Source organism: Sphingomonas sp. CL5.1, from assembly GCF_013344685.1.
GTDB lineage: Bacteria > Pseudomonadota > Alphaproteobacteria > Sphingomonadales > Sphingomonadaceae > Sphingomonas.
The window spans coordinates 810,001-921,499 of the sequence record NZ_CP050137.1; the positions used below are offsets into that span (position 1 = coordinate 810,001).

General features: G+C 69.8%; 112 protein-coding genes and 1 tRNA gene (2 of these 113 running past the window's edge). 54 read left to right on the forward strand and 59 right to left on the reverse strand.

What is annotated here, in order from left to right; translation table 11 throughout:
- Positions 1–365: the final stretch of a lipopolysaccharide biosynthesis protein gene (locus tag F9288_RS04060; protein WP_174835424.1), read on the forward strand. It extends 1,102 nt beyond the left edge of the window; 365 of the gene's 1,467 nt are visible here — the last part of the coding sequence; its start codon lies beyond the left edge, outside the window; it ends in the stop codon at positions 363–365.
- A 125-nt stretch (positions 366–490) separates the two neighbouring features.
- On the opposite strand, the gene F9288_RS04065 is transcribed toward F9288_RS04060, so the two are convergent.
- From F9288_RS04065 to F9288_RS04095, 7 genes are all read right to left on the reverse strand, one after another.
- Positions 491–566, reverse strand: a tRNA-Val gene (locus F9288_RS04065).
- Between the two features lie 42 nt (positions 567–608).
- Positions 609–1,559: a hypothetical protein gene (locus F9288_RS04070; protein ID WP_174835426.1), complete on the reverse strand. Its 951-nt coding sequence runs from the start codon at positions 1,557–1,559 to the stop codon at positions 609–611.
- Between the two features lie 139 nt (positions 1,560–1,698).
- Positions 1,699–3,162: an NAD(P)(+) transhydrogenase (Re/Si-specific) subunit beta gene (locus F9288_RS04075; RefSeq protein ID WP_174835428.1), complete on the reverse strand. Its 1,464-nt coding sequence runs from the start codon at positions 3,160–3,162 to the stop codon at positions 1,699–1,701.
- 66 nt (positions 3,163–3,228) lie between these two features.
- Positions 3,229–3,528 carry an NAD(P) transhydrogenase subunit alpha gene (locus tag F9288_RS04080; protein ID WP_174835430.1) on the reverse strand — a complete coding sequence of 100 codons (300 nt, stop codon included), beginning with the start codon at positions 3,526–3,528 and terminating at the stop codon, positions 3,229–3,231.
- A gap of 4 nt (positions 3,529–3,532) precedes the next feature.
- The gene (locus tag F9288_RS04085) at positions 3,533–3,904 is read right to left on the reverse strand and encodes a hypothetical protein (RefSeq protein WP_174835432.1); all 372 of its coding nucleotides are present in this window, start codon (positions 3,902–3,904) and stop codon (positions 3,533–3,535) included.
- A complete protein-coding gene (locus tag F9288_RS04090) occupies positions 3,901–5,022 on the reverse strand; it encodes an NAD(P) transhydrogenase subunit alpha (RefSeq protein ID WP_174835434.1) in 1,122 nt (373 codons plus the stop codon). Before F9288_RS04090 ends, F9288_RS04085 begins: the two co-directional genes overlap by 4 nt.
- Before the next feature lie 4 nt (positions 5,023–5,026).
- A complete protein-coding gene (locus F9288_RS04095) occupies positions 5,027–5,149 on the reverse strand; it encodes an aa3-type cytochrome c oxidase subunit IV (RefSeq protein ID WP_174835435.1) in 123 nt (40 codons plus the stop codon).
- A 158-nt stretch (positions 5,150–5,307) separates the two neighbouring features.
- Here F9288_RS04095 and F9288_RS04100 point away from each other — a divergent pair, with 158 nt between their 5' ends.
- Positions 5,308–6,729 (forward strand): sigma-54 dependent transcriptional regulator, encoded by a 1,422-nt coding sequence (locus F9288_RS04100; RefSeq protein ID WP_174835437.1) that lies wholly within the window; start codon positions 5,308–5,310, stop codon positions 6,727–6,729.
- Positions 6,730–6,740: 11 nt separating this feature from the next.
- On the opposite strand, the gene F9288_RS04105 is transcribed toward F9288_RS04100, so the two are convergent.
- From F9288_RS04105 to F9288_RS04130, 6 genes are all read right to left on the reverse strand, one after another.
- On the reverse strand, positions 6,741–7,436 hold the full coding sequence (locus tag F9288_RS04105; protein ID WP_174835439.1) for an HAD family hydrolase: 696 nt from the start codon (positions 7,434–7,436) through the stop codon (positions 6,741–6,743).
- 25 nt (positions 7,437–7,461) lie between these two features.
- Entirely contained in the window at positions 7,462–8,508 is a 1,047-nt protein-coding gene (gene folP / locus F9288_RS04110) for a dihydropteroate synthase (protein ID WP_254621071.1), read from the reverse strand.
- 8 nt (positions 8,509–8,516) lie between these two features.
- Positions 8,517–9,641 carry a site-specific DNA-methyltransferase gene (locus tag F9288_RS04115; protein ID WP_174835441.1) on the reverse strand — a complete coding sequence of 375 codons (1,125 nt, stop codon included), beginning with the start codon at positions 9,639–9,641 and terminating at the stop codon, positions 8,517–8,519.
- 276 nt (positions 9,642–9,917) lie between these two features.
- The gene (locus tag F9288_RS04120; protein WP_174835442.1) at positions 9,918–10,526 is read right to left on the reverse strand and encodes a ribonuclease HII; all 609 of its coding nucleotides are present in this window, start codon (positions 10,524–10,526) and stop codon (positions 9,918–9,920) included.
- Positions 10,514–11,653, reverse strand: a complete 1,140-nt coding sequence (gene thiD / locus F9288_RS04125; RefSeq protein WP_174835444.1) for a bifunctional hydroxymethylpyrimidine kinase/phosphomethylpyrimidine kinase — start codon at positions 11,651–11,653, stop codon at positions 10,514–10,516. Before thiD ends, F9288_RS04120 begins: the two co-directional genes overlap by 13 nt.
- A 5-nt stretch (positions 11,654–11,658) precedes the next feature.
- Entirely contained in the window at positions 11,659–11,883 is a 225-nt protein-coding gene (locus tag F9288_RS04130) for a DUF1272 domain-containing protein (RefSeq protein WP_174838853.1), read from the reverse strand.
- 38 nt (positions 11,884–11,921) lie between these two features.
- Between F9288_RS04130 and F9288_RS04135 the strand changes: the two genes are divergently transcribed.
- Positions 11,922–13,193 (forward strand): amidohydrolase family protein, encoded by a 1,272-nt coding sequence (locus F9288_RS04135; protein WP_174835445.1) that lies wholly within the window; start codon positions 11,922–11,924, stop codon positions 13,191–13,193.
- 9 nt (positions 13,194–13,202) lie between these two features.
- On the opposite strand, the gene F9288_RS04140 is transcribed toward F9288_RS04135, so the two are convergent.
- Both F9288_RS04140 and glmM read right to left on the reverse strand, forming a co-directional pair.
- Complete coding sequence (locus F9288_RS04140; RefSeq protein WP_174835447.1) at positions 13,203–14,003, reverse strand: CPBP family intramembrane glutamic endopeptidase; 801 nt, start codon at positions 14,001–14,003, stop codon at positions 13,203–13,205.
- 10 nt (positions 14,004–14,013) lie between these two features.
- The gene (gene glmM / locus F9288_RS04145; protein ID WP_174835449.1) at positions 14,014–15,366 is read right to left on the reverse strand and encodes a phosphoglucosamine mutase; all 1,353 of its coding nucleotides are present in this window, start codon (positions 15,364–15,366) and stop codon (positions 14,014–14,016) included.
- A gap of 92 nt (positions 15,367–15,458) precedes the next feature.
- Between glmM and F9288_RS04150 the strand changes: the two genes are divergently transcribed.
- From F9288_RS04150 to recF, 4 genes are all read left to right on the forward strand, one after another.
- Complete coding sequence (locus F9288_RS04150; protein ID WP_174835451.1) at positions 15,459–16,727, forward strand: dicarboxylate/amino acid:cation symporter; 1,269 nt, start codon at positions 15,459–15,461, stop codon at positions 16,725–16,727.
- Positions 16,724–17,719, forward strand: coding sequence for an aldo/keto reductase (locus F9288_RS04155; RefSeq protein ID WP_174835452.1), 996 nt, complete (start codon positions 16,724–16,726; stop codon positions 17,717–17,719). The genes F9288_RS04150 and F9288_RS04155 overlap by 4 nt, the downstream gene beginning before the upstream one ends.
- Before the next feature lie 76 nt (positions 17,720–17,795).
- A complete protein-coding gene (locus F9288_RS04160; RefSeq protein ID WP_174835454.1) occupies positions 17,796–18,602 on the forward strand; it encodes a Coq4 family protein in 807 nt (268 codons plus the stop codon).
- A 129-nt stretch (positions 18,603–18,731) separates the two neighbouring features.
- A complete protein-coding gene (gene recF / locus F9288_RS04165; protein WP_174835455.1) occupies positions 18,732–19,772 on the forward strand; it encodes a DNA replication/repair protein RecF in 1,041 nt (346 codons plus the stop codon).
- A 65-nt stretch (positions 19,773–19,837) separates the two neighbouring features.
- Here the strand turns inward: recF and F9288_RS04170 are convergent, their stop codons facing one another.
- Positions 19,838–20,485 (reverse strand): choice-of-anchor C family protein, encoded by a 648-nt coding sequence (locus tag F9288_RS04170; RefSeq protein WP_174835456.1) that lies wholly within the window; start codon positions 20,483–20,485, stop codon positions 19,838–19,840.
- A 186-nt stretch (positions 20,486–20,671) separates the two neighbouring features.
- Positions 20,672–21,088, reverse strand: coding sequence for a nuclear transport factor 2 family protein (locus tag F9288_RS04175; protein WP_174835457.1), 417 nt, complete (start codon positions 21,086–21,088; stop codon positions 20,672–20,674).
- A 53-nt stretch (positions 21,089–21,141) separates the two neighbouring features.
- On the opposite strand from F9288_RS04175, the gene gyrB reads away from it, so the two are divergent.
- The gene (gyrB, locus tag F9288_RS04180) at positions 21,142–23,622 is read left to right on the forward strand and encodes a DNA topoisomerase (ATP-hydrolyzing) subunit B (RefSeq protein ID WP_174835459.1); all 2,481 of its coding nucleotides are present in this window, start codon (positions 21,142–21,144) and stop codon (positions 23,620–23,622) included.
- Positions 23,623–23,667: 45 nt separating this feature from the next.
- Here gyrB and F9288_RS04185 read toward each other — a convergent pair whose 3' ends face one another.
- From F9288_RS04185 to F9288_RS04195, 3 genes are read right to left on the reverse strand one after another with little or no spacing between them, the layout of a single operon-like run.
- Positions 23,668–24,711, reverse strand: coding sequence for a copper resistance protein B (locus F9288_RS04185; protein WP_254621072.1), 1,044 nt, complete (start codon positions 24,709–24,711; stop codon positions 23,668–23,670).
- Positions 24,708–26,456 (reverse strand): copper resistance system multicopper oxidase, encoded by a 1,749-nt coding sequence (locus tag F9288_RS04190; RefSeq protein WP_174835460.1) that lies wholly within the window; start codon positions 26,454–26,456, stop codon positions 24,708–24,710. The genes F9288_RS04185 and F9288_RS04190 overlap by 4 nt, the downstream gene beginning before the upstream one ends.
- 51 nt (positions 26,457–26,507) lie before the next feature.
- Complete coding sequence (locus tag F9288_RS04195; RefSeq protein ID WP_174835462.1) at positions 26,508–27,110, reverse strand: TetR family transcriptional regulator C-terminal domain-containing protein; 603 nt, start codon at positions 27,108–27,110, stop codon at positions 26,508–26,510.
- A gap of 50 nt (positions 27,111–27,160) precedes the next feature.
- On the opposite strand from F9288_RS04195, the gene F9288_RS04200 reads away from it, so the two are divergent.
- From F9288_RS04200 to F9288_RS04210, 3 genes are read left to right on the forward strand one after another with little or no spacing between them, the layout of a single operon-like run.
- Complete coding sequence (locus F9288_RS04200; protein ID WP_174835463.1) at positions 27,161–28,333, forward strand: aromatic ring-hydroxylating dioxygenase subunit alpha; 1,173 nt, start codon at positions 27,161–27,163, stop codon at positions 28,331–28,333.
- A 31-nt stretch (positions 28,334–28,364) separates the two neighbouring features.
- On the forward strand, positions 28,365–29,975 hold the full coding sequence (locus F9288_RS04205) for an NAD(P)/FAD-dependent oxidoreductase (RefSeq protein ID WP_174835465.1): 1,611 nt from the start codon (positions 28,365–28,367) through the stop codon (positions 29,973–29,975).
- A 1-nt stretch (position 29,976) separates the two neighbouring features.
- Entirely contained in the window at positions 29,977–30,639 is a 663-nt protein-coding gene (locus tag F9288_RS04210) for a YoaK family protein (RefSeq protein ID WP_174835466.1), read from the forward strand.
- Here F9288_RS04210 and F9288_RS04215 read toward each other — a convergent pair.
- On the reverse strand, positions 30,615–31,886 hold the full coding sequence (locus F9288_RS04215) for an amino acid permease (protein ID WP_174835468.1): 1,272 nt from the start codon (positions 31,884–31,886) through the stop codon (positions 30,615–30,617). The two genes, F9288_RS04210 and F9288_RS04215, sit on opposite strands and share 25 nt — an antisense overlap.
- A gap of 133 nt (positions 31,887–32,019) precedes the next feature.
- Here F9288_RS04215 and F9288_RS04220 point away from each other — a divergent pair, with 133 nt between their 5' ends.
- A complete protein-coding gene (locus tag F9288_RS04220; protein ID WP_174835470.1) occupies positions 32,020–32,985 on the forward strand; it encodes a cell wall hydrolase in 966 nt (321 codons plus the stop codon).
- A 15-nt stretch (positions 32,986–33,000) separates the two neighbouring features.
- Here the strand turns inward: F9288_RS04220 and fghA are convergent, their stop codons facing one another.
- Genes fghA through F9288_RS04235 form a run of 3 tightly spaced genes read right to left on the reverse strand, consistent with a single transcriptional unit; the run spans position 33,001 to position 36,194 of the window.
- Positions 33,001–33,837, reverse strand: a complete 837-nt coding sequence (gene fghA / locus F9288_RS04225) for an S-formylglutathione hydrolase (protein ID WP_174835472.1) — start codon at positions 33,835–33,837, stop codon at positions 33,001–33,003.
- Entirely contained in the window at positions 33,837–34,943 is a 1,107-nt protein-coding gene (locus F9288_RS04230) for an S-(hydroxymethyl)glutathione dehydrogenase/class III alcohol dehydrogenase (protein ID WP_174835473.1), read from the reverse strand. Before F9288_RS04230 ends, fghA begins: the two co-directional genes overlap by 1 nt.
- 18 nt (positions 34,944–34,961) lie before the next feature.
- The gene (locus tag F9288_RS04235; RefSeq protein ID WP_174835475.1) at positions 34,962–36,194 is read right to left on the reverse strand and encodes an NAD(P)/FAD-dependent oxidoreductase; all 1,233 of its coding nucleotides are present in this window, start codon (positions 36,192–36,194) and stop codon (positions 34,962–34,964) included.
- Between the two features lie 115 nt (positions 36,195–36,309).
- Here F9288_RS04235 and F9288_RS04240 point away from each other — a divergent pair, with 115 nt between their 5' ends.
- Positions 36,310–36,984 (forward strand): response regulator transcription factor, encoded by a 675-nt coding sequence (locus F9288_RS04240; RefSeq protein ID WP_174835476.1) that lies wholly within the window; start codon positions 36,310–36,312, stop codon positions 36,982–36,984.
- A 2-nt stretch (positions 36,985–36,986) separates the two neighbouring features.
- Positions 36,987–38,333, forward strand: coding sequence for an ATP-binding protein (locus F9288_RS04245; protein WP_174835478.1), 1,347 nt, complete (start codon positions 36,987–36,989; stop codon positions 38,331–38,333).
- 52 nt (positions 38,334–38,385) lie between these two features.
- On the opposite strand, the gene F9288_RS04250 is transcribed toward F9288_RS04245, so the two are convergent.
- The gene (locus F9288_RS04250) at positions 38,386–40,803 is read right to left on the reverse strand and encodes a TonB-dependent receptor (protein ID WP_174835479.1); all 2,418 of its coding nucleotides are present in this window, start codon (positions 40,801–40,803) and stop codon (positions 38,386–38,388) included.
- A 563-nt stretch (positions 40,804–41,366) separates the two neighbouring features.
- Entirely contained in the window at positions 41,367–41,795 is a 429-nt protein-coding gene (locus F9288_RS04255; protein WP_174835481.1) for a MarR family winged helix-turn-helix transcriptional regulator, read from the reverse strand.
- Between the two features lie 80 nt (positions 41,796–41,875).
- On the opposite strand from F9288_RS04255, the gene F9288_RS04260 reads away from it, so the two are divergent.
- From F9288_RS04260 to F9288_RS04270, 3 genes are read left to right on the forward strand one after another with little or no spacing between them, the layout of a single operon-like run.
- The gene (locus F9288_RS04260) at positions 41,876–43,033 is read left to right on the forward strand and encodes an HlyD family secretion protein (RefSeq protein ID WP_174835483.1); all 1,158 of its coding nucleotides are present in this window, start codon (positions 41,876–41,878) and stop codon (positions 43,031–43,033) included.
- On the forward strand, positions 43,030–44,619 hold the full coding sequence (locus tag F9288_RS04265) for an MDR family MFS transporter (RefSeq protein WP_174835484.1): 1,590 nt from the start codon (positions 43,030–43,032) through the stop codon (positions 44,617–44,619). Before F9288_RS04260 ends, F9288_RS04265 begins: the two co-directional genes overlap by 4 nt.
- A gap of 11 nt (positions 44,620–44,630) precedes the next feature.
- On the forward strand, positions 44,631–46,061 hold the full coding sequence (locus F9288_RS04270) for an efflux transporter outer membrane subunit (RefSeq protein WP_174835485.1): 1,431 nt from the start codon (positions 44,631–44,633) through the stop codon (positions 46,059–46,061).
- On the opposite strand, the gene F9288_RS04275 is transcribed toward F9288_RS04270, so the two are convergent.
- Complete coding sequence (locus tag F9288_RS04275; RefSeq protein WP_174835486.1) at positions 46,042–47,439, reverse strand: short-chain fatty acyl-CoA regulator family protein; 1,398 nt, start codon at positions 47,437–47,439, stop codon at positions 46,042–46,044. The genes F9288_RS04270 and F9288_RS04275 overlap by 20 nt on opposite strands.
- Before the next feature lie 160 nt (positions 47,440–47,599).
- Here F9288_RS04275 and F9288_RS04280 point away from each other — a divergent pair, with 160 nt between their 5' ends.
- The gene (locus F9288_RS04280; protein WP_174835487.1) at positions 47,600–47,755 is read left to right on the forward strand and encodes a hypothetical protein; all 156 of its coding nucleotides are present in this window, start codon (positions 47,600–47,602) and stop codon (positions 47,753–47,755) included.
- 93 nt (positions 47,756–47,848) lie between these two features.
- Positions 47,849–49,444: an isocitrate lyase gene (locus F9288_RS04285; RefSeq protein ID WP_174835488.1), complete on the forward strand. Its 1,596-nt coding sequence runs from the start codon at positions 47,849–47,851 to the stop codon at positions 49,442–49,444.
- 121 nt (positions 49,445–49,565) lie between these two features.
- Here F9288_RS04285 and F9288_RS04290 read toward each other — a convergent pair whose 3' ends face one another.
- The 5 genes from F9288_RS04290 to F9288_RS04310 are packed head-to-tail and all read right to left on the reverse strand — an operon-like array spanning position 49,566 to position 53,837.
- Positions 49,566–50,954: an L-serine ammonia-lyase gene (locus tag F9288_RS04290; RefSeq protein ID WP_174835489.1), complete on the reverse strand. Its 1,389-nt coding sequence runs from the start codon at positions 50,952–50,954 to the stop codon at positions 49,566–49,568.
- Positions 50,955–50,981: 27 nt separating this feature from the next.
- Positions 50,982–52,295, reverse strand: coding sequence for a HAMP domain-containing sensor histidine kinase (locus F9288_RS04295; protein ID WP_174835490.1), 1,314 nt, complete (start codon positions 52,293–52,295; stop codon positions 50,982–50,984).
- Complete coding sequence (locus F9288_RS04300) at positions 52,292–52,960, reverse strand: response regulator transcription factor (RefSeq protein WP_174835491.1); 669 nt, start codon at positions 52,958–52,960, stop codon at positions 52,292–52,294. Before F9288_RS04300 ends, F9288_RS04295 begins: the two co-directional genes overlap by 4 nt.
- A gap of 10 nt (positions 52,961–52,970) precedes the next feature.
- Positions 52,971–53,300 carry a hypothetical protein gene (locus F9288_RS04305; RefSeq protein ID WP_174835492.1) on the reverse strand — a complete coding sequence of 110 codons (330 nt, stop codon included), beginning with the start codon at positions 53,298–53,300 and terminating at the stop codon, positions 52,971–52,973.
- Positions 53,301–53,318: 18 nt separating this feature from the next.
- Positions 53,319–53,837 (reverse strand): hypothetical protein, encoded by a 519-nt coding sequence (locus F9288_RS04310; RefSeq protein WP_254621073.1) that lies wholly within the window; start codon positions 53,835–53,837, stop codon positions 53,319–53,321.
- Between the two features lie 176 nt (positions 53,838–54,013).
- On the opposite strand from F9288_RS04310, the gene rph reads away from it, so the two are divergent.
- Entirely contained in the window at positions 54,014–54,727 is a 714-nt protein-coding gene (gene rph, locus F9288_RS04315; RefSeq protein ID WP_174835493.1) for a ribonuclease PH, read from the forward strand.
- Positions 54,724–55,350: an RdgB/HAM1 family non-canonical purine NTP pyrophosphatase gene (gene rdgB, locus F9288_RS04320; RefSeq protein ID WP_174835494.1), complete on the forward strand. Its 627-nt coding sequence runs from the start codon at positions 54,724–54,726 to the stop codon at positions 55,348–55,350. The genes rph and rdgB overlap by 4 nt, the downstream gene beginning before the upstream one ends.
- A 50-nt stretch (positions 55,351–55,400) precedes the next feature.
- Here rdgB and F9288_RS04325 read toward each other — a convergent pair whose 3' ends face one another.
- Positions 55,401–56,270, reverse strand: coding sequence for a 3-hydroxybutyryl-CoA dehydrogenase (locus tag F9288_RS04325; RefSeq protein WP_174835495.1), 870 nt, complete (start codon positions 56,268–56,270; stop codon positions 55,401–55,403).
- A 75-nt stretch (positions 56,271–56,345) separates the two neighbouring features.
- Between F9288_RS04325 and F9288_RS04330 the strand changes: the two genes are divergently transcribed.
- Positions 56,346–56,498 (forward strand): hypothetical protein, encoded by a 153-nt coding sequence (locus tag F9288_RS04330; RefSeq protein WP_174835496.1) that lies wholly within the window; start codon positions 56,346–56,348, stop codon positions 56,496–56,498.
- On the opposite strand, the gene F9288_RS04335 is transcribed toward F9288_RS04330, so the two are convergent.
- The 13 genes from F9288_RS04335 to F9288_RS04395 all read right to left on the reverse strand — a co-directional run bounded on the left by F9288_RS04335 (position 56,471) and on the right by F9288_RS04395 (position 67,146).
- Positions 56,471–57,379 carry a flagellar motor protein MotB gene (locus F9288_RS04335; protein ID WP_174835497.1) on the reverse strand — a complete coding sequence of 303 codons (909 nt, stop codon included), beginning with the start codon at positions 57,377–57,379 and terminating at the stop codon, positions 56,471–56,473. The two genes, F9288_RS04330 and F9288_RS04335, sit on opposite strands and share 28 nt — an antisense overlap.
- Positions 57,380–57,429: 50 nt before the next feature.
- Entirely contained in the window at positions 57,430–58,293 is an 864-nt protein-coding gene (gene motA, locus F9288_RS04340; protein ID WP_174835498.1) for a flagellar motor stator protein MotA, read from the reverse strand.
- Positions 58,294–58,396: 103 nt separating this feature from the next.
- On the reverse strand, positions 58,397–59,287 hold the full coding sequence (locus F9288_RS04345; protein ID WP_174835499.1) for a flagellin: 891 nt from the start codon (positions 59,285–59,287) through the stop codon (positions 58,397–58,399).
- Entirely contained in the window at positions 59,287–60,633 is a 1,347-nt protein-coding gene (flgK, locus tag F9288_RS04350; RefSeq protein WP_174835500.1) for a flagellar hook-associated protein FlgK, read from the reverse strand. Before flgK ends, F9288_RS04345 begins: the two co-directional genes overlap by 1 nt.
- Positions 60,633–60,974, reverse strand: coding sequence for a rod-binding protein (locus F9288_RS04355; RefSeq protein WP_174835501.1), 342 nt, complete (start codon positions 60,972–60,974; stop codon positions 60,633–60,635). Before F9288_RS04355 ends, flgK begins: the two co-directional genes overlap by 1 nt.
- Positions 60,971–62,128: a flagellar basal body P-ring protein FlgI gene (locus F9288_RS04360; protein ID WP_174835502.1), complete on the reverse strand. Its 1,158-nt coding sequence runs from the start codon at positions 62,126–62,128 to the stop codon at positions 60,971–60,973. Before F9288_RS04360 ends, F9288_RS04355 begins: the two co-directional genes overlap by 4 nt.
- Positions 62,128–62,814, reverse strand: coding sequence for a flagellar basal body L-ring protein FlgH (locus F9288_RS04365; RefSeq protein WP_174835503.1), 687 nt, complete (start codon positions 62,812–62,814; stop codon positions 62,128–62,130). Before F9288_RS04365 ends, F9288_RS04360 begins: the two co-directional genes overlap by 1 nt.
- 17 nt (positions 62,815–62,831) lie before the next feature.
- A complete protein-coding gene (gene flgG / locus F9288_RS04370; protein WP_174835504.1) occupies positions 62,832–63,620 on the reverse strand; it encodes a flagellar basal-body rod protein FlgG in 789 nt (262 codons plus the stop codon).
- A 12-nt stretch (positions 63,621–63,632) separates the two neighbouring features.
- A complete protein-coding gene (locus F9288_RS04375; protein ID WP_174835505.1) occupies positions 63,633–64,385 on the reverse strand; it encodes a flagellar basal body rod protein FlgF in 753 nt (250 codons plus the stop codon).
- Between the two features lie 26 nt (positions 64,386–64,411).
- Complete coding sequence (locus F9288_RS04380; protein WP_174835506.1) at positions 64,412–65,674, reverse strand: flagellar hook protein FlgE; 1,263 nt, start codon at positions 65,672–65,674, stop codon at positions 64,412–64,414.
- Positions 65,675–65,695: 21 nt separating this feature from the next.
- Complete coding sequence (locus F9288_RS04385; RefSeq protein WP_174835507.1) at positions 65,696–66,388, reverse strand: flagellar hook assembly protein FlgD; 693 nt, start codon at positions 66,386–66,388, stop codon at positions 65,696–65,698.
- Positions 66,389–66,391: 3 nt separating this feature from the next.
- Positions 66,392–66,799, reverse strand: coding sequence for a flagellar basal body rod protein FlgC (gene flgC, locus F9288_RS04390; protein WP_174835508.1), 408 nt, complete (start codon positions 66,797–66,799; stop codon positions 66,392–66,394).
- Positions 66,800–66,801: 2 nt separating this feature from the next.
- Positions 66,802–67,146: a flagellar basal body rod protein FlgB gene (locus F9288_RS04395; protein WP_174835509.1), complete on the reverse strand. Its 345-nt coding sequence runs from the start codon at positions 67,144–67,146 to the stop codon at positions 66,802–66,804.
- A gap of 205 nt (positions 67,147–67,351) precedes the next feature.
- Here F9288_RS04395 and F9288_RS04400 point away from each other — a divergent pair, with 205 nt between their 5' ends.
- From F9288_RS04400 to F9288_RS04435, 8 genes are all read left to right on the forward strand, one after another.
- Positions 67,352–68,023, forward strand: coding sequence for a motility protein A (locus F9288_RS04400; protein WP_174835510.1), 672 nt, complete (start codon positions 67,352–67,354; stop codon positions 68,021–68,023).
- Positions 68,020–68,562, forward strand: a complete 543-nt coding sequence (locus F9288_RS04405) for a flagellar motor protein MotB (protein WP_254621074.1) — start codon at positions 68,020–68,022, stop codon at positions 68,560–68,562. Before F9288_RS04400 ends, F9288_RS04405 begins: the two co-directional genes overlap by 4 nt.
- The gene (locus F9288_RS04410; RefSeq protein WP_174835511.1) at positions 68,559–69,062 is read left to right on the forward strand and encodes a flagella basal body P-ring formation protein FlgA; all 504 of its coding nucleotides are present in this window, start codon (positions 68,559–68,561) and stop codon (positions 69,060–69,062) included. Before F9288_RS04405 ends, F9288_RS04410 begins: the two co-directional genes overlap by 4 nt.
- A 96-nt stretch (positions 69,063–69,158) precedes the next feature.
- Complete coding sequence (flgM, locus tag F9288_RS04415; protein ID WP_174835512.1) at positions 69,159–69,461, forward strand: flagellar biosynthesis anti-sigma factor FlgM; 303 nt, start codon at positions 69,159–69,161, stop codon at positions 69,459–69,461.
- The gene (locus tag F9288_RS04420; protein ID WP_174835513.1) at positions 69,448–69,762 is read left to right on the forward strand and encodes a flagellar protein FlgN; all 315 of its coding nucleotides are present in this window, start codon (positions 69,448–69,450) and stop codon (positions 69,760–69,762) included. The genes flgM and F9288_RS04420 overlap by 14 nt, the downstream gene beginning before the upstream one ends.
- A gap of 89 nt (positions 69,763–69,851) precedes the next feature.
- The gene (locus tag F9288_RS04425; RefSeq protein ID WP_174835514.1) at positions 69,852–70,706 is read left to right on the forward strand and encodes a lytic transglycosylase domain-containing protein; all 855 of its coding nucleotides are present in this window, start codon (positions 69,852–69,854) and stop codon (positions 70,704–70,706) included.
- Positions 70,707–70,712: 6 nt separating this feature from the next.
- Complete coding sequence (gene flhA / locus F9288_RS04430) at positions 70,713–72,773, forward strand: flagellar biosynthesis protein FlhA (RefSeq protein WP_174835515.1); 2,061 nt, start codon at positions 70,713–70,715, stop codon at positions 72,771–72,773.
- Complete coding sequence (locus F9288_RS04435) at positions 72,770–73,519, forward strand: sigma-70 family RNA polymerase sigma factor (protein WP_174835516.1); 750 nt, start codon at positions 72,770–72,772, stop codon at positions 73,517–73,519. Before flhA ends, F9288_RS04435 begins: the two co-directional genes overlap by 4 nt.
- A 135-nt stretch (positions 73,520–73,654) precedes the next feature.
- Here the strand turns inward: F9288_RS04435 and F9288_RS04440 are convergent, their stop codons facing one another.
- Complete coding sequence (locus F9288_RS04440) at positions 73,655–74,485, reverse strand: flagellin (RefSeq protein WP_174835517.1); 831 nt, start codon at positions 74,483–74,485, stop codon at positions 73,655–73,657.
- Between the two features lie 283 nt (positions 74,486–74,768).
- Here F9288_RS04440 and F9288_RS04445 point away from each other — a divergent pair, with 283 nt between their 5' ends.
- The 19 genes from F9288_RS04445 to F9288_RS04535 all read left to right on the forward strand — a co-directional run bounded on the left by F9288_RS04445 (position 74,769) and on the right by F9288_RS04535 (position 90,938).
- Positions 74,769–76,028 (forward strand): sigma-54-dependent Fis family transcriptional regulator, encoded by a 1,260-nt coding sequence (locus F9288_RS04445; protein WP_174835518.1) that lies wholly within the window; start codon positions 74,769–74,771, stop codon positions 76,026–76,028.
- The gene (gene fliE / locus F9288_RS04450) at positions 76,025–76,387 is read left to right on the forward strand and encodes a flagellar hook-basal body complex protein FliE (protein WP_174835519.1); all 363 of its coding nucleotides are present in this window, start codon (positions 76,025–76,027) and stop codon (positions 76,385–76,387) included. The genes F9288_RS04445 and fliE overlap by 4 nt, the downstream gene beginning before the upstream one ends.
- Positions 76,388–76,390: 3 nt before the next feature.
- Entirely contained in the window at positions 76,391–78,109 is a 1,719-nt protein-coding gene (fliF, locus tag F9288_RS04455; RefSeq protein ID WP_174835520.1) for a flagellar basal-body MS-ring/collar protein FliF, read from the forward strand.
- The gene (gene fliG, locus F9288_RS04460; protein WP_302675317.1) at positions 78,106–79,137 is read left to right on the forward strand and encodes a flagellar motor switch protein FliG; all 1,032 of its coding nucleotides are present in this window, start codon (positions 78,106–78,108) and stop codon (positions 79,135–79,137) included. Before fliF ends, fliG begins: the two co-directional genes overlap by 4 nt.
- Positions 79,130–79,882 carry a FliH/SctL family protein gene (locus F9288_RS04465; RefSeq protein ID WP_174835521.1) on the forward strand — a complete coding sequence of 251 codons (753 nt, stop codon included), beginning with the start codon at positions 79,130–79,132 and terminating at the stop codon, positions 79,880–79,882. The genes fliG and F9288_RS04465 overlap by 8 nt, the downstream gene beginning before the upstream one ends.
- Positions 79,882–81,210 (forward strand): FliI/YscN family ATPase, encoded by a 1,329-nt coding sequence (locus F9288_RS04470; protein WP_174838861.1) that lies wholly within the window; start codon positions 79,882–79,884, stop codon positions 81,208–81,210. The genes F9288_RS04465 and F9288_RS04470 overlap by 1 nt, the downstream gene beginning before the upstream one ends.
- 107 nt (positions 81,211–81,317) lie before the next feature.
- Entirely contained in the window at positions 81,318–81,737 is a 420-nt protein-coding gene (locus tag F9288_RS04475) for a hypothetical protein (protein ID WP_174835522.1), read from the forward strand.
- Positions 81,738–81,777: 40 nt separating this feature from the next.
- A complete protein-coding gene (locus tag F9288_RS04480; protein WP_174835523.1) occupies positions 81,778–82,971 on the forward strand; it encodes a flagellar hook-length control protein FliK in 1,194 nt (397 codons plus the stop codon).
- Between the two features lie 17 nt (positions 82,972–82,988).
- Positions 82,989–83,621 (forward strand): flagellar basal body-associated FliL family protein, encoded by a 633-nt coding sequence (locus F9288_RS04485; RefSeq protein WP_174835524.1) that lies wholly within the window; start codon positions 82,989–82,991, stop codon positions 83,619–83,621.
- 6 nt (positions 83,622–83,627) lie between these two features.
- Positions 83,628–84,566, forward strand: coding sequence for a flagellar motor switch protein FliM (locus F9288_RS04490; RefSeq protein ID WP_174835525.1), 939 nt, complete (start codon positions 83,628–83,630; stop codon positions 84,564–84,566).
- Positions 84,563–84,865: a flagellar motor switch protein FliN gene (gene fliN, locus F9288_RS04495; RefSeq protein WP_174835526.1), complete on the forward strand. Its 303-nt coding sequence runs from the start codon at positions 84,563–84,565 to the stop codon at positions 84,863–84,865. Before F9288_RS04490 ends, fliN begins: the two co-directional genes overlap by 4 nt.
- Before the next feature lie 7 nt (positions 84,866–84,872).
- Positions 84,873–85,142 (forward strand): flagellar biosynthetic protein FliO, encoded by a 270-nt coding sequence (locus F9288_RS04500; protein WP_174835527.1) that lies wholly within the window; start codon positions 84,873–84,875, stop codon positions 85,140–85,142.
- Entirely contained in the window at positions 85,139–86,029 is an 891-nt protein-coding gene (fliP, locus tag F9288_RS04505; RefSeq protein ID WP_254621075.1) for a flagellar type III secretion system pore protein FliP, read from the forward strand. The genes F9288_RS04500 and fliP overlap by 4 nt, the downstream gene beginning before the upstream one ends.
- A gap of 33 nt (positions 86,030–86,062) precedes the next feature.
- On the forward strand, positions 86,063–86,335 hold the full coding sequence (gene fliQ, locus F9288_RS04510) for a flagellar biosynthesis protein FliQ (RefSeq protein ID WP_174835528.1): 273 nt from the start codon (positions 86,063–86,065) through the stop codon (positions 86,333–86,335).
- Positions 86,336–86,338: 3 nt separating this feature from the next.
- Positions 86,339–87,112 (forward strand): flagellar biosynthetic protein FliR, encoded by a 774-nt coding sequence (fliR, locus tag F9288_RS04515; RefSeq protein WP_174835529.1) that lies wholly within the window; start codon positions 86,339–86,341, stop codon positions 87,110–87,112.
- A complete protein-coding gene (locus F9288_RS04520; RefSeq protein ID WP_174835530.1) occupies positions 87,112–88,242 on the forward strand; it encodes a flagellar biosynthesis protein FlhB in 1,131 nt (376 codons plus the stop codon). The genes fliR and F9288_RS04520 overlap by 1 nt, the downstream gene beginning before the upstream one ends.
- A gap of 34 nt (positions 88,243–88,276) precedes the next feature.
- On the forward strand, positions 88,277–89,803 hold the full coding sequence (gene fliD / locus F9288_RS04525; protein ID WP_174835531.1) for a flagellar filament capping protein FliD: 1,527 nt from the start codon (positions 88,277–88,279) through the stop codon (positions 89,801–89,803).
- Positions 89,779–90,204, forward strand: coding sequence for a flagellar protein FliS (locus F9288_RS04530; RefSeq protein ID WP_368076206.1), 426 nt, complete (start codon positions 89,779–89,781; stop codon positions 90,202–90,204). Before fliD ends, F9288_RS04530 begins: the two co-directional genes overlap by 25 nt.
- Before the next feature lie 164 nt (positions 90,205–90,368).
- Entirely contained in the window at positions 90,369–90,938 is a 570-nt protein-coding gene (locus tag F9288_RS04535; RefSeq protein ID WP_174835532.1) for an HNH endonuclease, read from the forward strand.
- Between the two features lie 4 nt (positions 90,939–90,942).
- Here the strand turns inward: F9288_RS04535 and F9288_RS04540 are convergent, their stop codons facing one another.
- Positions 90,943–94,509, reverse strand: a complete 3,567-nt coding sequence (locus tag F9288_RS04540; protein WP_174835533.1) for a hydantoinase B/oxoprolinase family protein — start codon at positions 94,507–94,509, stop codon at positions 90,943–90,945.
- A 108-nt stretch (positions 94,510–94,617) separates the two neighbouring features.
- Between F9288_RS04540 and F9288_RS04545 the strand changes: the two genes are divergently transcribed.
- The 5 genes from F9288_RS04545 (at position 94,618) to F9288_RS04565 (ending at position 99,202) form a co-directional block, all read left to right on the forward strand.
- Entirely contained in the window at positions 94,618–95,118 is a 501-nt protein-coding gene (locus F9288_RS04545; protein WP_174835534.1) for a winged helix DNA-binding protein, read from the forward strand.
- Positions 95,119–95,131: 13 nt separating this feature from the next.
- Positions 95,132–95,797 carry a DUF969 domain-containing protein gene (locus F9288_RS04550; RefSeq protein WP_174835535.1) on the forward strand — a complete coding sequence of 222 codons (666 nt, stop codon included), beginning with the start codon at positions 95,132–95,134 and terminating at the stop codon, positions 95,795–95,797.
- Positions 95,794–96,756, forward strand: coding sequence for a DUF979 domain-containing protein (locus tag F9288_RS04555; protein ID WP_174835536.1), 963 nt, complete (start codon positions 95,794–95,796; stop codon positions 96,754–96,756). Before F9288_RS04550 ends, F9288_RS04555 begins: the two co-directional genes overlap by 4 nt.
- The gene (locus F9288_RS04560; RefSeq protein WP_174835537.1) at positions 96,753–97,739 is read left to right on the forward strand and encodes a DUF2891 domain-containing protein; all 987 of its coding nucleotides are present in this window, start codon (positions 96,753–96,755) and stop codon (positions 97,737–97,739) included. The genes F9288_RS04555 and F9288_RS04560 overlap by 4 nt, the downstream gene beginning before the upstream one ends.
- Before the next feature lie 71 nt (positions 97,740–97,810).
- The gene (locus F9288_RS04565) at positions 97,811–99,202 is read left to right on the forward strand and encodes an amidohydrolase (protein ID WP_174835538.1); all 1,392 of its coding nucleotides are present in this window, start codon (positions 97,811–97,813) and stop codon (positions 99,200–99,202) included.
- A 7-nt stretch (positions 99,203–99,209) separates the two neighbouring features.
- Here F9288_RS04565 and F9288_RS04570 read toward each other — a convergent pair whose 3' ends face one another.
- The 11 genes from F9288_RS04570 to alr all read right to left on the reverse strand — a co-directional run.
- Positions 99,210–100,463, reverse strand: coding sequence for a TolC family protein (locus F9288_RS04570; RefSeq protein ID WP_174835539.1), 1,254 nt, complete (start codon positions 100,461–100,463; stop codon positions 99,210–99,212).
- Positions 100,460–100,759 carry a DUF3240 family protein gene (locus tag F9288_RS04575; RefSeq protein WP_174835540.1) on the reverse strand — a complete coding sequence of 100 codons (300 nt, stop codon included), beginning with the start codon at positions 100,757–100,759 and terminating at the stop codon, positions 100,460–100,462. Before F9288_RS04575 ends, F9288_RS04570 begins: the two co-directional genes overlap by 4 nt.
- Positions 100,752–103,829, reverse strand: coding sequence for an efflux RND transporter permease subunit (locus tag F9288_RS04580; protein WP_174835541.1), 3,078 nt, complete (start codon positions 103,827–103,829; stop codon positions 100,752–100,754). Before F9288_RS04580 ends, F9288_RS04575 begins: the two co-directional genes overlap by 8 nt.
- Positions 103,830–103,838: 9 nt before the next feature.
- The gene (locus F9288_RS04585; RefSeq protein WP_174835542.1) at positions 103,839–104,954 is read right to left on the reverse strand and encodes an efflux RND transporter periplasmic adaptor subunit; all 1,116 of its coding nucleotides are present in this window, start codon (positions 104,952–104,954) and stop codon (positions 103,839–103,841) included.
- Between the two features lie 28 nt (positions 104,955–104,982).
- Positions 104,983–106,023, reverse strand: coding sequence for a sensor histidine kinase KdpD (locus F9288_RS04590; RefSeq protein WP_174835543.1), 1,041 nt, complete (start codon positions 106,021–106,023; stop codon positions 104,983–104,985).
- Positions 106,020–106,697, reverse strand: a complete 678-nt coding sequence (locus tag F9288_RS04595) for a response regulator transcription factor (protein ID WP_174835544.1) — start codon at positions 106,695–106,697, stop codon at positions 106,020–106,022. The genes F9288_RS04590 and F9288_RS04595 overlap by 4 nt, the downstream gene beginning before the upstream one ends.
- Positions 106,698–106,711: 14 nt before the next feature.
- Positions 106,712–107,650 carry an ornithine cyclodeaminase family protein gene (locus F9288_RS04600; protein ID WP_174835545.1) on the reverse strand — a complete coding sequence of 313 codons (939 nt, stop codon included), beginning with the start codon at positions 107,648–107,650 and terminating at the stop codon, positions 106,712–106,714.
- Positions 107,651–107,654: 4 nt separating this feature from the next.
- A complete protein-coding gene (locus F9288_RS04605; RefSeq protein ID WP_174838866.1) occupies positions 107,655–108,806 on the reverse strand; it encodes a dipeptidase in 1,152 nt (383 codons plus the stop codon).
- Entirely contained in the window at positions 108,796–110,112 is a 1,317-nt protein-coding gene (locus tag F9288_RS04610; RefSeq protein WP_174835546.1) for an amidohydrolase family protein, read from the reverse strand. Before F9288_RS04610 ends, F9288_RS04605 begins: the two co-directional genes overlap by 11 nt.
- Positions 110,113–110,214: 102 nt before the next feature.
- Positions 110,215–111,468, reverse strand: coding sequence for a D-amino acid dehydrogenase (locus tag F9288_RS04615; protein ID WP_174835547.1), 1,254 nt, complete (start codon positions 111,466–111,468; stop codon positions 110,215–110,217).
- On the reverse strand, positions 111,465–111,499 hold the final stretch of the coding sequence (gene alr, locus F9288_RS04620) for an alanine racemase (RefSeq protein ID WP_174835548.1). The gene runs 1,081 nt beyond the window's last position; the window shows 35 of its 1,116 coding nt (coding positions 1,082–1,116); the start codon falls outside the window, past its right edge — the gene reads right to left on this strand; its stop codon occupies positions 111,465–111,467. Before alr ends, F9288_RS04615 begins: the two co-directional genes overlap by 4 nt.

The following is a 111,499-nucleotide window of genomic DNA, read 5'->3' on the forward strand; positions in this document are numbered from 1 at the left end:
GCAACGGTGCGACCGGCGCGGTGATCCTGTCCGCCGCCTTCCTGATCGCGGTGCGCTGGGGGCCTGTCGGGCTGGGCTGGGCGTGGATCTGCGCCTATCCGCTCTATCTTGGCTTCACCTGCCGACGGTCGCTGCCGGTGATCGGCACGAACCTGACGCGTGTCGCGGGAGCGATCGCGCCGCCGCTGGCGGCCGCCTCGGCGATGGCGGTGGTGGTGCTGCTGGTCGATGCGGAGTTACCCCGGCTCGCACCGGCACCGCATCTGGCTGCGCTGGTCGCGGTGGGGGCGGCGGTATATGGCGGCGCGCTGTTCGCCTTCGCGCGCGGGACGATCGAGGAGCTGGTGGCGTTGGTCCGGCGGTGAGGAGCGAACCCTCGCCGCGTGCCGCCGGACGCGGCAAAGCGGCGCCCTCTGGCGCGCTTTGTTGCGCCGGTCGCGCTTGGCTGCGTGCGAATTAGCTTCGCCAATTCGTCTCGCATGTTGCGCGATGGTGGGCGGTGACGGGCTCGAACCGCCGACCCTCTCGGTGTAAACGAGATGCTCTACCAACTGAGCTAACCGCCCTCGCCCGCCGCCGATGGCAGAGCAAGCGCCGCATCGCAAGCCTCAGACGAGCGGCAGCCCCATCGCGCGGGCCGTGCCGACATAAGCGCGCATCCCGTCCAGCGCGTCGCGCGTCAGCCCCATGAAGGCGCGGCGGCGGTCGAACGGGTCCGGGCGACGCTCGAACAGACCTGCGTCGCTCATCCGCGCGATCCAGCGCAGCGCGGTGGTCGGCGGCACGGCGGCGGCGATGCACAGGCTGGAAACCGAAACCTCCGCCCGCTCCAGATGCGCGGCGAACAGATCGAGCATCATATCCCACGCCGGGTCCTCGAACAGCCCCTTGCCGAACTGGCGATCGCGTAGCCGCCGCGCGCGGATGACCTGCCGGATCTCGCTGGCCTCGACCGCGATCGGCTCCTCGGGCCGCGCCGCGAAGACCGGCCGCACATCGGCGACCGACGATTCGGACGCGAAGGGCCGCGGCGCTTCCTGCGGCCGGCTGAGCCGCGCAAGCACGTCCGCGATCCGCGCCACCTCGGCATTGAGCCGCGCCAGCCGCGCCGCCTCGCTCTCGGCGATGCGATCGTGGAGCGGGGCGCCGTGGATCGCGCGCCATACCGAAACCGCCGCTGCCCATTCGGCCGGCTCCGGATCGCACATCAGCTCGACATGCCGCCCGACCAGCCCGGCGGCGGCGATGTCGATCTGCGCGGGCGAAACGCCGGCGATGATCGCCAGCTCGCGCCCGGCGGCAAGCCCATCGATGCGATAGAGCGTCGAGGCCAGCCGCTCGTCATCCACCTCGCGCGCGTCGAGCAGCAGCAGCGGCGCGGCGGCGGTCGCCTCAAGATGATCGAGCGCCTCGCCCCAGCCGACGCTCGCCATCACGCGGCCGCCGGTCGCGATCACCGCGTCGCGCAACGGATCGTCGCGGGTATAGCCCGGTGTCGCGACGATCAACGCGTCGAATCCCGCCGTCGCCCCCGCCGGCTCCATCATATCGTGAAACATCCCCGTTTCTCCCGATCATGCAATGATCGGCAGCAAATTACGCAAACCACCGAATTGGCGCAGCCTATCCGCCTCCACTTTGAATGCACCGCCCGGTGCAGGCGGCCATTATATCCGAAACGGAGGTATCGGCGGTACGTCAGTCAAGGGACTTGACGATTTCCTCGACCATCTTCTTGGCGTCGGCGAGAAGCATCATCGTGTTGTCCATGTAGAAGACGTCGTTGTCGACGCCAGCATAGCCGACGCCGCCCATCGATCGCTTCACGAACAGCACTGTCTTGGCCTTCTCCACGTCGAGCACCGGCATGCCGTAGATCGGCGAGGTCTTGTCGGTCTTGGCGGCCGGGTTGGTCACGTCGTTGGCGCCGATCACGAAGGCCACGTCGGTCTGCGCGAACTCGGAGTTGATGTCCTCCAACTCGAACACCTCGTCATAAGGCACGTTCGCCTCGGCGAGCAGCACGTTCATATGGCCGGGCATGCGCCCCGCGACCGGGTGGATGGCGTATTTCACGCGGACGCCATGTTCCTTGAGCTTGTCCGCCATCTCGCGCAGCGCATGCTGCGCCTGCGCCACCGCCATGCCGTAGCCGGGGACGATGATGACCTGCTCAGCTTGCGACATCAGGAACGCGGCATCCTCAGCCGATCCGCGCTTCCATGGACGATCGACCTTGGCCGCGCCGCCGCCCGACGCTGCCTCCGCGCCGAACCCGCCGGCGATCACGCTGATGAAGCTGCGGTTCATCGCCCGGCACATGATGTAGCTGAGGATCGCGCCCGACGAGCCGACCAAAGCGCCGGTGATGATCATCGCGGTATTGTGCAGCGTGAAGCCCATCGCCGCCGCCGCCCAGCCAGAGTAGCTGTTGAGCATCGACACCACGACCGGCATGTCCGCGCCGCCGATCGGGATGATGAGCAGGAAGCCGATCGCGAAGCTCAGCACCGTCACGGTCCAGAACACCCACGGCGCCTGATCCTGCGTGAAATAGGCGATCAGGATGAGGATGCCGACGAGCGTGCCGAGGTTGAGCACATGGCGAGCGGGCAGCAGGATCGGCGCGCCGCCCATGTTGCCGTTCAGCTTGGCGAAGGCGATGACCGAGCCGGAGAAGGTGATCGCGCCGATCGCGACGCCGAGACCCATCTCGATCCGGCTGACGGTGAGGATCTGCCCCGCCGCATCGACGATGCCGAACGCGGCCGGGTTAAGATAGGCGGCGCACGCGACCAGCACCGCCGCGAGGCCGACAAGACTGTGGAACGCCGCGACGAGTTGCGGCATCGCCGTCATCGCGATCCTGCGCGCGGTGGTGATGCCGATCGCCGCGCCGATGCCGATCGCGACGAGGATCAGGCCCGCCGTGCCCCAGTCGATATCGAGGCCGTGCCCGACCGCATCATAGGATGCCTCGGCGAGACGCGGCGCGTGCGTTACCAGCGTCGTCACCACCGCTACGCCCATGCCGATCATGCCGAAGCGGTTGCCGCGCTGGCTCGACGTCGGGCTGGACAGCCCGCGCAGCGCGAGGATGAAGCACACGCCGGCAATCAGATAGGCCAATGCCGCCCAGGGATTCACCGCGACGTGTTCCATCCTACCCCCTAAATTCAGTCACCATGCGCGCCGTGCGCCCAACGCCGGACGATGCCGATGCGACGATCACTTCTGCGCGGCCGCCGGCCGCTCCTTCTTCTTGTACATCGCCAGCATCCGCTGGGTGACGGCGAAGCCGCCGAAGATGTTCACGCTGGCCAGCATCACCGCGACCAGCCCGAGCCATTTCGAGCTGGCGCTGCCCGACGCCGCCGAGGCGATCAGCGCGCCGACGATGATGACGGAGGAGATCGCATTGGTCACCGCCATCAGCGGCGTGTGGAGGGCGGGCGTGACCGACCAGACGACATAATAGCCGACGAAGCACGCCAGCACGAAGATCGACAGGATCGCGATGAAATCCATTTGCTCAGCCCCCCACCTTGCGCTCGGCCTTCGCGACGATATCCGCCGCGCACCGCGCCAGTTGCGCCTCGCGGCAGGTGCCGCTCATCGAGGCAAGCCGGCGCGACGACAGGTTGCTCCCCGGCTCGACCAGATCGACCATGTAGCCGAAGCGGTCGCCCTTCGGCGTGACGTTGCCGAGGATCACCAGCGACAGGCCGGTCTTGTCGTCCCCGCCCGCCGCGCGCAGCTTCCTCGCGTTGCCGAGGCTCTCGATCAGCGCATCCGACAATCGCTGCGTCAGCGCGTCGTCGCCGGTGGCGCGCACGTCGACCGGCCGGCGCTCAGCCGGCTGCGACGCGGCGGCCGCGAGCAGCATCAGAAACGCGCCGATCACCCGAGCAGCCTTTCGTTGACCACCTTGCCGTCCTTGGTCAGCCGTATAGCGTCGCCGATCTCGGCATCCAGCACCGGGCGGCCCGCTTCCTTGTCCCAGAAGGCGGAGAGGAAATTATAGAGGTTGCGCGCGAACAGCGCCGAGGCGTCCGCCGCCAGCCGCGAGGGCACGTTACGATGCCCGACGATCTTCACGCCGTGCCGCTCGACCACCTCGCCGGCGACCGCGCCCTCGACATTGCCGCCCTGCTCCACCGCGAGATCGACGATCACGCTGCCGGGCCGCATCGTCGCGACCTGCGCGTCGGTGATGAGGCGCGGCGCGGCGCGGCCGGGGATCAGCGCGGTGGTGATGACGATGTCCTGTTTCGCGATATGCCCGGACACCAGTTCGGCCTGCGCCTTCTGATATTCGGGCGACATCTCGGTGGCATAGCCGCCCGAGCCTTCGCCCTCGATGCCCGCGACATTCTCGACGAAGATCGGCTTGGCGCCGAGCGACTGGATCTGCTCCTTCGTGGCGGAACGCACGTCGGTCGCCGACACCTGCGCGCCGAGCCGCCGCGCGGTGGCGATCGCCTGCAAGCCGGCGACGCCCACGCCCATCACGAACACCTTGGCGGCGGTGACGGTGCCCGCCGCCGTCATCATCATCGGGAAGGCGCGGCCATATTCGGCCGCCGCGTCCAGCACCGCCTTGTAGCCCGACAGGTTCGACTGCGACGACAATATGTCCATCGACTGCGCGCGGGTGATACGCGGCATGAACTCCATCGCCAGCGCCTCGATCCCCGCCGCCGCATAGGCATCAACCCGCGCGCGCTCCCCGAACGGGTTCAGCCCGGCGGCAAGCCACACGCCCGGCTTCACGCCGGCCAGCGTCGCCGGATCAGGCCCCTGCACGCCGAGCAATATGTCCGCATCCGCGATCACGCCCGCGCGGTCGCCGAGCGTCGCGCCTGCTTCGGCATAGCCCTGGTCGGCGATATCGGCGGTGGCCCCTGCCCCGCGCTCGACGGCGACATCCGCCCCCAGCGCGACGAACTTCTTCACCGTTTCGGGCGTTGCGGCGACACGCCGTTCGCCGCCCGCGGTTTCCTTCAGGACGGCGATCTTCATGGGATCAGTGGATCAGCCAGATGACCAGCGCGGCAAGAAGCCCCACGCCGATCGTTCCCCACTTGAGCAGGTTCATAACCCCTTGGTAGGTCGAAACATGCGCCTTTATGTCGGAGTTGTCGGCCACCGGGTCCTCCCGCTTTCCCTGATTCGCCTCGTTCCTTATCGACGCTTGCCGCCGGCCTCAAGCCCGTCCGCCACGCAACGGCGGTGCTTAAGCCGGCTTTTACCGATAGCGGCGTATCTGCCGAATCCGTCCCTGCCGTATCGGAATGGAACGAAAGAATGACGCGTAACGGGCAACGGCTACTGATGTTGATCGACGACGAACCGGGCCAGCGCCGGCTGGTGGCGGCGCTCGCGGCGCGTGGTGGCTGGCGCACCCTGTTCGCCGACGACGCGGAAATGGCAATCGCCACGCTCGGCACGCAGGACGGGATGCGGCTCGATGCGATCGTACTCGATCATCACGGCGAGGACGACGCCACGGCCATGCTGCTCGGCGAGTTGCGCGCGCGCCGCCCGGCGCTGCCGGTGCTGGTGACGGCGGCCAACGGCTCCGTCGCGCACGCAGTGAACGCGATGCGCGCGGGGGCGACCGATTTCCTGGTCCGGCCGATCGCGCCCGAACGGCTGCTCGCCGCGCTCGAGGCCGCCGTCGCCGGCACCGAGGCGGGCGAGTTGCGCCCGCTGACCGAGAAGATCCCGGCGATGCTGGGCTTCGACGAGATCGTCGGTTCCGCCCCCGATTTCCGCGCCGCGCTGGCGATCGCGGCCAAGGCGGCGCGCGCGCGCGTCGCGGTGTTGATCGAGGGCGAGGGCGGCGTCGGCAAGGAAGTGGTGGCGGAGGCTATCCACGCCGCTTCGCCGCGCGGCCGCAAGCCGATGATCACGCTGAATTGCGGCGGGATTCCCGCCAACCTCGTCGAAAGCGAACTGTTCGGGCACGAGCCGGGCGCGTTCACCGGCGCGTTCGATCGCAAGATCGGCAAGCTGGTCGATGCCGACGGCGGCACGATCTTCCTCGACGATATCGGCCAGATGCCGGCGGACGCGCAGGTGAAGCTGCTACACCTGCTGCAATCGGGCGAGGTGCAGCCGATCGGCGCGCGCCATGCCCGCGAGGTGGACGTGCGCGTGATCGCCGCGACCGACAGGAACCTGGGCGAGGAAGTGGAACAGGGCCGCTTCCGCGAGGACCTTTACTACCGGCTCAACGCCGTGCAGGTGACGATCCCGCCGTTGCGCGACCGCACCGGCGACATCCCCGCGCTGGCCCGCCACCTGCTCGCCCGCATCGCCCGCCAGCCGGGGCTGCGGCAGCTCGGCATCACCGACGACGCGCTCGCGCTGCTGGTCGAATATGACTGGCCGGGCAATGTCCGCCAGCTCCAGAACGCGCTGTTCCGCGCCGCCGTATTGTGCGAGGGCGACGCGCTGACGCGCGGCGACTTCCCGCAGATCGCCGCGCTCGCCGCCCGCCGCGACACCGCGCCGAGCACGCAGCGGATGGCGACCTCGGGCGGCGTCACCCTGTTCCGCGCCGACGGCCACCTGCGCGCGCTGGAGGAGATCGAGGCGGACGTGATCCGCCTCGCCATCGGCCATTATCGCGGGCGCATGACCGAAGTCGCCCGGCGGCTCGGCATCGGCCGCTCGACGCTCTATCGCAAGCTGGTCGAGCTGGGGATCGACAACGCCGCCTGAGCCGCGGCGCGTCAACCGATCCGGTCGATCCAGCGCGGCAGGTCCGCCAGGCGCTCCAGCACCGCGAACCGCGCGCGATCCTCGGGCGGGGCGGCTGCCTCGTGCGTCCAGCCGCCGGGCTGCGGGATGAACGCCGCCCAGGCGCCGGCGGCGAGCGCGGGCAGCACGTCGGAGCGCATCGAATCGCCCGCCATCACGCATCGGTCGGGCCGCGCGCCATGCCGGGCGAACAGGCGGCGAAAGGTTTCCGGTGTCTTGTCGCTGACGATCTCGATCGCGGAGAAGCGGCTGCCCAGCCCGGAGGCGGCAAGCTTCATCTCCTGATGCAGCAGGTCGCCCTTCGTCACCAGCACCAGCCGCCCGCGCGTCTCCAGCTCCGCCAGCGTGTCCTCGATCCCGTCGAACAGCTCGACCGGGTGGGCGAGCAGGGTCCGTCCCGCCGCCAGTATCCCGCGCACCGCCGACAGCGGCAGCGCGTCACCGCCCAGTTCCAGCGCCGCCTCGATCATCGACAGCGTGAAGCTCTTGGCGCCATAGCCATAGAGCGCGAGGTTGCGCAGCTCGACCGCCGCCATCGTCTCGCGCGCGATCCCCGCCTCGGCGAAGGGCGCGAGCATCGCCACCAGCGCCTCCTCGGCGGCGGCGAAGAAGCGCATATTGTGCCACAGGGTATCGTCGGCATCGAGGCAGATCAGGTCGACAGGCATGACGCGCGCGCTAAACGATCCGCGCTCAGCCGACGAGCGCGCGATCCCTGAGGCCGCGCCATACGCGCAAGGCCTGCACCGTCTCCGCGACGTCATGGACGCGCAGGAGCTGGACGCCGGCATCCGCGCCCTTCATCGCCAGCGCGATCGAGCCACCGAGCCGCTCGCCCACCGGCGCCTCGTTCGACAGCGCCCCGATCATCCGCTTGCGGCTCGCCCCCAGCATGATCGGGCAGCCGAGGCCGTGGAACAGCGCCAGATTGTTGACCAGCGCGAGGTTGTCGGCGAGCGACTTGCCGAAGCCGATGCCGGGATCGACGATGATCCGCGCCCGATCGACGCCCCCGGCGACCACCGCCGCGACGCGCGCCTCCAGCCAGTCGAACACCTCGCCGACCACGTCGGCATAGCCCGATCCGCCGTGCGGCCCAGCTTGCGGATCGGGCGAGTGCATCAGGATCACCGGGCAGCCCGCGCGCGCGACGATGCCGAGCGAGCGCTCGTCCCACAGCAGCGCCGACACGTCGTTGACGATTTGTGCGCCGGCCGCGAGCGCCGCTTCCATCACCAGCGCCTTGCGCGTGTCGATCGAGACCAGCGCGCCGGCCGCCGCCAGCCGCCCCGCCACCGGCGCCACGCGCTTCGCCTCATCGCCTTCCCATATCAAAGGCGCGCCGGGGCGGGTCGATTCGCCGCCGAGGTCGACCAGCGCCGCGCCAGCCGCGAGCATGTCCACGCCGGCTCCCGCCGCGCCCGCCGGGTCGTCGACATGCGCGCCGCCGTCGGAGAAGCTGTCCGGCGTCACGTTGAGGATGCCGGCCACCAGCGGCTGGTCGAAGCGCAGCACGCGCTCGCCGAGCGTCAGCGGCGGTCGCGGCGCGGTGATGCGCTGGTGGAGCAGCATGGCGCGCTCGCCGCAGCCGGCGATCTCCGCCACCGGCACGATGCGCCGGCCAGCGCCCTCGCGCAGCTCATAGGCCGCGAACCACAGCATCCCGCCCGCCAGCCGCGCGACGCTGCCGTCCGGCAGGCCGACCGGCGTATCGACGAAGTGAATCGGGCGGAGGTGCAACGCGCCGATCAGATCTGCGTCGCGAGCAGGTAGGTCTGCCGCAGCGCGTCTATCGGCTTCAGCGCGCCTTCCGCCTCGTAATGCCAGAAGGTCCAGCCGTTGCACGCCGGCGCGCCCTGCAAGGTCGCGCCGAGCTTGTGGATCGAGCCGATCGCGCCGCAATCGCTGGAAAGGCTGCCGTCGGCGCGCACCGCCGCGCGGAAGCGGCGCTTCGCGTCGGTGACGACGCTCCCCGCCGGCAGCAGGCCGTTCTCGACCAGCACGCCGAACGCCACCTTCGGCTGCTGCTTGGGCGACTGCATCGTGGAGAGCGCGGATTCGTCGAGCGGCAGCGCGTCGGTGATGCGCTCGATCGCAGCGGCGCAATAGCCCGGCTCGCGCTCGATCCCGATCCAGCGCCGCCCGAGCCGCTTCGCCACCGCGCCGGTGGTGCCGGTGCCGAAGAACGGATCGAGCACCACGTCGCCCGGCTGGGTGCAGGCGAGCAGGATGCGATAGAGCAAGGCCTCCGGCTTCTGCGTCGGGTGGACCTTCTGCCCGTCCTTCTTCAGCCGCTCCTGCCCGCCGCAGATCGGGAACTCCCAGTCGGAGCGCATCTGAAGCTCGTCGTTGAGCGTCTTCATGCTGCGGTAGTTGAAGGTGTATTTCGCCTTCTCGCCCTTCGACGCCCAGATCAGCGTCTCGTGCGCGTTGGTGAAGCGGGTGCCGCGGAAGTTCGGCATCGGGTTGGCCTTGCGCCACACGATGTCGTTGAGGATCCAGTAGCCGAGGTCCTGCACCGCCGTGCCGACGCGGAAGATATTGTGATAGCTGCCGATCACCCAGATCGTGCCGTTGTCCTTCAGGATGCGGTGCGCCTCCGCCAGCCACGCGCGGGTGAAGGCGTCATAGGCGGCGAAGGTGTCGAACTTGTCCCAATCGTCGGTCACGGCGTCGACATGACTGCCGTCCGGCCGGAACAGCTCGCCGCCGAGCTGGAGGTTGTAGGGCGGATCGGCGAAGATCATGTCCACCGACTTCGCCGGCAGCGATTTCATCGTCGCGATGCAATCCCCCATGAGGATCTGGTCGAGCGGCAGCGCGACCTCGTCGGCGCGCCCGCGCTTCGCCGCAACCTTTTCGATGACCCCCATGCAATCCCCCGTCGTGAAGCGCCAGAAGCGCGAAGCAGGTGGAATCCGTCAAGCGATCAATGGTTAACGCATAGCGTTACGAAATCGTTAACAGAGCGGAACATTTCGTGGCCGCCGGCAGATGTTGAGTCCGGGGAGTCCCGCTTGACTCAACATCTCGCGGTGTCACTCGAAAGACTCACCGGCGGCCGCGACGACGATTTTTTCTCCTTTTCGCCTCCGCGACCGGAAAATGCGCCGGGCGATTCGGGAAAGGCCCGCCGAATCACGAACGAATCACAGCGGCAGTTCGGCCTGCGCGACCGGCGCGAAGCTGCGGCGATGGAGCGGCGACGGCCCGTGCTCGCGCAGCGCGCGCTGGTGCGCCGGGCTGCCATAGCCCTTGTTCGAGGCCCAGCCGTAATGCGGCCAGGTCTCGTGGTGGCGCAACATGATCGTGTCGCGGGTATGCTTGGCGACGATCGAGGCGGCGGCGATCGACAGCGACAGGGCGTCGCCCCCGACCAGCGCGGTCGCGGCATAGCCCCAGCGCGGCAGGCGGTTGCCGTCGACCAGCACATGGCCCGGCTCGCGCCCGAGCAGCGCCGCCACCTGATCCACCGCGATCGTCATCGCCTTCATCGTCGCCCAATAGATGTTGAGCGTGTCGATCTCGTCGGCCTCGACCACGCCGACGCCGACGATCGCGCAACCGGTGATCCGCGCGCAGAGCCGCTCGCGCTCGGCGGCGGGTAGCTTCTTCGAATCGTCGATGCCGCGCGGCACGCCCCTCGCCGGCAACACCACGGCGGCGGCCACCACCGGCCCGGCGAGCGGCCCGCGCCCCGCCTCGTCCACGCCGGCGACGGGCGGCAGGCAGAGTCGTTCGTGCTTCAATCCGGGCATGGCAGACGCCATGGCGGGAAACGCCGGTTCTCGCCAGCGTGATAGAGACAGAGCGCATTGCCGGCGGGATCGGCCAGCCGCGCCTCGCGCCAGCCCCACGGACGGTCGAGCGGATCGGCCACCGCGATGCCGCGCGCACGGGCGGCGGCGACGGCCGCGTCGAGGTCCGCCACCTCGATGAACACCAGCGGCCGCCCGCCGATCTCCGCCGCCGCCTCGATCGACAGGGTGACGCCGCCGGCGCTCTCGAACCGGGCGTAGCGGCCGTCGCTGTCGACGATCGGGGTCAGCCCCAACGCGCGATAGAAAGCGAAGCTGGCGGCATGATCGGTCGCCGGCAGCGTGATCTGGTTGGGGGTCGCGCCACCGGGATCGACATCGAGCCGCACGCGATGATGCCCCATCGGCCCGTGCCCCGCGCCGAAGCCGGGCGCCTCGCGCAGCGCGATCCGCACGAACAGCCGCGCGCGATCGATCGCTTCCGCCAGCGGCAGCCCGCGCCCCAGCCCGGCGGCGATCGCGCTGGCCAGCGTGCAGCCGGTGCCGTGGGTGTGCGGCGTGTCGATCCGCTCGCCTTCCCACACGCGCCGCGCGCCGGACGGCTCGATCAGCGTGTCGGCGATCGTGTCGCCCTCGGCATGGCCACCCTTGAGCAGCACCGCCGCGCCATGCGCGCGAATCGCCTCCACGCCGCCCAGCGCCGCCGCCTCGGGCAGGTTCGGCGTGACCAGCGTCGCGATCCGCATCAGCCGCGCGAACGCCGCGATCGTCGCCGCGTCCGCCAGCACCGAGCCGGAGGTCGCCACCATCACCGGATCGAACACCACCGGCACGCCGGGCAGCTCTTCCAGCACGCCGGCCACCGCCTCGGCCGTCTCCGCCGCGCCGATCATGCCGATCTTGACCGAATCGACGCCGAGATCGTCGATCACCGAGCGCATCTGCGCCACCACCATCGCCGGCGGCACGGCATGGATCGCCTGCACCCCCAATGTGTTCTGCGCGGTGATTGCGGCGATCGCGGTCATCGAATGGCCGCCGAGCATCGTCACCGTGCGGATATCGGCCTGGATGCCCGCGCCCCCGCCCGAATCGGAGCCGGCGACGATCAGCACACGCGGGACCATCGCGCTCATCCCTTGAAGCGGCGCCGGGTGTCCGCGGGGAATTTCTTCAGCGCCGCGCCGACCCGCGCCGGCCGGTCGAGCAATTCGCCGCCGCAGTTCGGGCAACGCTCGTCGAGTTGCTCCACGCAATCGGCGCAGAAGGTGCATTCGAACGAGCAGATGAAGGCGCCGCCCTCATCCGCTGGCAAATCGACGCCGCAGCGTTCGCAATCGGGGCGCATCTCAAGCATGAAGCTGGCATAGAGCGACGAGGAAAGGGGAGACAAGTATGCGCATGATCGCTTTGGCGCTCGCGCTGGCGGCCGCATCGGGTGCGCATGGGGAGACGCGCTATGTCCACGCCGGGCGGCTGATCGACACCGAGCATGGCAAGGTGCTGACCGACCAGCGCATCGACATCGCCGACGATCGCGTGACGGCGGTCGGCCCGTGGTCGCCGCCGCCGGCCGGCGCGCGCGTGATCGACTGGTCGGCGCTGACCGTGCTGCCCGGCCTGATCGATTGCCACACCCATGTCTCGGACGGCTATGCGGACAGCAGCGATCCGGCGGAGGCGCTGCACCATTCCGCCGCCGCGACGATCCTGAAGGGCGCGCGCCGCGCCCGCGAGACGCTGGAGGCTGGCTTCACCACCGTCCGCGACGTCGGCGTGTTCCGCGGCCTTTCGGACGTGGCATTGCGCGACGCGATCGCGGCGGGCGACGTGACCGGCCCGCGCATGGTGGTGGCCGGGGCCTATATCACCATCCCCAACGGCGGCGGCGCGGTGACGGGCGCCGCGCCCGACGTGCCGGTGCCGCCGGACATGCGGCTCGGCTATGTCCGCACCGCCGACGATGCGCGCAACGCGGTGGACATGCTGTTCAGCCGTGGCGCGGACTTCATCAAGATGATCGCCACCGGCGCGGTGCTGGCGGTCGGCTCGACCCCCGGCGCGCTGGAGCTGACGCCGGAGGAGATGCAGGCCGCCTGCGACGCGGCAAAGCGCCATGGCAGCTATTGCATCGCCCATGCCCATGGTGCGGAGGGCATCAAGGCCGCGATCCGCGCCGGCGCGCGCTCGATCGAGCATGCCAGCCTGATCGACGACGAGGGCCTGCGCATGGCGAAAGAGGCGGGCGTGTGGCTCGACATGGACATCTACGATGGCGACTGGATCGACGCGGAGGGGACGAAGAACGGCTGGCCCGCCGAATATCTCCAGAAGAACCGCGATACCACCGAGGCGCAGCGGCAGGGCTTCGCCAAGGCGGTGAAGATGGGCGTGAAGCTCTCCTTCGGCACCGATGCGGGCGTCTATCCCCACGGCCTCAACGCGCGGCAGTTCGCCTATATGGTGCGCTACGGCATGACGCCGATGCAGGCGATCCAGTCCGCCACCGTGGTATCGGCGGCGCTGCTACGCAGGAGCGCGGACGTCGGCGCGCTGTCGCCGGGCCATTATGCGGACATGGTCGCGGTGGCCGGCGATCCGCTCACGGACGTGCGCGTGCTGGAGAAGGTGACGCATGTGATGAAGGGGGGCGAGGTGGTGCGGTGAAACCGCCCTTCAGAATCTCCCCCGCTTGCCCTGCACGATCGCGACGGCCCCGACCAGAAGGCAACTCGCGATGATGAAATTCTGGCTGTCGAGCAGATCCCATCGATCGGCGACCAGAAGGCTCGGCGCATCGGCCAAACCGTGCAGGCCGATGCAGATCAACAGGTTGCCGGTAGCGCAATAGAGCAGGGCCAGCGCCACGCCCGCGATGAACAGGCCGGTCAACGCGGAAGCGTCCAGTCCGGGAATTGCCGGCAGGTGCATGGCGGCGAACGCGGCCTGCGACAGGATGACGGCGAGGATCAGCGAAACCGATCGGCCCGCCCCGATCCTGCCGAGCCTCAATGCGATCTGGCGCATCAGCACGCCGCGAAACAGCATCTCCTCCAGCAAGGCGGTGCCCAAGGTGGTGCCGAGCCACTGCCCCACAACCCCCAAAGGCCTGGCGGACCAGGCCGGATCGATCCGCAAACTCCCCGCCTTCATCGCCGCAAGCGCCTCGAGCAGATTGACGCCGATCCAGATCGCCGCCGTGAAGGCGATGGCCGGGCCGATGCGGCCGACAAGCCCGAGATCGCGCAGCCGCTGCTTCCCGAATACGGCCAATATCCCGATGGCCGCCGCGCTGATCGTCAGATTGGCGACCAGCGTCGGCGCGACCAGCCCGCCGGTCGCCTTGCGCACGATCCCCAGCGCGCCCGACGGGAACACCAGACGGACGAACACGAGTTGCAGGGCGACGAACACCACGGCCACGAGCGCCATCAGCGCCCATGAAACCGGCTTCGGCATCGCCAGCCGATTCAGCATCGCCCCGCCTCTACGCCGCCGCCTTCACCGCCTCGCACACCCGGTCCACCACCGCTTCGACGTGCGCGCGATCGTCGCCCTCGGCCATCACGCGGATCACCGGCTCGGTGCCCGAGGCGCGGATCACGAGGCGGCCTCGCCCCTCCAGCTCCGCTTCCGCCGCCGCGATCGCAGCCTTCACCGCCGCCGTGTCGAGCGGCTTCGCGCCGCGTTCGAAGCGGACGTTCTTGAGCAATTGCGGCAGCGGATCGAAGCGATGGAGCACCTCGCTCGCGAGCGCGCCGGCGCGCTGCACCTCGGCGAGGATCTGGAGCGCAGCCACCAGCCCGTCGCCGGTGGTGCCGTAATCCGACAGGATGATATGCCCGGACTGCTCGCCGCCGACGTTGTAGCCGCGCGCGCGCATCGTCTCCAGCACGTAGCGGTCGCCGACGCCGGTGCGCACCAGCCCCAGCCCCTGCGCGGAGAGATGCCGTTCCAGCCCGAGATTCGACATCACCGTCGCCACCAGTCCGCCACCGGCGAGCCGCCCGGCGCGGGCGAAACCGGTGGCGATCGTCGCCATGAGCTGATCGCCGTCGACCACCGCGCCCTTCTCGTCGACCACGATCAGCCGGTCGGCATCGCCGTCGAGCGCGATGCCGATCGCCGCCCCGCTCGCCACCACGGTCTCGGACAAGGTCTGCGGCGCGGTCGAGCCGACGCCATCGTTGATGTTGCGCCCGTTCGGCGTCACGCCGATCGCGACGATCTCCGCCCCCAGCTCCCACAGGGCGGCGGGCGCGACCTGATAGGCGGCGCCGTTGGCGCAATCTACCACCACCTTCATCCCGTCGAGGCGAAGGTCGTCGGGGAAGGTGGACTTGGCGAAGTGGATGTAGCGGCCCTGCGCGTCGTCGATCCGCCGCGCGCGGCCGATCTGCGCGGCGGGCGCGAGCGGCACCGCGCCCTGGTCCACGCCGTCGATCAGCGCCTCGATCTCGGCTTCCGCCTCGTCGGATAATTTGTAGCCGTCCGGGCCGAACAGCTTGATCCCGTTGTCGGCGAAGGGATTGTGGCTGGCGGAGATCATCACGCCCAGATCGGCGCGCATCGACTGCGTCAGCATCGCCACCGCCGGGGTGGGCATCGGCCCGGTCATCACCACGTCCATGCCGACGCTGGTGAAGCCCGCGACCAGCGCGGATTCGAGCATGTAGCCGGACAATCGCGTATCCTTGCCGATCAGCACGCGATGGCGATGGTCGCCGCGCTGGAAATAGGTGCCGGCCGCCATGCCGACCTTCATCGCCATCGCCGCCGTCATCGGCGCGAGGTTGGTGAGGCCGCGAATCCCGTCGGTGCCGAAATATTTTCTTGCCATCGCCTGCGTCCGGTTCCCCTATCGGCTCCCTGCCAGGGGCTGATAGCGTCGCGCGGCGAAAAGGGCGAGCCAGAAGGAACTCAAGGATCAGAATGTCCCCATCCACCCGCATCCTGCTCGCGCTGATCGCTGGCATCGTCGCCGGCATCCTGATCGCCGGCTTCGCGCCGCAAGCGGTCGATCCGGTCACGTCCGTCGCCGGGCCGATCGGACAGGCGTGGCTCAACGGCCTGCAGATGACGATCGTGCCCCTCGTCTTCTCGCTGCTCGTCACCGGCGTCGCGGCGACGGCGGAGGCGGCGCAGGCGGGAAAGCTCGCGGGGCGGGCGGTCGGCCTTTACCTGATCGTCATGGCGGCGTCGGCGATCGCGGCCGCCTTCCTGACGCCGCTGTTCCTGCAACTCGCGCCGCTGCCGGTGGAGTCCGCCGCCGCGCTGCGCCGCGCGCTGGCGGGGGCGGAGACGGTGCAGCCGGTGCCCCCGGTGGGCGACTTCATCGCCGGCATCATCCCGGCCAATGCGCTGAAGGCGTCGGCGGACAGCAATTTCCTGTCGATGATCGTCTTCGCGCTGGTGTTCGCCTTCGCGCTGATGCGGATCGACGCGGGGCTGCGCGATCTCGTCACCCGCCTGTTCTCGGGCATCCGCGACGCGATGCTGGTGGTGATCGGCTGGGTGCTGTGGATCGGGCCGCTCGGCGTGTTCGCGCTGGCGCTGGTGGTCGGCGCGAAGGCGGGAGGAGGCGCGTTCCACGCGCTGGTCCATTATATCCTCACCGTCTCGGCGGTGGGGCTGGTGGTGTCGCTGGTCGCCTATCCGCTCGCGGTGATCGGCGGGCGGGTAGGCCTCGCCCATTACGTTCGCGCCGGGCTGTCGACGCAGGCGGTGGCGATCTCGACGCAATCCTCTCTCGCCTCGCTGCCGGCGATGCTGGCCAGTTCGCGCGCGATGGGGGTGCCGGTGGCGACCGCCGGCGTCACGCTGCCGCTCGCCGTCGCGATCCTGCGCGCAACCGGGCCGGCGATGAACTTCGCGGTGGCGATCTATGTCGCGACCTGGTTCGGCGTGCCGCTCCACGCCGCGACGCTGGCGGCGGGCGCGCTGGTGGCGATGCTCACCTCGCTCGGCTCGGTCAGCCTGCCGGGCACGGTGAGCTTCATCGGCGCGATCTCCCCGGTCTGCGCGACGCTCGGGGCGCCCGTCGCGCCGCTCGGGCTGCTCGTCGCGGTGGAGACGATGCCGGACATTGTGCGCACGCTCGGCAACGTCATGTGGGATCTCGCCACCACCGTCACGCTGGCGCGCGGCCAGCGCGTCGTGGAGGATGAGGCGGATACGATCGTGGAAGGGATCGAGGCATGAAATACCGCAATCTGGGGGACGGGCTGAAGGTTTCCGCGATCGGCATCGGCTGCATGCCGATGGCGAGCAAGTCGGGCGGCCGCCTCAACTACGGCCATGCCGACGACGCCGAGAGCATCGCCACCATCCACCGCGCGATCGATCTGGGCGTCACCTTCTTCGACACCGCCGAAGTCTATGGCCCGCTGACCAACGAGGAGCTGCTCGGCAAGGCGATCCGGGGCAAGCGCGACGGGCTGGTGATCGCCACCAAGTTCGGGCTGATGGGGCCAAAGGGCGATTTCGCGGTCGATTCGCATCCCGCCAACATTCGCCGCGCGTGCGAGGGGTCGCTGAAGCGGCTTGGGGTCGATACGATCGATCTTTTCTATCAGCACCGCGTCGATCCGAACGTGCCGATCGGGGAAGTGATCGAGACGATGGCGGCGCTGAAGCGCGAGGGGAAGATCCGCCATATCGGCCTGTCGGAAGCCGGCGCCGGCACGATCCGCGCCGCCGCCGCGGTCCATCCGATCGCCGCGCTGCAAAGCGAATATTCGCTGTGGGAACGCGATATCGAGGCGGAGATCCTGCCCGTCTGCCGCGAGCTGGGCATCGGGCTGGTGCCGTACAGCCCGCTCGGGCGCGGCTTCCTGACCGGGCAGATCAGCTCGCGCGCCGATCTGGAGGAAGGCGACTATCGCCTCAACGACCCGCGCTATTCGGAGGAGAATTTCGCCGCCAACATGAAGATCGTCGCGGTGGCGAGGGAGATCGCGGCGGCGCATGGCGCCAGCCCCGCGCAGGTCGCGCTGGCATGGCTGCTGGCGCAGGGGCCGGACGTGGCGCCGATCCCCGGATCGAAGCGCCGCGCGACGATGGAGGATTCGGTCGCGGCGGCGGAGCTGGCGCTGACCGCCGACGACCTTGCCCGGCTGGAGGCGGTCGCCCCGCGCGGCGGCACCGCCGGCCCGCGCTATGGCGAGCGTGCGATGGCGATGACGCGGATTTGAGCATCCGGACGGTAGATGTTATTGACAGCAGTGTGAGCAGCGCTTATTGACATTGTTGTCAGTAAGGAGTGATTCGATGGCCGCCACCCTTCCTCCCCTCCCCGGCACCACGGGCCGCCGCGACTGGCGCACCGCCTTCGCCGCGATCCGCAAGCTGCTCGCCAATGGCGACGATACGGTGCAGGTGTTCCGCATCATGCGCGCGCTCAACGTCGGCGCGACCGAGCAGGGCTATGCCCGGCTGATCGCCACCGAACGGGGCGGGCGGATCGCCTATGACCAGGTCGAGCTGGCGGAGGTGTTTTCCCAGCCCGGCTTCGCCAGCCAGTTCGCCCCCGGCACGATCGGCGCCGCCTATCGCGACTTCCTCGAATCGACCGGCTATTCCGCCGACGGCCTCGCCGACGTCAGCCGCGAGGGCACCGACAGCGAGGATATGCCGCACCCTTATGCGTGGTTCGGCCGCCGCGTGCGCGACACCCATGACATCTGGCATGTGATGACCGGCTACAAGGCCGACGAGAGCCTCGGCGAGGCGGCGCTGGTGGCGTTCAGCTACGCGCAGGTCGGCGGGCTGGGCTGGGCGTTCATCGCCGCCGCCGCCGCGCTCAAGAGCCTGCGCGTCACGAAGGGCACGCTCTTCGCCAGGGCGGTGTGGGAAGGCTATCGCCACGGCCGCGCCGCGCAATGGCTGTCGGGCGAGGATTATCTGACGCTGCTCCACGAGCCGATCGAGGCCGCGCGGCAGCGGCTGGGCATCCGCGAGCCGAAAATATATCTGGAGGCGCAACGCGTGCTGGGGCCGGAGATGGCCTCCTATCTCAGCGACCGGCGCGAGAAGGACGCGGCGATCACGTCCGAGCCGCCGCGCCTCGCCGCCTGATTCCGCTCCCGCTCCCTCGGGAGAGATGGTGGAGGGGGGGCCACGGCGCGCCATGTCCCGTTGGCGCGCCGCCCCTCCATCGACGGCGCGACTGGCGCCGCCCCCGCATCAGCGCCTATGGCGGGTGCGATGCTCGACCGGCTCGTCCTCTCCGATTTCCGCAACCATGACGCGCTGACGCTCGCGCCGGCGCGCGGCTTCGTGGTGCTGACCGGGCCGAACGGCGCGGGGAAGACCAATGTGCTGGAAGCGGTGTCGCTGCTCGCGCCGGGCCGGGGCCTGCGCCGCGCCGCGCTGGGCGAGATCGCGCGCACCGGCGCGGGCGGCTTCGGCGTCGCCGCGACGCTGGCCGACGGGACGGAGATCGCCACCGGCACGCTGCCAGGCGCGCCGGAACGCCGCGTGGTGCGGATCAACGGCGCGGCATCGGCCGCCAATGCGCTGGCCGAACGGCTCTCGATAATATGGCTCACCCCGGCGATGGATCGGCTATTCACAGAGCCAGCCTCCACCCGCCGCCAGTTCCTCGACCGGCTCGCGCTGGCGCTGTTCCCCGGCCATGCCGTCCATGCCGCGCGCTACGATGCGGCGATGCGCAGCCGCAACAGGCTGCTGGGAGAGGAGCACCCCGATCGCGAATGGCTCGGCGCGCTCGAACGACGCATGGCCGAGCATGGCGCGGCGCTCGACGCGGTGCGGCGCGAGACAGTGGTGGCGCTCGCCGAACGGCTGGCGGCGCAACCGGCGGGCGATTTTCCGCGCGCCGGGCTGGCGCTGGAGGGGTGGAGCGGCGACGCTGGCGATCTCGCGGAGCAGCTCCGCACCGGCCGCGCGCGCGACGCAGCCGCCGGACGCGCGCTAGCGGGGCCGCATCGCGTCGACCTGCTGGCGTGGCATCTGGAGAAGGATCGCGCCGCCGCGCTCGCCTCCACCGGTGAGCAGAAGGCGCTGATGTTCGGCATCGTCCTCGCCCATGCCGAGCTGGTCACGGCGCGCACCGGAGCGCCGCCGGTCATGCTGCTCGACGAAGTGGCGGCGCATCTCGATCCCGCGCGCCGCGCCGCCCTGTTCGCGCGGCTCGGCGGATGCGGACAGGTGTGGATGACCGGAACCGAGCAGGCGCTGTTCGCCGAAATCGGCGGCGACGCGACGCGGATCGCGCTCGGCTGAGCCCCGGACAAGGAAAAGCCGCCGCCGGATACGACCGGCGGCGGCATCCAATATCTGTCGCGTGCTCAGGCGATCGAGGCGCGCGCGTCGCGGCGGCGGCGCATCACGGCGCCGATCCCGCCGAAGCCGAGGATCATCAACCCCCAGGTCGCCGGCTCCGGCACCCCGCCGCCGGTCAGCAGCGAGACGTTGTCGAGCGCCGCGCCATAGGCTCCGGCATCCTGCGACCCAAAGGACAAGGTCGTCGACGCGCCCTGCGCGACGAAATTGTAGGTATATTGCGCCCAGCCCATGTTCGTCTTGTCGAACGAGCTCGAATCGAAGGTGAACAGCTGACCGGCATTGCCGGTTGCCCCGACCAGCACGGATTTGGTGACGGGCGCGCCGTCCGTATTGCCGGCCAGCCAGAAGGTGACGTTGTAGAGCGTGCCCGCGACCGTGTCGAAGGTCTGCTCGATGCCGCCCTGCGCATTGCCGTTGAGGTCGATGCTGCGGCCGCCGTCCTGCGCCTGCCAATAGCTGCCGATATAATCGACGCTGTTGCCGGTCGCGGTCCAGCCGGTGATCGAGCTGGAATCACCGCCAGCGACGGTAGTGTAGGTGCCGGGCGCGACGCCGCTCTCGAAACTTCCGTTGACGAATGCCGCGGCATTCGCGCCGGCCGGAAGCGCGAGCGCCGCGCCGGCCGCTGTGAGGGCGAGAATATAACGCATGGTCGATACCCCTTACTAAGGTCGACCGAACCGGTTGAAACAACGCGGATCTGTCGACAGTTTCCACCTTGGTGGGAGACGCTGGCTAGCAGGGTAAACCGCACGTTAAGATGAATGTTGCGCCGGACCGTCCCGGAAATGGCCCGCTTCGCCCGGAAATGAGCCAATCACGCGGCGAGGGGGAGATCACCCGCCGCCTGATTCGCGCGCCGCCTGGGTGTAGATCACCTGCCAGCGGCCGCCGCGTTTCGCCCACACATCCGCGAAGCGCAGCCTGGCCTCGTAGCGCTTCCCACCGTCCGTGCCGCGCAGTAGCGCGACGCCCCCCATCACCGCGCCGCCCGGCCAGACCTTCTCGACCGGCCGTTCCACGGTGAACGGCTCCAGCGTGAAGCCGGGCGCGGTGTAGTCGCGGATCAGTTCCGCCTTGCTCTCGATCGCGCCGCCGGAGTTCACCAGCGTATAATCGTCCGCCAGCAACCGCTCCAGCGCGGCACGGTCGCCCTTCACCTGCGCCTCGTCATAGGCGCGCACCGCCGCCGCCAGATCGGCCGGCACGGCGGGGGCGGCGGCGAGCAGCGCCACGATCAGCATCAGTCCCATTCCACTCTCCCATTTCGCTTTCGTTACGCGGGTGTCGTGCCTATATAATCGGCATGGCAGAACCCCAGAATGCGGAATACGGCGCCTCCTCGATCAAGGTGCTGAAGGGCCTCGACGCGGTGCGCAAGCGTCCGGGCATGTATATCGGCGACACCGATGACGGCTCGGGCCTGCATCATATGGTGTTCGAGGTGTCCGACAATGCGATCGACGAGGCGCTCGCCGGCCATTGCGACCGGATCGACATCACGCTCAACGCGGACGGCTCCGTCTCCGTGACCGACAACGGGCGCGGCATCCCCACCGGCATCCATCCGGAGGAAGGCGTCTCGGCGGCCGAGGTCATCATGACCCAGCTCCACGCCGGCGGGAAGTTCGAGAACACGTCCGACGACAATGCCTATAAGGTGTCGGGCGGACTGCACGGCGTGGGCGTCTCGGTCGTCAACGCGCTCAGCGAATGGCTGGACCTCACAATCTGGCGCGACGGGGAGGAGCATTACATGCGCTTCGCCCATGGCGACGCTGTTGCCCCGCTCAAGGTGGTCGGCAAGGTGGAGGGCAAGAAGGGTACGCGCGTCACCTTCCTGCCCAGCCCCTCGACATTCAAGATCACCGAGTTCGATTTCGAGAAGCTGGAGCACCGCTATCGTGAGCTGGCGTTCCTCAATTCCGGCGTGCGGCTGTTCCTCACCGACGCGCGGCACGAGGAACCGAAGACGATCGAGCTTTATTACGAGGGCGGGATCGCCGCCTTCGTGAAGTGGCTCGATCGCGCCAAGACTCCGCTGATTCCCGAGCCGATCGCCATCACCGGCGACCGCGACGACATCGGCATCGACGTCGCGCTGGAGTGGAACGACAGCTATTACGAGAATGTCCTGTGCTTCACCAACAACATCCCGCAGCGTGACGGCGGCACCCACCTCGCCGCGTTCCGCTCGGCGCTGACGCGCACGCTCAACGGCTATGCCGACAAGTCCGGCATCCTGAAGAAGGAGAAGGTCACCCTCCAGGGCGACGACATGCGCGAGGGGTTGACCGCGATCGTCTCGGTCAAGCTGCCCGATCCGAAATTCTCCTCGCAGACCAAGGACAAGCTGGTCAGCTCCGAGGTGCGCCAGCCGCTCGAAAGCCTGATGGCGGACAAGATGGCGGAATGGCTGGAGGAAAATCCCGCCCACGCCCGCACGATCATCCAGAAGATCATCGACGCCGCCGCCGCGCGCGAGGCGGCGCGCAAGGCGCGCGAGGCGAGCCGCAAGTCGGTGATGGGCATCGCCAGCCTGCCCGGCAAGCTCGCCGATTGTCAGGAGAAGGACCCGGCCAAGTCCGAGCTGTTCCTCGTCGAGGGCGATTCGGCCGGCGGCTCGGCCAAGCAGGGCCGCGACCGGCATTTCCAGGCGATCCTGCCCTTGCGCGGCAAGATTCTCAACGTCGAGCGCGCGCGTTTCGACCGGATGCTCGGCAGCCGCGAGATCGGCACGCTCATCCAGGCGATGGGCACCGGCATCGGCCGCGACGAGTTCAATGCCGATAAGCTGCGCTACCACAAGATCGTCATCATGACCGACGCGGACGTGGACGGCGCGCATATCCGCACGCTGCTGCTCACCTTCTTCTACCGCCAGATGCCGGAGCTGATCGAGCGCGGGCACCTCTACATCGCGCAGCCGCCGCTCTACAAGGCGACACGGGGGCGGTCCGAGGTTTACCTCAAGGACGAGAAGGCGCTGGACGATTATCTGGTCGAGGCAGGCGTCGCCGCGACGGTGCTGGAAACGGCGGGCGGCGCACGGTCCGGGCAGGACCTGACCGTGCTCGTCGAGCATGCGCGGCGGATGCGCACGCTGATGCGATACGTCCCGCGCCGCTACGATCCGGTCATCATCGAGGCGCTGGCGCTGGCGGGCGCGCTCGACCCCGAGCTGGATCGGGCGGCGCGCGCGGCGACGGTGGCGGAGGTGACGCGCCGGCTCGACGCGGGCGACCGCGAGGCGCGCTGGTCGGCGCGGATCACCGACGAGGGCGGCATCCACTTCGAGCGGCTGTGGCGCGGCGTGACCGATCATCACATCGTCGAGGCGGCGTTCCTCGGCTCTACCGAGGCGCGCAAGTTGCACGCGTTGGCGAGCGAGCAGGCCGAAGCTTTCGCCATGGCGGGCAAGCTGGCGCCGCTGAAGGGCGCGGCGTCGGCCGAGGATGTCGCCGATGCGGACGAGGAAGGCGAGCAGGCCGCGACGATCGGCAAGGGCGAATCGCTCGTCGCCCGGCCGTCGCAATTGCTGGAGGCGATCTTCGCGGCGGGACGCAAGGGGCTGTCGATCCAGCGCTACAAGGGGCTGGGCGAGATGAACCCGGAGCAGCTCTGGGAAACCACGCTCGACCCGACCAACCGCTCGATGCTGCGTGTGGCGATCGATCAGGCCGACGTGGCCGACGAGATCTTCACCCGCCTGATGGGCGACGTGGTCGAGCCGCGCCGCGAGTTCATCCAGGAAAACGCGTTGTCGGTCGCCAATCTCGACGTGTGAGTTTCGTCAGGCCCCGCTCTTTCGCGAGCGGGGTCAGCTTCGCGATCAGAACCACGCCCGCACGCCGAGCACCAGCGCCGCGCCGCCGGCATCCTCCCCGCTCGCGCGGGCGAAATCGGCGGTGCGCCCGGCCTTGCGCCGCCACAACACGCCGACATAGGGCGCGAACTCGCGCGCGATCTCGTAGCGCAGCCGCAGGCCTAGTTCCGCCTCGCTCAACCCCGCGCCGATGCCGGCGGCGGCCACGTCCTGCGCGGCGAGGTTCAGGTCGATGCGTGGCTGGAGGATTAGCCGATCTGTCACGCGCTGGTCGTAATAGGCGCCGAGGCGCGCGGTCAGTTCGCCCCTGGTCGACAGGAAAGCGGCGGCGTCCAGTTCGAACCAGTAAGGCGCGAGGCCCTCCACCCCGATCGTCGCATAAGTGCGCGGGGCGGCGGCGCGGAAATCCTGCCGCACACCGGCCTGAAGGTTGAAATACGGCCCCACCGCGCGGCTGTAGAGCGCCTGCGCCTCGCCCTCGTCGAGCCGCCCGCCGAACGCGCCCGCTCCTTCGCTCTTGACGACGAGGCGGTTGACGTCCCCACCGAACCAGCCCTCGCCGCTCCAGCGATAGCCGTCCGGCCCCGCGCCGATGCGCGCTTCGGCGAGGTCGATCATCACTTGCGAGAAGGCCATGCCGCCATGCTCGCGCCGCAGCGCGGCGCGCGATGCGGCCATGGCGTCAGCGCCCCAGAAACGGTCGGCATAGTCCGCAGCGGTCGCGGGCGGCGGTGGCGCGTTTCCGGCGGGGAGTGCCGTCCCGCCGCCCATCGCTTGCGGCATGGCGTGCCCGGCATGGGGATCGGGTTTGCAATGCCCCATCGCGGCGTGTTCGGGCGGACATTGCGGATCGCCCGTGGCGGGCATCGGCGCGGGCGGCGCGGCCGGCTTGCAATGGCCCATCGCCGCGTGTTCCGGAGGGCATAAGGGAGGAGCCGGGGCGGCGGACATCGTCATGCCGTCGTGCCCGGCGTGGTCCATCTCCTGCGCCTGTGCCACACCACTCGCGAGCAACGCGGCCACCCCCAGCGGAAGCAGTGCCCGCCTCACGCCGCCTCTCCCTCACGCGGGCGGACCGAGACGATCTGCATCATCCCGGCGTGCATGTGATAGAGCAGGTGGCAGTGGAACGCCCAGTCGCCCACCGCATCGGTCGTCACGTCGAACGTCACCGTGCCGCCGGGCTGGACCTGCACCGTATGCTTGCGCGGCGCATGATCGCCATGGCCGGTGACAAGCTCGAAGAAATGCCCGTGCAGGTGGATCGGGTGGCCCATCATCGTGTCGTTGACCAGCGTCACGCGGACGCGCTCGTCCTTGGCGAAGGGGATCGGCGCGGTCACCGCGCTCAGCTTCTCGCCGTCGAACGCCCACATATAGCGTTCCATGTTGCCGGTGAGGTGGATGCGCATCTGCCGATCGGGCGCGCGCACGTCCGGGTTGCGCGCCTTCGCGACGAGATCGCGATAGGTGAGCACGCGATGCCCGGCATCGGCCAGCCCCTGCCCCGGCTCCCCGGTGCGATCGACGGGCATGGGGGAGATGGTCTGGACGGCGGGGGTCTTCCTCACCTCCGGCGCGTTGGCGAAATCGCGCATCGAATGCTTCATCGCGCCGTGATCCATGCCGGGCATGTCCATGCCGGCCATATCCATTCCCCGCATGTCCATGCTCCCCATGTCCATGCCCCCCATGTCCATGCCCATGTCGCGCATCGTCGCGAGCGGGCGCGGGCGGAGCGGGGGCACCTCGCCCGCCATCCCCGCGCGCGGGGCGAGCGTGGCGCGCGCCATGCCGGAGCGGTCGATGCTTTCGCCGACGATCGTCCAGGCGCGATCCTCGCGAGGCTCGACGATCAGGTCGTAGGTCTCGGCGACCGCCACCTGCAATTCGTCGACCGTCACCGGCCGCACGTCCTGCCCGTCGGCCTGAACCACCGTCAGCGGCAGGCCGGGGATGCGCAGGTTGAAGGTGGTCATCGCCGAGGCGTTGACGACGCGCAGCCGCACCCGCTCGCCGGGCGCGAACAGCGCGGTCCAGTTATCCTCCGGCCCGTGGCCGTTGACGAGATAGGTGTAGGTGCTGGCGGTGACGTCCGAGATATCGGTCGGGTCCATCCGCATCGCCGCCCATTTCAGCCGCTCGCCTTCGCGCTGGTCCCGCCCCGCGAGCAACCCGGCGAGCGTCTGCCGCCTTCTGTTGAAATAACCGCCCTGCAGCTTGAGCTTGCGGAAGATCGCATGGGGATGGAGCGGGCTGTGATCCGACAGCACGATCACATGCTCGCGGTCCGAGACGATCGGGTCCGCGCCCGCCGGGTCGATCACGATCGGGCCGTAATGGCCCATCTGCTCCTGAAGCCCCGAATGGCTGTGATACCAATAGGTGCCCGACTGGACGATCGGGAAGCGATAGGTGAAGGTCTCGCCCGGCCTGATCCCCGGAAAGCTGATACCCGGCACGCCATCCATCTCCGCCGGCAGGAGCAGGCCGTGCCAGTGGATCGAGCTGTCCTCGTCCAGCGCATTCTCGACATGCAGCCGCACCTGCTGCCCCTCGCGCAAGCGGATCAGCGGCGCGGGGACGGTGCCGTTGATGCCGATCGCATGGCTTTCCCGGCCATCGACCATCAGCATCCGGCGCGCGATGCGCAGGTGGATGTCCTCCCCCGAAAGCGACGGCAGCGGCCCGACGATGCCGGGCGACACCGGCCGCGCCCACGCGGGGAAGGCGGCCGCGGCGCCAAGCAGGGCGCTGCCGCGCAGCAGGCCACGGCGATCGAGGGCGATGGTCATCGTTGCTCCCGGACAGGTCACGGCGGGAGGTAGGGCGGCGGACGCCCGCTGTCACCCCGCGCCGAGCATCGCCGCGATCTGCGCCTCGGCGATCGCCCGCGCCTCCGCCGCGTCGAGCACGTCGGGCGAGAGGCACAATTCCAGCCACAATCCGTCGACCAGCGCGGTGATCGCGATCGCGGCGCGGCGGCGCGCGGCGGGGGCGATCCCGCAATCGCCGAGCAGCCGCTCCAGCCCGGCGCGGAAATGGCCATATTGCTCGTCGTGCAGCCGCGCCACGTCGTCTCGCGCGATGACGAGGCTCCAGAACGCCACCCAGGTCGCGAGCAGGGCACGGTCGGCGATCGGCGGGGCGAAGCTCGCCGCGACATAAGCGGAAAGGCGCGCGCGCGGATCGTCGCCCGCCCCCGCCACCGCCGCGTCGAGCGCCGCCGTCACCGCCGCGCCGACATAGGCGTAGGTCGCCGCGATCAGCGCATCCATGCCGCCGAAATGATGCGTGACGAGGCCGGGCGACACCCCCGCCTCCTGCGCGATCGCGCGCACCGATGCGCCCGCCGCCCCGTCGCGCGCCAGCACGCGCGTCGCCGCCGCGATCAGCGACTTGCGGCGCTCGTCCGCGTCGGTGCGGGTGAAAGCGGGGATATTGCGCATGGGCGGAGCTTATTATACGTTTGTATAGCAAGCAACCGGAGTCGCGCTTCATGGCCACCCTCGCCCAGCCGTTCGCCGACCCCGATGCAAATTATTCGCTGCCGGGCTGGATCTACACCGACGCGGAGTTCTTCGAGGTTGAGATGGCGCGGGTGATCCGCCCGTCGTGGCAGATCGTCTGCCACGAGAGCGATCTCGCCACGCCGGGCGAATGGCGCACGATCGCCTATCTCGGCGAGCAGATGATGGCGGTGCGCGGCGAGGACGGGGCGATCCGCGCCTTCCACAACGTCTGCCGCCACCGCGCGATGCGCATCATGGAGGGCGATGCCGGCTGCGCCAGGAAGCTGGTCTGCCCCTATCACGCCTGGACCTATGAGCTGGACGGGCGGCTTTCCGGCGTGCCGATGAAGCGCGACTATCCGGCGCTCCGGCTGGAGGACAATGGGCTGGTGCCGGTCGAGGTCTCGACGTGGCGCGGCTTCGTCTTCGTCCGGCTGGAGGATGACGGCGGCCCCTCGGTCGCGGAGATGATGGCGCCCTACGACCACGAGATCGCGCCCTATCGCTTCGAGGAGATGCGCCGCATCGGCGACGTGCGCCTGCGCGACCGGGCGGTGAACTGGAAGAACGTCGGCGACAATTATTCCGACAACCTCCACATCCCCGTCGCGCATGACGGTCTGACGCGGCTGTTCGGCAAGAGCTATGCGATCGAAGCCGCCGGCTGGGTGGACAAGATGAGCGGCGGGCTGGTCGATCGCCCGTCTGACAATATGTGGGAGCGCTTCTACCAGAAGCATCTGCCGCGCGTGGATCATCTGCCGGAGGAGAACCAGCGGCTGTGGCTCTATTACAAGCTGTGGCCGAACATGGCGTTCGACATCTACGCCGACCAGATCGATTTCATGCAGTGGCTGCCGCTGTCGCCGACGACCTGCGTGCTGCGCGAGATGTGCTTCGCGCTTCCCGATGAGCGGCGCGAGATGAAGCTGGCGCGCTATGCCAACTGGCGGATCAACCGCGTCGTCAACGCCGAGGACACCTGGCTGATCGAGCGCGTCCAGCAGGGCATGGCCTCGCAAAGCTATACGGTCGGCCCGATCGGCGCGAGCGAGGTGTGCCTGCGCAGCTTCGCGGCGAAGATCAGGGACCGGATACCGGAGGCGCGGCTGCATCGCGCGCCGCCGCCCGGCTGGTCGCGGCGGCCGCGCGGGGTTTGAGACAAGGAAGAATTGGGGTTCGGGGAAGGCAATGACAAAGAAATACGACGCGATCATCATCGGCGGCGGGCACAACGGCCTCGTCTGCGCCTTCTATCTCGCCCGCGCAGGCATGAAGGTGCGCGTGCTGGAGCGGCGGCATGTCGTCGGCGGGGCGGCGGTGACGGAGGAGTTCCACCCCGGTTTCCGCAATTCCACCGCCAGCTACACCGTCAGCCTGCTCCGCCCCAGGGTGATCGCGGACATGAAGCTGCACGATCGCGGCTTCCGCATCATCGAGCGCACCATCTCGAACTTCTTCCCGTTCGCGGACACCTATCTCAAGCTCGGCGGCGGCACCGCGCGGACGCAGGCGGAATTCGCGCGCTTCAACAAGAAGGACGCCGAGACCTACCCGCATTACGACGCCGCGCTGGAGAAGGTGGCGCAGGTGTTGCGCGACCTTGCGCTGAAAGTGCCGCCCAACGTCGGCGGGGGCCTGCGCGCGCTGATGTCCGGCGCGTCGCAGGGCTGGCCGCTCGCCAGGATGGGGATCGAGGCGCAGCGCGACCTGCTCGACGTGTTCACCAAATCGGCGCGCGATTTCCTCGACGGCTGGTATGAAGACGATCACGTCAAGACCGCCTTCGCCTTCGATGCGGTGGTGGGCAATTTCGCCGGCGTCTCCACGCCCGGATCGGCCTATGTCCTGCTCCACCACGTCTTCGGCGAGGTGAACGGCAAGTTCGGCGCATGGGGACATTCCGTCGGCGGGATGGGCGCGATCACGCAGGCGATGGCGCGCGCGTGCGAGGATGCCGGGGTCGAGATCAGCCTCGAGGCGCCGGTCGATCGCGTGCTGGTCGACGGCGGCAAGGCGGTGGGCGTGCGGCTGGAGAGCGGCGAGGAGATCGCGGCGAAGATCGTCGCGGCCAATGTCGGCCCGGCCCTGCTCTATCGCCGGATGGTCGATCCGTCCGACCTGCCGGGCGATTTCAACTGGCGAATGGACAATTACAAGGTCGGCTCCGGCACGTTCCGCATGAACGTCGCATTGTCCGAGCTGCCCGACTTTACCGTGCTGCCGGGCAGGGACAAGGCGGAGCATCACACCGCCGGCATCATCATCGCGCCGGGCATGGATTACATGGACGAGGCGTATGACGACGCGCGGAAGTTCGGCTGGTCGAAGAAGCCGATCGTCGAGATGAAGATACCGACCACGGTGGACGACAGCCTCGCGCCGCCGGGTCAGCACGTCGCCAGCCTGTTCTGCCAGCAATTCTCGCCGGTGCTGTCCGAAGGGCGCTCGTGGGACGACGTGCGCGAGGAGGTGGCGGACCTCATCATCGACACGGTCAACGACCATGCCCCCAATTTCAAGGCGAGCGTGATCGCGCGGCAGATCCATTCGCCGCTCGATCTGGAGCGCAAGTTCGGGCTGATCGGCGGCGATATCTTCCACGGGCACATGAGCCTCGACCAGCTCTGGGCGGCGCGCCCGGTGCTCGGGCACGGCGATTACCGCTCGCCGGTGAAGGGCCTCTACATGTGCGGATCGGGCACGCATCCCGGCGGCGGCGTCACCGGCGCGCCGGGGCACAATGCCGCGCACGAGATATTGCGCGACCGCTCGCTGGTCGGGCGCTTCCTGCCGCTCTGACATGATCCACTACGACCGCCGCCGCCAGTCGCTCGCCGCCGCGCTCGCGGCGCTGGCCGGCTATGTCGACGCGATCGGCTTCGTGAAGCTCGGCGGCCTGTTCGTCTCCTTCATGAGCGGCAACACGACGCGCATGGCGGTGGGGCTGGCCGGCGGCTCGGCGGTGGCCGGGGTGGCGGCCGGGCTGATCGTGGCGTTCCTCGCCGGGGTGGTGGCGGGAGCGCTGGTCGCCGCCACCACCGGCACCGCGCGCAAGGCGGCGGTGCTCTCGCTGACGGCGGCGCTGCTCGCGCTGGCGGCGGCGATGGACCGGTTCATCGCCGGCGGCTGGACCGCTCTGGCGATGGCGGCGGCGATGGGCACGATCAACAACGTCTTCCTGCGCAACGGCGAGGTTTCGGTGGGCGTCACCTATATGACCGGCACGCTCGTCAAGCTCGGCCAGCGCGTCGCCGCCGCCTTGCTGGGCGACGATGCGGGCGGCTGGATCGCCTATCTGCGGCTGTGGCTCGGGCTGCTGGCGGGGGCGGTGAGCGGCGCCTTGCTCTATCCGCGCATCGGCTCGCTCAGCGTCGCGCTGGCGGCGGCGGTCGCGGCGGTGCTGGCGCTGGCGGCGCGACGGCTCGGCCCATCCGACCCCTATCCGCGCCGCACCCACCAATAGACCGGCAGGCCAAGCGCAAGCAGCGCCAGCCCCCACAGGTCTGCCTTCAGCCCCAGCCCCCAGGTCATCCACGCGACGAAGCCGGCCGCGACCGCCGCCGCGAGCGTCACCGCCACGTCGCCGCGCAGCAGCTTCAGCGCCGCGAGCGCGCTGGCGAGATAGGCGAGCATCCCCGCCGCGAGGCTGATCGAGGCGATGTCGGAGAACAGATCGCCGGTCTTGCCGGTATAGTTCAGCGCCATCACCAGCGTCACCAGCACGCCGGAGACGAGATGCGCGCGCGCCGGCGTGCCGTGCGCGCTCTCCTTGCCGAACCACGCCGGGAACACGCCGCCGCGCGCCATCGCCCACGGCATCTCGCCTTGCAGCAGGATGAAGCCGTTGAGCGCGCCGAACGCGCTGACCGCCGCGAACAGCGCCACCAGATCGCCCGTCCCGCCGCCGAGAGTGCGGGCGAGGAAGGCGGCGACCGGCGCGGGCGATGCGGCGATCTCTCCACGCGGCATCATCAGCGCGATCGCGGCCGCGACGGCGAAATAGACCACGCCGGTCAGCGCGGTGCCGGCCAGCGTCACCAGCGGCACGACGCGTTCGGCGTTCTCCACCTTGTCGGCCGGAACGGTCGCCGACTCGACGCCGAGGAAGCCCCAGAATGTCAGCGCCGCAGCGCCCGCCACCGCTCCCGCGCCGACCGGCACCGGCGGATTGGCGGCGAGCGCGCCCGAGCCGTCGCGCAGCAGCAGCCACGCGGCGAGCAGCACCACGCCGGCAAGCGGCACCAGCTTCACGCCCGCCGTCACCATCTGCACCCGGCCCGCCAGCCCGACGCCGTGGATGTTGACCGCGACCAGTCCCCAGATCAGCGCCAGCGCGACGAGGATCGCGGGGAGGCCGCCGCCGATCGCGGGGAAGGGCACGCTGAGCGCGCTCACCACCGCCACGGCGACCGCGCCGTTGCCGGCCCAGACCAGCACCCAATAGCTCCACGCCACCGCGAAACCGACCGCCGGGCCGAATGCCGCATTGGCAAAGGCGTAAGGACCGCCCGCCGCCGGGATCGCCGCCGCCAGCCGCGCGAAGACGAAGGCGAGGCACATCGCGCCGCCGATCGTCACCCCCCAGCCGATCATCGCGTTCGCGCCGAGCGGGGCGAGCGTCGCGGGCAGGAGATAGATGCCCGAGCCGATCATGTTGCCGACGACCAGCGCCAGCGCCGCCCACAGCCCCAGCGCGCGCTTGTCCCGCATCCCCGCCCCTTCTTCGCTCGTCGTCGCAAGGTGTGCGGCAAGCGCGCGCGGGCGGCAAGCCCGGCCGGCGACGTTAACCGCGTCTTAGCCGCGCTGCTTTACCCCGCTCCCGATCGCAACCGTGCCGGAGCCGATGCTGAGGCCCATTCTCCTTGCCGTGCCAACGCTCGTGCTGGCGACCTCCTGCGTGCCGCAGGCGGAAGCGCCGAGCTATACGCCCGCGCCGGGGACGGCGGCGGCGCGTCCGGTGAAGAACCCACGCGAATTGCTCCAGCGGCTCGATCTCGACGTGCCGGCCGATCTCGTCGAGGAAACCGCGCTGGCGCGATTCGCGCGGCCGGCGGTGCTCAACGCCGCGCCCGCCTTCAACCCGGGCGACCAATCCACCGACGACGCGGCGCGCGCGCTCGATTGCCTGACGCAGGCGGTCTATTACGAGGCGCGCTCCGAGCCGCTCGACGGCGAGCGCGCGGTGGCACAGGTGGTGCTCAACCGCGTGCGCGACCGCGCCTTCCCCAAGAGCGTGTGCGGCGTCGTTTATCAGGGATCGAACCGCAACACCGGCTGCCAGTTCACCTTCACCTGCGACGGATCGCTGCTGCGCCCGCGCGAGCCGGGGGCGTGGGAGCGCGCCCGCGCGGTGGCGGCGGCGGCGCTGTCGGGCGAGGTCTATGCCCCGGTCGGCTCGGCGACGCATTACCATGCCAATTATGTGCAGCCGTGGTGGGCGGCGAGCCTCACGCGGATCGGCGCGATCGGCAACCACATCTTCTACCGCTGGCGCGACGCGATGGAGAACGCCCTCGCCTTCCGCCAGCGCTATGACGGCGTGGAGCCGGAGGTCGGATCGAGCCTCGCCGTGGCGGATGCGCTGGGGGTGACGGTGCACCGCGACGGCGACGCGGCGGAAAGCGGCGGCAACGAGACGGTCGGGTCCGTGACGATCCACCGCAGCGGCGCGAAGACGGCGGTGGCGGATGCCGGCGCGGCGAAGCTCGTCCCGCCCGCCGCGCGCTCGACGATCAGCGCCGGGGTGCGCGTCCACCGCGACGTCGCGCCGCCGGAGGAAATCGACGGCGACGACCAAAGCGCGGGCTGACCGGCCGTCCGACGATCAGCCGAGACGCGCCGCGTGCCAGCGGAGGTGGTCCTCCATGAAGGTCGAAATGAAATAATAGCTGTGGTCGTAACCCGGCTGCATCCTGAGCATCAGCGGGATACCCGCCCTTTCGCATGCCGCCGCGAGCAGATCGGGCTTCAACTGCCCCTCGAGGAACTGGTCCGCCGCGCCCTGATCGACCAGCAGGCCCGGCACCCGCGCGCCGTCCTCGATCAGCGCCACGGCGTCGTGCTTGCGCCACGCCGCGCGGTCCGGCCCGAGATAACCTCCGAGCGCCTTCTCGCCCCACGGCACCTGCCCCGGCGCGACGATCGGCGCAAAGGCGGAGACGGCGCGATAGCGCTCGGGGAAGGTAAGCCCGATGGTCAGCGCGCCGTGGCCGCCCATCGAATGGCCCATGATCGACTGTCGCGCCATGTCCGCCGGGAAATGCTCCCCGACCAAGGCTGGCAGCTCGCGCGTAACATAGGACCACATCCGGTAATTGGCCGCCCACGGCGCCTGCGTCGCATCGACGTAGAAGCCCGCGCCCAGCCCGAAATCATAGGCGCCGTCGGGATCGTCCGGCACGCCCTCGCCGCGCGGCGAGGTATCGGGCGCGACGAGGATCAGGCCAAGCTCGGCGCAGGCGCGGCGGAACTCGCCCTTCTCGGTCACATTGGCGTGGGTGCAGGTGAGGCCGGAAAGATACCACACCACCGGCAACCTCGCGCCGGCCTCATGCGGCGGGACATAGACGGAGAAGGTCATCTCCGTCCCGGTCGCGGCGGAGACGTGGCGATAGACGCCCTGCGTGCCGCCGAATGCCGCGTTGGTGGAGACGGTCTCCATCAATAGACCACGACCGAGCGGATGCTCTCGCCCGCGTGCATCAGGTCGAAGCCCTTGTTGATCTCCTCCAGCGAGAGGCGATGCGTAATCATCGGATCGATCTGGATCAGGCCGTTCATATACCAGTCGACGATCTTGGGCACGTCGGTGCGTCCGCGCGCACCGCCGAACGCGGTGCCCTTCCACACGCGCCCGGTGACGAGCTGGAACGGGCGGGTGGAGATTTCCTTGCCCGATTCGGCGACCCCGATCACGATCGATTCGCCCCAGCCGCGGTGCGCCGATTCCAGCGCCTGCCGCATGACGACCGTATTGCCGGTGCAGTCGAACGTATAGTCGCCGCCGCCGTCGGTGATCGCGATCAGGTGCTGCACCACGTCGCCCACGTCCTTGGGGTTCACGAAATCGGTCATGCCGAACTGGCGGCCCCAGCCCTCGCGGTCCGGGTTGATGTCGACGCCGATGATCTGCGCCGCGCCGGCGAATTTCGCGCCCTGGATCACGTTGAGGCCGATGCCGCCCAGCCCGAACACGATCACCGTCGCGCCCGGCTCCACCTTCGCCGTGTTGACCACCGCGCCGACGCCGGTCGTGACGCCGCAGCCGATGTAGCAGCTCGTGTCGAACGGCGCGTCGGGGCGGATCTTCGCCACCGCGATCTCCGGCAGCACGGTGAAGTTCGAGAAGGTCGAGCAGCCCATGTAATGATAGATGGTCTGACCCTTGTAGCTGAACCGGCTCGTCCCGTCCGGCATCAGCCCCTTGCCCTGCGTCGCGCGGATCGCGGTGCACAGGTTGGTCTTCTGGCTGAGGCACGACTTACACTGGCGGCATTCCGGCGTGTAGAGCGGGATGACGTGATCGTCCGGCGCGACGCTCGTCACGCCCGGCCCCACCTCGCGCACGACACCGCAGCCCTCATGACCGAGGATCGAGGGGAACAGCCCCTCGCTGTCCAGCCCGTCGAGCGTATAGGCGTCGGTGTGGCAGATGCCGGTGGCCATGATCTCGACCAGCACCTCGCCGGCCTTCGGCCCCTCAAGGTCCAGTTCCACGATCTCCAGCGGCTTCTTCGCCTCGAATGCGACGGCGGCGCGGGTCTTCATCTCGGGCAGGCTCCTGTCTTAAGCGGCGATCATCTCCTTAAGCGGAACGGCGGCGTCGGCAAGCCGCTCCGGCGCGATCGCCGCGCCCGCCAGCACCAGCGCGCGGCCCTGCACGTAATCCTTCGTCGCGTTGACGCAGTCGAGCGCGATCACCCGGCCCTGCTTCAGATAGACGATGCTGAACGAGCGCGCCGCCGTGTCGCCGCGCACCACCACCTGATCGTGCCCGGTGGACAGGCCGACGGTCTGGAGCTTCAGGTCGTATTGATTGGACCAGAACCACGGCACCGCCTCATAGGGCGCGGGTTCGCCGGTGACCGACTTCGCCACCGTCGTCGCCTGATCGTTGGCGTTCTGCACCGATTCGAGCCGGATGCGCGCGCCGCCGGCAAAGCCGCTCTCATGCGCGGCGCAATCGCCGATCGCGTAGATGTCGGGCAGGCTGGTGCGGCAATGCGCGTCAACATCCACGCCGTTGCCGCCCGCCGCGCCGGCCGCGAGCAGCGGCTCGACGGAGGGAACGATGCCGATGCCGACGATCACCATCTCGCACGGCAGCAGCTCGCCGTCCGCCAGCCTCACGCCGGAGACGGCGCCGTCGCGCTCCTCCAGCCCGGCGACCATCGCGCCGAGCCGCACCTCCACGCCATGCGCGCGATGCTCCGCCTCGTAGAAGCGCGACAACGGCTCGCCGGCGACACGCGCGAGGACGCGGGGCAGCGCCTCCAGCACCGTCACCCGCTTGCCGAGCTTGGACAGCACCGCCGCCGCCTCCAGCCCGATATAGCCGCCGCCGATCACGACCACGCGATCGGTCGTCTCAAGCTCGCCCATCAGCCGGTCGACATCGGCGCGGGTGCGCACGGCATGGACACCGGCAAGGTCGTGCCCGTCGCAGGTCAGCCGGCGCGGGCTGCCGCCGGTGGCCCAGATCAGGGTACCGTAGCCGATCGTCGCGCCGTCCGCCGTCGTCACCCGATGCGCGGCCGGATCGACCGCCGTGACGCGTCGGCCGAGCAGCATCGTCACCTGCTTGTCCGCCCAGAACACCGCCGGGCGGATCAGGATGCGTTCGAACTCCTTCTCGCGCGAAAGATAGTCCTTGGAGAGCGGCGGGCGTTCATAGGGCAGTTCCGGCTCGTCGCCGACGATCGCGATCGTCCCGGCGAACTTGCGCTGCCTGAGCGCCACCGCCGCCTGCGCGCCGCCATGCCCGCCGCCCACGATCAATATGTCGAAATGCTCGCCCATCCGCCCGCTCTCCGCTTTCCCCGCCCCACCACGCGAAAGCGCCGCGCGAGTCAATGACAGAACTGTCACTTGCCTTGCTCCGCATCGGCCATATGTCGGCGACTGGAGAATGGCGATGAACCTGCTGCTGGTGGAAGACGACGAAGGCTATGCCGCCACGCTGGCCGAGGAGCTGCGCGCGCTCGATCATCAGGTGACGATCGCGCCGACCGGGGGCGCGGCGCTCCAGATCGCGGATCGCGAGCCGTTCGACGCCGCGATCATCGACCGGCTGCTGCCGCAGATGGACGGCACCGCCGTGCTCCGCCGCCTGCGCGAAAGCGGCAAGATGCTGCCCGTGGTGATGCTGAGCGCGCTCGGCCGCTCCGCCGAGAAGGTCGAGGGGCTGGAGGCGGGCGCCGACGATTATGTCGTGAAGCCCACCCCGGCGGCGGAGCTGGACGCGCGGCTCAAGGCGCTGCTGCGCGGCCGGCAATGGACCGCCGGCGGGGGCGACACGATCCGCGTCCGCGATATCACGGTAAGCCCGGCGCGGTTCCGCGCCTGGCGGGGCGAGCGCCCGCTCGATCTCGTGCGGCTGGAGCTGAACCTGCTTGCCGAACTGGCGCGCAACGCCGGCACGGTGCTGACCCGCGCGATGCTGATCGAGCGCGTCTGGGGCTATGATTTCGAACCGACCACCAACATCGTCGACGTGCAGATCCGCGCGCTGCGCCGCAAGCTGATGGCGGACGGGGAGGACGATCCGATCGTCACCGTGCGCGGCGTCGGCTACATGCTGCGCGACTGACCATGCCGGCGTTGCGATCGCTGCGATCGCTGACGCTCGCCTTCCTCGCCGCCTTCCTGATCGCGGTGGCGCTGACCGGCTTCGCCACGCATCGCGCGATGCAGCGCGCGATCGTCGATCTGGTCGACAAGCGCATCGCCGCGATCAGCGACGATATCCTCGGCGATCCGCCGTCGGGCGACGCGCGCGTCATCGCGACGCATATCGCGTCGGTCTCGCGCGAGCGCGACACGGGCGACATCGGCCTGATGCTGAGCGACGCGCGCGGGCGCTGGCTGGCCGGCAACGTGCGGCTCGCCCGGCCGCTGCCGCACGGCTATGCGACACTGGCGCGCAGCGACCGCATCACCGGGCTTTCGGCGGGCCGCGCACTGGTGCGCGACGCGGGCGGCGGCCTCACGCTGACCACGATCGCGGAGACCGAGCCGATCGACAAGGAGGGGCGGGCGCGGGGCCTGCCCTATCTGTTCGGGTTCGGCGCGATCGTGGCGATCGTCGTGATCGGCGTGGTCCTGTTCGTCTCGCTGGTCAGCCGGCGGATCGGCGAGGTGCGCGAGACGGCGCGCGCGATCATCGACGGCGACATGCAGCGCCGCCTGCCGGTCGATCCGGCTGGAGGCGCCTTCGCGGAGCAGGCGGCGACCTTCAACCGGATGCTCGATCGCATCGCCGGGCTGATGGCGGAGATCAGCAACGTCAGCAACGATATCGCGCACGACATGCGCACCCCGCTTGCCCGGCTGCGCGGCCGGCTCGCGCTGATCGCGCGGCGGCCCGAGGCGGCGCGGTTGCATGACGAGATCGCGGAGGCGATCGCGCAATGCGACGCGCTGCTCGCGATGTTCGCCGCCACCTTGCGCATCGCGGAGGTTGAGGGGGGTGATCGCCGCGCCGGTTTCGCCCCGCTCGACCTTGGGCGACTGGCCGCGGAATTCGGGGAGATGATGGCGCCGGTCGCGGGCGAGACGGGCCATCGCCTCGTCGTCGGGCGGTGCGAACCGGCGCGCGTGTCGGGCGACCGCCAGTTGCTCAGTCAGACACTGATGAACCTCGTCGAAAATGCGCTGCGCCACACGCCGGCCGGCGCGACGATCACGCTCGACGTGGCGGACATCGGAGGCGAGGCCGCGCTGACGGTGCGCGATGACGGGCCGGGCATCCCGGCGGCGGAACGTGCCCGCGCGCTGCGGCGCTTCGGCCGGCTGGAACCGAGCCGTAACCGCGCCGGGCATGGGCTGGGCCTGCCGCTCGCCGATGCGGTGGCACGGCTGCATCGCGGCACGCTCACGCTCGGCGACGCCGCGCCGGGCCTGATCGTCACGATCCGCCTGCCGCTCGACCGGGCATGAAAAAGGGGCGGGAGGCATCGCCCCGCCCCTCTTTCGATTACTGTCGTGACGATCAGAAGTTGATCGAGCCTTCAATGCCGAAGGTGCGCGGCGGATTGAAGTTGGCGTAATAGCCCAGGGTCTTGGCGTTCTCGTTGCTGACCCGGTATTTATGCTGTTCGTTGAACAGGTTGCGGGTCCATACCGATACGGTCAGCTTCTGTCCGCCGCCCGCCAGCGTGATATCGGTCAGCGCGAGCCGGCCGTTCACCACGAAGCTCGAGTCGGTCTTCAGGTCCTGATCCTGGAAGCTGTACTGCGCGTCGGCGTAATTGGCGTCGAGGTGCAGGCGCAGATTGCTCTCGCTGCCGACCGGGATCGAATAGTCGATATAGCCCGACGCGGCGTTGGGCGGGGTATAGACGGTGAACACCGCCGTCGGCTTGCCGAAATTGACGCCCGGCAGCGGGTTCGGCGTGACCGGCACCATCGCATAGGTATAGGCATAGGACGCGCCGAGGGTGAGGTTGTCGATCGGCCGCACGGTCAGGTCGGCCTCGACGCCCCGGATCTTCGAGATGCCGGGCGCGTTGGCGGTATCCTGTGTATGCAGGTTGAAGGTCGGGTTCGGGGTGGTGGTGCCCGGCAGATACTGGTTGGTGTCGACATAATCGAAGTCGATCTGCGTGCCCGACCGGTCCATGATATAGCCGGCGAGGTTCAGGCGGACGCGATTGTCGAGCAGGTCCATCTTCGCGCCGATCTCATAGGCCTTGACCGTCTCCGGGCCGAAGGCGCCGAAATCCGACGAGCGGTCGTTCGCGCCGCCGGCGCGATAGCCGGTGGAATATTTGGCGTAGAGGTTGATGCCCCGCGCCGCGTCGAACGCGAGCGTGACCATCGGGTCGAACCGGTCCTTCTTGTAGTGAAGCTTCCAGTCGGTCGCGACACCGGACACGAGGTAGAGCGTGCCGTCGCGCTTGTCGTGGGTGAAGCGGCCGCCGGCGGTCAGGTGCAGCGCGGGCGCCCAGTCCGGCGTGTAGGTGAACTGGCCGAACGCCGCGTAGCTGCGCGCGCGGGCGACGCTGGCACGTTGCAGGAAGCGCGAATTATAGTCCCAGCCGTTGTTGCCCGAGGTGATCGTCCCGAACACCTGCGACGGCAGGATCGTATAGGCCGTGCCGTCGGCGTTCCACTGGTTCGACGACGGGGTCGCCGCCGATTCCCGCGCCTGCTCGTAGAAATAATAGAGGCCCGCGACATAATCGAGCTGCGGGATGCTGCCGACCGCCTGGATCTCCTGGCTGAACTGGTTCTGGTAGAGATCGGACAGCGAATAGCGGCTGAACTTGCCGTTGGGCGAGAAGGGCACGCGCTCCGGGCCGCCCGAATTGTCGAACTGGTTGGTCGAGACCTTGCGCCAAGCGGTGATCGAACGCAGCTCCAGCGCGTCCGACAGATGGTATTTCAGGTTGATGCCGACGCCTTGCGTCTTGTCCACCGACCATTGTTGCGGCACGCCGACATCGGCGACGTCCTGGCGCTCGGGATGCACGCCGACCAGCCTGGGGAGCGGATTGATGCACGGCGCCGACGGGCAGGTCAGCGCGCCGTTGGCGAGCGTGGCGACCGTATAGCCCAGCGGGTTGTAGTTCACGAGCTGGCTGAAGAACGGCGTGTTCTTGTCGGTGGCCTTGTCGAAGGTGAAGTCCGCGGTGAAATCGGTCGTCGGCGTCCAGCGCGCGGCGATGCGGCCGCCGACGCGGTCATAGGCGTTCCAGCCGATCTGGCCGGCGAGCCGGTTCTTCGTGGTCGGGTCCTGATGCTGGTAGACGCCGTCCACCTTGATCGCGACATTGTGCCACTCGGGCAGGTCGATATGCGCCTCGCCGGTATAGGCGCCGTAATTGCCCACGCCCGCGCTGACGCGGCCGCCGAACTCGCCGGACGGCCCCCTGGTGACGATGCTGACCGCGCCACCCTCGGTATTGCGGCCGAACAGCGTGCCCTGCGGCCCCTTGAGCACCTCGATCCGCTCGACGTCGAACAGGGCGGCGTTGAGGCCCTGCGAACGGCCGAGATAGACGCCGTCGATATAGACGCCGACGCCCGGCTCGCGCGCGGTCTGGTTCTGGTCGAACGGCACGATGCCGCGGATGCCGACCGTCAGCGCGGACTGGCGCGCCTCGAAGGTCGCGACGCGCAGCGAGGGGACGCCGCCGTCGGCGAAGTCGATCAGGCTCTGGATGTGGCGGTCCCGCATGACCGTCGGATCGACCACGGCCATCGCGATCGGCGTCTTCTGCAGGCTTGTCTCGCGCTTGGTGGCGGTGACCACGACATCCTCGAGGCCGCGTTCGGCCGGTTCGGCGGCGGCCGGCTCGGCAGGCGCGGCATCGGCCGGCGCCGGGGCGGCGTGGGCCAGGACAGGCAGCGCGAGCAGCGCGGCACCGGCGAGAAGACGCAGGCGCGTCCGCGAAAGAATCGTCATGTCGTGTTTCCCCATCTCCGGGCGGCATCGGCCCGCGTGGGCGCCCTATGGGCGTGGCGCTGCATCCCGGTGACATATCGGTGACACCCGCCGACCTATTCGGTTCATTTTCATTTCATCTTTCGACGAACCGCGCGGGAATACGGCGGCTATCGGGGAGATCGATCGTCGGGGCCGGGCGACGGAGTGAGACGAGTGGAAGGCCGGACCGCGAACTTGCCGCGGGCGAAGATCAACGCGTCTGAAGATCAACGCGTCTAGCGCCGCGCTTTGCGAGGCAAGATCATCGGGAAAACGGGCCGCGCCATACGACCTACGCGAATCATCGCGTGAAGAAAGGCGATCGGCGATCGCGCCGGGCGGTCAGCCCAGCAGCGCGAAAGCAGCGCCGAAGATCAGCAGGGCGATGCCGCTCGCGCAGGCCAACAGGCCCACGTTGCACTGGCACACCTCCGCGTTGATCCGCTCCATCATCCATCTCCGGTCCGTCGGGGCGCTCTGGCGGCGTCATGCGACAGGACTGGAGGAGCTTATCACTTGCGCGCGCGGACGCAAGCGCGCGATCACTTCTCCTGCAAGGTCTCGACCAGCCGGCCGAGCAGCGCCGCGAGCCGGGCGCGCTCGTCCTCGCTCAGCCCCGCGAATTGCTCGGTCAGCAGCCGCTTGCGCAGCGGCTCGCCGGCGGCGACCGCGCGCGCGCCGGCCGGGGTGATCGCGACCCGCTTGACGCGGCGGTCGTCCGGATCGGCGGTGCGCACGATCAGCCCGTCGCGCTCCATGCCGTCGAGCGCGTCGGTGACGGTGCGCGGCGCGAGATCGAACAGCTCGGCGATATCGGCGGCGCGCGCGGCGCCTTCCTGCGCCTGGACGAACATCAGCATCTTCGTGCGGGCGAGAGACGTTCCTTCCTGCGCCAGCGCCCGATTCAACCGGCGGTGGATATGGAGATAGGCGCCCGCGAGACCCTTCATGAGCTGATCGTCGTTTTTCATGAGGAACCTCAATACATGGTCTTGCATTATTCCGCAACCGCGACCATTTGAGCGCCCGCCCATCGCATTCGGGAATCACCATGGCCGACCAGACGCCTGAAGACACCGCGCAGCAACCGACGGAGGATCGCCCCTCCGCGCTCAAGAACCCGCGCGTCCGCGGCATCCTCCTCGTCGCGCTGGCGCTGGTGGTGATCGCCGGCATCGCGTGGTTCGCGCGCTACGAAAGCTATGGCAAATACCAGCAATCGACCAACGACGCCTATGTCCAGGCCGATGCGGTGACCGTCTCGCCCAAGGTTTCCGGCTATGTCGACAAGGTGTTCGTCGCCGACAACCAGACGGTGAAGGCCGGGGAGCCGCTGCTCCAGATCGATTCGCGCGACTATAACGCGCAAGCCGCGCAGAGCCGGGCGCAGATCGATGTCGCCAACGCCGATGCCGCAGGCGTCCGCGCGCAGATCGGCGAGCAGCAGGCGGCGATCGCCCGCGCCCGCGCCGATCTCGCCGCCGCGCGCACCGACGCCGCCTTCGCCCGCAACGAGGTGACGCGCTACCAGCCGCTCGCGGCAACCGGCGCGGAGACGCGCGAGCGGCTGGCGCAACTGAGGAACCAGGCGGCCCAGGCCGACGCCAAGGTCGCCGCCGCCGAGGCCGCGCTGGCCAGCGCGGAGCGGCGCGTCGGCACCTTGCAGGCGCAGGTGAAGCAGGCGCTGGCGCAGGGCGAGGGCGCGCGGGCGCAGCTCGCCGCCGCCAACACCAATGTCGGGGCGACGCTGATCCGCGCCGCGATCGACGGGCGGGTCGGCAACAAGACGGTGCGGCAGGGCCAGTTCGTGCAGGCCGCGACCAGGCTGATGACGCTGGTGCCGATGCGCGACCTCTATATCGACGCCAATTTCAAGGAGACGCAGCTCGGCCTGATGCGCATCGGCCAGCCGGTGAAGGTGTCGGTCGATGCCTTGCCGGGCGTCGAGATCCCGGGCCGCGTCGCCAGCGTCTCGCCGGGCACGGGGGCGCAATTCTCGGTGCTGCCGCCGCAGAACGCGACCGGCAATTTCACCAAGATCGTCCAGCGCGTGCCGGTGCGGATCGCGATCAGCCCGGGGCCGGAGACGCGCGCGCTGCTCGTGCCGGGCATGTCGGTCGACGTCAGCGTCGACACGCGCTCGGCGAAGGGCGCGGCCGATCGCATCAAACGCGAGCAGCAACAGCATAACGAGCGGATCGGGCAATGAGCGCGATCACCGCCGACGCGCCCGGCGACGGCGGCAAGACGCCGGCCACGCCGACGCGGGCGCTGCCGCAGCGCGCCGACGCCGCCGCATGGCTGGCGGTGGCGGCAGGCAGCCTCGGCGCGATGATGGCGACGCTCGACATCTCGATCGTCAATTCCTCGCTGCCGACGATCCAGGGCGAGATCGGCGCGAGCGCGACCGAGGGGACGTGGATCGCCACCGCCTATCTGGTGGCGGAGATCATCATCATCCCGCTCTCCGCGTGGCTGGAGCGGATGCTGGGGCTGCGCACCTTCCTGCTGATCGCGGCGACCCTGTTCACCGGCTTCTCGATGCTGTGCGGCGTCTCGACCAACCTGACGATGATGATCGTCGGGCGCGTCGGGCAGGGCTTCACCGGCGGCGCGCTGATCCCCACCGCGATGACGATCATCGCGACGCGCCTGCCGCGCGCGCAGCAGCCGATCGGCAATGCGCTGTTCGGCGTCACCGCAATCCTCGGGCCGGTGCTCGGCCCGCTGGTCGGCGGCTGGCTGACCGAGAATGTGAGCTGGCACTACGCCTTCTTCATCAACCTGCCGGTGGGCATGACCCTGGTCACGCTGCTGCTCGTCACCATGCCGCATCGCAAGGCGCATCTCGGCGAACTGCTCAACGCCGACTGGCTGGGCATCGCCGGCCTCGCGCTCGGCCTCGGCGGGCTGACCGTGGTGCTGGAGGAAGGGCAGCGCGAGCAATGGTTCCAGAGCCATGAGATCGTCATGCTCTCGATCCTCTCCGCGATCGGCTTCATCCTGCTGTTCGCGGGGCAGATTTTCGCGCGGCGGCCGGTGATCAAGCTCAGCCTGCTGCTCGATCGCCAGTTCGGCTCGGTGGCGATGATGGGCATCGTCGTCGGCATGGTGCTCTACGGCACCTCCTATGTGATCCCGCAGTTCCTCGCCGCGATCGCCGATTATGACGCGCTCCAGTCGGGCAAGGTGGTGCTGCTGTCGGGCATTCCCAGCCTGATGCTGATGCCCTTCACGCCGCTGATGATCCGCCATCTCGATATCCGCATCGCGGTGGCGGCGGGGATGCTCATCATGGCGACGAGCTGCTGGCTGGACACGACGCTGACCGCGCAATCGGTGGGCAGCGCCTTCGTCGAATCGCAATTGCTGCGCGGCGTGGGCACGATCCTGTGCTTCCTGTTCCTCAACCAGGCGGCGATCGCCTCCGTTCCCCCGGAGGATGCCGGCGACGCGGCCGGGCTGTTCAACGCGGTGCGCAACCTCGGCGGTTCGTTCGCGCTCGCCGGGATCGCGACGGTGCAGGACCAGCGATTGTGGCTGCACAGCCGGCGGATGGAGGAATCGCTCGATGCCAATTCGGGAATGGTGCAGGATTATCTCGGCGCGCTGGGACAGGCGCTCGGCGGCGCCGACGCGGCGCTGCGCGCGATGGCCGGCACGATCCAGCGCGACGCGCTGGTGATGACGTTCAACGACATCTTCTGGCTGCTCGCGGTCGGCATCCTGTGCGTGATCCCGCTAGTCCTGTTCCTGCGGCCGCTGCCCAAGGGGCAGTCGATCGCGATGCACTGAGGTTTTCCGCAATGCGCACTCCCCTCGCCCTGCTGCCGCTCGTCGCGCTCGCGGCCTGCACGGTCGGCCCGGACTATGCCGGCCCCTCCTCCGCCGGCGCGGTCAGGCCGCCGGCCGGCTTCGTCCGCGCCGCCGACGGCGCCAGCACCGCCGCCCCGTCCGTCGCGCCGTGGTGGAGCGCGCTCGGCGACGCGACGCTCGACGAGCTGGAGCGCCGCGCGCTCGCCGCCAACCCCGATGTGCAGGTGGCGGAGGCGCGGCTGAAGCAGGCGCGCGCCGGGTTGCGCCTGGAGCGCGCCAACGCCCTGCCGAGCGGCAGCGCCAACGCGACCTATCTCCACGCGCAGCTCCCCGGTTTCGACCTCGGCGGATCGGGTGGGGGCGGGTCGACCGCGCTCGATCTCTACAACGCCGGCTTCGACGCGAGCTGGGAGATCGACCTGTTCGGCGGGCAGCGCCGCAAGGTGGAAGCGGCGCGCGCCTCGATCGGCGCGGCCGAAGCCAATGTCGCCGACGCGCAGGTGAGCCTCACCGCCGAGGTGGGGCAGGCCTATGTCAACCTGCGCGACCGCCAGCAGCGCATCGTGCTAGCGCGGCAGGCGGCGGAGCGGCAGCGCGACATGCTGAAGCTGACCGAGCAGCGCGAGGCGGCGGGCACCGCCTCCGCGCTGGACGTCGAGCGGCTGAGGGGGCTGGTCGAGCAGAGCGACGCGGCGATCCTGCCGCTCACCGCCGAGCGCGACGCCTATCTCAACGCGCTCGCGGTGCTGGCGGGCGAGGCGCCGGGCGCGCTCGACGCGCTGCTGGGCGAGGCGCGCGCGGTGCCGCTGCCGCCGGCCGAGGTGGCGGTCGGCGATCCGGCCGCCCTGCTCCAGCGCCGCCCCGACGTGCGCGCGGCGGAACGCCAGCTCGCCGCCGCCACCGCGAAGATCGGCGTGGCGGAGGCGGCGAAATTCCCGCGCCTCAGCTTCATGGGGCTGATCGGGATCGGCGGCAGCAAGCCGGGCGACCTGCTCGATCTAGGCAACCTTTCAGCGATCGCCGCGCCGCAGCTTTCGTGGAACTTCCTCGATTTCGGGCGCAATGCCGCGCGCGTCGGGCAGGCGGAGGGCGCGCGCGACGAGGCGGCGGCGCAATATCGCGGCGCGGTGCTCGGCGCGCTCCGGGACGCGGAGGATTCGCTGTCGCGCTATGCCGCGCGGCGGCTGACCGTGGCGAGCGCGGCGCGCGGCCTCGCCACCGCCGATCGCTCGGCCAGGCTGATGCGCCAGCGTTTCGACGCCGGCACCGCGACGCTGATCGACGTGCTCGACGCCGAGCGCCAGCGCGTCTCGGCCGAACAGGCGCTGAGCCAGGCGACGGCGGCGATGACCGCCGATTACGTCGCGCTCCAGAAGGCACTCGGACTTGGGTGGCAGGAGGTCAATCCTCCACGAAGCTGAGCGCGGATAGCCCGCGCTCGCGATCGTTGACCAGCAGCGCGCGCCCGTCCGGCGCGGCGGAGCGTTGCGGGCAGGCGGCGCGCAGGCAGGCGCGGCAACCGAGGCCGATCGGCGTCGCCGCGCCGTTCAGCTCCAGCCCGCGGGCGGCGGCGAGGCTTCCGGCCTGCTCCGCCGCGACACCCAGCCCGACCGCGAATTCCGCCACCACCTCGTGCGGCGCGGCATCGGCACGGCTGCCGGGCGCGCCGGCGGTGCGCGCCTGCGTGAACCAGCGCGTGCCGTCCTCCAGCTCCACCAGCTGCACCGCCAGCGCGCCGGGCCGGTCGAAGGCGTGGTGGAGCCGCCACAAGGGGCAGCGCCCATCCGCCTGCACCAATGGCGCGGCGCTCGCCCCGGCATAGCGTTTCGAGGCCTGCCCGGCGCGGTCGATGCGGATCATGAAGAAGGCGAGGCCACGCGCACCAACGCGTTGCAGCGTGGTGAGCCGATGCGCGACCTGCTCGAAGCTCGCGCCGAAGCGGCGTTGGAGCACGCTCACGTCATAGCCGGTCGCCTCGCACGCGCGCAGGAAGCGGGCGTAGGGCATCATCGCCGCCGCCGCGAAATAGCTCGCGAGGTGGCGGCGGAACAGTCGCTCGGCGTTGCGATCGGCCAGGCCGGCGCCGCGCGCGAGCGCGTCGATCTCGGCCCGCGCCTCGAGCTGCGCGAGTTGCGCCGCCAGCGCGAAGGTGCGCGCGGGCGGATCGAGCGTCTCGCTCAACTGCAATTGCCGCGCGTGGAGATCGAGCCGGCGCAGCAGGTCCGGCATCACGTCGATCGGCAGGATGCGGATCGACAGGCCGTGCTTGACGCGCAGCCGCTCGACCAGCGCTGCGTAAAGGTCCGCGCCGACCAGCCGCAATTCGTCCGCCAGTGCCTCCGCCGCCGCGTCGAGATCGGGGAAATGATTGCGCCAGCGTTCGATCTCACGACGCACGGCGGTCATCGCATCGTCGCGCCCCTCGCCGGCCGGCGCGCCGCCGCCGGCGCGATCGAAGGCGCGCGCGAACGCCTCCGCCCCGCCCGGCGCGGCGGCGAGCCATTCCTCCACCTCGTGCCGGTCGATCTCCAGATCGGCGAACAGCGGATCGGCGAGCCGCCGCCGGATCGCCGCCGCGCCGCCGCCCGGCTCCCCCGCCGCCAGCGCGCGCGGATCGAAATCGAACTGCTCGGCCATCTTCACCAGCAGCGCGGCCGGGAGGGCGCGCTGGTTGCGCTCGATCAGATTGAGGTAGCTCGGTGAAATCCCGAGCATTTCCGCCATCGCCGCCTGCGTCAGCCCGGTGCGCCGCCGCAGCCGCCGCACCGCATGACCCGCCAGCAGCTTGTCCCGCGCCATCGCCCAATCTCTCTGTAAATTACTTTACAATAATACCCGTATTAACGACATTTCGGCGACGTTGCGACACGATTTCTGTGCGATTCAGTCTCTCAACGCGTATTTTGGTCGATTATCGCACTTCCATCGGCGGAAACGTCGAACGCAAAGGAGCCGCGACATGACCAAGGAACCGCAGCGCAGCCGCGCCGTCTTCTCGACCGAGGATTTCGAGCTGATGAAGGAAGCGGTCGCCCATTACGTCAGGCAGATCGCGGACGATCCCCGTTCGGCGAAATTCTCCAACCTCTATCACCGCCTCGGCCGGCTCGGCTGAGCAATCGCTTCCTGGGGAGGAAGGTGTCCGCCGGCGCCTCCGGGCGTCGGCGGACATTTCCATCCCGATCACGACATCGAAGGAATCCCGAGCATGACCTATCAGGAACAGATCGCCGGCGCGGACAAGCTGATCCGCGGCTTCAACGGAACGTGGGACGGCATCGACGCGGAGGCGGTCGCGCGGATGCAGCTCCAGAACCGCTTCCGCACGGGCCTCGACATCGCGCGCCATACCGCCGCGATCATGCGCCGCGACATGGCCGCCTATGACGCCGACCCGGCCAATTACACCCAGTCGCTCGGCTGCTGGCACGGCTTCATCGGGCAGCAGAAGCTCATCTCGATCAAGAAGCATTTCGGCACGACCAAGGGGAAATACCTCTATCTCTCCGGCTGGATGGTCGCCGCGCTGCGCAGCGAGTTCGGCCCGCTGCCGGACCAGTCGATGCACGAGAAGACCAGCGTGCCCGCGCTGATCGAGGAGCTTTATACCTTCCTGAAGCAGGCCGACGCGCGCGAGCTGAGCCTGATGTTCCGCGATCTCGACAAGGCGCGCGCCGCCGGCAACGAGGTGGAGGCGCAGCGCCTCACCCATGCGATCGACAATTACGAGACGCATGTCGTGCCGATCATCGCCGATATCGACGCGGGCTTCGGCAATGCCGAGGCGACCTATCTGCTCGCCAAGAAGATGATCGAGGCGGGGGCCTGCGCGCTCCAGATCGAGAATCAGGTGTCCGACGAGAAGCAGTGCGGCCACCAGGACGGCAAGGTGACCGTGCCGCACGAGGACTTCCTCCAGAAGGTCCGCGCCTGCCGCTACGCCTTCCTCGAGCTGGGCGTGGAGGACGGGATCATCGTCACCCGCACCGATTCGCTGGGCGCGGGCCTCACCAAGCAGATCGCGTTCAGCAAGGAAAAGGGCGATCTCGGCGACCAGTATAACGCCTTCCTCGATTGCGAGGAGGTGACCGACCTCTCCACCCTGCGCGGCGACGTGGTGATCGAGCGCGGCGGCAAGCTGGTGCGGCCGAAGCGGCTGCCGTCGAACCTCTACCAGTTCCGCGAGGGCACGGGGGCGGATCGCTGCGTGCTCGATTGCATCACCTCGCTCCAGAACGGCGCGGACCTGCTGTGGATCGAGACGGAGAAGCCGCATATCGAGCAGATCGCGAGCATGGTCGATCGCATCCGCGAGGCGGTGCCGAACGCGAAGCTGGTCTACAACAACTCGCCGAGCTTCAACTGGACGCTCAACTTCCGCCAGCAGGTCTATGATCGCTGGGCGGCGGAAGGAAAGGACGTCTCCGCCTATGACCGCGCCAAGCTGATGAGTGTCGATTACGACGACACCGATCTGGCGCGCGAGGCCGACGAGAAGATCCGCACCTTCCAGAAGGACGCGGCCGCGCGGGCGGGGATCTTCCACCACCTCATCACGCTGCCGACCTATCACACGGCGGCGCTGAGCACCGACAATCTCGCGAAGGAATATTTCGGCGAGGCGGCGATGCTCGGCTATGTGAAGGGCGTGCAGCGGCAGGAGATTCGCCAGGGCATCGCCTGCGTGAAGCACCAGAACATGTCGGGCAGCGACATCGGCGACGATCACAAGGAATATTTCGCCGGGGAGGCCGCGCTGAAGGCTGGTGGCGCACACAACACGATGAACCAGTTCGCGGCCTGACCCGCACGCGGGTAGCCAAGGCTATCCGCGAGACGGGACAGGCCCGGCCGGCGGCGGGTGCTTCGTCACCCGCCGTCCGACGGCGCGGCTTCGCCGCGCCGCTCTCGCGTTTGACGCCCCCTCAACATTCCACCACGTTCACCGCCAGCCCGCCGAGGCTCGTCTCCTTGTATTTCGAGCGCATGTCCTCGCCGGTCTGGCGCATCGTCTCGATCACCTGATCGAGGCTGACGATGTGCCGCCCGTCGCCGTGCAGCGCGAGATAGGCGGCGTTGATCGCCTTGATCGCGCCCATCGTGTTGCGCTCGATGCAGGGGATCTGCACCAGCCCGCCGATCGGGTCGCAGGTGAGGCCGAGATTGTGCTCCATCCCGATCTCGGCGGCATTCTCGACCTGCGCGTTATTGCCGCCGAGCGCGGCGACCAGCCCGCCCGCCGCCATCGAGCAGGCGACGCCGACCTCGCCCTGACACCCCATCTCCGCCGCCGAGATCGAGGCACGCTTCTTGTAGAGCATCCCGATCGCCGCCGCCGTCAGCAGCAGCCGGCGCACGCCGTCGCGCGTCGCGCCGTGGACGAAGGTCTCGTAATAGCGCAGCACCGCCGGGATCACCCCGGCCGCGCCGTTGGTCGGCGCGGTGACGACGCGGCCGCCGGCGGCATTCTCCTCGTTCACCGCCAGCGCCCACAGGCTGACCCATTCGAACACCAGGCTGGGGTCGCTACGCGGACCGCGCTCCAGCAGCTTCTCGCGGATCGCGCGGGCGCGGCGCTTGACCTTCAGCCCGCCGGGCAGTTCGCCGGTCGCCGCGCAGCCGCGCTCGATCGAACCGCACATCGCGTCGTGCACGCGATCGAGGAAGGCGTCGGTCTCCGCATCCCCGCGCCACGCCGCCTCGTTGGCGCGGACGATATCGGCGATCGCCATATCCTCCGCCGCGCCGATCGCGAGCAGTTCGGCCGCCGAGCCGAAGGGGTGGCGCGGCTGGCGATTGGCGCGTTCCGGCTCCGCGCCCTCCTGCCGGATCACCCCGCCGCCGATCGAATAATAGCGGCGCGCGACCTCGCTGCCGTCGGGCAGCGCGGCGGTGAACACCATCGCATTGGGGTGGCCGGGCAGGAAGCCGGGGCGGAACAGCAGGTCGCCCGCGATGTCGAACGGGATCGGCAGGCGCCCGTCGAGCGCCAGCCGCCCCTCGGCCGCGATCGCCGCGATCAGCCCCTCTACCGCCTCGGGATCGACCGTCTCCGGCGTCTCGCCCGACAGGCCGAGCAGCACCGCGCGATCACTGTGGTGCCCGCGCCCGGTGAGCGAGAGCGAGCCGAACAATTCGCATTGCACCCGCACCGGCGCCAGCCCGGCATCGATCATCTCGGCCGCGAACGCCTTGGCCGCACGCATCGGCCCCACAGTATGCGAGCTGGACGGCCCGATGCCGATCGTGAACAATTCGGTGACGCTGACGGCGGACGGCTGGTCGGCGGAGAGCGGATGCTTCTTGCGGGGCATGCCCGCGTCTTAGGATCCGGCGCGGCGCTACGCCAGCGGCGTCGCATCCAGCCGGAGGCGCAGCAGCGCCCCGCCGCCCGCGCTGCTCCCGGTTTCCAGCACGCCGCCGCACACGCCGAGGATGCGCTCGACGATCGACAGGCCCAGCCCGGCACTGTCGCTGCGCGCGGTGTCGCCCCGGCGGAAGCGGCGCGCGACGGGATCGCGCGCGTCGACCGCGAGGCCGGGGCCGTCATCCTCCACCGTCACGCTGCCGTCCGGCGCGGCGGAGACGACGATCGACGTTCCGGCCGGCGTGTGGCGCACCGCATTGTCGATCAGGTTGGTGATCGCGATCAGCAGCAGTTCCGCCACCCCGCGCACGCGGCTTGGCGGCGTGTCCGGCTCCTCGAAGGCGATGCTGTGGCCCGAGCGATAGACGATCGGCACCATCGCCTCCACCGCGTCGCGCGCCAGCGCGGCCGGGTCGATCATCGCGAGCTGCGGATGCAGCCGGTCGATCGCGGCGAGGTCGATGAGCTGGCGGATGACGTGATTGGCCTGATCGACCGCGCGGCCGATCTGGTCGCGCTCCGGCGATGCGGGAAGCTGCTCCAGCCGCAGCGAGATCAGCGCCAGCGGGGTGCGCAATTCATGCGCGACATTGCCGACGAAATCGCCCTGCGCGCGATAGCCCGCCTCCAGCCGGTCGAGCGCGCGATTGGTGGCATGGACCAGCGGCATCGCCTCGCTCGGCATCCGCGCTTCCTCGATCCGTCCGTCGAGGCGCGGCAGGCCGATCGCATCGGCGTCGGCGGCCGCGTCGCGGAACATGCCCGTCACGTGGCGCAGCACGATGAACGACAGCAGCAGCGAGCCGAGCAGCGCCGCGCCGATCACCCAGGCGAAGCGACGCAGGAAGGAGCGGACGACATCGTCGACGATCTCCTCCGGGTGGGTGCGGTCCTGCGCCACCACCACCCAGCCCGGCCCGCCGCCGGGCAATGCCACCGGCCGGGTGAGCACGTCGTACCGGCCCCAGGTGACGAAGCGCCGCGCCGCGCCGTGCGGCAGGTCGTCCAGGTCGAACGGCAGCGCCTGCGGCCGCGCCTGCAGCGCGTTGCCGTGCGTATCGAACAGCGCGAAGAACCGGTCGCCCCGGTCGCGCGGCCCCTTGCCCACCGCATCGCCCCGCACGAACGCCTCCGCCTCGCGCTCCAGCCGGGCGGAGATGAAGGTGCCGGCGGTGTCGTTCAGCATCCGCGACAGCAGCAGCGGCAGCGCGACCGCCACCATCAGGACGATCGCGATCTGCCCGAGCAGCAGCTTGCCGAACAACGAACGGGGGAGGCGGAGCATCATGGAGTGGATAGCATGTATCCGATCCCGCGCACCGTCTGCACCTTCACCGCCGCGCAATCCTCCAGCTTGCGGCGGACGCGGTGGACATAGACGTCGACCGCGTTCGAGCCGAGCGCGTCGCCCGCGCCGAAGAGCTGGTCCGCCAGCACGCGCTTCGGCACGACATGGCCGGCGCGGCGCATCAGCAGCTCGAGCAGCTCCACCTCGCGCACCGACAGCGGCACCGGCGCGCCGGCCGCGCGCACCTCGCGGCTGCGCGTGTCGAGCGTCAGGTCGGCGGCGCGCAGCACGTCCTCGACATAGCCGCCCTGCCGCCTGAGGATCGCCGACAGCCGCGCGTGCAGCTCGACGAACAGGAACGGCTTCACGAGATAATCGTCGGCGCCGCTTTCCAGCCCGAGCACGCGCATCTCCCCCGCCCCACGCGCGCTGAGCACGATCACCGGCACGGTGCGGCGCTGCGCGCGCAGGCGGCGGAGCAGCGCCAGCCCGTCCTCGTCGGGCAGCCCGAGATCGAGCACCATCGCGGCATAATCGGTGGTGGTGACGAGCTGCTCAGCATCGCGCGCGGTGCTGGCGATATCGCAGCGGATGTCGCGCTTCAGGAACGCGGCGGCGAGCGCCTCGGCCAGCTCGCGATTGTCGTCGACGATCAGCAGGCGCACCGCGGGTCGCCTAGAGCCACAGCAGCGACACAGCGCCGAGCAGCAGGAGTTGCGCGGCGAGGAACAGCCGGTCGGCGATATCCTCCCACCAGTCCGACCCGCCGCGAATCGACTGATAGGAGAAGAAGCAGCTCGCCGTGAGCAGCACCGCCGCGCCGAGCGCCGCCTCGTCCGCGAAGGAGCGGTCGCCATAAGCGGTGAGCTTCAGCCCGGTGATGATGACGAACGTCACCCCCAGCAGGTTGGAGGCGCCGTTCAGAATGTGATGGCTCTTGGCGGCCGGCAGCGGAGGGCCGGCCGGCGCCTCCTCCTGCTTCCCGGCGCTGTCGGGCTGCTCCATCGCTCGGGCGGCGCCCGCTCATCGTGACGGCGGGAAGGTGGCGTCGATGCTGCCGCCGCCCGGCACCTGGCACTGGCCCTCCCCGCCGCCGCTCATCCCGCTCGACGGGCGGATCAGCGTGAAGCGGCAACGCATGCGGCCGTTCGGGCCGGACAGATTGGCCAGCACCTTGCCGGAATAATGCGTCACGAAGTCCTGCGACGGGCCCCAATAGCCCCAGCCGCCGCCCCAACCGCCCCAGCCGCCCCAGCCCCGGCCCCAACCCCAGCCGCGATAGGGACCGATCGGCCCCCAGCCGGCCCATAGCGGGCCAAGCTCGTCGACGCGGGTTTCCTGCGTGATCTGGAAGAAGGTGCCGGCATAGGTCTGGCCGTTGGCGAGCTGCGCGGTCATCTCGCCGGTGCGCGCGCCCTGCGCTTTCCAGTTGAAGGTAGCGGTCAGGCCCGAGGTGCCGGAATCACCGACGCCCGTGCCCATGGTGGTACACCCGGCGAGCGCGCCGGCGGCGACCAGCGCCACCAGCGGAAGGGAGGACATTCTCGAAACCGTGGCCATCGCAATCTCTCCTGCAACCCCGGTGACGCACGATCGCGCCAGTCCCCCGCTTGTTCCATGAAGATGCTGACACGCGCCTTACGACGCGCCCGGTTTTCATTGCCACGGCAGGCCGCCCGCCCTACGGCCCGGACGCGAAATCACAGGAGACTGCCCCCATGCGCCCCAGCGGCCGCGCCCCCGATCAGATGCGCGCGATCACCATCGAGCCCCATTTCACCCGCCATGCGGAAGGATCGGTGCTGATCGGCTTCGGCGACACCAGGGTGCTCGTCACCGCCAGCGTGGAGGAGCGCGTCCCGCCGTTCCTGCGCGGCAAGGGACAGGGCTGGGTCACCGCCGAATACGGCATGCTGCCCCGCGCCACCCATACGCGCGGCAGCCGCGAGGCGGCGAAGGGCAAGCAATCCGGGCGCACGCAGGAAATCCAGCGGCTGATCGGCCGCTCGCTGCGCGCCGTCACCGACATGGCGGCGCTGGGCGAGCGGCAAATCACGCTGGACTGCGACGTGATCCAGGCGGACGGCGGCACGCGCACCGCCTCGATCTCCGGCGCGTGGGTGGCGCTGCGGCTGGCGGTCAACGGGCTGCTGCGCGAGGGCAAGCTGACGCGCGACCCGATCGGCCAGAAGGTCGCGGCGGTGAGCTGCGGCATCTATCAGGGCAATCCGGTGCTGGACCTCGATTACGACGAGGATTCGAACGCCGACGCCGACGCCAATTTCGTGCTGCTCGAGAATGGCCATATCGCCGAGGCGCAGGCCACCGCCGAACACGCCACCTATGACGAGGAGGCGTTGCTGCGCCTGCTCCGCCTCGCGCGGATCGGTTGCGGCGAGATCTTCGCGGCGCAGGCGAAGGCGGTCGCATGAGTGGCGAAGGCGATCAGCCACAGGCGATCCGCAAGCTCGCCGCCGGCAAGCTGGTGATCGCCAGCCACAATCCCGGCAAGGTGCGCGAGATCGCCGAGCTGCTCGCCGGGCACGGGCTGGAGGTGGTTTCCGCCAGGGCGCTCGACCTGCCCGAGCCGGAGGAGACCGGCACCACCTTCGTCGCGAACGCCGAGTTGAAGGCGCGCGCGGCGGCGGACCTTTCCGGCCTGCCCGCGCTGGCCGACGATTCGGGGCTGTGCGTCGAGGCGCTGGGCGGCGATCCCGGCATCTTCTCCGCGCGCTGGGCGGGCGAGGCGAAGGATTTCGACGTGGCGATGCGACGGGTCGAGGACAATCTCGGCCGGCTCGACAATCCGCCGCGCGACGCGCATTTCGTCTGCGCGCTGGCGCTGGCGTGGCCGGACGGGCATGTCGAATGGTTCGAGGGCAGGGTCGACGGCACGCTCGTCTGGCCGCCGCGCGGCGACAGGGGCTTCGGCTACGACCCGATGTTCCTGCCGGACGGCGAGAACGAGACGTTCGGCGAGATGGACCAGGCGCGCAAGCACGACATCAGCCACCGCGCCGATGCGTTCCGGCAACTCGTCGCGGCGGTGTTCTGAAGTGATGAAGTGATAAGGCCACTCCCCTTCAGGGGAGCGGCTATCAGCGGTCAGCGCGTCGGAACGGGCGTGTCCCCGGAATAATCGTAGAACCCCCGCCCGGTCTTGCGGCCATACCAGCCGGCCTCGACATATTTCACCAGCAGCGGCGCGGGGCGGAACTTGGGGTCGCCGGTGCCCTCGAACAGCACGCGGGTGATCTCCAGGCACGTGTCCAGCCCGATGAAATCGGCCAGCGTCAGCGGCCCCATCGGATGATTGAGGCCGAGCTGGCAGGCGAGGTCGATGTCGCGGATCGTCGCGACGCCCTCGCCCAGCGCGAAGCACGCCTCGTTGAGCATCGGCATCAGCACGCGGTTGACGATGAAGCCCGGCGCGTCGTTGGCGTGGACGACCTGCTTGCCCAGCGCCTGCGCGAATTGCTCGACCAGCTTCACCGTCGCGTCGGCGGTGGCGAGGCCGCGGATCACCTCGATCAACCCCATCACCGGCACCGGGTTGAAGAAGTGCACGCCGATGAAGCGCGCCGCGTCCGGCGACGCCTGCGCCAGCCGCGTGATCGGGATCGACGAGGTGTTCGAGGCGAGCACCGCATCCTTGCCCAGCACCTTGCCGACCTCGGCGAAGATCGCGCGCTTGATCTCCTCGCGCTCGGTCGCCGCCTCGATCACCAATGCGCAGGGCGACATCGCGGCGAGGCCGTCGGCCGGCTCGATCCGCGCCAGAAGCTGGTCGCGCGCCTCGCCCTCGATCTTGCCTTTCTCCACGTCGCGCGCCAGCCGCCTGGCGATCCCCGCCTTGCCCGCCTCGGCGCGCGCCCTGTCGACGTCGGCGAGCAGGACGCGATAGCCCGCCTGCGCGGCGACCTGCGCGATCCCCGCGCCCATCTGCCCCGCACCGATCACGCCAACTGACTGCATCTGTCGCCTCCGCTCGAAAACCCGCCGGTCGCATAGCGGGTTTCGCGCGCGACGCCAGCCGGGTTAGGAAGCGGCATGACAAGCCGCATCGCGATCCTCATGCTGCTCGCGCTCGCCGGCTGCTCGGACGAACCGGCCAACGTCACCTCGCGCACCGGGACGAGCGAGGTGCGCGCGCGGCCGTCGGCGACGCCCGAGGCTCAGCGGCCGAACGCGCCCGCGCGATAGAGCAGGGTGACGGCCACGCGGCGGTTGCGCGGGTCGGCGGGATTGTCGGTGATGATCGGCTCGCGGTCGGCGACGCCCTCGATGCGGTTGAAGCGCGCCTCCGGGATGCCGGCCAGCGCGAGCCGGCGGCGCGTCGCCTCGGCGCGGCCGGTGGCGAGCGTCCAGTTGTTCATCGCGCGCGGATCGCCATAGGGCACCGAATCGGTGTGCCCCCGGATCATGATCGGGTTGCCGGTATGCGCGATGCTGTCGCCGACCATGCCGATCAGCTCCGACGCGGCCGGCTCCAGCACGGTCGTGCCGAGCGCGAACATCGAATAATTGGCGTCGTCGATCAGGTCGATGCGCATCCCGTCCTGCGTCATCACGAAGCGGATGTGGCGCGAAAGCTTGCTGAGGCTGGCGCTGGCCGCGATCCGCTCCAGCACCTGGCGGCGCAGCGCGGCGAAATTCCTGCGGTCCTCGGCGGCGACCGATTCGGGGCTGCGCAGCGAGCCTTTCTTGCCCGCGCCCATCTGCTTGCCGCCGGCATTGTTGTCGATCCGCGCGACCAGCGTCGGCAGGCGCGAATTGCCGTCCTCCGGCCCCGTCTTCTGGTCGCTGACGACCGACTTGCCGCCGAACAGGCCCGAGCCGCCGATGCCCAGCGACTTGGTGTTGAGGATGGTCGGCGCGAAATAGTCGGCGATGCCCTTGCGCTGCTTCTCGGTCGTCGCGCCGAGCAGCCACAGCAGCAGGAAGAAGGCCATCATCGCCGTCACGAAATCGGCATAGGCAACCTTCCACGCGCCACCGTGATGGCCCCCGCCACCTTCGATGTAGATTTTCTTGTAGATGATCTTGGGCGGCTGGTTCGAGCCGTGCGGCGCGCGCGCGGCCATTTAGCTGGCTCCCTGCGGTCGCGCGGCGAAGCTCGCAAGGACGCCAGGCATCACCGGCCCCGCAACCCGTCGAACACCTCGGCGAAGCCGGGCTGGTTCTTGTGCGCGATGCCGGAGCGGGCGGCCTCGATCACCAGCGGCTGCGGATGGCCGTGCAGCGAGGCGACGATGATCTGCTTCACGACATGATAGATCGCGGCATCCGCCTCGATCACCTGCTTCAGCCGGTTGGCGAGCGGGCTGACGATGCCATAGGCGAGCAGCACGCCCATGAACGTGCCGACCAGCGCCGAGCCGATCATCGCGCCGAGGATCGACGGCGGCTTGTCGATCGATCCCATCGTCTTGACGATGCCGAGCACCGCCGCGACGATGCCCAATGCGGGCAGCGCGTCGGCGAGGCTGCTCAGCGTGTGCTGCGGCCCCTCGACCTCGTGGTGGTGGGTCTTGATGGCGTTGTCCATCACCTCCTCCACGGCATGAACGTCGAGCGTGCCGGAGGAAACGACGACCAGCCGCAGCGTGTCGGCGATCAGGTTGACCAGCGTATGATCGGCGAGCAGGCGCGGATATTCGGCGAAGACGGCGGAGGACTTGGGGTCCTCGACATGCGGCTCGAGCGCGATCGGCCCTTCCATCCGCAGCATCTTCATCAGCTTCGAGACGAGGAAGATCGTGTCGAGATAATCCTGCTTCTTGTATTTCGGCCCCTTGAACACCTTGGCGAGGCCCCCGCCCATCGCCTTCAGCTCCTTGCCCGAATTGCCGATGATGAGCGCGCCGGCCGCCGCGCCGCCGATGATGAGCAATTCGTGCGGGATCGCCTCGAACACCGGGCCGAGCGCGCCGCCGGTGATGGCGAAGCCGCCGAAGACCATGCCGAGGAGGACAACGAGGCCAATGGCCGGAAACATTCGAAAACCCCCCGGGCAGTCAATCAGTTGGTTCGTGGTTACCGCGCGTTCGTCGCCATCCGGTTAACCAGCCTTGTTTTTAATTGCGTGCCGCGTGCCGCGCTCACTTCAGATAATCGAACAGCGACATGCTGGAGAGCTTGGTGAAGCTCGCCTGCGTCGCCTGGAGCACGGTCATCGTCTTTTGCAGCTCGGTGATCGCGGTCGAATAATCGAAGCCGTCGACATCGGTGCGCGCCTGCGACCGATCGATCTTGGCGCTGGCGATCTGCCCCGAGACGATATCGACCCGCGCCGCCCGCGCGCCGATCGACGATTGCGTCGCGGTGACCTGGTCCGACACCTTCTTGAGCGTGTCCGTGGCGGCGGCCGGAACATCGCCGCCGCCGTTGAGCGCGGCGACGATCGCGGTGATCGCCGATCCGAGATCGCTCGTACTGGTCTTGAGGAAATTGGCGGCGTTGTTGCTCGTCTGCACCGACTGGCCGTCGCCGATCGGGATCGCGGACGTCTCGCCGTTGGCGAAGGAGAGCGAGCCGTCGTCGTTCCGCGTCACCGCCGTGTCGCCGCTCTGCCCGCCGAACAGCGGGCCACCACGCATGTCGGTGGTATTGGCGGTGCCGAGGATCGAGGTGAGCAGGTCCGATATCTGCGTGGCGATCGCGGCCTTGCCGTCCGCCGACAGCGTGCCGTTGCCCGCCTGCACCACGAGCGTCGATATCTGCTGGAGCTGGTCGCCGATCTGGCCGAGCGACGTGTCCGCCTGCTGCAACACCGATTTCGCCACCGAGATATTGGCGGTGTACGCGCTGTCGTTGGCGTCGGCGAGCGACAGGTTTTGCAGCCGCTGCCACCCGACGCTGTCGTCGGACGGCGCGAGGATGTTGGTCTCGGAGGTGATCTGCTGGTTCAGCCGGTCGGCCTGACCGGTGAGCGAACGCATGGTGGTCGCCGTGCGGTCATAGAACAGGCTGGTGGAGGGAGCGATCGTCATCAGCGGATATCCAGGATTGTCTGGAACGTGTCGCGCGCCACCTGGATGACGCGGCTCGACGCGGAATAGGCCTGCTGGAAGCGCAGCAGATCGACCGCCTCGGTATCGAGATCGACGCCCGAAACCGCGTCACGCGCCGAGACGGCGCCGTCGTGGATCGCGCTCTGCGCGCTGGCCACGGTATTGCGGTTGGCGAGCGCGGCGGCGTTGGCGGAGACGATCGTGGTCACCTTGTTCTCGAACCCGCCGGTCGAGCGCAGCGTATCGAACTGCACGATGTTGCTGTTGTCGCGCGTCCCCCCGCCGACGGCGGCGGCGGCGATGCCGTTGGGGTCGGTCAGCGCGAGCGACACGTCGGTCGGCGCGGCGCCGACGCTGAACATCGGCTGGCCGGCGCTGTTGTTCAGATCGCGGCCCTGCGCCTGGAGCGCGTTGACGCCGTTGACGAAGCCGGTGGCGAGATCGTTGAGCTGGTCGCGGGTGTCGGCGATGCGCTGCGCCCCGTCGACGATTCCGCCGAGCGCGCCGCCGTTCGGCGTCAGCACCGAATAATTGCCGTTGCTCTGCACCGCGAAGGAGACGGTGCCGGCAGCGTTGCGCGCATAGGTGACGGTCGCGGCATCGGTGCCGGACACCAGCACCGGGCCGCCCGATCCGCCGCCGCGCACCGTGGCGCGGCCGGCGTCGTCGAAGGTGACGTTGACGTCGACCAGCGCGCTCATCTGATCGAGGATCGAATCGCGCTGGTCCAGAAGGTTGGCCGACTGGGCCGTATTCGCGCCGGCGCGCCCCAGACCGTCGTTCACCTTGGCGAGCGAGGTGGCCAACGTGCTGAGGCTGGCGGTCGCCTGATCGGCGGTTGCGTCGAGATCGGCGGTCACCTGCGCCAGCGCGTTGCCGGTGGCGGTGAAGGCATTGGCGACGGTGGTGGCGTTCTCCAGCATCGTCGCGCGCGGCGCCGCCGACGCGGGATCGGCGGCGACCGACTTGGCGGCGTTGAAGAAATTGGTCAGGCTGGTCGACAGGTCCGGCCCGGTCAGCGCCGACTGGATGCGGTCCAGCCATACCGATCCCGCCTGCGTCCGCGCGAGATCGGCGCCGGAGGAGCGCACCGCTTCCGCCTTGAACATGTCCGACGCGCGATTCACCCCAGCCGCGATCGAGCCATAGCCGTTCATCGCATTGGCGGCGGTGAAGAGCGTGGTCGGCGCGCCGACCTCCTTCACGTCGACCGTGCGGCGCGAATAGGACGAATTGCCGACGTTCGCGATGTTCTCCGACACCGTCGAAAGCGCCGTCTGATACGTGCGCACGCCCGAGGCGCCGATGGAGAGCAGGTCGGCCATCAGCTCTTGGTGGGGGCGGCGTGGTTAAGATCGGGTTGAGAACGCGCGAGGAAGTCGGTCATCGCCTTGCCGATGCCTATCGGGGCATGCTCCGCCATCTGCTGCACGACCTTCTGGTCCTGCATGTCGCGGAAGGTGTCGAGCGCCTGGCTGTCGAACAGCGGATCGGCCAGCTTCGCCTGCCGCATCGATTTCAGCATCATGCCGGTGAACACCGATTCGAACTGCTGCCCCGCCTTGGCGAGATTCTCCTTCGACGCGGTACGAGACAGGCCGGTGTCCAGCCCCGTCGCGCCGGTGATCTGCGTCCTGGCGACCGCGCTGGCGACACTGTCGGTCATAGCACCACCAGATCCGCTTTCAGCGCGCCGGCTTCCTTCAGCGCCTCGAGGATCGCGACAAGGTCCGCCGGCGACGCGCCGATCGCGTTCACCGCCTTCACCACGTCGGCGAGCTTCGGTCCCGGCGCGAGCAGGAACATGGGTCGGCGCTCCTCGTCGACCGAGACGCGCGATTTCTGCTGAACCGCGGTCTGGCCCTGGCTGAACGGGCCAGGCTGGCTGACCCGCTGGTTCTCGTCGATGCGCACGGTCAGCTTCCCGTGCGTCACCGCGGCCGGACCGACCCGCACCGCTGAGTTAATAACGACCGTTCCCGTCCGGGCATTAACAATTACTTTTGCGGACGGCTCGGCGGCGACCACATCGAGGTTCTCGATCTCCGACATCAACGTCGCGCGCACGTCCGCCCCGAGCGGCGCCTTCACCGCGATCGACACCCCGTCCTTCGCCTCCGCCGAACCCGCGCCGAGCCGCCGGTTGATCGCCGCCGCGACATTCTGCGCGGTGGTGAAATCGGCGCGCGCGAGGTTGAAGGTGAGCATCGGCGTCTGGTCGAAGCCGGTCGCCACCGCGCGCTCGACGGTCGCCCCTTCGGGAATGCGGCCGGTGGAGGGGACGTTGACGACGATCTGCGATCCGTCCTTGCCCTCCGCGCCCAGCCCGCCGACCGCGAGATTGCCCTGCGCCATCGCATAGACCTGCCCGTCGGCGCCGAGCAGCGGCGTCAGCACCAGCGCGCCGCCGCGCAGCGACTTGGCCTTGCCCAGCGAGGCGACGGTGATGTCGATCCGCTGCCCCGGCTTGGCGAAGGCGGGCAAGTCCGCCGTGACCATCACCACGGCGGCGTTCTTCAGCCCCGGATTGACGTTCGAGGGAAGCTGGAGGCCGAAGCGCGAGGCGACGGCCTTCACCGACTGGACGGTGAATTCGAGATTGTCGTCGCCCGTCCCCGGCAGCCCGACGACGATGCCGTAGCCGGTGAGCTGGTTGGAGCGGATGCCCTGGAAGCCCCCGAGGTCCTTGATGCGATCGGCCGAGGCCGGGCTGGCCGACAGGATCGCGACCAGCAGCGCGAGCGCCGCCAGCCACCAGATCTCGCGATCCGAGCGGATCGAGCGGCGCGGGCGCGGGAAGGGAGAAGCGAGGCTGTGCATCAGAACGGGCTCACCACCTGGAAGAAGCGGCTCAGCCAGCCCTGGCGGCTGGCGCGGGCGACGTCGCCCTTGCCGGTATAGGCGATCTGCGCATCGGCGACGCGCGTCGAGGGCACGCTGTTGTCGAGGTCGATGTCGGCGGTGCGGACGATGCCCTTGATCTGCACCACCTCGTCGCCGCGATTGAGCGTGACGTGCTTCTGCCCCCGCACCAGCAAGGTGCCGTTGGGATAGACCTGCGCCACCGTCACCGAGATCGCACCACTGAGCGAATTGGCCTGATCGGTGGTGCCGGCGCCGGTGAAATTGCGCGTGCCGCTGGCCGAGGCGTCGGTCGACTTGAACAGCGAGAGCGGGCCGGTGCTCGGCGGGGTGATGCCGAAGCCGCCGCCCGAATCGAGCTTCGACGAGGCGGACTTGGAGGCGGCGGTGCGCTCGACCAGCACGATCGTCAGCAGGTCGCCGACGCGGCGCGCGCGCCACCCCTCGTGCAGCGCGGCATAGCCGCTCGCCACCTGGAAGATCGCGCCGTTGGGCTGCGCGTCGGCCGCCGGCTGCGGCAGCGGCGCGAGGCGGGCGGCGGTGAAATCCTCCGCCGGCGCCTTCTTGCCGAACAGCTTCGCGTCGGCCGCCGACGTAGCGAGGAGCGCGGCGGCGAGGCCGGCGAGGGAAAGGGAAGCGCGCATCGTGTCCGGTCCTGGCATCAGATGTTCTGGTTGACGTATTTGAGCATGTCGTCGGTCGCCGAGATCATCTTGGAATTGACCTCATAGGCGCGCTGCGTCTCGATCATGTCGACCAGTTCCTCGACGACATTGACGTTCGACGCCTCCAGCATCCCCTGCCGCACGGTGCCGCGCCCGTTCTCGCCCGGCACGCCGAGATCGGCCGCGCCCGAGGCCGCGGTCTCCTTGACGTAATTGTCCCCCGCGCTCTGGAGGCCGGCGGCGTTGGGGAAGTTGGCGACCTGTATCTGTCCCAGCGTCTGCGCCGCGGTCTGCCCCGGCAACGTCGCGGAGACGGTGCCGTCGGTGCCGATCGTGATCGAGCTGGCGCCCTGCGGGATGGTGATCCCCGGCATCACCTGATAGCCGTCGCTGGTGACGAGCAGCCCCTCCGGCGAGCGCGAGAAATTGCCCGCGCGGGTATAGCCCAGCTCGCCGCTCGGCATCTGCACCTGGAAATAGCCGTCGCCGTCGATCGCCATGTCGAGGCTGTTGCCGGTGGTGTTGAGCGAGCCTTCGGTGTCGATCCGCGCGGTGCCCTGCACGCGCACGCCCGTGCCGAGGTTGAGGCCGGTGGCATATTGCGTCGATTGCGTCGATTGCGCGCCCGGCGCGGTCACCACCTGATAGCCGAGTGTCGCGAAATTCGCGCGGTCGCGCTTGAACGCGGTGGTGTTCACGTTCGCCAGATTGTTCGAGATGACACGCATGCGCATGTCCTGGGCGTCCAGCCCGGTGCGCGCGATGTGCATGGCAGCGGTGGTCATCGTCTATCTTCCTCAGCTCGGCAGGCGCATCACGGATGCGGCGCCTTCGTCCATGTCCTTGGCGTTCTTGAGCAGGCTGGCCTGCACCTCGTAGCTGCGCTGGTTCTCGATCATGTCGACCAGCGCCTGCGTCATGTTGACGTTCGACCCCTCGAGCGTGCCCGAGACGACCTGCCCGTCGAGATTCTCCGGCAGCGCGCCGCCGCCGCGGACGTGGAGCAGGTTGTCCAGCCCCTTCACGGTATCGGCGCCGGTGTCGGAGACGAGCTTGATCTTGTCGATCACCTGCGGCTTGCCGCTGGCGTCGCCCTGCGGCACGATCGAGATCGAGCCGTCCGACCCGATCGACAGCGAATTGTACGGCGGAATGGTGATCGGGCCGGACTGGCCCATCACCAGGAAGCCATCGCCGGTCTGGAGCGTGCCGGACGCGGAGACGGAAAGATCGCCGCGCCGCGTATAGGCCTCGCCGCCGTCGGGCGCCTGCACCGCGATCCAGTCGTCGCGGCCCGAAACCGCCACGTCGAGGCTGCGCCCGGTGGAGATCAGCGCGCCCTGCTGGCGATCGGCATCCGTCACCTCCGACGAGGTGGGCGAGCGCGCCATCAGCGACGCGCCGCCGCCCTTGAGCTGGATCTGGTCGAACACCACGCGATCGGCGCGGAAGCCGGTGGTGGAGACGTTGGCCATGTTGTTGGCGATCGCCGCCTGCGCCTGCATGTGCGCGCGCAGGCCGGTCGCCGCCGTATAGACCAGTTTGTCCATCTACGCCTCCCGCGCCCTTCCCGCGATCACGACCGGATGTTCAGGATCGTCTGCGAGATCTGGTTGTCGGTATCGAGCGCCTTGGAATTCGCCTGGAAATTGCGCTGCGCCGCGATCAGGTTGACCAGTTCCTCGGTGATGTCGACGTTCGACCGCTCGATCGTGCCGGTCATCAGCGAGCCGAGGCCGTTCTGGCTGGCCGATCCCGCCACCGCGTCGCCCGACAGGCCGGTCGCCTGCCAGTAGCTCGACCCGATCTGCCGGAGGCCGGCCGGATTGGCGAAGTTGATGATCGCCACCTTGCCGAGATTGCGCACGTCGCCATTCGAATAGCTCGCCTTGACCAGGCCGGTCTCGTCGATCGTCACGCCCGCGATCTGGCCGACCGAGGACCCGTCCTGCGAGCGCGCAGAGACGTTGAACGGCGAGGCGATCATCGTGGTCGAGGAACCGAAATCGACCGTCACGGTCTGCGCCGCGGTCGCGCCCGAGGGGGTGACCGGATCGAAGGTGTTGGTATTGCCCGAGGTGAGCTGCCCGGCGCTGTTGAACGTCAGCGTCGTGCCCGGCGTGCCGCCGGTGGTGAGCTGCTGGTCGCCGATGTAGCTGTAGGCCGCCCAGGTGCTGTTGCCCGACGCGTCCGGCAGGCTCTCGCGCTTGAAATAGGTCGTCATCGTCAGCGCGTTGCCGTTCGCGTCATAGACGGTGCTCGACGTCGAATTGTTGTAGCTCGTCGGATCGAACCGGTCGAAGGTCGAATTGGTCGGCAGGCCGGTGCTGGACGACAGGTTGAGCGTGTATTTCACGTTCGACGTGGCGACCGCGACGCCGCTGGTCGCCGGAAGCTGGAGCGAGACGGTCGAATCGAGGCCGGACGCGACCACCGCGCCCGAACCGTCGACCGGATAGACCTGGAGATGCCCGCCGTTCGAATCGACGACATAATGGTTGGCGTCGACGCTGAAGCCGCCGTTGCGGGTGAAGTTCACCTTCGCCGCCTCCGGATCGGGCTTCACCGCGAAGAAGCCGTCGCCGGAGATCGCGAGATCGAGCGCGTTGCCGGACTGGGTGAAGCTGCCCTGCGTGAACTGCTGGATATTGCCCTTCACCACCACGCCCGAGCCGACCATCGAGGTCGGCGAGGTGGAGATGTTGCTGGCGATCACGTCGGCGAACTCACTGCGCGACTTCTTGAAGCCGTTGGTGGCGACGTTGGCGAGATTGTGGCTGATGACCGACATGTCGGTCTGCGCCGCCTGAAGGCCGGTGAGCGAGGTGTAGAAGGCCATGGGGGTTTGCTCCTGTGAAAATCAGCCGATCTGGCGAACGGCGGAGGCGTCGGTGTCGCCGATGCCGGGAAGGGTGAGGACGGCGCTGCCGCTGGTGGTGGAAACCGACGTGACCGGCGCCCAGACGAGGCCCGTCGCGGCAACGGTGGCGCCGTTGTCCTGCGCGGTGACCGTCACGTTGAACGGGCCGGTGCCGGCGTCGGCGCCCTGGTCGGTCGTGCCGTCCCAGTCATAGTTGACGGTGCCCTTGGACTGCGCGCCCAGCTTGATCGTCTTGAGCACCTCGCCGTTCGAGCCGGTGATGGTGACGTTGACGTTCGTCGCATCCCCGCCCAGCTCGACCGCGCCGGTGATGCCGCCCGAGGTGCGGCCATAGGCGACGTTGCCGGGCACCAGCACATTCTTGCCGATATAGCTCACCGCGTCGGCCGTGGTGGTGGCGCCCAGCTTGTCGGCGATCGCCTTCAGCGTCGTCGACATGTCCGAAATGCCGGCGAGCGAGGAGAATTGTGCCATCTGCGCGACCATCTGGGTGTTGTCGACCGGCGAGAACGGGTCCTGGTTCTGCATCTGCGCCGTCATCAGCTTCAGGAAATCGGCCTGGCCGAGCGTGGTCTGGCCGGTGGTGTTGGCGGTCGAGGAGCTGTTGGTCGATCGGGCGATGCCGAGCGAGGCGAGCGTCGAATCGAACGTGCTGTCGGTGGTCGTGGTCATCTATCAGCGCCCCAATTTGATGGTGTCGAGGATCAACGACTTGGCGGTGTTCATCACCTCGACGTTGTTCTGGTAGCTGCGCGCCGTCTCCATCATGTCGACCAGCTCGCGGGTCTCGTCGACGGCGGCCTCGTAGATATTGCCGTCCTTGTCGGCGATCGGATTGGTCGGGTCGTAGCGCTTGGTCGGCGTGCTCCCGGCGGTGACGACCTGCACGGCGTCCACCGTCGACATGCCGGACGCCGCGTCGTAGCTGGTGCGGAACACCGGCTTGATCGTGCGATAGGCTTCCGCCTCCGAACCGGCGATGCCGCCGGCATTGGCGAGGTTCGACGCGGTGGTGTTCATCCGCACGAGCTGCGCGGACATCGCGCGCCCGGCGACCTGGAAGATCGAGAGCGGCTGGGCCATGCTCATTCTCCCTTCAGCGCGCGGGTGATCTGGCCGATCCGCCCGTTCAGGAAGGACAATGTCGTCTGATACTGGACGGCGTTCTCGGCGAAGGCGGTCTGCTCCTGGCTGAGATCGACGGTGTTGCCGTCCATCGACGGCTCGAGCGGCACGCGATATTTCACGCTCGCGTCGAAGCCGCTGTCGCCGGACTGCTCGACCGCGCCCAGCGCCTGCTGGAAGTTGACGTCGCGCGCCTTGAAGCCTGGGGTGGAGGCGTTGGCGATGTTCGACGCGAGCAGCCCCATGCGCTGCGAGCGCACCTGGAGGGCGGCGGCGTGAACTCCGAACAACGTGTCGCTGGCCATCGGCCCGGTCTCCTGCACGGGAATGTGCGCGGGACTATCAGCAAGGGGCGTGCCAATTGCCGGCGCGACGGCGCGAGATGCGTGGTGGCGCGGGGAAGCGGCAAGATGTTGCCGGGCGGCCGGCAACGGTTGCCGCCTGGCGGCCGGGCGGGCGGCCCCTCCCCCCGCGGCCGGCAATTGGCACGCACCTTGCGGAAAGGCGGGCATGACCCCAGGCACGTTCCTAGATCCCTATGCGGCGGTGATCGTCGGCGGCGGCACGATCGTCGCGGCGATGCTGCGCACGCCGTCCGCCGATCTGGCGCGCGCGCTGAAGGCGCTCGTCACGCTGCCGCGCCGCGATTTCAGCGCCGAGCCGCTGCTGGAGCAGGTCCATTCGCTATCGCGCATCGCGCGCCGCCACGGCACGATCGCGCTCGACCGCACGGTGATCGTCGATCCCGACCTTGCCGCCGGCATCGCGATGATCGTCGACGGCGAGGGCGGCGAGACGGTCACGCGGGAATTGCGCCACCGCCGCCGCGCGCGGATCGAGCGTCACGCCGCCGCCGCCGACGCCTGGGCCGGCATGGCCGAAGCCGCGCCCGCGATGGGCATGGTCGGCACGCTCGTCGGCCTCGTCGCGATGTTCACCCAGATGAGCGACCCGCGCGCGATCGGTCAGGCGATGGCGGTGGCGCTGCTCGCCACGCTTTACGGCGCGATCATCGCCAACCTCGTCGCCATGCCGGTCGCCAGCCGGCTGCGCGCCGCCGCGCGCGCCGAAGCGTTCGAGCGCGCCCGGCTGGAAGCGCCGCTCGCCGCGCTCGCCACGCGCGAGGCGCCGCGCGTGATCGCCCCGGTCAGCTTCTCGCCCGCGCGCGAGGAGGCATCGTGACCGACGCCGACGCCTTCGACGAGTTTCCGGCGCGCGCGCCGGGCCGCCCGCTGTGGCTGATAACGCTCGCCGATCTCGCGCTCCTGCTGGTCGGCTTCTTCGTGCTGCTGCAGGCGAATCATCATCTCGACCCGCGCCGCCTCGCCAACGGGATGCGCGAAGGTTTCGGCGCCAGCGCGCAACCGGTGAGCACGCCGGCGCCGCCCGCGATGCCGCTCGCCGCCAATGCGCTCGGCGGCTTCGCGCCCGGCTCGGCCGCGCTGCCGGCGCCGCCCGACGCGCTGGTCGGCTGGGCGCGGGATGCCGCGCGCGACCCGCGCGTCGCGCTCACCGTCACCGGCGGCACCGACGGCACCCCGGCCGATGTCGACCCCTCCACCGGCAGCGCCGCGGTGCTCGCCGCCGACCGCGCCCGCGCGGTCGCCGCCGCGCTGGGGCAGGTCGCGCCCGGCCGCGTCCTCGTCGCCACCACCAACCGCCCCGGCCAACGCCGGGTCACCGTCACGCTTGCATTCGCAGGCGAAGGAAATGCCCGATGATCGCTCTCGTCCTGCTCGCCGCAGCCGCCTCTTTCCAGGATATCACCGCGCTCGATCGCGGGGTCGCCTCCTTCACCGGGCGGCCGATCGGGGAGGAGGGCGGCGCGCGCGCACCGGTCGATTCGCGCCTGCGCCTCGCGCAATGCCCGATGGTGTCGATGGCGTGGCGCACCGACGCGCATGACGCGGTGGTCGTCACCTGCACCGGGCCGGAATGGCGCGTCTTCGTGCCGGTGGTGATGCCGGCGCGCACCACGATCATCTCCTCCCCCGCCGCGCCCGCCGTGGCGCGGAACGCGGAGAAGGTCATCAAGCGCGGCGACCCGCTGACGATCGAGGCCGGATCGGACGGCTTCTCGATCACGCGCGAAGGCGTCGCGATGGGCGACGCCGCCGCCGGCGAGCGCCTGATGGTGAAGGTGGACAACAGCCGCGCGCCGGTCCAGGCGGTCGCGGTCGAGCCGGGCCGCGCGACGCTGCCGGGCTGGACCGGGCAGTGATGCGGCCCCTCGCCCCGGCGCCGCGAAAAAAGTTTCTAAAACTTTTCCGCCAGCCGCCGTTTATCGCCATGTCAGCGAAACCGGGAAGGTGCGGACATGGTGGATTCGATCGGCGCGAAGCCTGTCACGACAAACGACCTGCCGGTCGTGCCGGTCGTGCGCGTCCAGGCTACCGATGCGGTGCCGGCGGTCTCCGGCCAGTCCGATACCGCGGTGTCGCAGAGCCGGCAGCCGCAGACGCTCGCCTCGCAGCTTGCCGCGAAGCCGCCGGTCGATGCCGACCGCGTGAAGCGGATCAAGGAAGCATTGGCGAACGGCACTTTCCCCATTTCCCCAGCGACGCTCGCCGACCGGCTGATCGCGCTGCGCTACGACTGGCTGTCCAATGACCCGGCGTGACGCGCTGATCCGCGTGATCGAGACGCTTCATGCCGAGATCGCGGCGCTGAAGACGAACGACATCGCCGGGCTGGAACGCGCGACGGCGGACAAGCTCGCCGCGATCGAGACGCTCCGCGCGCTCGGCGACGGCCCCGCCGGTCCCGAGCTTCGCGAGCTGGCGACCGAGGCGGACCGGCTCAACGAGACGTGCCGCATCTATGTCAACCTGATGGCCGCCAACGTCCGCCGCCGGCTTCAGATGCTGACCGGCGAAGGCGGCAACGCCTATCGGCGCGGGCCGGTCGCGGCTTACGCCTGATCCCCGCCGCCGCGCTGGCGGGCGGGTTGGTTAACGAATTGGCACGATCCTTGCTGCGTTGATCCCGAACAGGGAACCGACGCGATACGATGACCGTCAACGCCATTGCCTCGAATGCCGGCCGCATCCAGTCCGCGATCCAGCGGGCGGCGGCGCGCACCGGAATCGATTTCGACTATCTTCTCGGCCAGGCCAAGGTCGAAAGCGGCCTCAACGCCACCGCCTCCGCCGCGACCTCCTCGGCGCGCGGGCTGTATCAGTTCGTCGAGCAGAGCTGGCTGTCGGTGATGAAGCAGCACGGCGGCGAATACGGCCTCGGCTGGGCCGCCGACGCGATCAGCCGCAACGCGTCCGGCCGCATGACGGTGAGCGACAGCGCGACGAAACAGGCGATCCTCGCGCTGCGCAACAACCCGGAGATCGCCTCGGCGATGGCCGCCGAGCACGCCTCCGACAACAAGGACGCGCTGGAAAGCGCCACCGGCCGCCAGGCGACCGGCACCGACCTCTATATGGCGCATTTCCTCGGGCTGGGCGGCGCGCGGCGCTTCCTCGCCAATATGCAGAGCAATCCCGGCACCAGCGCCGCCGGCCTGTTCCCGGCCGCCGCGCGCGCCAATCGCGGCGTGTTCTACAACAGCGACGGCAGCGCGCGATCGCTGTCCGACGTCTATCAGCGCTTCGCCGCCAAGCTGGGCGACGGGGCCGGCAATGCCGGCAACACCGGCAATTCCTTGCCGGCGGTGCAATTCGCCGCGCAGGCGCTCGACATGGACGGCGCCACCGTCGTCACCGGCGCGAACCAAAGCGCGACCGACGCGCTGAGCTGGGCCAGCGCCGCGCTCGGCGCGCGCGGCGGGCAGGCGCAGGCGGCGAGCCTGCTGCGCCCGACGCCGGACACCGCGCGGCTGGCGTACATGATGCTCGCAAGGATGGGGGGCTAAGCCGCGATGAAATTCCTCGGCAATCCCCGCGCCGCCGCGCTGCCGCTGGCGATCCTGCTGCTGGTCGTCGTGATGGTGGTGCCGATCCCGGCGGCGCTGCTCGACGTGTTCTTCGTCGCCAATATCGCCATCAGCCTCGCGGTGCTGATGGTGGCATTGAACGCGCAGAAGCCGCTCGACTTCTCCGCCTTCCCGACGGTGCTGCTGTTCGCCACCCTGTTCCGGCTCGGCCTCAACGTCGCCTCCACCCGCGTCGTGCTGGTCCACGGCCACGAGGGGGAGAGCGCGGCGGGCCATGTGATCGAGGCGTTCGGCACCTTCCTGATCGGCGGCGACTATGTCGTCGGCATCTTCGTCTTCGCGATCCTGATGATCATCAACCTGATCGTGGTGACCAAGGGCGCCGGCCGCGTCTCCGAGGTGTCGGCGCGCTTCACGCTCGACGCGCTGCCGGGCAAGCAGATGGCGATCGACGCCGACCTCAACGCGGGCCTCATCACCCCCGACGAGGCCAAGAAGCGCCGTGTCGAGGTGGCGACCGAGGCGGATTTCTACGGATCGATGGACGGTTCGTCGAAGTTCGTGAAAGGCGATGCCATCGCCGCGATCCTGATCCTCGCGGCGAACATCATTGGCGGGCTGATCCTAGGCCCGGTCAGCCATGGCATGTCGATCGGCGCGGCGGCCAAGGGCTATACGCTGCTGGCGATCGGCGACGCGCTGGTCGCGCAGCTTCCCAGCCTGATGCTGTCGATCGCCGCCGCCGCGATCGTCACCCGCGTCTCGTCAGACAAGGATCTCGCCGGGCAGATCGGCAGCCAGTTCGGATCGCCGCGCACCTGGACGCCGGTGGCGGGAATTCTGTTCCTGCTCGGCGTGCTGCCGGGGATGCCGCATCTGGTGATCCTGCCCGCCGCCGCGATCGCCGGCTTCACCGCGTGGAAGCTGCGCCAGATCGCCAACCGCCCCGCCCCGGTGACGGAGGTGAAACCCGAGCCGGTCGACCAATCCCGCATCGGCTGGGACGAGGTGACGGACGGGATGATGATCAACCTCGATATCGGCTATGGCCTCGTGCCGCTGGTCGACGAGCGCAAGGGCAGCCCGCTGATGTCGCGGATCACCGGCGTCAGGCGCCAGCTCTCCAAGGAACTCGGCTTCGTCGTGCCGCAGGTGAAGGTGCGCGACGACATCAACCTCGCGCCTTATACCTATCGCCTGCTGGTCGGCGGCGTGGTGCTGGGCGAGGACCAGGTCTCGCCCGACGAGATGCTGGCGCTCGACACCGGCACCGGCTTCGGCGACCTCAAGGGCAAGAAGGCGAAGGACCCGACCTTCGGCCTCGACGCGACATGGATCGCGCCGGGCGACGCCGATGCCGCGACCGGCGCCGGCTATCTGGTGGTCGATTCGGGCACCGTCATCGCGACGCACCTCAATCATGTCCTCGGCGCGAATGCCGCCGACCTCTTGAGCGCGGACGAGACGCAGGCGCTGCTGGACGGCCTCAAGGAGCGCAACCCGCAGCTTGTCGCCTCGCTCTCGCCGCAGCCGTTGCCGATCACCACGCTGACGACGGTGCTGCGCAGCCTGCTCGCCGAGGGCGTGCCGCTCCGGGAGTTCCGCCGCATCGCCTCCGCGATCGCGGTCGTCGCGCAGAAGACGCAGGACGCCGAGGAGATTGTCGAGCTGATCCGCCCCGAGCTTGGCCCCCTCATTATCCAGAAACTGTGCGGCGTGCGCGAGCCGCTGCGCGTGATGACGCTGGAGGGCCAGCTCGAAGGGCTGCTGGGGCAAGCGGTGCGCGGCGATCCGGCGCGCCGGCATGTGATCGAGCCGGACCTCGGCCGCCGCATCGTCGATGCGCTGCAACGCGCCGCCCAGCCGCTCGTCAACGAAGCGAAGCCTTTCGCGCTGGTCGTCCAGCCGGCGATCCGCGTCGCGATCCGCAAACTCGTCAAAACCGTGCTGCCGGATACCCCTGTCATGAGCTTCTTCGAAGTACCGGAAGACAAGGCCGTCGAGGTTGTCGCCATCATCGGCGCGCCGGAAGCGCTGCCCGCATGAGCGCGGAGCTGCCGCACCGCGACGCCTTCGCCGGCGCCGCCCCGCTCACCTATAGTCCGCGCGCGCGGGCGAAGGAGGAGAACGCGCTGGTCCACGAGCATCTGCCGCTGGTCCGGCGGCTGGCGTGGCATGTCCACGGCAGCGTCTCGACGGCGGTGGAGGTGGAGGACCTGGTGCAGGTCGGCCTCGTCGCGCTGGTCGAGGCGGCCGCCGCGTTCGAGGATCGCGGGCAGGTGACGTTCCGCCAATATCTCACGACGCGGCTGCGCGGCGCGATGATCGACGAACTACGCCGCCACGCCGCGATGACGCGCGGCGCGATCCGCCGCCGCCGCGATTATCGGCGTGTGACCGGCCAGCTCGCGGGCGAGCTCGGCCGCGCCCCGACCGACGCCGAGACGGCCGCGCGGCTGGGCGTGACGGTGGAGAAGCTCCGCGCCGAATATGCCACCGCCGAGGCGGTCCGCTTCGACCCGATCGACGAGGTCTATGCCGACGACCAGCCCTGGTTCGCCAGCGACGAGCCGAGCGCGTTCGACCAGCTCGCCGAGGGCGAGGTGCGCGACCTGCTGACCGACGCGGTTGCCGCGCTGCCCGAGCGGGAGCGGCTGGTGATCCACCTCTATCACGTCGAGGAGTTGAACCTCGAGGAGATCGGGCAGGTGCTGGGCGTCGGCGCGGCACGCGTCTGCCAGATCAAGTCCGCCGCGCACGCGAGGCTGAAGAAGGTCCTGACGCCGCGCTGATTCTTCCCCTCCCCCGGGGGGACGGGATTTCCAGCACATCCGCACGAACGAAAACCCCGGCAACCTTGCGGCTGCCGGGGTTCGCAATCGGCTCCGACACCCTTTGGGGGGGCGGCGCCGAAACCGATCACTCGCTTACTGGAGCAGCTTGAGCACGCCCTGTTGCGACTGGTTGGCCTGCGCGAGCATCGCGGTCGACGCCTGGCTCAGGATCTGCGCCTTGGCGAGGTTGGTCGATTCGGTCGAGAAGTCGGCGTCCTCGATCCGGCTCTGCGCGTCGGACAGGTTGGTGACGTTCGAGGTCAGGTTGTTGACCGCCGATTCGAGCTGGTTCTGCGACGCACCGAGCCCGGCGCGCGTGCTGGCGATCTCGGTGACCGCATCGTCGAACTTGCCGAGATCGGTGATCGGCGTCGTGTCGCTCGCCGCGGCGGTGACGATGGTGGTCTTGCTGGTCGCCGCGGTCAGGTTCGTCGACAGATCGAGCGTCACGGTGTCGGACGTGTTCGCGCCCGCCTGGATCGTCACGCTGCCGCTCGTGCCGGCGGTGCCGTCGAACAGATGCTGGTTGTTGAACACGGTGTTCTTGAGCACAGAGTCGATCTGGGTGGCGAGCGCCTTCTGCTCCTTGGCGATGTTCGCCTTGTCGTCCGACGAATAGGTGTCGTTGCCGGCCTGCACCGCCAGTTCGCGCATGCGCTGGAGCATGTTGGTCACTTCGTCCAGCGCGCCTTCGGCGGTCTGCGCCATCGAGATGCCGTCATTGGCGTTGCGGATGCCCTGGCTCATGCCGCGGATCTGCGAGGTCATCGACGCGGCGATGGCGAGGCCGGCGGCATCGTCCTTGGCCGAGTTGATGCGCTTGCCCGTCGAAAGGCGCTCCATCGCGGTCGAAAGCGCGCTGTTCGCGCTGACCGAGGCCGCAGTGGCGCGCATTGCGGCGGTGTTGGTTGCGATAACCGTCATAATAGTTCTCCGTCGTGGCTGACGGGTCCGCCGCCCCCCGATGTGCGGATGGCCGGGCCGTCACCACCCGAAACGGCCGGGCGCCGACGCGATTTAGCACTCGCCTGCAAAAAAACCGCCGTCCCCCGGCCAATGCGCGGGCACGCGCGCGCGCCACATGCGCTTGCACACGAGGGCACGCCGCGACCGCGCGCGCCCGGAAAAAATCTGCCGGCCGGCAACGTCCTATACCGGTCGTTAACCTTTTTCCCCCAACTTCATCGCACAGGGAACGAGGGGGAAAATGCGCTCGATCATTCCATCGCCGGCAATCGCCGAACGCCATGTCGCGCTCGTGTCGTCGCTGCGCGCTCAGGGCTTCGCGCTCGAGAAGCCCGGCACGCGCGCCACGGCCGGAACGATGTGGCTCGTCGCGCCCGGCGAACCCGCGCCCGCCCCCGCCCGGACCGTCGTGATCGGGGAGGGCGCCCGCGCGGTGGTCCCGCCGCGTGACGGCGCCCCGGCGCGCATCGCGTTCGGCCGCGAGGACGCGCTGGTGGGCAATGCCTTCGCCCGCGCGCTGGTCGCCGGGCCGGACAGCCCGACCGCCGCCGACCCGGAAAGCCTCGCGCTGTTCGCGCTGGCCGAGCGCGTGGCGGAGGCCGACATCACCGTGCTCATCAACGGCCCCACCGGCACCGGCAAGGAAGTGCTGGCGCGGACGATCCACATGAATTCCGCGCGCCGCGACGGCCCGTTCGTCGCGATCAACTGCGCCGCCCTCCCCGAGACGATGCTGGAGGCGATGCTGTTCGGCCACCAGAAGGGCGCGTTCACCGGCGCCTCCTCCGGCGGCGAGGGCTTCTTCCGCGCGGCACACGGCGGCACGATCCTGCTCGACGAGATCGCGGAGATGCCGCTGGCGCTGCAATCCAAGCTGCTGCGCGTGCTGCAGGAGCGCGAGGTGGTGCCGATCGGCGCGACCCAGCCCATTCCGGTGGACGTGCGCGTCATCGCCTGCGCCAACCGCGACCTCCAGAACGAGGTGGCGGAGGGCCGCTTCCGGGCCGACCTCTATTACCGCCTGTCGGTCTTCCCGCTCGCCACCAAGGCGCTGGCGGAGCGGCCGCAGGACATCCCCGCGCTCGCCGCGACGATGATCCTGCGCCATGCCGGCAAGCGCGCGATCGTGCCCTGGCCGTCGGCCGAGGCGCTCGCCGCGCTGGCCGCGCACGATTGGCCAGGCAACGTGCGCGAGCTGGAGAATGTGATCCAGCGCGCCCTGCTATTCGCTGCCGGCGACACGATCGAGGCAAGCCACATCGTGTTCGACCGCGCCGCCGCCCCGATGCGCGCCGCCAACGAGGCGGCGACCCTGGGCAAGGTGGTGCAGCTTTCCGAATTCGCCGCGATCCGCGAGACGCTGAAGGCGTGCAACGGCAGCCGGATCGAGACCGCGCGGCGGCTCGGCATCTCCGAGCGCACGTTGCGCTATCGCCTGGCCAAGGCGCGCGAGCAGGGCGAGGATATCGCCGCACCGCATAGCCGGGTGGCGTCGGCATGAGCGGCATCGACAGCCTCGGCGGGATCGACCGGGTGATGGCGCTGCGCGCGCAGATCCTGGAACGCAACCAGGCGCTGTCGCGCGCCAGCCAGTCGGTCGGCGCGCCGCAGGCCGGCGGCACGTCCGCCGCCGCGCCCTCGACCAGCTTCGCGCAATCGATGGAGAGCGCGCTCTCCAAGGTCAACGATACGCAAGTGAAGGCGAACGCCCTCTCCGAATCCTATGAACGCGGCGAGACCGTCGACATCGCCAAGGTGATGCTGGCGCGTCAGGAAGCCTCGGTCGGCTTCGAGGCGACGCTGCAGGTCCGCAACAAGATCCTGTCCGCCTACAAGGACATCATGAGCATGCCGGTGTAAGACATGGCCAACGCACTTACCCCCGCAAACCCGGTGATCCCCGAGAGGTTCGCCAATCCGCTCCGGCAGATCCAGGGCATGCTCGCGCAGCCCGCGGTGCGCCGCGCCGGGCCGATGGCCCTGCTGATCGGCCTGATCGGCGCGGCCGCGCTCGCCTGGTCGATGTTGTCGACGCCGCCGCAGAAGACGCTGTTCTCCGGCCTCGCCGACAGCGACAAGGCCGCCGTCACCGCCGCGCTGACCACCGCGAACATCAAGAGCCATGTCGATACCGGCACGGATTCGATCACGGTGGCGGACGAGGATTACGCCAAGGCGCGGATGCTGCTCGCCGGGCAGGGCCTGCCCAAGACCGCGCCGGCCGGCTACGCCATCCTCGACCAGCTTCCGATGGGCGTGTCCCGCGCCGTCGAGGGCGAGCGGCTGCGGCAGGCGCGCGAGACGGAGATCGCGCGCTCGATCCAGGAGATCGACGCGGTCGTCGAGGCGCGGGTGCATCTCGCCACGCCCGAAGCCAGCGTGTTCGTGCGCGACAATGCCGCGCCTTCCGCCTCGGTGGTGCTGAAGCTCCAGCCGGGGCGGTCGCTGTCCGACGCGCAGGTCGCCTCGATCGTCAACCTCGTCGCCTCGTCGGTGCCGGGGATGAAGCCGGACAATGTCACGGTGGTCGACCAGATGGGCGCCTTGCTGTCCAAATCCGGCGGCCAGGCCGACAACGGCAGCGAGCAGCGCATCCGCTTCCAGCGCCAGATCGAGGACAAGTATCGCCAGCAGCTCATCCAGCTCCTGACGCCGCTGGTCGGCGCGGGCAATTTCACCGCCGAGGTGCAGGCCGACGTCAACCTCGACGAGACGCAGGCGACGCGCGAAAGCTATGACAAGCAGGGCGCGCTGCGCGCCGAGGCGGGCAACTGGACGGGCAATCAGGCGCCGAACGGCGCGCAGACGCCCGGCGGCATCCCCGGCGCGCTGAGCAACACCCCGCCGCCGGCCAGCATGTTGCAGAAGCCGCAGCCCGCGACCGGCGACAGCGGCCAGCCGCAGCCGGCCGCCTCGCCGACGCCGGTCGCCGGCGGCCCCGCGCCCGACGCCAACAAGCAGTCCGACCAGTTCCAGCGCGCCTATGACCTCGGCAAGGAAGTGTCGGTGACGCGCGCCGCGCCGGGCGGGATCAAGCGCCTGTCGGTCGCCGTCCTGCTGCGCGACCCGGACAAGGGCCGGCGCACCGCGATGGAGATCGGCCAGATCACCGACCTGGTGAAGTCGGCGGTCGGCTTCGACGCCAACCGGCAGGACAATGTCACCGTCATCAGCAAGAAGTTCGCCGATGCCGCCGACGCCGCCGGCGGGCCGAAATGGTATGACAACAGCTGGCTGCCGATGATCGCGCGCAACCTGACCGCGATCGTCATCGCGCTGCTGGTGCTGCTGCTCGGCGTCCGCCCGCTCGCCGCCGCGCTGATGAAGAAGCGCGAGGAAGCCGCCGTCCCCGGCGCAAGGCCCGCGCTGGTCGGGCCGGACGGGATGCCGATGGGCAGCGCGACCGGCGAGGGCGGCGGCGCCGAGGGCGGCATCCGCGTCACCGGCCCGGTCGGCATCGACGAACTCGAAAGCGCGCAAAGCTATGAGGAGCGCGTCGGCGCGGTGCGCGGCTTCACTCGCGACAATCCCGCCCGCGCCGCGCTGGCGGTGCGCGACATGATCAAGGCGGACGCGCGGTGAACGCGCCGACGACCGCCCCCACAACGGCCCTCGTCCGCAGCTTCAGCGGCGTCGAGCGCGCCGCCGTGCTGATGATGCTGGTCGGCGAGGAGGAAGCCGCCGCGATCCTCCAGAAGCTGGAGCCGGACGAGGTGCGCCAGCTCGGCAAGGCGATGTTCACCGTCGCCGACGTCAGCGAGGCGGAGGTGGCGGGCGTGCTCGACGATTTCGTCGGCCGCGCGCGCGAGCGCACCGGCATCGCCTTCGACCCGCGCCCGAAGATCGAGGCGGTGATGCACCGCGCGCTCGGCCAGGAAAAGGCCGACAGCGTGCTTGCCCGCATCACCCCGGCCGAGGCGGCGTGCGAGATCGACCTGCTCGACTGGCTCGACGCGAGCGAGATCGCCGGCATGATCGAGAAGGAGCATCCGCAGATCGCCGCCGTGCTGATCGCCAACCTCGATCCGTCGGTCGGCAGCCAGGTGCTGGAGCTGCTGCCCGATGCGGCGCAACCGGAAATCCTGCACCGCATCGCCAAGCTCGGCCCGATCACACCGGAAGCGGTGGAGACGCTGCGCCACATGCTCGCCAATCGCAGCGGCGCGGGCCAGCAGGCGACGCAGGTGCAGCTAGGCGGCACGCGCGAGGCGGCGAAGATCCTGCAAAGCGCGCGCAAGGCGACCGAGCAGCGCGTGATGCCCAAGCTGTTCAAGCTCGACAAGGAAACCGCCAAGGCGATCGAGGAGGCGATGTTCGTGTTCGACAACCTGCTCGACATGGACGACAAGAACCTCGGCACGCTGATCCGCAACATCGATGGCGACATCCTGACCCGCGCGCTGAAGGGCGTGGACGAGGCGGCGCGCAGCCGCTTCCTCGGCTGCATGTCGGCCCGCGCGGCCGATGGCATTCGCGACGAGATGGAAGCGCGCGGCCCGATGAAGCTCTCCGAGGTGCTGGAGGCGCAGAAGGCGATCATCCAGATCGCGCGCAACCTGGCCAAGGACGGCACGATCCAGATGGGCGGCGGCGAGGACGATTATGTCTGAACACGCCTTCGTCGCGGGCCTTTCCGCGCGGCACGACGACGCCGCGATCCGCCTGCAACGCATGTTCGCGGAGCAGCCGAGCGGCTTCGCCCCGGCCGATCTCATCGCGCGGATCAGGCAGGCGTTCGGCGGCGGCGAGACCGGCGAGGCGCCGCGCGGCTATGCGCCGGCCAACCGCGACGCCGCGCCGACCAAGGGCTGGGACCCGCTCGATTCGGACGCGGAGCCGACGCCGTTCATCGATCCGGCCGAGGTGGCGCGGCAGGCGGCGCACGACGCCGGCTTCGCCGAGGGCCTCGCCGCCGCGCGCGCCGAACTGGGCGAAGCGGCGGAACGCGACCGCGCGATGCTCGCCCGTCTGGTCGAGGCGCTGCGTTCCGACACGCGGATCGATCGCGAGCAACTCGCGCGCAACCTGCGCCAGACGGTGCTGCATCTCGTGACGCGGCTGGTCGGCGAGGCGGGCGTGTCCGGCCCGCTGCTCGCAGCACGGGTCAATGCCGCGACCGACCTGCTGGCGGATACGGCGGAGAGCGCGATCCTGCGCGTCAATCCGGCCGACGTCGCGCTGCTGGAAGGCCATCTGCCCGACACGGTCTTCGCGGCCGGCGACGCCAGCGTGGCGCGCGGCAGCTTCGTGATGGAGGCCGCCTCGACCATCGTGGAGGACGGGCCGGACCTGTGGCTGGAGCAGCTCGCCCGGACGATGGACAAGGTGGCGCTGCCCGACGGCGACGCGTGCTGATGCTCAACCTGTTCGCCGACGATTATCTCACCGCGCTGGCCGATGCCGATTTCCGGCCCGCGCCCAAGGTCTCCGGCCGGCTCGCCTCGTTCGACGGGCTGCTGATGGAGGCGATCGGGCTGAACCTGCCGGTCGGCACCGTCTGCCAGGTCGGCGGGAAGGGCGCGGGCGTCGAGGCCGAGGTGATCGGCTTCCGCAACGGCCGCACCCTGCTGATGAACCTCGGCGGCCCGGCCGCGCTGCTGCCGCAGGCCCCGGTGCGCCCGATCGGCCCGCCGGGCGAGGCGGAGGTCGGCGCGGCACTGCTCGGCCGCGTGGTCGATGGCGCGGGGCGGCCGATCGACGGGCTGGGCGCGATCCGGGGCGCGGGCACATGGCCACTCGCCGGCAAGCTCCAGTCGCCGCTCGATCGCGGGCGCGTGCTCCAGCCGCTCGACGTCGGCGTGCGCGCGATCAACGGGCTGCTGACGATCGGCAAGGGACAGCGCATCGGCATCATGGCCGGATCGGGCGTCGGCAAATCGGTGCTGCTCGGCATGATGGTGCGCGCGGCGAGGGCGGACGTGATCGTCATCGGCCTGATCGGCGAGCGCAGCCGCGAGGTGGCCGACTTCCTCGAGACCAAGGTGGCGGGCGAGGCGCGCGCGAAAAGCGTCGTCGTCGCGGTGCCGGCCAATCATTCGCCGGTGCTGCGCATCCGCGGCGCGCTGCGCGCCACCGCCATCGCCGAAGCGTTCCGCGCCGAGGGCAAGGACGTGCTGCTCATCATGGATTCGCTGACCCGCGTCGCCCATGCCGGGCGCGAGATCGGGCTGGCGCTGGGCGAGCCGGCATCGGCGCGCGGCTATCCGCCGTCGGCGATCGCGATGCTGCCCAACCTGATCGAGCGCGCCGGGACGGACGTCACCTCCGGCGGGTCGATCACCGCGATCTACACCGTGCTGGCGGACGGCGACGACGGCAACGACCCGGTGGTCGATTCGGCGCGCTCGATCCTCGACGGGCATATCGTGCTGAGCCGCGCGCTGGCCGAACGCGCGGTCTATCCCGCGATCGACGTGTCGAAATCGGTGAGCCGCGTGATGACCGACATCGCCGCGCCCGCGCACCTGCGCGCCGCGCGCGTGCTGCGCCGCCACCTCGCCACCTATGAGGAGAATCGCGATCTGGTGCTGATGGGCGCCTATCGCAGCGGCAGCGACCCGGAGATCGACGCCGCCATAGCCTATCACCCCGCCGTGATGGAGTTCGTGCGGCAGGACGCCGACGCGATCGTGCCGCTGGAGGATTCGGTCGCCGAACTGACCGGCGTGTTCGGCGATGGCTGACGGCTTTCATTTGCAGGCGGCGCCGGCCCGCTCCCCCACCCGGCCTCCCATAGCATATCCTGAACGGGAGGCCGGGCGGGGGAGCGGGCCGGCGCCGGAAACCGATCATGGCTGATCCCGCCAGGCTCGCGCGGGTGCTGCGGGTACGCACGCTCCAGCTCGGTCTCGCGCAGGCGGAGGAGATGCGCGCGCGGGCGGCGCACGAGCAGGAATCGGCGCTGTCGTCGCGCATCGCTCGGCTGGCGGAGGAGGTCTCGCCGGTGGAGGATCGCGCGGCGGGCTTCTCGCTCGCGGCGGCGGCGCATTACCGCGACCGGCTGCACCGCTCCGCCGAGACCGCCGCCAACCGCGTCCGCACCGCCGAGGCGGAGGCCGCGCGCGCCGCCGAGGCGACCCGCGCCGCGAAGCGCGACCAGAGCGCGGTGGAGAAACTGATCGAGCGCGGGCTGGCCGAAGCGGCGCTGCGCGAGATCCGCGCGCTGCGCGATGCGCCGCCGACGCGGAAAATCCGGCACGATCCTTGCTGAACGGTCCCACGGGACCAATCCCGGCGACACGCAGGTGCTCATGACCGCAGTTTCAACCCTGGCACTGACGACCCCCAAGACCGGGATTCCGATCGCCGCGCCCGGCGTGGCGCCGTCCGCGATCGCGTTCCTCGCGCTGCTGGCGCCCGTGGCGGACATGCCGGACGGCGCGCCCGATCCCCGGCAGAAGGATGCCGCGCCCGGCAAGGATTTGCCGGACGGCGACGACGACGATCAGGCGGCCGCCCTCGCATGGGTCGCGCCGGCGCTAGCCTCGATCCTGGTCGCCCCGACCACTTCGCCCGCGCCCGCCAAGGCGGATGCGGAGGCATTGCCGGTGACGGCGCCAGCCTCGCGCCCGCAGATGCAGCTTCCCGTCATTGCCGATCAGGAGCCGGCCTTGCCGGTGCAGGCCACGGGCTCGTCGGTGGTCGGCGCTCCGCAGCCCGGTCTCGCCGCGCCGTCGGGCGCGATCGCCGCGAACTCCTTGTCGACGCCATCTCCGGTCACGGCACCCGCTACCGTTCCCGCGATGCCGGACAAGGTCGCGGCGATGCAATCGTCGCCAGCGGCCACGCCCCGCGCGACGATCGAATCGCAACCGGGCGCATCCGCCGTTCCCCTCGCGATCGCGGCGCCAGCACCGGCCGAGCCGCAGGTGACACGGATCGCGCCAGCCGCGCAGGTGTTCGCCGCCGCGATCCAGCGCGCCGCCGTCGAGGACCGCCCGGCGACCGGGCAGCCGGTGCTCGCCGCGCCGCCCGCCGGCACCGACAACACGCTCCACGCGGTCGCCGCGACCGCCGATTCGCGCCACGCCGCGCTCGACATGAAGCAGGACAACTGGCCGCAGCAGATGATCCAGCGGATCGACGCGCTGCGCGACGCCGCCAACGCCAACGACGCCAGCATCCGCCTGATCCCCGACGCGCTCGGCAAGATCGACGTGACGCTGAAGCGCGAGGGCGACGGCGTCTCGGTGCGGCTCGACGCGCATCAGCCGGAAACGCGGCAGATCCTCGCCGACGCGCAGCCGCGCCTGACGGAACTGGCCGAAGCGCGCGGGATCAAGCTCTCCGCCACCACCGGCGGCGGCGCCGACACCGCCGGGCAGACGCTGTCACAGCAACAACAGCAGCAGCGCGCCCATCAATCCGCCGCCACGCCCGCCGCGCCGCCGCGCGCGACGGCCGAGGCGGACGACACCGTCGCGGCCGAAGGCCGCATCGCCTGACACCCGAGGACAACCAAATGAGCGACACCGAAGCCAAGCCCGACGCGCCGGCCAAGAAGAAAGGCAAGCTGCCCAAGATCATCATGCTGGGGGTCGGCGCGCTGGCGCTGGTCGGCGGCGGCGTCGGGGCGGGGCTGTATGCCGCCGGCTCCGGGCTGATCGGCGGCAAGACGAAAGCCGAGGCGACCGGCCCGCGCCTCGTCCCCAAGAGCGAGCAGAAGCGCCCCGGCGACGGCAAGGACGAAGGCGGCCACGGCGGCGGCGAGAGCGCCGAGGCCAAGCCGGCGGAGAATCACGGCATGCCCACCCCGGCCGGCGAGGGCGGCGACCGCTATGCCTCCAATTACTACGCGATGGAGAAGGACTTCACCGCCAACCTCCAGGATTCGGTGCATTTCCTCCAGGTCGGCATCGCCATCTCCACGCCTTACGACGACACCGTCATCCGCAACATCAAGACCAACGACATCGCCGTGCGCTCCGCCGTGCTGATGACGCTGGGCGACACCAGCGAGGATCAGGTGTTCAGCTCGCAGGGCAAGGAAGTGCTGGCGAAGCGGCTCGCCGCCGCGATCAACAAGGTTCTTAAGGAAAAGGAAGGATTCGGCGGCGTTGGTAACGTCTACTTTACCAATTTCGTTGTTCAGTGAGCAGGCATGGTTAACGCCGCTTCACCTTCTGACGCCGAACGTCGCGAGCGCGCCCGCACCGAAACCGTCCAGCCGGGCGGACTGGGGCAGGCGAAGCTCAATCCGTTCGGCGACCTGCACACGTTGCAGCACCTCTCCGCGCGCCTCGCGCGGAGCCTGCGCGGCGTGTTCGAGCCGGTGCTCCGGCAGGAGGTGAGGACATGGGCGGAGCCGCTGATGGTGCAGCGCTTCGCCGATTACCGCGTCGAGCGCCCGGACCAGCTCACCGCATGGCTGCCGCTCGGCATGGACGAGCGCACCGCGCTCTGCGTGCTCGACGGCCGCTTCGTGCTGGAGCTGCTCGACCTGTTCTTCGGCGGGATCGGCCATGTGCCGGCCGAGCTGCCGCACGAATTCTCGCCCGCCGCCGAGGCGATGGTGGCGCGGCTCGGCGAGATGATCGCCACCCCGCTCGCCGCCGCGTGGGAGCCGCTGGCGCGCGTCCACTTCACGGTCGGCCGCTGCGAGGCCAATGCCGCGATGCTCACCAATATCGAGGCGGATGATGCGATGATCGTCACCCGCTTCGGCATCGCGCGCGGCCAGGCCAAGCCGGTGTTCATCGATCTCGTCTATCCGGTCACGGCGCTGAAGCCGCACGGCACCGCGCTGACCGGCAAGGTCGTCGCCAAGTCGGTCGAGCAGGACGCGCAATGGACCGCCGCGCTCACCCGCGCGGCGATGCAGGTGCGCTTCCCGGTCCGCTCCGTCCTCGCCGAGCCGGTCATCAGCCTCGCCCGACTAATGGAGCTGAAGCCCGGCGACGTCATCCCGATCCATTTCACCAACGACGTGCCGGTGATGGTCGGCAACGACCGGCTCGGCACCGGCACCGTCGGCACCGCCAACGGCCATGCCGCCATCCGCCTCACCAAACTCGCGAGCCTTGAAGGAACCAACGCATGAACGACATGGCCGGCGCCTTTCCGGTCGACCCCGACGCCTCCGGCGCGGTGGCCGCCAATTTCCGGCTGTTGCAGGATGTCGACGTCAAGCTGACGGTCGAGATCGGCTCGGCCCAGCTCACGCTGCGCGAATTGCTCGCGCTCGGCGAATCGAGCGTGATCGAGCTGGACCGGCAGGCCAACGAGTTGCTCGAGGTGTTCGTCAACGGCACGCTGATCGGGCGCGGCGAGGTGGTGACTGTCGGCGAGCGTTTCGGCGTGCGCATGACCGAGCTAGTCAATCCCGAGAAGCGCGGCTGATCCGGCGATGATGTGGGCCTATGTCCTGAAGCTGGTGATCCTGCTGCCGCTCGTATGCGGCCTGATGATCGGCTCGCTCTATCTGTGGCGGCGGCTGGAGAGCCGCTTGCCCGGCAAGTCGCCCACGCGGATGATCGCGGTGCGCGAGACGATGATGATCTCGCCCAGCGTCCGCCTCGCGGTGGTCGATTTCGAAGGCTCGCGCCTGCTCGTCTCGGTCGGGCGCGGCGGCGTGACTTTGGTCGACAAGACCGTCGCGCGGGGCGAGATCGCATGAGCCTGACGCGCACCGGCGACGGCCCGATGCTGTTCCGCGCGCGGCCCGCGCGGGCGCGCGGCGGCTTCTCATGGGGCAAGGCGGCGCTGGCGCTGCTCGCCATCGCGGTGGCGCTGATGATCGCCCTCCCCGCCTTCGCGCAGGTGACGCCGCCGGCCGCACCCGCCGCCCCGGCGGCGCCGGGCGTCGGCGACGCGGTGGATCGCGCGCTTGGCCAGCTTTCCAGCGGCGCGGCGTCGGGGCGGACGGGCAGCGGCTCGCTCTCGCTGTCGTTGCAGGTCCTCATCATCATGGGCCTGCTGACGATCCTGCCGGGCATCATCCTGATGATGACCAGCTTCACGCGGATCATCATCGTGCTGTCGCTGCTGCGGCAGGCGCTGGGTTTGCAGCAGACGCCGCCCAACCAGGTGCTGATCGGCCTGTCGCTGTTCCTGTCCTTCTTCGTGATGGCCCCCGCGATCAACCAGATCAACGCCAATGCGATCCAGCCCTATGCCGCCGGCAAGCTGGCCGGCACGGACATGATAAGGACCGCCGGCGAGCCGCTCCACGCCTTCATGACCAAGCAGACGCGGGTGAAGGATCTCACCATGTTCGCCGAGATGGCGAAATCCGGCCCCTACGCCAATCCCAAGGACGTGCCCTATTCGGTGCTGCTCCCCGCCTTCGTGACGAGCGAGCTGAAAACCGCGTTCCAGATCGGCTTCCTGATCTTCCTGCCGTTCATCGTCATCGACCTGGTGGTGGCGACGGTGCTCATGTCGCTCGGCATGATGATGCTGTCGCCGTCGATCATCTCGCTGCCGTTCAAGCTGCTGCTATTCGTCCTCGTCGACGGCTGGGCGCTGACGATGGGCAGCCTCGCCAACAGTTTCGCCACATGAGGCGGTGCCGGCCGGCGCCGCGAAGGACCGACAATGGCTGACGCAGATTATTTCCTCACCGTCGCGAACCAGACGATGTGGGTGCTGGCGCTCGCCGCCGCCCCGATCCTGATCCCGGCGCTCGTCTCCGGCCTGATCTTCGGCATGATCCAGGCGGCGACCTCGATCAACGAGCAGACGCTGACCTTCGTCCCCAAGCTGATCGTCGTGGCGATATCGATCATGGTGTTCGGCGGGATGATCATGGGGCTGCTGAGCGACTTCACGATCGACATCTTCAACCGCATCCCGGACCTGGTGCGCTGATCCATGCTCGGCTTCGGCCTCGCGATCGAGCCGCAGCTCTGGGCGCTCATCTTCGTGATGGTGCGCGTGGGGAGCGCGTTCGTCGCCGCGCCCGTGTTCGGCAACCTGTCCGTACCCTTGCCGGTGCGCGTCGCGCTGTCGGGCGCGATCGGCGTACTGGTGCTGGCGAGCCACCCGATCCAGCCGCCGGCGCAGATCTTCGCGGTGACCACCTTCCTTTCCGTCGCGGCGGAGGCGCTGGTCGGCCTCGCGCTCGGCTTCGTGCTCCAGATCGCCTTCGCCGCGCCGCTGGTGGCGGGCGAGGTGATCGGCGGATCGATGGGCATCGGCTTCGCCAACATGCTCGATCCCAATTCGGGCCGCTCGTCACCGGCGATCGGACAGTTCCTGTCGGTGATGCTGACCCTGCTGTTCCTGTCGCTCGACGGGCACCTCGTCCTCGTCGACATGATCCTCAGGAGCTATACCGCGCTGCCGCCCGGCGCGGCATGGCTGGCGACCGGGCAGATGCGCGACATCGCGATGTTCGGCGGCTACACCTTCCTCGCCGGCCTGCTGCTGGCGCTGCCGGTCGGCTTCCTGCTCTTGTGCCTCAACCTCGTGGTGGGGATGCTGTCGCGCTCCGCGCCGGCGCTCAACCTGTTCGCGGTCGGCCTGCCCGCCAGCCTCGCGGTCGGCGTCGTCAGCCTCGCGATCGCCTTTCCCGCGATGGGTGATTACATGCAGGTGATGATCCGCGAGGCGCTCGCGGCCACCTCCTCGCTGGTGCTCGGCTGATGGCGGAGCAGTTCGGCGAACGGACGGAAGCCCCAACCCAGAAGCGTCGCAAGGACGCGCGCGAACGCGGCGAGCTGCTCAAGAGCCGCGACTTCGCCACCGCGCTGGTCGTGCTGGCGGGCGTCGCCTGGGTCGCGCTGTTCGGATCGTCGCTGCTCAAGGCGTGCAAGGCGGTGATGGCGGCGGCCTTCCGCTTCGATCGCGGCGACGTGGAGGATTTCCAGCCGTGGCGCCCGCTGGTGGAGGCCGGATGGCAGCTCGCCCCGGCGCTCGGCTCGCTGTTCGCGATCACCATCGCGGCGGGGATATTGAGCCAGGCGGCGCTCGGCTCGTTCGGCTTCAACGGCGGGCTGCTCGCGCCCAAGGCGTCGCGCATCAACCCGGCCTCCGGCCTCAAGCGCATCTTCGGCCCGACCGGGTGGATCGAGCTGGGCAAGTCGCTGCTCAAGGTGGTGCTGCTCGGATCGGTCGGCGCGTGGCTGCTGATGTCCTCCTCGCGCACGATGTTCGGCCTCGCCTCCTCCGACGTGGAGACGGCGGTGGGGACGCTGGGCGGCACGCTGACGCATATCCTGATCGTCATGGCGCTGGGCCTCGTCGCGATCGCGATGGTCGACGTGCCGGTGCAGATCGTCCAGCTCCTCGGCAAGCTGCGCATGACCAAGCAGGAGGTGAAGGACGAGCACAAGGAAAGCGAGGGCAACCCCGAGCTGAAGGGCCAGATCCGGGCCAAGCAGCGCGCGATCCTCTCCCGCTCGATGAAGAAGGCGCTGGCGGAGGCGCATGTCGTGCTGACCAACCCGACGCATTTCGCGGTCGCGCTGCGCTACGATCGCGGGCAGGATCAGGTGCCGGTGGTGGTGGCCAAGGGGCGCGGCGCGACCGCGCTGGCGATCCGCGAGACGGCGGCCGACTATGCGGTGCCGGTGCTGGAATATCCGCAGCTCGCCCGCGCCGTCTATTATACCAGCCGCGAGGGGCAGGAGATCCGCGACGACCTCTATCTCGCGATCGCGACGGTGCTGGCCTTCGTATTCAACCTCAATGCCGCGATGGGCGGCCGCGCGCCGCCGGCGATCGAGGTGCCGCCGACCGCCCGGTTCGACGAAAATGGCGTGAAACAGGGGTAAAGATCGACCGGCTCCGGTCGTTTGGAGACTCATCATGACGACCACGAGCAGCACCGGCAGCACGTCGACCACGACGGCGACGACATCGACGACCGCGGCGGCCACCACCGCCAGCGTCAACGCATCCGCCGCGCAGCAGCTCCTGAGCTCGCTCAACAGCGGCTCCGGCGTCGACACCTCATCGCTCGTCACCTCGCTGGTCAACGCGCAGTTCGCCACCAAGGTCGCCGCGCTCCAGGCCAAATCCGACGCGCTGACCACCAAGATCTCCGACGTTTCGACGCTCAAGGGCCAGATCAGCGATTTCGCGGGCGCGCTGGAGAGCCTCGTCAAGGGCGGCACGCTCGTCTCGCAGCCGGCCAGCTCCAACCCGGCGGCGGTGAGCGTGACGCCGCTGGTCGGCGCGAAGCTCGACGGGCTGAGCGGCAGCATCACCGTGAGCCAGCTCGCCAGCGCGCAGACGGCGGTCAGCACCACCGCGCTCGCCAGCCGCAACGCGGCGGTCGGCACCGGGCAGCTCACCCTGACGCTGGGCACCGCGACCTATAATGCCGACGGCTCGATGGCTTCCTTCGCGGCCGGCAGCGGCACGCCGACGACGATCACGATCGACAGCAGCAACAATTCGCTCAACGAGCTTGCCGCGTCGATCAACAAGGCGGGCGCGGGCGTCACCGCCTCGGTCATCACCGACGCGGACGGCTCCGCCTATCTCTCGCTCAAGGGCGCGAGCGGCGCGGCGCAGGCCTTCACGCTGACCGCCACCACCGACGACGACGGCACGCTGTCCGCGTTCAACGTCGGCCCCGGTACGGCGATGCGGATCGCCAGCCCGGCGCAGAACGCCAAGCTGACCCTGGACGGCGTGGCGGTGGAACGGACCAGCAATGCGATCAACGATCTGGTGCAGGGGCTGCAGATCAACCTGACCGCCACCTCGTCCACGCCGGTCACCCTGTCGTCCACCACGCCGACGACCGCGCTGAACAACGCCGTCAACGATTTCGTCGACACCTTCAATCAGGTGTTCGCCGCGCTCAAGACGCAGATCGACCCGATCAACGGCGACCTGCGCGCCGATTCCGCCGCGCAGGCGCTCTATGGCTCGCTGCGCAGGCTGACGACGCAAACGCTGGTCTCGAACGCAGCGCCGGGCACGCCCGCCACGCTCGCCGATCTCGGCGTCACCACCAATCGTGACGGCTCGCTTTCGGTCGATGCGACCAAGCTGACCAACGCGGTCACCAGCAACCCCGCCGCGGTGGAGGCGATCTTCTCCTATGCGACGATCGGCTCCGATGGGTTGAACGCCGCGATGCAATCGATCAAGGCCAGCGCGATCAGCACCGTCTATGGTCTCGGCGCTTCCGCCGTCACCTATACCAAGGCGCAGGGCGACATCGCCACGCAGCAGGACGACCTCACCGCCCAGCAGCAGCAGATGAGCGACCGGCTGACGCAGCAGTTCGCGGCGATGAACGCGAAGGTCGCCGCGTACAAGTCGACCCAGGCGTATATGACGCAGCAGATCAGCATGTGGACCAAGTCGGGCAGCAACTGACGATGGCCTATGCGAGCGCGCTGCTGCGCAATCCGGCGCAGACCTATCGCGAGATCGACCTTGCCGGGCGCACCGCCAACGCGGACGGCCCGGCGCTGGTGTCGCTGCTCTACGAGGAATTGATCCAGGCGCTGCGCGTCGCCGCCTGGGCGGCCGAGCGCGGCCAGCAGGAGACCAGGAGCGAGCGCGTGACGCGCGCCATCGCGATCCTGTTCGCGCTGGAGGCCAATCTCGATTTCGAGAAAGGCGGCGAGGTCTCGACGACGCTCGCGCGGCTCTACGCCGGCGCGCGCGGCGAGGTGATCCGCGCCAGCATCGGGCAGGACGGCGCGCCGTTTCGCATGGTCGCCGACAATCTCGCCGAGATCGCCGCCGCCTGGGCACAGGCGCGCGCGGCGTAATTTCGGGGGGCACCGCCGCCCGGCCCTCGCGATCAACCGTTCGCCCCGCGACTCGCGGATTCCGGCCCTTTCGACTCTTGACCGCGTGATTCGCCCTCTGTCATCATGCGGTCATCGGCCGCGTCGTAAGGGCGGCGCGACACGGTATCGAAAGGAACACCGGCTTGTTCCATCCCGATCTGATCCGCCATCCGGACAGTTGCCCGACGCTCGTCCTGAACGCCGATTACACGCCGCTTTCCTATTACCCGCTCTCGATCTGGCCGTGGCAGACGGCGGTGAAGGCGGTGTTCCTCGATCGCGTCGATATCGTCGCACACTACGAGCGCGAGGTGCGCAGCCCGACCCGGTCGATCAGGCTGCCCTCGGTGATCGCGCTCAAGCAATATGTGCGGCCGTCGCAATTCCCGGCCTTCACCCGCTTCAACCTGTTCCTGCGCGACAGGTTCGCCTGCCAATATTGCGGCTCGACGCATCGCGACCTGACGTTCGATCATGTCGTGCCGCGTGCTTATGGCGGGCGGACGACATGGGAGAATGTCGTCACCGCCTGCGCGCCGTGCAACCTGCGCAAGGGCGGCCGCACGCCGGGGGAGGCGAAGATGCCGCTGCATATCGAGCCGATCCGCCCGACGAGCTGGCATCTGCAGGAGCACGGCCGCCGCTTCCCGCCCAATTACCTGCACGAGACGTGGCACGACTGGCTCTATTGGGACGTCGAGCTGGAGGCGTGACACCTCAGCCAAATCCCCCGCCGCCGGGCGTCTCGATCACGAAGCGGTCGCCCGCCGCCAGCGCCGCCTGATCGCGGCCACCGAGCATCTCGCGCTCGCCGCCGTGGCGCTCCACCCATTGCCGGCCGGGCGCGCCGTCGCCGCCGCCGGCCAGGCCGAAGGGGGCGATCACGCGGCGCGAGGCGACGATCGTGGCGGTCATCGGCTCCAGCGCGGTGATCGCGCGGACCACGCCGTGGCCGCCGCGATGCCGCCCCGCGCCGCCCGAGCCGCGCCGGATCGCGAACGTGTCTAGCCGCACCGGATAGCGCATCTCCAATATCTCCGGATCGGTGATGCGCGTGTTGGTCATGTGCGTGTGCACCGCGCTCGCGCCGTCGAAATCGGGGCCGGCGCCCGAACCGCCGCAGATCGTCTCATAATATTGGAAGCGGTCGTTGCCGAACAGGAAGTTGTTCATCGTCCCCTGTGAGGCCGCCTCCGCGCCGAGCGCGCCGAGCAGCGCGTTGCATACCGCCTGGCTCACCTCGGTATTGCCCGCCACCACCGCGCTGCCGGGCGGCGGCGAAAGGAAGCTCCCCTCCGGCAGGATGATCGTCAGCGGCGCGAGGCAGCCCTCGTTGAGCGGCAGATCCTCGCCGACGAGGCAGCGGAAGGCGTAGAGCACCACCGCGCGCGTCACCGCCGGGGGCGCGTTGAAATTGCCCGTGCTGGCGGGACTGGTGCCGGTGAAGTCGATCGTCGCGGCGCGGGCGGCGTGATCGACCGTCACCGTCACCGCGATCCGCGCGCCGTCATCCATCGGATAGTCGAAGCCACCATCCGACAGGCGGGTGATGACGCGGCGGATGCTCTCCTCCGCATTGGCCATCACATGGCCCATATAGGCGGAGACCATCGGCCAGCCGCGCGCTTCCACCAGCGCGCGCAACTCGGCGATGCCGGTCTCGTTGGCGGCGAGCTGCGCCTTGATGTCCGCGACGTTCACGTCCGGGCTGCGCGCCGGCCAGCGCGCGCTTGCGAGCAGGGCGCGGAACTCGGCCTCGCGCATCTCCCCGCCCTCGACCAGCAGGAAATCGTCGATGACGACGCCCTCGTCCTCCAGCGTGCGCGAATCCGGCGGGGTGGAGCCGGGGGTGAGGCCGCCGATATCGGCATGGTGCCCGCGATTGGCGACGAAGAAGCGGATGTGCTTCCCCGCCTCGTCGAACACCGGAGAGATCACCGTCACGTCCGGCAGGTGCGTGCCGCCATTGAACGGATTGTTGAGCGCCACCGCGTCGCCGGGCCTGAGCGTGCCGCCCCGGCCGGCGATCACCGCGCGCACGCTCTCCCCCATCGCGCCAAGATGGACCGGGACGTGCGGCGCATTGGCGATCAGGTTGCCGGCGGCGTCGAACAAGGCGCAGGAGAAATCGAGCCGCTCCTTCATGTTGACGCTGCTGGAGGTGTTGCGCAGCACCACGCCCATCCGGTCCGCGATGCCCATGAACTGCGCGTTGAACAGTTCGAGCTGCACCGGATCAGCCACCGAAGGATCGTCCGTGGCGAGACGCGCGGCGCTTTCGTGGTGGAGGATCAACTCGCCCTGCCCCCCCACCTCCAGCCGCCAGCCGGGTTCGACCAATGTGGTGGCGATCGCCTCGCGGATCAGCGCGGGGCCGGCGATGCGGTCGCCGGGGCGCAAGGCGTCGCGGTCGTGGACAGGAGCCTGATGCGCACGCCCATCGCTCCATAGCGCGATCGTCTCCAGCGGCGCGGGGAGCGGGCCCTGGCGCGGGGCCAGCGGCGGCATGGCGACGGGCGTGCCGGGCAGGATCGCCTCCACCACCACGCTCTCCGCGACGATCGCGCGGTCGGGGCTGACGAAGCCGAAGCGCGCGCGGTGCGCCGCCTCGAACGCCGCGCGCATTTCCGTCAGTGTACCGACAGGGGCGGGGAGCGCGGTGTCGGTGCCCGCGTAACGCAGGTTGACGCTCGTCTCGCGCCGCGCATCGCCGCCCACCTCGCGCGCGGCCTCTTCGCCGAGCGTTTCCGCCAGCGCGTCGATCTCCGCCAGCGCCGCTTCGTCCAGCGCGCGTTCGAGCGAGCGCTGGCGCATCGCCGACTGGTCCGCCAGCCCCATGCCATAGGCGGAGAGCACGCCCGCGAAGGGATGGATCAGCACGGTGCGCATCCCCAGGGTCTCCGCGACCTTGCAGGCGTGCTGCCCGCCCGCGCCGCCGAAACATTGCAGCACGAAGCGCGTGGCGTCCTCGCCGCGCTCCAGCACGACGCGCTTGATCGCGGCGGCCATGTTGGCGACCGCGATCGTCAGGAAACCCTCCGCCACGTCGCGCGGCTCCTGCGGGCGGCCGGTGGCGGCGGCGATCTCGTCGGCCAGCGCGGCGAAGCGCGCCTCCACCGCCGCGCGATCGAGCGGGAGGTTGCCGTCAGGCCCGAAGATCGCGGGGAAGTGATCCGGCTGGATCTTGCCCGTCATCACATTGGCGTCGGTGACCGTGAGCGGGCCGCCACGCCGATAGCAGGCGGGGCCGGGGCTCGCGCCCGCGCTGTCCGGCCCGACGCGATAGCGCGCGCCGTCGAAATGTAGGATCGATCCGCCGCCCGCCGCGACCGTCTCGATCGCCATCATCGGCACGCGCAGCTCGACGCCCGCCACCTCGGTGTCGAAGGCGCGCTCGAAGCGGCCGGCGTAGAGCATCACGTCGGTGGACGTTCCACCCATGTCGAAGCCGATCACGCGATCGAACCCCGCCGCCTCCGCCGTCCGCGCCGCCGCGACCACGCCGCCCGCCGGGCCAGAGAGGATCGCGTCCTTGCCCTGAAAGGCGCGCGCGTCGGCCAGCCCGCCGTTCGACTGCATGAAGGCGAGCGGCGTGTCGCCCAGCGCGCTCGCCACCGTGTCGACATAGCGGCGCAGCACGGGGGAGAGATAGGCATCCACCACGCTCGTCCGCCCGCGCGCGACGAGGCCGGTGAGCGGGCTGACCCCGTGGCTCGCCGAAACCTGCGCGAAGCCCGCCTCGCGCGCCAGCGCCGCCACACGGCGTTCGGTTTCGGGGAAAGCCCAGGCATGGGCGAGCGCGATCGCCACCGCCTCGATCCCCTCGGCGCGGCGGCGGGCGAGCATCGCGCGCACCGCCTCCTCATCGAGCGGGACGAGCGTGTTGCCCGCCGCGTCGATCCGCCCGCCGATCTCCTCCACCGCTTCGTGCAGCGGCGCGGGCAGGCGGATCGCGAGGTCGAACAGGCGGGGCCGCGCCTGATTGCCGATCGTCAGCAGGTCCGCGAAGCCCCGGTCGACCACCAGCAGCGTCCGCGCCCCCTTACGCTCCAGCAGCGCGTTGGTGGCGACGGTGGTGCCCATCTTGACCTGATCGATCAGCGCAGCCGGAAGCGCCGCGTCATCCGCCACGCCCAGCGCCGCGCGGATGCCGGCGATCGCGGCATCGTCATAGCGTTCAGGATTCTCGCTCAGCAGCTTCGAGGTGGAGAGCGTGCCGTCCGGCGCGCGGGCGACGATATCGGTGAAGGTGCCGCCCCGATCGATCCAGAACTGCCAGCCCACCGAAACCTCCAATTTATCGATAAATTATCAATGATACGATCATCAATCGTTGACAAGTCGGATTCGACGCGCAAACTTCGACCGGGCTCAGGAGAAGGGGAAGGCGATATGAAGCGCGCGATCGTTTCCTCGGCGCATCTGGCCGATGGCGCGGCGCCCGCCTTGTCGGAGCTGGAGTTCAGCCTCACCCTCGCCGCGACCGCCTATCAGCGCTGGCTCGCGCGCTGCGCGCTGGCGGCGGGCGCGCCGCTCTCGCCGATCGAGGTGCTAATCCTCCACACCGTCCGCCATCGCGACCGGCCGAAGCGGCTCGGCGACATCACGCTCGTCCTCGATATCGAGGATACGCACCTCGCCACCTATGCGATCCGCAAGCTGGAAAAGGCGCGCTTCGTGGAGACGCGGCGGCTGGGCAAGGAGAAGCTTGTCGTCGCGACCGAGGCGGGGGTGGTGTTCTGCGACGCCTATCGCGAGGTTCGCGAGCGGCTGCTCGCCGACGCGGTGGCGGCGGAAGGGCCGGGGGACGCCGCGCTATCCGACGCAGCCGATCTGCTGCGGCGCATCTCGGGCCAGTACAACCAGGCGGCACGCGCCGCCGCTACGCTCTAGGAAAGGGAAGGCGATGCTGGTCCTGTCCGGGATCGCGATCATCGTCGTCGGCTTCGCGCTGGGGGTCAATCCGCTGCTGGTGGTGACGCTCGCCGCGTTCGCCAGCGCGATGGCCGCTGGGCACGGGCCGGTCGAGGTGATCGGCATGATCGGCAAGGCATTCGTCGACGGGCGCTTCCTCGCGGTGGCGTGGCTGGCGCTGCCGACGATCGGGCTGCTGGAGCGCGCCGGGCTGCGCGATCATGCGCGGGCGCTGGTGCGGCGGCTGCGCGGGGCGACCACCGGGCGCGTGCTGCTCGGCTATCTCGCGCTACGCCAACTCACCGCGTCGCTCGGCCTCACCTCGCTCGGCGGGCATGTGCAGATGGTGCGGCCGATCGTCGCGCCAATGGCGGAGGGCGCGGCCGAGCGCGATGGCGAGGCGCCCGATGGGGACACGCGTGAGCTGATCCGCGCCAATGCCGCCGCCGTCGACAATATCGGGCTGTTCTTCGGCGAGGACGTATTCATCGCGATCGGCTCGATCCTGCTGATCCGCGCGGTGCTGGAGCAGAACGGCATCGTCGTCGCGCCGCTGCATGTCGCGATCTGGGCGATCCCGACCGCGATCTCGGCCTTCCTGATCCACGGCGCGCGGCTGCTGCTGCTCGATCGCCGGCTGAGGAAGCGCGCCGCGTGATCGGGCTGGACGCGATCGGCGCGGTCGCGGGGCTGCTGCCGGCGGCGGTGGCGGTCCACCACGCCGCGCATCGCACCACGCCGGGCTGGTGGCGCAGCGCGAGCTTCTGGGCGCTGTTCGCCGCCAGCCTGATCGCCGGGCCGTGGCTGCCCGATGTGGCGAACGGGGTGATCGTGCTGGCGCTGGTCGCGCTCGCCACCGCCGGCCTCAGGCCCGCGGCGGTCCCCACCACCAGCGATGCGGAGCGCGCGGCGAGCGCCCGGCGGCTGGGATCGCGGCTGTTCCTTCCCGCCTTGTGCATCCCGGTGGTGACGCTGGCCGGCACGTTGCTGCTTCCGGACGGCAAGGTCGCCGGCCATGCGCTGATCGATCCGAAGCAGGTGACGCTCGTCTCGCTCGCCGCCGGGGCGATCGTCGCGCTCGGCTTCGCGATCCGCCTGACCCGCGCGCCGCGCGCCGCGCCGGCGGCGGAGGCGCGGCGGCTGACCGATGCGATCGGCTGGACGATGATCCTGCCGCAGATGCTCGCCGCGCTCGGCGGGATCTTCGCCGTCGCCAATGTCGGCAAGTGGATCGCGGCGGGCGTCACCAGCGTGATGCCGCTCGACACGCCGGCAATCGCGGCGGTCGCCTATTGCCTCGGCATGGCGCTGTTCACGATCGTGATGGGCAACGCCTTCGCCGCCTTTCCGATCATGACGGCGGGGATCGGCCTGCCCTTCATCATTCACCAGTTCGGCGGCGATCCCGCGCCGGTGGCGGCGCTGGGGATGCTCTCCGGCTTCTGCGGCACGCTGATGACGCCGATGGCGGCGAACTTCAACATCGTGCCCGTCGCCGCGCTGGAATTGCGCGACAAGCACGGCGTGATCCGCGTGCAGATACCGACCGCGCTGGTGCTCCTCGCCGTCAATATCGCGATCCTGACGATCTTCGTCCTGCCCGGAACCCATCGATGACCCATGATCTCACCGCCGACCGCGCCGGCCAGTTCGCGCGCATCGCGCTCGGCCATGTCGCGCGCGAATACCCGCACAAGGCGGACCATGTGATGACCGGCGACGGCGATATCTATACGCCGCGCGCGGTCCATTCGATCTTCTTCGGCAGCTTCGACTGGCATAGCTGCGTCCACGGATACTGGCTGCTCGCGCGGGTGCGGCGGCTGTTCCCCGATCTGCCCGAGGCGGCGCGGACCGACGCGCTGTTCGCCGACGCCTTCACGCCCGCGAAGGTGGAGGCCGAGCGCGCCTATCTCGATCGCCCGGCCGCGCGCGGGTTCGAGCGGCCCTATGGCTGGGCGTGGCTGCTGATGCTCGCGGCGGAGCTGCGGCTGGGCGGCTCGCCGCACGAGGCGACGTTGCGGCCACTCGCCGAAGCCTTCGTGCGGCGCTTTCACGATTTCCTGCCGCTGCTCACCTATCCGGTGCGCGCCGGGACGCATGCCAACACCGCTTTCGCGCTGGTGCTGGCGGCTCGTTATGCGGAAGTGACGGGCGACGCCTCGCTGCGCGCGTTGCTCGCGGACCGGGCACGCGACTGGTTCGGCGCGGATCGCGATGCGCAAGGCTGGGAACCGGGCGGCGACGACTTCCTCTCGCCGACGCTGATGGAGGCGAGCGCGATGGCCGCGCTGATGCCGCCGGGCGACTTCCGCGCGTGGCTAGCCGGCTTCCTCCCGCGCCTCGCCGCGCGCGAGCCGGCGACGCTGTTCAGCCCCGCGATCGTCAGCGACCGCAGCGACGGCAAGATCGCGCATCTCGACGGCCTCAACCTCAGCCGCGCCTGGGCGTTCCGCGCCATCGCCGACGCGAGCGACCAGCCGGCGAACCTGCGCGACGCCGCCGACCGTCACCTCGCCGCCGCGCTGGACGAGGTGGCGGGCGATTACATGGGCGAGCATTGGCTGGCGAGCTTCGCGCTGCTCGCGCTGACCGGCTGAAACTGGCGGCAAAAGCCGCCTCGCGCGTCCATAAGATATCCTTCCCTGAACCAACCGGACGACAGTTTTCGATGCGCAAGACCCTGCTGATGCTCGCCACCGTCCTTGCCGCCCTGCCGGCGACGGCGCAGATCACGCCCTCGATCCCGGACGACGCCCCCGTGACGTCGATCCCGCAGGTAGCGCCCGGCTTCGACGTGGCGGCGGCGAAGGCGCGCATCGCCGCATCGCTGGACAAGCAATATCCGCACCTCGACGCGCTCTACAAGGATCTGCACCAGCATCCGGAGGTGAGCTTCCAGGAGGTACGCACCGCCGGCATCCTCGCCGCGGAGATGCGCAGGCTGGGCTTCACCGTGACGGAGAAGGTGGGCAAGACGGGCATCGTCGCGATCCTGAAGAACGGCGAGGGGCCGGTCGTGATGGTGCGCACCGAGCTCGACGCGTTGCCGCTGGAGGAGAAGACCGGCCTGCCCTATGCCAGCCGCGCGCAGCAGACGGTCGACGGCAAGCTGACCTATGTCGACCATGCCTGCGGGCATGACAGCCATATGGCGTGGTGGATCGGCGCGGCGACCGCGCTGGTGGCGATGAAGGACCAGTGGCACGGCACCCTGATGTTCATCGGCCAGCCCGCCGAGGAGACGCTGCTCGGCGCCAAGGCGATGATCGAGGACGGGCTATTCAAGCGCTGGCCGAAGCCCGACTACGGCTTCGCCGCGCACGTCGGCCCCGATCAGGTCGGCCGCGTGGTGGTGAAGGAAGGCGCGGTCACCTCCGCCTCCGACAAGGTCAACATCACCTTCAACGGGGTCGGCGCGCACGGCTCGATGCCCGACAAGAGCATCGATCCGGTGGTGATGGGCAGCCGCTTCGTGATGGACGTGCAGACGATCATCAGCCGCGAGCGCGATCCCAACCTGTTCGGCGTGATCTCGGTCGGCAGCTTCCATGCCGGGACGGTCGGCAACATCATCCCCGATCACGCCGACCTGCAACTGACGGTGCGCTCCCGCGATGCGGCGACGCGCAAGCTGCTGCTCGACGGCATCACCCGCACCGCGCGCGCGGTGGCGGAGATGGCGCGCGCACCAGAACCGGCGGTGGCGCATCCGGCGGGCACCGGCGTGGTCAACAACGATGCGGCGCTGTCGGCGCGCACCGCTTCCGTGCTCGCGGCGGCGTTCGGCAAGGATGTCGCCTTCGTGCCGACGACCATGCCGGGCGGCAACGCCAGCGAGGACTATGCCGCGTTCATCGAGGCCGGCGTGCCCTCCGTTTTCCTCGCGGTCGGCGGCTACGATCCGGCGATGATCGCGCGCTACAAGGCGGAAGGGAAGCCGGTGCCGGTCAACCACTCGCCGTTTTTCGCGCCGGTGCCCGAGCCGACGATCAAGCGCGGCGCGGAAACGCTGGCGCTGGCGGTGCTGGGGGTGGCGGGCAACGGCGTGACGGCGAAATAATTACCGGTCAGGCGTGCCCATCGGCATGATCGTCCTCGTCGATCCAGAGGACGTGGGAATCGATCTCCAGCCTGAGCACCGCCCGCAGCGCCTCGACGCGCGCGCGGATCTCCTCACGCCGCGCGTCGTTCGCCTGTCGCTCGGCATAGAGCAGCTCGGCGAGGTCGATCGCGCCGAGCCGGTTGCCGGTGCGCGTGCGCTCGGCCACCGCCTGCGCGCGGGCGGCCGCCTCGCGCAGCGATCGCCAGCCGTCGATCCGCCCGCGCGCCAGCGCGACGTCCGCCGCCGCGATCGCCGCGATCGAGCGGCGGACGGCGGCGAGATCGCTCACCGCCGCCGATGACTGCGCCGCCGCCTCGTCGGCCAGATAGCGGCGATAGCCTCCGCCGAGCGGCATGGACGCGACCAGCCCGATGCCGCGCTCCATTCCGCCGCGTTCGCTGAACGCGCGCACGCCGAGCGAGGGGTCGGCGACACGATCCGCCCGCGCGCGCCGCGCGGCGAAGCCGAGCCGGTCCGCCTCCGCCTGCGCGGCCTCGATCTCGTGGCTGCGCTCGATCACCAGCCGGCCGAGCGTGGCGAAGCCCTCCGCCGGTTCGTCCGGCTCGGCAGGCGCCGGGGCGGCCTGCGGCAGCGGGATCGAGGGGAAATTGGCGCGCAGCGTCGCTTCCGCCTCCGCCAGCGCAGCCCTCGATTCGGCAAGCTGCCCCCGCGCGCGCGCCACCGCCGCGCGCGCCTGATCGACATCCAGCGCGGCGGCATCGCGCAATTGCGCGCGCCGCTCGACCGCCCCCGCCTCGCGCTCCAGACTGGCGAGATTGCGCGTATCGCTGTCGGCCAGCGCGGTCGCGCCGATCCAGTCGAGCCACAAGCGCGCCAGTTCCAGCGCGGCCTGGTGGCGCGCATCGGCCATGCGGTTTTGCGCCGCCGCGACGCCCGCTTCGCCGGTGCGGCGATCGAGCGCCGCCTTGCCCGGCAGGCGGACCGCGCGGGTGAGCGTCGCGTCGAACTCGGCATAATCGCCTTCGCGATCGACGCTGCGGCGCACGGCGCTGCCCGTCAGCACGATCTCGTGACTGCCCTTCGCCAATGCCCCGGCCTGCGCGCGCGCCACCCCGACGCGATGTCCGGCGGCCAGCACGGCGGGGTGATTGTCGAGCGCCACGCGCACCGTCTCGGGCGGCGGCAGCGACCGGCGCGCGTCGCGCGGCTCGGCATGGGATGCGCTCGCGGCCAGCGCCAGCCACAACAGATGCTTCATGCCAACCTGCCTCGCGCGATAACCGGGGTCGCGTACCAGCGCACCGGGCCGCCGCGCCGCAACGTCTCCACCACAGCGACCAGCATGGCGAGCCGGCTCTCCGCGACGATCAGCTCGACCGCGCGGCGATCGAGCCGCCCGGTGACCCGCTCGGCGGTGGTGGCGTCGGAGAAGTCGCGGCCCAGCACCGCCTCGGCACGGACATGTACCGGCCCCTCGCCCGCCGCATGCAGCGCTTCGGCGATCGGCGCCGCGTCACTCGCGGCGCAGTGGAATGTCAGCAGCAACTCAGCCATCGCCGCGCTCCCGCGCGGATTCGCCGAACCGCTCGAACAGCATCGGCAGCAGGATCAACGTCAGCAACGTGGACGTCACCAGCCCGCCGATCACGACGATGGCCAGCGGCCGCTGGATCTCCGATCCGGGGCCGGTGGCGAATAGCAGCGGCACCAGCCCGAAGGCGGTGATGCTCGCGGTCATCAGCACCGGGCGCAGTCGCCGCTCGGCGCCGACGCGCACCGCCTCAACCATCGCCATGCCGTCGGCGCGGAGCTGGCGGAAACAGGCGACCAGCACCAGCCCGTTGAGCACGGCGATACCGAGCAGCGCGATGAACCCGACAGAGGCGGGCACCGACAGATATTGCCCCGACAGCCACAAGGCGACGATCCCGCCGACCATCGCGAACGGGATGTTGACGAGGATCAGCAGCGATGCGCGCAGCGAGCGGAGCGTCACGAGCAGCACGACCAGGATCAGGACGAGCGCGACCGGCACCACCAGCGACAGCCGCGCGGCGGCGCGCTGCTGGTTCTCGAACTGCCCGCCCCAGACGAGGCGGTAGCCGGCCGGCAGCGCCACCTTCGCCGCCACCGCCCGTTTAGCGTCCTCGACATAACCGACGAGATCGCGACCGGCGACAAACGCCTGCACCAGCGCATAGCGCGAGCCGTTCTCGTGATCGATCTTCACCGGCCCCGCCACCGGCCGGATCGCGGCAAGGTCGCTGACGCGCACCGTCCTACCCTCCGGCGAGCGCAGCAACAGGTCGGTGAACAGCCGGGGATCGTCGCGCAGCGCATCGCCGCCGCGGATCACGATCGGCGTGCGCCGCGCGCCTTCCGCGACGATCCCCGTGCGCATCCCCTCGAGCTGGATGCGCAGCGCATCCTCGATGGTCTCGATCGAGAAGCCGGCGCGTCCCGCCGCCAGCCGGTCGATATCGATCTGGAGGTAATCGACGCGCTCGTTGGCGACGGTCATCACCTCGGTCGCGCCGCGCGTTTCCTGAAGCGCGCGCTGGACTTGCCCCGCCAGGCGGCCGAGCGTCGCGCCGTCCGGCCCGAAGATCTTGACGGCCAGATCGCCGCGCGCGCCGGTCAGCATCTCGGAAACGCGCATCTCGATCGGCTGGGTGAAGCTCGCCTCGATCCCCGGCAGGCGCTGCATCGCCGCGCGCATCGCCTCGACGATCTCCTCCTTCGTGCCGCGCCATTCCGCGCGCGGACGCAGCGTGACGAAGGCGTCGCTTTCGTTGAGGCCCATCGGATCCAGCCCCAGCTCGTCCGATCCGACGCGCGAGATCACACGCTCCACCTCGGGGACATGATCGATCAGCGCGCGCTGCGCCGCTGTGTCGCCGCGCACCGAATGGGCTAGGCCGATGCTCGGGTTCTTGACCGTCTGCATGACGACCGAGCCTTCGTCCATCTGCGGCATGAAGGTCTTGCCGACCGCGCCATAGGCGATCACCGCCACCGCCAGCCCAGCGCCGGCGACGCCATAGACCAGCCGCTTGCGCGCGAAGGCGGCGGCGAGCAGCGCGCGGTAGCGCGGGGTCAGCACGCGCATGATCCACGGATCGGCATGGGCGCCCGCCTTCAGCCCGAACGAGGCGAGTACCGGCACCAGGGTGAGCGCCAGCACCAGCGAGCCGACCAGCGCGAAGATGATGGTGAGCGCGACCGGTGCGAACAATTTCCCTTCCAGCCCTTCCAGCGAAACGAGCGGCAGGAACACCAGCGCGATAATCAGCAGGCCGGCGGAGACCGGCACCACCACGTCGCCGGTCGCGCGGAAAACGTGGTTGAGGCGCGGCGCGCCATCCCCGTCGTGCGCATGGGACAGGCGCTCGACGACATTCTCCACCACCACCACCGCGCCATCGACCAGCATCCCGATCGCAATGGCGAGGCCGCCGAGGCTCATCAGATTGGCGGTCAGCCCCCAGAAGCGCATCAGGAGGAAAGTGACCAGCGCCGCCATCGGCAGCGTCACCGCGACGATCGCCGCCGCTCGCCAGTCGCCGAGGAACAGGATCAGCAACACGACGACCAGCACCGTCGCCTCCAGCAGCGCATGCTCGACCGTGCCCACCGCGCGGGCGATCAGGTCCGAACGGTCATAGAAGACGTCGATCCTGGTGCCGGGCGGCAGGCCGCGCGACAGTTCCGCGAGCCGTTCCTTGACGCCTGCGACCACCTTGCGCGCATCGGCGCCGCGCAGCGCGACCACCAGCCCCTCGACCGTCTCGCCGCGCGCATCGCCGCTCAGCGCGCCGTAGCGGGTCAGGCTGCCCGTGCCGACGCTCGCGATATCGCCGAGCCGCAGGACGTGCCCGTCGCGCGCGCGGATCACCAGCGCCTCCAGGTCCGCGACGGTGCGGATCGCGCCGACCGCGCGGACGATCAGCGCGTCCTCGCCGTTGCCCAGCCGCCCCGCGCCGTCGTTGCGGTTGCCCGCCTCGATCGCCGCCTTCACCTCGGCCAGCGTCAACCCGGCCGAGGCGACGGCGATCGGGTCCGGCCGCACCTCGAAGGTGCGGACATAGCCGCCCAGCACGTTGACGTCCGCCACCCCCGGCACGGTGCGCAGCGCCGGCCGGATCGTCCAGTCGAGCAGGGTGCGCTTTTCCTCCAGGCTGAGCGGGCCGGCGATCGTGAACATGAACAGCTCGGAAAGCGGGGTGGAGATCGGCGCCAGCCCGCCGCCGATCGACGCGGGCAGATCGCCCATCACACCGGCCAGCCGCTCGCTCACCTGCTGACGCGCCCAATAGATGTCGGTGCCGTCGTCGAAGTCGATCGTCAGGTCGGCCATCGCATATTTGGCGGTCGCCCGCATCACCGCCTGCCGGGGGATGCCGAGCATCTCCTGCTCGATCGGCGCGATGACGCGGGTCTCGACCTCCTCGGGCGTCATGCCGGGCGCCTTGAGGACGATCTTCACCTGCGTCGGCGCGATATCGGGATAGGCGTCGATCGGCAGGGTGGCGAAAGTCCACGCCCCCAGCGCGCCGACGGCCAACGCCGCCGCGACGACGAGCAGCCGGAACGACAAGGCCCATGCGACCAGCCCGCGCAGCATCGCCCGCCCTCAGTTCGCGGCGGCGAGCATCTTCAGCTCGCTCAGCCCGGCGCTGACCACGCGCTCGCCCGCGCGCAGGCCGCTGGTGACGATGGCGCGGTCGCCCGCGCCGTGGACGGTGCTGACGGCGCGGGTCGCGACCCCGCCGCGCGCGATCACGAACACCGTCGCGCGGCCGTCGATATCGACCACCGATCGCGCGGGGATGCTCACCGCGCCCGCCGGGGCCGGGCCATCGATCGTCACCGGCATCGCGCCGCCGGCAACCACGCCGGGCGCGGCCGGCAGGCTGGCGGTGACGGTGGTCGAGCGCGTCTCTGGATCGAGCGCGCCGCCAACCGCCAGCACCGTGCCGACGCCATGATCGCCGACCCGCACGCGCATGCCGGGGCGGACGGTGCCGAACAGCCGCTCGGGGAGCTGCGCCGTCACCTGCAACGCGCCGCCGCCGTCGATCACGAACGGCGCGGCACCGACATCCAGCGCCTTGCCGGTCTCGGCGGTCATGCTGCTGATCCGGCCGGTGATCGGCGCGACGAGCGTATAGCCCGCGCCGCCGCCATGCGCCCCGCCGGCGAGCGCGATCAGCCGCGCCTGCTCGCCGACGTCCACATCGCTCTGCCGCGCGAGCGCATTGGCCTGATCGGCGCGGGCCGGGGCGATGATGCCTTCGCGGGAAAGCCGCGCCAGCCGCGCCGCGTCGGCGCGCGCGAGCACCTGACGCGACCGGGCACGCGCGAGATCGGCGTTGAGGCCCACCATGTCGCGGCTGGCGACAGTGGCGAGCGGCTGGCCGGCGCGCACCTCCTCCCCGTCGACCACGAACACCCGCGTGACCACTCCGGCAAGCTGCGCGGCGACCGCGACGCGGGCATTGGGCGGCGGAACGATCCGCGCCGGGAGCACCGCGACGGGAACGGTCGCCGCCGCCTCCGCGACCGCCAGTTCCAGCCCCAGTGCGCGCATCTGATCCGGGCGCAGCGTGATGAAGTCCGCGCGCTTCGCGGCGGCGGGCGGCCCATCGGCCGGCGTCGCCAGCTTCGCGCCGGGCGACAGCCACCACAACCCGGCGACCGCCAGCGCGGCGGCGGCCGATCCGCCGATCATCCAGGTGCGACGTTCCATGTCCCGCCGCTAGGACAGGTTACTGACGTCAATCTGACGACGCCGGCTCCATCGGGAAGCCGAGCCGGATTTCGCGCCGCTCCCCGTCGGCGCTCAGCGTGCCGCCGTGCGCGCGCATGATGCGGTCGACGATCGCCAGCCCCAGCCCGGCGCCATGCTTGCTCGCGTGATCGGCGCGGCGATGACGCTCCACCAGCTCTCTCAGCCGCGTCTCGCTCAACCCCGCGCCCTCATCACGCACCGCGATCACCCGGTCGGCGGTGACGCGAACGGTCACGCGGCCGCCCTCCGGGGTTACGCGCAGCGCATTCTCGATCAGGTTGCGCAGCGCCGCCGCGATCGCCTCGCCGCGCCCGCGCGCCGGCACCGGCGCGTCGGCCTCCAGCTCGATCCGCACCCCGCGATCGAAGGCGATCGGGGCGAGCCGCGCGATCACCGCCGCCGCGATATCGGCGAGGTCCACCGCCACCGGCTTGAGCTGCGCCGCGCGATCGGCGTCGATCTGGGCGAGCAGCATGAGCTGGTCGATCAGCCGCCGCATCTGCGCCACGTCGCCGCGCAGCCGATGCGCCTCCGGGTGATCGAGCCGGTCCAGCTCCAGCGACAGCAGGGTGAGCGGCGTGCGCAATTCGTGCGCCACGTCCGCCGCGAACGCCTCGTGCATCCCGGCGGTGCGATCGACGCGATCGAGCACGCGGTTGATCGCGTCGGCGAAGGGGCGCGCCTCCATCGGGAAATCGGTGGTGTCGACGCGCACCCCGCGCGCGTCGCCGGTGCGCGCGTCGATCGTCCGCGCGGCGTCGATCAGCGGGCGCACCGAGGTGGTGATCGCCCAGCGCCCGGCCATTGCCATCGGCACGATCAGCACCGCCATCGGCAGCAGCACATGCTCCGCGAGCTGATGGAACACCTCCACCAGTGCGGCGCGGTTGGAGAGGTTGTTGAAGGCGTCGCTGAAGGTGAGGCGGAACTCGATGCCGATGAAAACCAGCAACAGCAGCGCGCCCAGCCCGCCGACCAGCGCGAGGCTGCGCGTCAGGCGGCTGATGATCGACGGCACCGGCGTCACGCCGCGCCTTCGCGCAGGAGGTAGCCGACCCCGCGTATCGTGTGCAGGCAGCCGCTCGCCCCGGCTTCCTCCAGCTTGCGCCGCAGCCGCGAGACGGTGGCCTCGATCGCGTTGGGGGTCACCGCCTCGTCGAACGTGTAGAGCGCATCCTCGATCGCCCGCCGCCGCACGACCTGTCCCGCCCGGCGCAGCAGCAGTTCGAGCAGCGCCGTCTCGCGCCGGGTGAGATCGAGCGTGACGTCGCCGGCGGTGGCGACATGCGCGGCGGCGTCGAAGCGGATCGCGCCGACCGCCAGCGCGGTCTCCTGCCGCGCGCCTGGCCGGCGCAGCATCGCGCGCATCCGCGCGGCCAGCTCGTCCATCGCGAACGGCTTGGGGAGATAATCGTCGGCGCCGGCGTCCAGCCCCTTCACGCGATCCTCCAAGGCGTCGCGCGCGGTGAGGATCAGCGACGGCGGCGCATCGGCGGAACGGCGGTGGGCGAGCCATTCCAGCCCGTCGCCATCGGGCAGGCCGAGATCGAGCACGAGGCCGTCGAACGCGGCGATGCCGAGCGCGTCGTCGGCCGCCGCGAGGCTGTGCGCGACGTCGCAGACGTGGCCGCGCTCGCCCAGCCCGCCGGCGATGAGGGCGGCGAGGCGCGGATTATCCTCCACGATCAGGATGCGCGCCATCGTCCGCCCGCGACCTATGCCGCCGTGCGATAGAGCCACGCGGCGCAGGCGAGGTCCTGCACGATCGAGCCGAGCGACTTGTAGATCGTCACTTCCCGCGCGTCGCGCCGGCCCGGCGCGATGCCGGCATAGACCGCGCCGATCTCGGCAAGGACGTGATCGTCATCGACCAGCCCGGCCGCCTTCGCGCGGAGGAATTCCGCGCCCTGCGCCAGCACGCCCTCGCGGTGATCGGGAAAGAAGCGCGCGCGGCGGACCAGCGCGTTGTCGATCTCCGCCGGCCCGGCGCGGCTCGATCCGACGACATTGAGATGCGTGCCGGGGGCGATATCGTCGTCGCGCAGGATCGGCTCCGCCGCCGCCGTGGTGGTGCAGATGATATCGGCATCGCGCACCGCCTCGGCGGGAGTCGGCGCGACTTCCACCGGCAGTGCGAGCGCGTCCGCGATCCGCCCGGCAAGGCCCGCCGCCGCCTCCCTGTCGCGGCCCCAGATCGCGATGCGCGCCAGCGGGCGGACGTGGCGGATCGCCAGCGCGTGCTGCCACGCCTGCTCGCCGGTGCCGAGGATGGCGAGCCGCGACGCGTCGGCGCGCGCCAGCGCATCGGTCGCGGCGGCGGAGGCGCAGGCGGTGCGGATCGCCGTCACCTCGCCCGCATCGACGACGCACACCGGCGCGCCGCTTCCGCGATCGAACAGCAGGATCGCGCCCTGATGCGAGCGCCCCCGCGCGGCGGCGGCGGGGAAGACGCTCACCAGCTTCGCGCCGAAGCCCGCGCCGTCGAGCGCGCCGGGCATCACGCCGAACGCATCGCCGCCGCCGAGATCGATGATCCCGCGCAACAATTGCTTCGAGCGTCCGCCCGACAGCGCCATCATCGCCTCGCGCATCAGCGCGATGCACGCCGGATGGTCGAGCCTGCGCGCGACTTCCTCCGCACCGATCACGATCATCGCGTCAGCCGCCCCATATTTCCTCGGCGTAGCGCAGGAAGTTCAGCCCGAGGATCTTCTCCACCCGGCGCGGCGGATAGCCCTTGGCCGCCAGCAGCCGCGCGAGCTTGCAGAACTGGTCCGGCCCGCGCAGGTCGACGACGAAGGGATAGGTGTCCGGCCCCTCCCCGGTCGCGCTGATCCCGGCGGCGCGGCGCTGGGCGTTCTCCGCCGCCAGCATCGCGCCATAGGTCTTGAGATCGTCGATCTGCGTCACCGTGCCATCGGTGCCGATGCCGACATGATCCTCTCCGCAGACGTTCACCGCATGATCGATATGCGCCACCACCTCTGCGGCGGTGGCGTGGCCGGTCCTGTCGAGGAACGGCATGAAATAGATGCCGACGAAGCCGCCCTTCTCCGCCACCAGCCGCAATTCCTCGTCGGTCTTGTTGCGCGGCAGATCGGTGACGGCACGGCAGCCGGTGTGATTGATCGAGATCGGCGCGCGCGAGGCCCGCGCCGCCTCGAGGCAGGTCCGCTGGCCGCTGTGCGACAGATCGACCATCACCCGGCGATCGTTCAGCCGCGCGATCACCTCGCGGCCGAACGGGGTGATCCCGCGATTCTCCGGCGCCATCGATCCATCGCCGATCTGGTTGGCCGGATTGTAGGTGAGCTGGAACACGCGCACGCCGAGATCGGTGAAAACGTCGACCCGCGTCGCGTCCTTCCCCATCATCGCGCAATTCTGGAAGCCGTAGAGCAGGCCGATCTTTCTCTCCGCATGGGCGCGGCGGATATCGGCGGCGGACAGGATCTTCATCAGGTCGCGCGGATTCTCGCGGATCATCCGGTCGGTCGTGGCGATGTCGCGCACCGTCGCCTCGAACGGCTCCTCCGGCCCGGCGACATAGCCGAGCGTGACGTTGACCGCCGTCAGCCCGGAGGCGTGCGCCTCCGCCAGCACGCGCGGGGTGATCGCGCTGCGCGTGTCGCTGGTCGGGTGATTGGGGTCGCCCAGCCCGCCGAGCGCATTGACGATGATCCAGTCGGCGATCGGCCAGCCCGCGATCGGATCGCCTGCCCCTTCCGCCGCCAGCACCGGCGCGGACGCCATCCCCAGCGCCGCGAGCGCCCCTGCCCGCGTCACGAACGCGCGTCGATCAATCGCCATCGTCATCCCCCAGTTCCACCCCGGTCACCGGACGGTAATCGGCGCGCGGCCAGGCGCGGCCGCGCTTCACCGTCATCTCGATCGCGCGGATATTGGCGATGTCGGCCAGCGGGTCGCGCGTCAGCACGACGAAATTGGCGAGCTTGCCCTTTTCCACCGATCCCATCTCGTCGCCCTGCCCCGCCGCCCGCGCGCCGACCAGCGTCGCCGAGCGGATCACCTGAAGCGGCGGCATCCCGACGTCGTGCGCGAGGAAGAGCAGTTCGTCATGCACCTCCGGCCATTGCTGGTCCGCGCCATAATTGTGATCGGTGCCGGTGGAGATCGGCACGCCGGCGCGCCATGCCTGCTGCGTCAGCCGGATCGTCGCGGGGCCGGTGCAGCGCAGCGGGCGCCGCTCCGGATGCGCCTTGCGCTCGGCATCGTAGCGCACGAACAGGCTGCCGGTCGCGTCGAGGATCGTGCCGCGCTTCAGCATCTCGCGATAGAGGCCGGCGATCACCGGATCGTCGCCCTGCTTCGCCAGCAGCGCCTCGTTGACCGGCGTGTGATCCTCGTAAGAGGCGAGCATCACCGGCTCCGCCTGATAGGCGAGATAGCAGACATGGCTCACCGTATCGGGGCCAGCGGCGATCACGTCGGCCGGGCGGGTGGGGAAGACCGCGCTGTGCGCCCACACCCTGATATGCTGGCGATGCGCCTCCTCGGCGATCGCCTTGACCAGATGGGGCGGCAGGTCGGCGTAGATCTTGATCGCCGTCGCGGCGGTGCCGCGCGCCAGCGTCACCGCCGTCCGAAGGTCGGTCGCGTCGTCGATCGACTGCATCCACGGCGCGCTGCCCGGCGTCGCCCCGACCGACACCGCCAGCACGCGCCGGTCCTGGAAGAAGGGCGGCCCGGCCATCAGCGCGGCGTAATAGATATCGGGCGCGGGGATTTCCCCGGTCAGCGCCCCGCGGCTCAGCTCGCCGACCGGGCGCAGATCGTCCGCCATGTCGCGCACCGCCGTGACGCCGCCGAACAGGTCGCGGCGGAGCAGCGCCCTGGCGCGGGTGTTGTTCGGCGGCGTCGCGAGATGGACGTGGCTGTCGATCAGGCCGGGGATGACATAGCGCCCGGCGAGATCGACGCGCCGCGCCGCCGCCCCCCCGGCGATCGACCCGCGCGGCCCCACCGCCACGATCCGCTCGCCGCGCACGAGGATGTCCTCGTGCGGACGAGCGGGCGCGCCGGTGCCGTCGATGACGGTGGCGTCGGCATAGAGCGTCAGATCGCCCTCCGCCGCCGCCACCGGCGCGGCGACCATGCCGATCGCCGCTATCCCCCACGCCAGCCGCGAAAACCGCCGAAGCGAATGCCTGATGACCCTGTTCACACCACCATGGCTAAGTGAACACGGCCCGTTGCGCTAGTAGCGATCGATCCCCAGCCCGGCCGGATCGACCGCGGCCGCCGTGCCGCCGATCAGGCTGGCGATCAGATGGCCGGAGCCGCACGCCATCGTCCAGCCCAAGGTGCCGTGGCCGGTGTTGAGGAACAGGTTCGCCACCGGCGTCGCGCCGATCACCGGGGGGCCGTCCGGCGTCATCGGGCGCAGGCCGCTCCAGAAATTCGTCTCGCCATCGACCTTCGCGCCGCCGGGGAACAGATCGGTGAGCGAATGGAGCAAGGTCGCCTGCCGCCGCGCTGGCAGGCCGCGGTCGAAGCCCGAGATTTCCGCCATGCCGCCGACGCGCACCCGGTCGCCGAGCCGGGTGATCGCGATCTTGTAGCTTTCGTCGAGCAGGGTCGATACCGGCGCGCGCTCGGGATCGGCGACCGGGACGGTGATCGAATAACCCTTCACCGGATAGACGGGCAGCGTGAGGCCGAACGGCTTGAGCAGCGGCGGCGAATAGCTCGCCAGCGCGACGAGATACGCATCGCCACGCACCACGCCGGCGTTGGTCCTGACGCCGGAGACGCGGCCGCCATCGCGCTCCAGCGCCTCGATCGTCGTATTGTAGCGAAACTCCACCCCGGCCGCCGCCACCCGCTCGGCCAGCGCGCGGGTGAACATGCGGCAGTCGCCGGTCTCGTCGCCGGGCAGGCGCAGGCCGCCGACGAACTTGTCGCTGGTCGCGGCGAGGCCCGGCTCGGCGGCGACGCAGCCGGCGCGGTCGAGCAATTCATAGTCCACGCCGAAATCGTCCAGCACCGCCATGTCCTTGGCCGCGCTGGCAAGCTGCTTTTCGGTGCGGAAAAGCTGGAGCGTGCCTTGCTCCCGCTCGTCATAGGCGATGCCGAGCGTCCCGCGCAGCCGCTTCAGCTCGTCGCGGCTGAACTCGGCCAGCCCGACCATCCGGCTCTTGTTGAGCGCGTAGCGCGCCTCGGTGCAGTTGCGCAGCATCATCGCCAGCCAGCGCAGCATCGCCGCGTCGGGCTTCGGCCGCAGGATCAGCGGGGCATGCTTCATCAGCAGCCAGCGCACCGCCTTCTGCGGGATGCCCGGCGCTGCCCAGGGCGAGGCGTAGCCGGGCGAGACCTCACCGGCGTTGGCGAAGCTGGTTTCGAGCGCCGGGCCGGGCTGCCGGTCGATCACCGTCACCTCGTGCCCGGCCTGCGACAGATAATAGGCCGAGGTGACGCCGATCACGCCGGCGCCAAGGACGATCACTCTCATTGCTGCGCTCCATCGACATAAAGGCGCCGGT

Bases quoted from the DNA above. Each gene is read 5' to 3' on its own strand.
- F9288_RS04270 (WP_174835485.1), top strand. From the start codon at position 44,631: ATGCGCACTCCCCTCGCCCTGCTGCCGCTCGTCGCGCTCGCGGCCTGC.
- recF (WP_174835455.1), top strand. From the start codon at position 18,732: ATGCTCGACCGGCTCGTCCTCTCCGATTTCCGCAACCATGACGCGCTG.
- F9288_RS04425 (WP_174835514.1), top strand. From the start codon at position 69,852: ATGACCGTCAACGCCATTGCCTCGAATGCCGGCCGCATCCAGTCCGCG.
- F9288_RS04265 (WP_174835484.1), top strand. From the start codon at position 43,030: ATGAGCGCGATCACCGCCGACGCGCCCGGCGACGGCGGCAAGACGCCG.
- F9288_RS04310 (WP_254621073.1), bottom strand. From the start codon at position 53,837: ATGTCCTCCCTTCCGCTGGTGGCGCTGGTCGCCGCCGGCGCGCTCGCC.
- F9288_RS04480 (WP_174835523.1), top strand. From the start codon at position 81,778: ATGACCGCAGTTTCAACCCTGGCACTGACGACCCCCAAGACCGGGATT.
- F9288_RS04255 (WP_174835481.1), bottom strand. From the start codon at position 41,795: ATGAAAAACGACGATCAGCTCATGAAGGGTCTCGCGGGCGCCTATCTC.
- F9288_RS04385 (WP_174835507.1), bottom strand. From the start codon at position 66,388: ATGACCACGACCACCGACAGCACGTTCGATTCGACGCTCGCCTCGCTC.
- F9288_RS04615 (WP_174835547.1), bottom strand. From the start codon at position 111,468: ATGAGAGTGATCGTCCTTGGCGCCGGCGTGATCGGCGTCACCTCGGCC.
- F9288_RS04330 (WP_174835496.1), top strand. From the start codon at position 56,346: ATGACAAGCCGCATCGCGATCCTCATGCTGCTCGCGCTCGCCGGCTGC.
- F9288_RS04175 (WP_174835457.1), bottom strand. From the start codon at position 21,088: ATGGGACTGATGCTGATCGTGGCGCTGCTCGCCGCCGCCCCCGCCGTG.
- F9288_RS04075 (WP_174835428.1), bottom strand. From the start codon at position 3,162: ATGGAACACGTCGCGGTGAATCCCTGGGCGGCATTGGCCTATCTGATT.
- F9288_RS04250 (WP_174835479.1), bottom strand. From the start codon at position 40,803: ATGACGATTCTTTCGCGGACGCGCCTGCGTCTTCTCGCCGGTGCCGCG.
- F9288_RS04325 (WP_174835495.1), bottom strand. From the start codon at position 56,270: ATGCAGTCAGTTGGCGTGATCGGTGCGGGGCAGATGGGCGCGGGGATC.
- F9288_RS04200 (WP_174835463.1), top strand. From the start codon at position 27,161: ATGGCCACCCTCGCCCAGCCGTTCGCCGACCCCGATGCAAATTATTCG.
- F9288_RS04550 (WP_174835535.1), top strand. From the start codon at position 95,132: ATGCTGGTCCTGTCCGGGATCGCGATCATCGTCGTCGGCTTCGCGCTG.
- F9288_RS04210 (WP_174835466.1), top strand. From the start codon at position 29,977: ATGATCCACTACGACCGCCGCCGCCAGTCGCTCGCCGCCGCGCTCGCG.
- F9288_RS04105 (WP_174835439.1), bottom strand. From the start codon at position 7,436: ATGCCTGTCGACCTGATCTGCCTCGATGCCGACGATACCCTGTGGCAC.
- F9288_RS04610 (WP_174835546.1), bottom strand. From the start codon at position 110,112: ATGGTCGCCGCGCCGGTGGCGGCGGCGGAGGGCGATCTGACGCTCTAT.
- F9288_RS04140 (WP_174835447.1), bottom strand. From the start codon at position 14,003: ATGCTGAATCGGCTGGCGATGCCGAAGCCGGTTTCATGGGCGCTGATG.
- F9288_RS04195 (WP_174835462.1), bottom strand. From the start codon at position 27,110: ATGCGCAATATCCCCGCTTTCACCCGCACCGACGCGGACGAGCGCCGC.
- F9288_RS04215 (WP_174835468.1), bottom strand. From the start codon at position 31,886: ATGCGGGACAAGCGCGCGCTGGGGCTGTGGGCGGCGCTGGCGCTGGTC.
- F9288_RS04360 (WP_174835502.1), bottom strand. From the start codon at position 62,128: ATGCACAGCCTCGCTTCTCCCTTCCCGCGCCCGCGCCGCTCGATCCGC.
- fliD (WP_174835531.1), top strand. From the start codon at position 88,277: ATGACGACCACGAGCAGCACCGGCAGCACGTCGACCACGACGGCGACG.
- F9288_RS04080 (WP_174835430.1), bottom strand. From the start codon at position 3,528: ATGGATTTCATCGCGATCCTGTCGATCTTCGTGCTGGCGTGCTTCGTC.
- fliE (WP_174835519.1), top strand. From the start codon at position 76,025: ATGAGCGGCATCGACAGCCTCGGCGGGATCGACCGGGTGATGGCGCTG.
- F9288_RS04560 (WP_174835537.1), top strand. From the start codon at position 96,753: ATGACCCATGATCTCACCGCCGACCGCGCCGGCCAGTTCGCGCGCATC.
- F9288_RS04260 (WP_174835483.1), top strand. From the start codon at position 41,876: ATGGCCGACCAGACGCCTGAAGACACCGCGCAGCAACCGACGGAGGAT.
- F9288_RS04575 (WP_174835540.1), bottom strand. From the start codon at position 100,759: ATGGCTGAGTTGCTGCTGACATTCCACTGCGCCGCGAGTGACGCGGCG.
- F9288_RS04475 (WP_174835522.1), top strand. From the start codon at position 81,318: ATGGCTGATCCCGCCAGGCTCGCGCGGGTGCTGCGGGTACGCACGCTC.
- fliP (WP_254621075.1), top strand. From the start codon at position 85,139: ATGAGCCTGACGCGCACCGGCGACGGCCCGATGCTGTTCCGCGCGCGG.
- glmM (WP_174835449.1), bottom strand. From the start codon at position 15,366: ATGGCAAGAAAATATTTCGGCACCGACGGGATTCGCGGCCTCACCAAC.
- flgC (WP_174835508.1), bottom strand. From the start codon at position 66,799: ATGGCCCAGCCGCTCTCGATCTTCCAGGTCGCCGGGCGCGCGATGTCC.
- thiD (WP_174835444.1), bottom strand. From the start codon at position 11,653: ATGGTCCCGCGTGTGCTGATCGTCGCCGGCTCCGATTCGGGCGGGGGC.
- rdgB (WP_174835494.1), top strand. From the start codon at position 54,724: ATGAGTGGCGAAGGCGATCAGCCACAGGCGATCCGCAAGCTCGCCGCC.
- F9288_RS04100 (WP_174835437.1), top strand. From the start codon at position 5,308: ATGACGCGTAACGGGCAACGGCTACTGATGTTGATCGACGACGAACCG.
- flgG (WP_174835504.1), bottom strand. From the start codon at position 63,620: ATGACCACCGCTGCCATGCACATCGCGCGCACCGGGCTGGACGCCCAG.
- F9288_RS04380 (WP_174835506.1), bottom strand. From the start codon at position 65,674: ATGGCCTTCTACACCTCGCTCACCGGCCTTCAGGCGGCGCAGACCGAC.
- F9288_RS04435 (WP_174835516.1), top strand. From the start codon at position 72,770: ATGAGCGCGGAGCTGCCGCACCGCGACGCCTTCGCCGGCGCCGCCCCG.
- F9288_RS04190 (WP_174835460.1), bottom strand. From the start codon at position 26,456: ATGACCATCGCCCTCGATCGCCGTGGCCTGCTGCGCGGCAGCGCCCTG.
- F9288_RS04285 (WP_174835488.1), top strand. From the start codon at position 47,849: ATGACCTATCAGGAACAGATCGCCGGCGCGGACAAGCTGATCCGCGGC.
- F9288_RS04400 (WP_174835510.1), top strand. From the start codon at position 67,352: ATGACCCCAGGCACGTTCCTAGATCCCTATGCGGCGGTGATCGTCGGC.
- F9288_RS04155 (WP_174835452.1), top strand. From the start codon at position 16,724: ATGAAATACCGCAATCTGGGGGACGGGCTGAAGGTTTCCGCGATCGGC.
- F9288_RS04150 (WP_174835451.1), top strand. From the start codon at position 15,459: ATGTCCCCATCCACCCGCATCCTGCTCGCGCTGATCGCTGGCATCGTC.
- F9288_RS04230 (WP_174835473.1), bottom strand. From the start codon at position 34,943: ATGAAGACCCGCGCCGCCGTCGCATTCGAGGCGAAGAAGCCGCTGGAG.
- F9288_RS04220 (WP_174835470.1), top strand. From the start codon at position 32,020: ATGCTGAGGCCCATTCTCCTTGCCGTGCCAACGCTCGTGCTGGCGACC.
- F9288_RS04565 (WP_174835538.1), top strand. From the start codon at position 97,811: ATGCGCAAGACCCTGCTGATGCTCGCCACCGTCCTTGCCGCCCTGCCG.
- F9288_RS04485 (WP_174835524.1), top strand. From the start codon at position 82,989: ATGAGCGACACCGAAGCCAAGCCCGACGCGCCGGCCAAGAAGAAAGGC.
- F9288_RS04470 (WP_174838861.1), top strand. From the start codon at position 79,882: ATGCTCAACCTGTTCGCCGACGATTATCTCACCGCGCTGGCCGATGCC.
- motA (WP_174835498.1), bottom strand. From the start codon at position 58,293: ATGTTTCCGGCCATTGGCCTCGTTGTCCTCCTCGGCATGGTCTTCGGC.
- F9288_RS04235 (WP_174835475.1), bottom strand. From the start codon at position 36,194: ATGGGCGAGCATTTCGACATATTGATCGTGGGCGGCGGGCATGGCGGC.
- F9288_RS04070 (WP_174835426.1), bottom strand. From the start codon at position 1,559: ATGTTTCACGATATGATGGAGCCGGCGGGGGCGACGGCGGGATTCGAC.
- F9288_RS04205 (WP_174835465.1), top strand. From the start codon at position 28,365: ATGACAAAGAAATACGACGCGATCATCATCGGCGGCGGGCACAACGGC.
- F9288_RS04295 (WP_174835490.1), bottom strand. From the start codon at position 52,295: ATGATGCTCCGCCTCCCCCGTTCGTTGTTCGGCAAGCTGCTGCTCGGG.
- fghA (WP_174835472.1), bottom strand. From the start codon at position 33,837: ATGGAGACCGTCTCCACCAACGCGGCATTCGGCGGCACGCAGGGCGTC.
- gyrB (WP_174835459.1), top strand. From the start codon at position 21,142: ATGGCAGAACCCCAGAATGCGGAATACGGCGCCTCCTCGATCAAGGTG.
- F9288_RS04290 (WP_174835489.1), bottom strand. From the start codon at position 50,954: ATGCCCCGCAAGAAGCATCCGCTCTCCGCCGACCAGCCGTCCGCCGTC.
- F9288_RS04240 (WP_174835476.1), top strand. From the start codon at position 36,310: ATGAACCTGCTGCTGGTGGAAGACGACGAAGGCTATGCCGCCACGCTG.
- F9288_RS04595 (WP_174835544.1), bottom strand. From the start codon at position 106,697: ATGGCGCGCATCCTGATCGTGGAGGATAATCCGCGCCTCGCCGCCCTC.
- F9288_RS04445 (WP_174835518.1), top strand. From the start codon at position 74,769: ATGCGCTCGATCATTCCATCGCCGGCAATCGCCGAACGCCATGTCGCG.
- F9288_RS04160 (WP_174835454.1), top strand. From the start codon at position 17,796: ATGGCCGCCACCCTTCCTCCCCTCCCCGGCACCACGGGCCGCCGCGAC.
- F9288_RS04115 (WP_174835441.1), bottom strand. From the start codon at position 9,641: ATGGGGGTCATCGAAAAGGTTGCGGCGAAGCGCGGGCGCGCCGACGAG.
- flgK (WP_174835500.1), bottom strand. From the start codon at position 60,633: ATGGCCGACCTGCTCTCCATCGGCGCCTCGGGCGTGCGCACGTATCAG.
- F9288_RS04245 (WP_174835478.1), top strand. From the start codon at position 36,987: ATGCCGGCGTTGCGATCGCTGCGATCGCTGACGCTCGCCTTCCTCGCC.
- flgM (WP_174835512.1), top strand. From the start codon at position 69,159: ATGGTGGATTCGATCGGCGCGAAGCCTGTCACGACAAACGACCTGCCG.
- F9288_RS04305 (WP_174835492.1), bottom strand. From the start codon at position 53,300: ATGGAGCAGCCCGACAGCGCCGGGAAGCAGGAGGAGGCGCCGGCCGGC.
- F9288_RS04410 (WP_174835511.1), top strand. From the start codon at position 68,559: ATGATCGCTCTCGTCCTGCTCGCCGCAGCCGCCTCTTTCCAGGATATC.
- F9288_RS04520 (WP_174835530.1), top strand. From the start codon at position 87,112: ATGGCGGAGCAGTTCGGCGAACGGACGGAAGCCCCAACCCAGAAGCGT.
- rph (WP_174835493.1), top strand. From the start codon at position 54,014: ATGCGCCCCAGCGGCCGCGCCCCCGATCAGATGCGCGCGATCACCATC.
- F9288_RS04545 (WP_174835534.1), top strand. From the start codon at position 94,618: ATGAAGCGCGCGATCGTTTCCTCGGCGCATCTGGCCGATGGCGCGGCG.
- F9288_RS04280 (WP_174835487.1), top strand. From the start codon at position 47,600: ATGACCAAGGAACCGCAGCGCAGCCGCGCCGTCTTCTCGACCGAGGAT.
- F9288_RS04170 (WP_174835456.1), bottom strand. From the start codon at position 20,485: ATGCGTTATATTCTCGCCCTCACAGCGGCCGGCGCGGCGCTCGCGCTT.
- F9288_RS04365 (WP_174835503.1), bottom strand. From the start codon at position 62,814: ATGCGCGCTTCCCTTTCCCTCGCCGGCCTCGCCGCCGCGCTCCTCGCT.
- F9288_RS04135 (WP_174835445.1), top strand. From the start codon at position 11,922: ATGCGCATGATCGCTTTGGCGCTCGCGCTGGCGGCCGCATCGGGTGCG.
- F9288_RS04355 (WP_174835501.1), bottom strand. From the start codon at position 60,974: ATGACCGACAGTGTCGCCAGCGCGGTCGCCAGGACGCAGATCACCGGC.
- F9288_RS04490 (WP_174835525.1), top strand. From the start codon at position 83,628: ATGGTTAACGCCGCTTCACCTTCTGACGCCGAACGTCGCGAGCGCGCC.
- F9288_RS04570 (WP_174835539.1), bottom strand. From the start codon at position 100,463: ATGAAGCATCTGTTGTGGCTGGCGCTGGCCGCGAGCGCATCCCATGCC.
- F9288_RS04090 (WP_174835434.1), bottom strand. From the start codon at position 5,022: ATGAAGATCGCCGTCCTGAAGGAAACCGCGGGCGGCGAACGGCGTGTC.
- F9288_RS04600 (WP_174835545.1), bottom strand. From the start codon at position 107,650: ATGATCGTGATCGGTGCGGAGGAAGTCGCGCGCAGGCTCGACCATCCG.
- fliN (WP_174835526.1), top strand. From the start codon at position 84,563: ATGAACGACATGGCCGGCGCCTTTCCGGTCGACCCCGACGCCTCCGGC.
- F9288_RS04335 (WP_174835497.1), bottom strand. From the start codon at position 57,379: ATGGCCGCGCGCGCGCCGCACGGCTCGAACCAGCCGCCCAAGATCATC.
- F9288_RS04420 (WP_174835513.1), top strand. From the start codon at position 69,448: ATGACCCGGCGTGACGCGCTGATCCGCGTGATCGAGACGCTTCATGCC.
- F9288_RS04275 (WP_174835486.1), bottom strand. From the start codon at position 47,439: ATGGCGCGGGACAAGCTGCTGGCGGGTCATGCGGTGCGGCGGCTGCGG.
- flhA (WP_174835515.1), top strand. From the start codon at position 70,713: ATGAAATTCCTCGGCAATCCCCGCGCCGCCGCGCTGCCGCTGGCGATC.
- F9288_RS04500 (WP_174835527.1), top strand. From the start codon at position 84,873: ATGATGTGGGCCTATGTCCTGAAGCTGGTGATCCTGCTGCCGCTCGTA.
- F9288_RS04585 (WP_174835542.1), bottom strand. From the start codon at position 104,954: ATGGAACGTCGCACCTGGATGATCGGCGGATCGGCCGCCGCCGCGCTG.
- F9288_RS04440 (WP_174835517.1), bottom strand. From the start codon at position 74,485: ATGACGGTTATCGCAACCAACACCGCCGCAATGCGCGCCACTGCGGCC.
- fliQ (WP_174835528.1), top strand. From the start codon at position 86,063: ATGGCTGACGCAGATTATTTCCTCACCGTCGCGAACCAGACGATGTGG.
- F9288_RS04605 (WP_174838866.1), bottom strand. From the start codon at position 108,806: ATGGCGATTGATCGACGCGCGTTCGTGACGCGGGCAGGGGCGCTCGCG.
- F9288_RS04375 (WP_174835505.1), bottom strand. From the start codon at position 64,385: ATGGACAAACTGGTCTATACGGCGGCGACCGGCCTGCGCGCGCACATG.
- fliR (WP_174835529.1), top strand. From the start codon at position 86,339: ATGCTCGGCTTCGGCCTCGCGATCGAGCCGCAGCTCTGGGCGCTCATC.
- F9288_RS04130 (WP_174838853.1), bottom strand. From the start codon at position 11,883: ATGCTTGAGATGCGCCCCGATTGCGAACGCTGCGGCGTCGATTTGCCA.
- F9288_RS04580 (WP_174835541.1), bottom strand. From the start codon at position 103,829: ATGCTGCGCGGGCTGGTCGCATGGGCCTTGTCGTTCCGGCTGCTCGTC.
- F9288_RS04465 (WP_174835521.1), top strand. From the start codon at position 79,130: ATGTCTGAACACGCCTTCGTCGCGGGCCTTTCCGCGCGGCACGACGAC.
- fliF (WP_174835520.1), top strand. From the start codon at position 76,391: ATGGCCAACGCACTTACCCCCGCAAACCCGGTGATCCCCGAGAGGTTC.
- F9288_RS04395 (WP_174835509.1), bottom strand. From the start codon at position 67,146: ATGGCCAGCGACACGTTGTTCGGAGTTCACGCCGCCGCCCTCCAGGTG.
- F9288_RS04120 (WP_174835442.1), bottom strand. From the start codon at position 10,526: ATGCCCGGATTGAAGCACGAACGACTCTGCCTGCCGCCCGTCGCCGGC.
- F9288_RS04345 (WP_174835499.1), bottom strand. From the start codon at position 59,287: ATGACGATCGCTCCCTCCACCAGCCTGTTCTATGACCGCACGGCGACC.